The 115,343-nt window shown below is 33.6% G+C and carries 104 protein-coding genes and 1 riboswitch (1 of these 105 running past the window's edge); of the genes, 54 read left to right on the forward strand and 50 right to left on the reverse strand.

Annotation, left to right across the window (positions count from 1 at the left end; all coding sequences use genetic code 11):
* Nucleotides 1-768: 768 nt before the first annotated feature.
* From RT250_RS06130 to rplS, 6 genes are all read right to left on the reverse strand, one after another.
* Complete coding sequence (locus RT250_RS06130) at nt 769-993, reverse strand: DUF6095 family protein (protein ID WP_313113076.1); 225 nt, start codon at nt 991-993, stop codon at nt 769-771.
* A complete protein-coding gene (gene murQ / locus RT250_RS06135; RefSeq protein ID WP_313113078.1) occupies nt 986-1,801 on the reverse strand; it encodes an N-acetylmuramic acid 6-phosphate etherase in 816 nt (271 codons plus the stop codon). The genes RT250_RS06130 and murQ overlap by 8 nt, the downstream gene beginning before the upstream one ends.
* 26 nt (nt 1,802-1,827) lie before the next feature.
* Nucleotides 1,828-2,628 (reverse strand): DUF4249 domain-containing protein, encoded by an 801-nt coding sequence (locus RT250_RS06140; protein WP_313113080.1) that lies wholly within the window; start codon nt 2,626-2,628, stop codon nt 1,828-1,830.
* Between the two features lie 4 nt (nt 2,629-2,632).
* Nucleotides 2,633-4,993: a TonB-dependent receptor gene (locus tag RT250_RS06145; protein WP_313113082.1), complete on the reverse strand. Its 2,361-nt coding sequence runs from the start codon at nt 4,991-4,993 to the stop codon at nt 2,633-2,635.
* 65 nt (nt 4,994-5,058) lie between these two features.
* The gene (locus tag RT250_RS06150; protein ID WP_313113083.1) at nt 5,059-7,287 is read right to left on the reverse strand and encodes an NADP-dependent isocitrate dehydrogenase; all 2,229 of its coding nucleotides are present in this window, start codon (nt 7,285-7,287) and stop codon (nt 5,059-5,061) included.
* A gap of 705 nt (nt 7,288-7,992) precedes the next feature.
* The gene (rplS, locus tag RT250_RS06155; protein ID WP_313113084.1) at nt 7,993-8,343 is read right to left on the reverse strand and encodes a 50S ribosomal protein L19; all 351 of its coding nucleotides are present in this window, start codon (nt 8,341-8,343) and stop codon (nt 7,993-7,995) included.
* 373 nt (nt 8,344-8,716) lie between these two features.
* Here rplS and RT250_RS06160 point away from each other — a divergent pair, with 373 nt between their 5' ends.
* The gene (locus tag RT250_RS06160) at nt 8,717-11,206 is read left to right on the forward strand and encodes a GEVED domain-containing protein (protein WP_313113086.1); all 2,490 of its coding nucleotides are present in this window, start codon (nt 8,717-8,719) and stop codon (nt 11,204-11,206) included.
* An 83-nt stretch (nt 11,207-11,289) separates the two neighbouring features.
* Here the strand turns inward: RT250_RS06160 and RT250_RS06165 are convergent, their stop codons facing one another.
* From RT250_RS06165 to RT250_RS06175, 3 genes are all read right to left on the reverse strand, one after another.
* Nucleotides 11,290-11,460: a hypothetical protein gene (locus RT250_RS06165; protein ID WP_313113088.1), complete on the reverse strand. Its 171-nt coding sequence runs from the start codon at nt 11,458-11,460 to the stop codon at nt 11,290-11,292.
* Nucleotides 11,461-11,479: 19 nt separating this feature from the next.
* A complete protein-coding gene (locus tag RT250_RS06170) occupies nt 11,480-12,184 on the reverse strand; it encodes an ABC transporter ATP-binding protein (protein WP_237606869.1) in 705 nt (234 codons plus the stop codon).
* Between the two features lie 117 nt (nt 12,185-12,301).
* A complete protein-coding gene (locus tag RT250_RS06175; protein WP_313113090.1) occupies nt 12,302-13,132 on the reverse strand; it encodes an O-methyltransferase in 831 nt (276 codons plus the stop codon).
* A gap of 175 nt (nt 13,133-13,307) precedes the next feature.
* On the opposite strand from RT250_RS06175, the gene RT250_RS06180 reads away from it, so the two are divergent.
* Entirely contained in the window at nt 13,308-15,743 is a 2,436-nt protein-coding gene (locus RT250_RS06180) for a YfhO family protein (RefSeq protein WP_313113091.1), read from the forward strand.
* The gene (locus RT250_RS06185) at nt 15,744-17,033 is read left to right on the forward strand and encodes a glycosyltransferase family 4 protein (RefSeq protein WP_313113092.1); all 1,290 of its coding nucleotides are present in this window, start codon (nt 15,744-15,746) and stop codon (nt 17,031-17,033) included. It begins immediately after the preceding gene.
* A 24-nt stretch (nt 17,034-17,057) separates the two neighbouring features.
* Here the strand turns inward: RT250_RS06185 and RT250_RS06190 are convergent, their stop codons facing one another.
* Entirely contained in the window at nt 17,058-18,233 is a 1,176-nt protein-coding gene (locus RT250_RS06190; RefSeq protein ID WP_313113094.1) for a lipoprotein N-acyltransferase Lnb domain-containing protein, read from the reverse strand.
* A gap of 53 nt (nt 18,234-18,286) precedes the next feature.
* Complete coding sequence (locus tag RT250_RS06195; RefSeq protein WP_313113095.1) at nt 18,287-19,354, reverse strand: putative type IX sorting system protein PorV2; 1,068 nt, start codon at nt 19,352-19,354, stop codon at nt 18,287-18,289.
* Between the two features lie 127 nt (nt 19,355-19,481).
* Here RT250_RS06195 and RT250_RS06200 point away from each other — a divergent pair, with 127 nt between their 5' ends.
* The gene (locus RT250_RS06200; protein ID WP_313113097.1) at nt 19,482-20,219 is read left to right on the forward strand and encodes a CDP-alcohol phosphatidyltransferase family protein; all 738 of its coding nucleotides are present in this window, start codon (nt 19,482-19,484) and stop codon (nt 20,217-20,219) included.
* 111 nt (nt 20,220-20,330) lie between these two features.
* Here RT250_RS06200 and lptB read toward each other — a convergent pair whose 3' ends face one another.
* The 5 genes from lptB to RT250_RS06225 form a co-directional block, all read right to left on the reverse strand.
* A complete protein-coding gene (lptB, locus tag RT250_RS06205; RefSeq protein WP_313113099.1) occupies nt 20,331-21,071 on the reverse strand; it encodes an LPS export ABC transporter ATP-binding protein in 741 nt (246 codons plus the stop codon).
* Between the two features lie 66 nt (nt 21,072-21,137).
* Complete coding sequence (locus RT250_RS06210) at nt 21,138-22,964, reverse strand: ABC transporter ATP-binding protein (RefSeq protein WP_313113101.1); 1,827 nt, start codon at nt 22,962-22,964, stop codon at nt 21,138-21,140.
* Nucleotides 22,964-24,679: a phospho-sugar mutase gene (locus RT250_RS06215; protein ID WP_313113103.1), complete on the reverse strand. Its 1,716-nt coding sequence runs from the start codon at nt 24,677-24,679 to the stop codon at nt 22,964-22,966. The genes RT250_RS06210 and RT250_RS06215 overlap by 1 nt, the downstream gene beginning before the upstream one ends.
* Nucleotides 24,680-24,797: 118 nt before the next feature.
* Nucleotides 24,798-25,745 (reverse strand): glycosyltransferase family 2 protein, encoded by a 948-nt coding sequence (locus RT250_RS06220; protein WP_313113104.1) that lies wholly within the window; start codon nt 25,743-25,745, stop codon nt 24,798-24,800.
* An 8-nt stretch (nt 25,746-25,753) separates the two neighbouring features.
* Complete coding sequence (locus tag RT250_RS06225) at nt 25,754-26,281, reverse strand: DUF4199 domain-containing protein (protein WP_313113106.1); 528 nt, start codon at nt 26,279-26,281, stop codon at nt 25,754-25,756.
* A 215-nt stretch (nt 26,282-26,496) separates the two neighbouring features.
* Here RT250_RS06225 and RT250_RS06230 point away from each other — a divergent pair, with 215 nt between their 5' ends.
* Both RT250_RS06230 and RT250_RS06235 read left to right on the forward strand, forming a co-directional pair.
* A complete protein-coding gene (locus RT250_RS06230; RefSeq protein WP_271393226.1) occupies nt 26,497-26,778 on the forward strand; it encodes a type B 50S ribosomal protein L31 in 282 nt (93 codons plus the stop codon).
* A gap of 230 nt (nt 26,779-27,008) precedes the next feature.
* Nucleotides 27,009-28,184, forward strand: coding sequence for a GlmU family protein (locus tag RT250_RS06235; RefSeq protein ID WP_313113108.1), 1,176 nt, complete (start codon nt 27,009-27,011; stop codon nt 28,182-28,184).
* On the opposite strand, the gene RT250_RS06240 is transcribed toward RT250_RS06235, so the two are convergent.
* Entirely contained in the window at nt 28,181-28,456 is a 276-nt protein-coding gene (locus RT250_RS06240) for a hypothetical protein (RefSeq protein WP_313113110.1), read from the reverse strand. The genes RT250_RS06235 and RT250_RS06240 overlap by 4 nt on opposite strands.
* The gene (locus tag RT250_RS06245) at nt 28,457-30,076 is read right to left on the reverse strand and encodes an ABC transporter substrate-binding protein (protein ID WP_313113112.1); all 1,620 of its coding nucleotides are present in this window, start codon (nt 30,074-30,076) and stop codon (nt 28,457-28,459) included.
* Between the two features lie 247 nt (nt 30,077-30,323).
* Here RT250_RS06245 and mtaB point away from each other — a divergent pair, with 247 nt between their 5' ends.
* Nucleotides 30,324-31,691 carry a tRNA (N(6)-L-threonylcarbamoyladenosine(37)-C(2))-methylthiotransferase MtaB gene (gene mtaB / locus RT250_RS06250; RefSeq protein WP_313113899.1) on the forward strand — a complete coding sequence of 456 codons (1,368 nt, stop codon included), beginning with the start codon at nt 30,324-30,326 and terminating at the stop codon, nt 31,689-31,691.
* 75 nt (nt 31,692-31,766) lie between these two features.
* Here the strand turns inward: mtaB and RT250_RS06255 are convergent, their stop codons facing one another.
* Nucleotides 31,767-32,066 carry a GNAT family N-acetyltransferase gene (locus RT250_RS06255; RefSeq protein WP_313113114.1) on the reverse strand — a complete coding sequence of 100 codons (300 nt, stop codon included), beginning with the start codon at nt 32,064-32,066 and terminating at the stop codon, nt 31,767-31,769.
* Nucleotides 32,067-32,307: 241 nt separating this feature from the next.
* Here RT250_RS06255 and RT250_RS06260 point away from each other — a divergent pair, with 241 nt between their 5' ends.
* Both RT250_RS06260 and RT250_RS06265 read left to right on the forward strand, forming a co-directional pair.
* Nucleotides 32,308-32,967: an alpha/beta hydrolase gene (locus tag RT250_RS06260; protein ID WP_313113116.1), complete on the forward strand. Its 660-nt coding sequence runs from the start codon at nt 32,308-32,310 to the stop codon at nt 32,965-32,967.
* A gap of 60 nt (nt 32,968-33,027) precedes the next feature.
* A complete protein-coding gene (locus RT250_RS06265; protein ID WP_313113118.1) occupies nt 33,028-33,948 on the forward strand; it encodes a lytic transglycosylase domain-containing protein in 921 nt (306 codons plus the stop codon).
* Between the two features lie 42 nt (nt 33,949-33,990).
* On the opposite strand, the gene RT250_RS06270 is transcribed toward RT250_RS06265, so the two are convergent.
* From RT250_RS06270 to RT250_RS06280, 3 genes are all read right to left on the reverse strand, one after another.
* Nucleotides 33,991-34,692 (reverse strand): TlpA family protein disulfide reductase, encoded by a 702-nt coding sequence (locus RT250_RS06270; RefSeq protein WP_313113120.1) that lies wholly within the window; start codon nt 34,690-34,692, stop codon nt 33,991-33,993.
* A 112-nt stretch (nt 34,693-34,804) separates the two neighbouring features.
* Nucleotides 34,805-35,374, reverse strand: a complete 570-nt coding sequence (locus RT250_RS06275; RefSeq protein ID WP_139856451.1) for a DUF2892 domain-containing protein — start codon at nt 35,372-35,374, stop codon at nt 34,805-34,807.
* A gap of 1 nt (nt 35,375) precedes the next feature.
* The gene (locus tag RT250_RS06280) at nt 35,376-36,263 is read right to left on the reverse strand and encodes a DUF6263 family protein (protein ID WP_313113123.1); all 888 of its coding nucleotides are present in this window, start codon (nt 36,261-36,263) and stop codon (nt 35,376-35,378) included.
* Nucleotides 36,264-36,462: 199 nt separating this feature from the next.
* On the opposite strand from RT250_RS06280, the gene rpmH reads away from it, so the two are divergent.
* The 3 genes from rpmH (at nt 36,463) to RT250_RS06295 (ending at nt 40,240) form a co-directional block, all read left to right on the forward strand.
* Nucleotides 36,463-36,624, forward strand: a complete 162-nt coding sequence (gene rpmH / locus RT250_RS06285; protein ID WP_139856453.1) for a 50S ribosomal protein L34 — start codon at nt 36,463-36,465, stop codon at nt 36,622-36,624.
* A 104-nt stretch (nt 36,625-36,728) separates the two neighbouring features.
* Nucleotides 36,729-39,581, forward strand: coding sequence for a carbamoyl-phosphate synthase large subunit (gene carB / locus RT250_RS06290; RefSeq protein WP_313113125.1), 2,853 nt, complete (start codon nt 36,729-36,731; stop codon nt 39,579-39,581).
* Nucleotides 39,582-39,664: 83 nt separating this feature from the next.
* Entirely contained in the window at nt 39,665-40,240 is a 576-nt protein-coding gene (locus RT250_RS06295; protein ID WP_313113127.1) for a T9SS type A sorting domain-containing protein, read from the forward strand.
* A 36-nt stretch (nt 40,241-40,276) separates the two neighbouring features.
* Here RT250_RS06295 and RT250_RS06300 read toward each other — a convergent pair whose 3' ends face one another.
* The 5 genes from RT250_RS06300 to RT250_RS06320 all read right to left on the reverse strand — a co-directional run bounded on the left by RT250_RS06300 (nt 40,277) and on the right by RT250_RS06320 (nt 45,111).
* The gene (locus tag RT250_RS06300; protein WP_313113129.1) at nt 40,277-40,645 is read right to left on the reverse strand and encodes a DUF8785 domain-containing protein; all 369 of its coding nucleotides are present in this window, start codon (nt 40,643-40,645) and stop codon (nt 40,277-40,279) included.
* Between the two features lie 84 nt (nt 40,646-40,729).
* Nucleotides 40,730-42,040 carry a DNA recombination protein RmuC gene (locus RT250_RS06305; protein WP_313113131.1) on the reverse strand — a complete coding sequence of 437 codons (1,311 nt, stop codon included), beginning with the start codon at nt 42,038-42,040 and terminating at the stop codon, nt 40,730-40,732.
* A gap of 97 nt (nt 42,041-42,137) precedes the next feature.
* The gene (locus RT250_RS06310; RefSeq protein WP_313113133.1) at nt 42,138-42,932 is read right to left on the reverse strand and encodes an ABC transporter ATP-binding protein; all 795 of its coding nucleotides are present in this window, start codon (nt 42,930-42,932) and stop codon (nt 42,138-42,140) included.
* Entirely contained in the window at nt 42,932-43,963 is a 1,032-nt protein-coding gene (locus RT250_RS06315) for a FecCD family ABC transporter permease (RefSeq protein ID WP_313113134.1), read from the reverse strand. The genes RT250_RS06310 and RT250_RS06315 overlap by 1 nt, the downstream gene beginning before the upstream one ends.
* Nucleotides 43,963-45,111, reverse strand: coding sequence for an ABC transporter substrate-binding protein (locus RT250_RS06320; protein WP_313113136.1), 1,149 nt, complete (start codon nt 45,109-45,111; stop codon nt 43,963-43,965). The genes RT250_RS06315 and RT250_RS06320 overlap by 1 nt, the downstream gene beginning before the upstream one ends.
* 143 nt (nt 45,112-45,254) lie before the next feature.
* Nucleotides 45,255-45,516: riboswitch (cobalamin riboswitch) on the forward strand.
* Between the two features lie 30 nt (nt 45,517-45,546).
* Here RT250_RS06320 and RT250_RS06325 point away from each other — a divergent pair.
* Both RT250_RS06325 and RT250_RS06330 read left to right on the forward strand, forming a co-directional pair.
* Nucleotides 45,547-47,379, forward strand: coding sequence for a TonB-dependent receptor (locus RT250_RS06325; protein WP_313113138.1), 1,833 nt, complete (start codon nt 45,547-45,549; stop codon nt 47,377-47,379).
* A 5-nt stretch (nt 47,380-47,384) separates the two neighbouring features.
* Nucleotides 47,385-48,440, forward strand: a complete 1,056-nt coding sequence (locus RT250_RS06330) for a DUF5074 domain-containing protein (RefSeq protein ID WP_313113140.1) — start codon at nt 47,385-47,387, stop codon at nt 48,438-48,440.
* Nucleotides 48,441-48,513: 73 nt separating this feature from the next.
* Here RT250_RS06330 and RT250_RS06335 read toward each other — a convergent pair whose 3' ends face one another.
* From RT250_RS06335 to RT250_RS06365, 7 genes are all read right to left on the reverse strand, one after another.
* Nucleotides 48,514-49,452, reverse strand: coding sequence for a hydrogen peroxide-inducible genes activator (locus RT250_RS06335; protein ID WP_313113141.1), 939 nt, complete (start codon nt 49,450-49,452; stop codon nt 48,514-48,516).
* 117 nt (nt 49,453-49,569) lie between these two features.
* Nucleotides 49,570-50,904, reverse strand: a complete 1,335-nt coding sequence (locus RT250_RS06340) for a DUF58 domain-containing protein (RefSeq protein ID WP_313113143.1) — start codon at nt 50,902-50,904, stop codon at nt 49,570-49,572.
* Nucleotides 50,905-50,999: 95 nt separating this feature from the next.
* Nucleotides 51,000-51,992, reverse strand: coding sequence for an AAA family ATPase (locus tag RT250_RS06345; RefSeq protein WP_313113144.1), 993 nt, complete (start codon nt 51,990-51,992; stop codon nt 51,000-51,002).
* A gap of 4 nt (nt 51,993-51,996) precedes the next feature.
* Entirely contained in the window at nt 51,997-53,184 is a 1,188-nt protein-coding gene (locus RT250_RS06350) for a DUF4350 domain-containing protein (protein WP_313113146.1), read from the reverse strand.
* The gene (locus tag RT250_RS06355) at nt 53,174-53,899 is read right to left on the reverse strand and encodes a hypothetical protein (RefSeq protein WP_313113147.1); all 726 of its coding nucleotides are present in this window, start codon (nt 53,897-53,899) and stop codon (nt 53,174-53,176) included. The genes RT250_RS06350 and RT250_RS06355 overlap by 11 nt, the downstream gene beginning before the upstream one ends.
* A complete protein-coding gene (locus tag RT250_RS06360; RefSeq protein ID WP_313113150.1) occupies nt 53,892-54,809 on the reverse strand; it encodes a hypothetical protein in 918 nt (305 codons plus the stop codon). The genes RT250_RS06355 and RT250_RS06360 overlap by 8 nt, the downstream gene beginning before the upstream one ends.
* Nucleotides 54,784-55,758 carry a stage II sporulation protein M gene (locus RT250_RS06365; protein WP_313113152.1) on the reverse strand — a complete coding sequence of 325 codons (975 nt, stop codon included), beginning with the start codon at nt 55,756-55,758 and terminating at the stop codon, nt 54,784-54,786. Before RT250_RS06365 ends, RT250_RS06360 begins: the two co-directional genes overlap by 26 nt.
* A gap of 38 nt (nt 55,759-55,796) precedes the next feature.
* On the opposite strand from RT250_RS06365, the gene RT250_RS06370 reads away from it, so the two are divergent.
* On the forward strand, nt 55,797-56,522 hold the full coding sequence (locus RT250_RS06370; protein ID WP_313113154.1) for an RDD family protein: 726 nt from the start codon (nt 55,797-55,799) through the stop codon (nt 56,520-56,522).
* Nucleotides 56,519-57,142 carry a trimeric intracellular cation channel family protein gene (locus tag RT250_RS06375; protein ID WP_313113157.1) on the forward strand — a complete coding sequence of 208 codons (624 nt, stop codon included), beginning with the start codon at nt 56,519-56,521 and terminating at the stop codon, nt 57,140-57,142. The genes RT250_RS06370 and RT250_RS06375 overlap by 4 nt, the downstream gene beginning before the upstream one ends.
* Nucleotides 57,143-57,437: 295 nt before the next feature.
* Here the strand turns inward: RT250_RS06375 and RT250_RS06380 are convergent, their stop codons facing one another.
* Nucleotides 57,438-58,163, reverse strand: coding sequence for a peptidylprolyl isomerase (locus RT250_RS06380; RefSeq protein ID WP_313113159.1), 726 nt, complete (start codon nt 58,161-58,163; stop codon nt 57,438-57,440).
* Nucleotides 58,164-58,246: 83 nt separating this feature from the next.
* On the opposite strand from RT250_RS06380, the gene RT250_RS06385 reads away from it, so the two are divergent.
* Nucleotides 58,247-58,888: an NUDIX hydrolase gene (locus RT250_RS06385; protein WP_313113161.1), complete on the forward strand. Its 642-nt coding sequence runs from the start codon at nt 58,247-58,249 to the stop codon at nt 58,886-58,888.
* A gap of 132 nt (nt 58,889-59,020) precedes the next feature.
* Nucleotides 59,021-59,824, forward strand: a complete 804-nt coding sequence (locus tag RT250_RS06390; protein WP_313113163.1) for a lysophospholipid acyltransferase family protein — start codon at nt 59,021-59,023, stop codon at nt 59,822-59,824.
* Nucleotides 59,825-59,846: 22 nt separating this feature from the next.
* Here the strand turns inward: RT250_RS06390 and RT250_RS06395 are convergent, their stop codons facing one another.
* Both RT250_RS06395 and RT250_RS06400 read right to left on the reverse strand, forming a co-directional pair.
* Nucleotides 59,847-60,491, reverse strand: coding sequence for a DUF8845 family protein (locus RT250_RS06395; protein ID WP_313113165.1), 645 nt, complete (start codon nt 60,489-60,491; stop codon nt 59,847-59,849).
* Between the two features lie 6 nt (nt 60,492-60,497).
* Nucleotides 60,498-60,992 (reverse strand): RNA polymerase sigma factor, encoded by a 495-nt coding sequence (locus tag RT250_RS06400; RefSeq protein WP_313113166.1) that lies wholly within the window; start codon nt 60,990-60,992, stop codon nt 60,498-60,500.
* 111 nt (nt 60,993-61,103) lie between these two features.
* Between RT250_RS06400 and RT250_RS06405 the strand changes: the two genes are divergently transcribed.
* A complete protein-coding gene (locus RT250_RS06405; protein ID WP_313113167.1) occupies nt 61,104-62,381 on the forward strand; it encodes an NAD(P)/FAD-dependent oxidoreductase in 1,278 nt (425 codons plus the stop codon).
* Nucleotides 62,382-62,390: 9 nt separating this feature from the next.
* Here the strand turns inward: RT250_RS06405 and RT250_RS06410 are convergent, their stop codons facing one another.
* The gene (locus RT250_RS06410; RefSeq protein ID WP_313113169.1) at nt 62,391-62,720 is read right to left on the reverse strand and encodes a hypothetical protein; all 330 of its coding nucleotides are present in this window, start codon (nt 62,718-62,720) and stop codon (nt 62,391-62,393) included.
* 25 nt (nt 62,721-62,745) lie between these two features.
* Complete coding sequence (locus RT250_RS06415) at nt 62,746-63,342, reverse strand: YdeI/OmpD-associated family protein (RefSeq protein WP_313113171.1); 597 nt, start codon at nt 63,340-63,342, stop codon at nt 62,746-62,748.
* A 301-nt stretch (nt 63,343-63,643) separates the two neighbouring features.
* Here RT250_RS06415 and RT250_RS06420 point away from each other — a divergent pair, with 301 nt between their 5' ends.
* From RT250_RS06420 to RT250_RS06445, 6 genes are all read left to right on the forward strand, one after another.
* Nucleotides 63,644-65,797: a TonB-dependent receptor gene (locus tag RT250_RS06420; protein WP_313113173.1), complete on the forward strand. Its 2,154-nt coding sequence runs from the start codon at nt 63,644-63,646 to the stop codon at nt 65,795-65,797.
* Between the two features lie 123 nt (nt 65,798-65,920).
* On the forward strand, nt 65,921-66,580 hold the full coding sequence (locus tag RT250_RS06425) for a hypothetical protein (protein ID WP_313113175.1): 660 nt from the start codon (nt 65,921-65,923) through the stop codon (nt 66,578-66,580).
* Nucleotides 66,581-66,649: 69 nt separating this feature from the next.
* Nucleotides 66,650-67,978: a 2TM domain-containing protein gene (locus tag RT250_RS06430; RefSeq protein WP_313113177.1), complete on the forward strand. Its 1,329-nt coding sequence runs from the start codon at nt 66,650-66,652 to the stop codon at nt 67,976-67,978.
* Nucleotides 67,979-68,075: 97 nt separating this feature from the next.
* Nucleotides 68,076-68,393 carry a 2TM domain-containing protein gene (locus RT250_RS06435; RefSeq protein WP_313113179.1) on the forward strand — a complete coding sequence of 106 codons (318 nt, stop codon included), beginning with the start codon at nt 68,076-68,078 and terminating at the stop codon, nt 68,391-68,393.
* 2 nt (nt 68,394-68,395) lie between these two features.
* Nucleotides 68,396-68,698 (forward strand): 2TM domain-containing protein, encoded by a 303-nt coding sequence (locus RT250_RS06440; protein ID WP_313113181.1) that lies wholly within the window; start codon nt 68,396-68,398, stop codon nt 68,696-68,698.
* A gap of 137 nt (nt 68,699-68,835) precedes the next feature.
* Complete coding sequence (locus tag RT250_RS06445) at nt 68,836-69,591, forward strand: LytR/AlgR family response regulator transcription factor (RefSeq protein WP_313113183.1); 756 nt, start codon at nt 68,836-68,838, stop codon at nt 69,589-69,591.
* Nucleotides 69,592-69,601: 10 nt separating this feature from the next.
* Here the strand turns inward: RT250_RS06445 and RT250_RS06450 are convergent, their stop codons facing one another.
* Nucleotides 69,602-70,807, reverse strand: a complete 1,206-nt coding sequence (locus RT250_RS06450; protein WP_313113185.1) for an LETM1-related biofilm-associated protein — start codon at nt 70,805-70,807, stop codon at nt 69,602-69,604.
* A 149-nt stretch (nt 70,808-70,956) separates the two neighbouring features.
* On the opposite strand from RT250_RS06450, the gene RT250_RS06455 reads away from it, so the two are divergent.
* Together RT250_RS06455 and RT250_RS06460 are read left to right on the forward strand one after the other, a co-directional pair.
* On the forward strand, nt 70,957-71,655 hold the full coding sequence (locus RT250_RS06455; RefSeq protein WP_313113187.1) for a DUF4331 family protein: 699 nt from the start codon (nt 70,957-70,959) through the stop codon (nt 71,653-71,655).
* Nucleotides 71,656-71,682: 27 nt separating this feature from the next.
* Complete coding sequence (locus RT250_RS06460) at nt 71,683-72,312, forward strand: DUF4331 family protein (protein ID WP_313113189.1); 630 nt, start codon at nt 71,683-71,685, stop codon at nt 72,310-72,312.
* A 72-nt stretch (nt 72,313-72,384) separates the two neighbouring features.
* Here RT250_RS06460 and RT250_RS06465 read toward each other — a convergent pair whose 3' ends face one another.
* Nucleotides 72,385-72,966, reverse strand: coding sequence for an anti-sigma factor (locus RT250_RS06465; protein WP_313113191.1), 582 nt, complete (start codon nt 72,964-72,966; stop codon nt 72,385-72,387).
* A 193-nt stretch (nt 72,967-73,159) separates the two neighbouring features.
* On the opposite strand from RT250_RS06465, the gene RT250_RS06470 reads away from it, so the two are divergent.
* From RT250_RS06470 to RT250_RS06525, 12 genes are all read left to right on the forward strand, one after another.
* Nucleotides 73,160-76,612, forward strand: coding sequence for a M36 family metallopeptidase (locus RT250_RS06470; RefSeq protein WP_313113193.1), 3,453 nt, complete (start codon nt 73,160-73,162; stop codon nt 76,610-76,612).
* A 91-nt stretch (nt 76,613-76,703) separates the two neighbouring features.
* Complete coding sequence (locus tag RT250_RS06475) at nt 76,704-77,246, forward strand: NADPH-dependent FMN reductase (protein WP_313113195.1); 543 nt, start codon at nt 76,704-76,706, stop codon at nt 77,244-77,246.
* Nucleotides 77,246-78,547, forward strand: a complete 1,302-nt coding sequence (pabB, locus tag RT250_RS06480; RefSeq protein ID WP_313113196.1) for an aminodeoxychorismate synthase component I — start codon at nt 77,246-77,248, stop codon at nt 78,545-78,547. The genes RT250_RS06475 and pabB overlap by 1 nt, the downstream gene beginning before the upstream one ends.
* A gap of 116 nt (nt 78,548-78,663) precedes the next feature.
* Nucleotides 78,664-79,350, forward strand: a complete 687-nt coding sequence (locus RT250_RS06485) for a fumarate hydratase (protein ID WP_313113197.1) — start codon at nt 78,664-78,666, stop codon at nt 79,348-79,350.
* Nucleotides 79,351-79,357: 7 nt separating this feature from the next.
* Entirely contained in the window at nt 79,358-80,071 is a 714-nt protein-coding gene (locus tag RT250_RS06490) for a DUF3307 domain-containing protein (RefSeq protein ID WP_313113198.1), read from the forward strand.
* Nucleotides 80,072-81,376 (forward strand): tRNA lysidine(34) synthetase TilS, encoded by a 1,305-nt coding sequence (tilS, locus tag RT250_RS06495; protein WP_313113199.1) that lies wholly within the window; start codon nt 80,072-80,074, stop codon nt 81,374-81,376.
* A gap of 245 nt (nt 81,377-81,621) precedes the next feature.
* On the forward strand, nt 81,622-82,605 hold the full coding sequence (gene pfkA / locus RT250_RS06500) for a 6-phosphofructokinase (protein WP_313113200.1): 984 nt from the start codon (nt 81,622-81,624) through the stop codon (nt 82,603-82,605).
* Between the two features lie 74 nt (nt 82,606-82,679).
* Complete coding sequence (gap, locus tag RT250_RS06505; RefSeq protein WP_313113202.1) at nt 82,680-83,675, forward strand: type I glyceraldehyde-3-phosphate dehydrogenase; 996 nt, start codon at nt 82,680-82,682, stop codon at nt 83,673-83,675.
* Nucleotides 83,676-83,678: 3 nt separating this feature from the next.
* Nucleotides 83,679-84,572: a BadF/BadG/BcrA/BcrD ATPase family protein gene (locus RT250_RS06510; RefSeq protein WP_313113204.1), complete on the forward strand. Its 894-nt coding sequence runs from the start codon at nt 83,679-83,681 to the stop codon at nt 84,570-84,572.
* 20 nt (nt 84,573-84,592) lie between these two features.
* Nucleotides 84,593-86,161, forward strand: coding sequence for a glucose-6-phosphate isomerase (pgi, locus tag RT250_RS06515; protein ID WP_313113206.1), 1,569 nt, complete (start codon nt 84,593-84,595; stop codon nt 86,159-86,161).
* 126 nt (nt 86,162-86,287) lie between these two features.
* Complete coding sequence (locus RT250_RS06520) at nt 86,288-87,829, forward strand: YifB family Mg chelatase-like AAA ATPase (RefSeq protein WP_313113208.1); 1,542 nt, start codon at nt 86,288-86,290, stop codon at nt 87,827-87,829.
* Between the two features lie 216 nt (nt 87,830-88,045).
* Nucleotides 88,046-89,170 carry a DUF2891 domain-containing protein gene (locus tag RT250_RS06525; protein ID WP_313113210.1) on the forward strand — a complete coding sequence of 375 codons (1,125 nt, stop codon included), beginning with the start codon at nt 88,046-88,048 and terminating at the stop codon, nt 89,168-89,170.
* Nucleotides 89,171-89,188: 18 nt separating this feature from the next.
* Here RT250_RS06525 and RT250_RS06530 read toward each other — a convergent pair whose 3' ends face one another.
* A complete protein-coding gene (locus RT250_RS06530; RefSeq protein ID WP_313113901.1) occupies nt 89,189-89,908 on the reverse strand; it encodes an RluA family pseudouridine synthase in 720 nt (239 codons plus the stop codon).
* Between the two features lie 138 nt (nt 89,909-90,046).
* Between RT250_RS06530 and RT250_RS06535 the strand changes: the two genes are divergently transcribed.
* Entirely contained in the window at nt 90,047-91,393 is a 1,347-nt protein-coding gene (locus RT250_RS06535; protein WP_313113212.1) for a DEAD/DEAH box helicase, read from the forward strand.
* Nucleotides 91,394-91,545: 152 nt separating this feature from the next.
* Complete coding sequence (locus RT250_RS06540) at nt 91,546-92,451, forward strand: EamA family transporter (protein WP_313113214.1); 906 nt, start codon at nt 91,546-91,548, stop codon at nt 92,449-92,451.
* Nucleotides 92,452-92,564: 113 nt separating this feature from the next.
* Here the strand turns inward: RT250_RS06540 and RT250_RS06545 are convergent, their stop codons facing one another.
* Entirely contained in the window at nt 92,565-93,683 is a 1,119-nt protein-coding gene (locus tag RT250_RS06545; protein WP_313113216.1) for a GNAT family N-acetyltransferase, read from the reverse strand.
* Nucleotides 93,684-93,701: 18 nt separating this feature from the next.
* Nucleotides 93,702-94,694: a transporter gene (locus tag RT250_RS06550; protein WP_313113218.1), complete on the reverse strand. Its 993-nt coding sequence runs from the start codon at nt 94,692-94,694 to the stop codon at nt 93,702-93,704.
* A 108-nt stretch (nt 94,695-94,802) separates the two neighbouring features.
* Between RT250_RS06550 and RT250_RS06555 the strand changes: the two genes are divergently transcribed.
* Nucleotides 94,803-95,066, forward strand: a complete 264-nt coding sequence (locus tag RT250_RS06555; protein ID WP_313113220.1) for a DUF4834 family protein — start codon at nt 94,803-94,805, stop codon at nt 95,064-95,066.
* Nucleotides 95,067-95,109: 43 nt separating this feature from the next.
* On the opposite strand, the gene RT250_RS06560 is transcribed toward RT250_RS06555, so the two are convergent.
* Nucleotides 95,110-96,981, reverse strand: coding sequence for an ABC-F family ATP-binding cassette domain-containing protein (locus RT250_RS06560; RefSeq protein ID WP_313113223.1), 1,872 nt, complete (start codon nt 96,979-96,981; stop codon nt 95,110-95,112).
* Between the two features lie 250 nt (nt 96,982-97,231).
* Between RT250_RS06560 and RT250_RS06565 the strand changes: the two genes are divergently transcribed.
* From RT250_RS06565 to RT250_RS06580, 4 genes are all read left to right on the forward strand, one after another.
* Entirely contained in the window at nt 97,232-98,026 is a 795-nt protein-coding gene (locus RT250_RS06565) for a polysaccharide biosynthesis/export family protein (protein ID WP_313113225.1), read from the forward strand.
* 3 nt (nt 98,027-98,029) lie between these two features.
* Nucleotides 98,030-100,474, forward strand: coding sequence for a GumC family protein (locus tag RT250_RS06570; RefSeq protein WP_313113227.1), 2,445 nt, complete (start codon nt 98,030-98,032; stop codon nt 100,472-100,474).
* A 71-nt stretch (nt 100,475-100,545) separates the two neighbouring features.
* Nucleotides 100,546-101,829, forward strand: a complete 1,284-nt coding sequence (locus RT250_RS06575; protein ID WP_435373072.1) for a nucleotide sugar dehydrogenase — start codon at nt 100,546-100,548, stop codon at nt 101,827-101,829.
* Nucleotides 101,829-102,812 carry an SDR family oxidoreductase gene (locus RT250_RS06580; protein ID WP_313113232.1) on the forward strand — a complete coding sequence of 328 codons (984 nt, stop codon included), beginning with the start codon at nt 101,829-101,831 and terminating at the stop codon, nt 102,810-102,812. Before RT250_RS06575 ends, RT250_RS06580 begins: the two co-directional genes overlap by 1 nt.
* A 94-nt stretch (nt 102,813-102,906) precedes the next feature.
* Here RT250_RS06580 and msrB (RT250_RS06585) read toward each other — a convergent pair whose 3' ends face one another.
* The 3 genes from msrB (RT250_RS06585) to RT250_RS06595 are packed head-to-tail and all read right to left on the reverse strand — an operon-like array spanning nt 102,907 to nt 104,321.
* Nucleotides 102,907-103,311 (reverse strand): peptide-methionine (R)-S-oxide reductase MsrB, encoded by a 405-nt coding sequence (gene msrB, locus RT250_RS06585; protein ID WP_313113234.1) that lies wholly within the window; start codon nt 103,309-103,311, stop codon nt 102,907-102,909.
* A complete protein-coding gene (gene msrB, locus RT250_RS06590) occupies nt 103,304-103,792 on the reverse strand; it encodes a peptide-methionine (R)-S-oxide reductase MsrB (protein WP_313113238.1) in 489 nt (162 codons plus the stop codon). Before msrB (RT250_RS06590) ends, msrB (RT250_RS06585) begins: the two co-directional genes overlap by 8 nt.
* Before the next feature lies 1 nt (nt 103,793).
* Nucleotides 103,794-104,321 carry a collagen-like protein gene (locus RT250_RS06595; protein ID WP_313113240.1) on the reverse strand — a complete coding sequence of 176 codons (528 nt, stop codon included), beginning with the start codon at nt 104,319-104,321 and terminating at the stop codon, nt 103,794-103,796.
* A 211-nt stretch (nt 104,322-104,532) separates the two neighbouring features.
* On the opposite strand from RT250_RS06595, the gene RT250_RS06600 reads away from it, so the two are divergent.
* From RT250_RS06600 to mscL, 7 genes are all read left to right on the forward strand, one after another.
* A complete protein-coding gene (locus RT250_RS06600; protein ID WP_313113243.1) occupies nt 104,533-105,351 on the forward strand; it encodes a M48 family metallopeptidase in 819 nt (272 codons plus the stop codon).
* 90 nt (nt 105,352-105,441) lie between these two features.
* On the forward strand, nt 105,442-106,761 hold the full coding sequence (locus RT250_RS06605) for an MFS transporter (protein WP_313113245.1): 1,320 nt from the start codon (nt 105,442-105,444) through the stop codon (nt 106,759-106,761).
* 49 nt (nt 106,762-106,810) lie between these two features.
* Nucleotides 106,811-108,196 (forward strand): DUF6252 domain-containing protein, encoded by a 1,386-nt coding sequence (locus RT250_RS06610; protein WP_313113247.1) that lies wholly within the window; start codon nt 106,811-106,813, stop codon nt 108,194-108,196.
* A gap of 240 nt (nt 108,197-108,436) precedes the next feature.
* Complete coding sequence (gene lon / locus RT250_RS06615) at nt 108,437-110,887, forward strand: endopeptidase La (protein WP_313113249.1); 2,451 nt, start codon at nt 108,437-108,439, stop codon at nt 110,885-110,887.
* A 134-nt stretch (nt 110,888-111,021) separates the two neighbouring features.
* On the forward strand, nt 111,022-112,041 hold the full coding sequence (porQ, locus tag RT250_RS06620; RefSeq protein WP_313113252.1) for a type IX secretion system protein PorQ: 1,020 nt from the start codon (nt 111,022-111,024) through the stop codon (nt 112,039-112,041).
* Nucleotides 112,041-112,736 (forward strand): (d)CMP kinase, encoded by a 696-nt coding sequence (gene cmk / locus RT250_RS06625; RefSeq protein ID WP_313113254.1) that lies wholly within the window; start codon nt 112,041-112,043, stop codon nt 112,734-112,736. The genes porQ and cmk overlap by 1 nt, the downstream gene beginning before the upstream one ends.
* 70 nt (nt 112,737-112,806) lie before the next feature.
* Nucleotides 112,807-113,241 (forward strand): large-conductance mechanosensitive channel protein MscL, encoded by a 435-nt coding sequence (gene mscL, locus RT250_RS06630; RefSeq protein WP_313113257.1) that lies wholly within the window; start codon nt 112,807-112,809, stop codon nt 113,239-113,241.
* On the opposite strand, the gene RT250_RS06635 is transcribed toward mscL, so the two are convergent.
* Together RT250_RS06635 and RT250_RS06640 are read right to left on the reverse strand one after the other, a co-directional pair.
* A complete protein-coding gene (locus RT250_RS06635) occupies nt 113,231-113,605 on the reverse strand; it encodes a DNA topoisomerase IV (protein WP_313113259.1) in 375 nt (124 codons plus the stop codon). The two genes, mscL and RT250_RS06635, sit on opposite strands and share 11 nt — an antisense overlap.
* A gap of 43 nt (nt 113,606-113,648) precedes the next feature.
* Nucleotides 113,649-114,089, reverse strand: a complete 441-nt coding sequence (locus RT250_RS06640) for a helix-turn-helix domain-containing protein (RefSeq protein WP_313113262.1) — start codon at nt 114,087-114,089, stop codon at nt 113,649-113,651.
* A 292-nt stretch (nt 114,090-114,381) separates the two neighbouring features.
* Here RT250_RS06640 and RT250_RS06645 point away from each other — a divergent pair, with 292 nt between their 5' ends.
* A protein-coding gene (locus RT250_RS06645) for a M14 family zinc carboxypeptidase (protein WP_313113264.1) crosses the window boundary here: on the forward strand, nt 114,382-115,343 show its 5' portion. Its footprint extends 184 nt past the window's final position; 962 of the gene's 1,146 nt are visible here — the first part of the coding sequence; its start codon is at nt 114,382-114,384; its stop codon lies off the right edge, out of view.

Below are 115,343 nucleotides of genomic sequence, written 5' to 3' on the forward strand. Positions count from 1 at the left end.
AATAACAAATTACCGATTCAATCTTTTAGGAGATTGCTCTTCTTCGTTTTGTTCGAAAGTTGATTTTCTAAATTTATAATTTAAGCAACCTACACGCCCATAGCGTGGGTGGTGATTGCAGTGTTACCTAAAGTAACCCTGCAAGAACCGTTTTTACTCCTTAAGCCGCCTTTCTTTTTTGTAAGCTTTAAAGTATTGGAGGTGATTAAAACTTATTTTGTACTAAACTGAAATAACAAATTACCGATTCAATCTTTTAGGAGATTGCTCGTTTGAAAGTTGTTTTCTAAGGTTACAAATAGAACATCTAAACTTCCACAGCGTGGATGGTGATTGCAGCGTTACCCAAGTAACCCTGCAAGAACCGTTTTTAACTCCTCAAGCCGCTTTCCTTTTTTTAGGCCTTAATGTATTGGAAATGATTAAAACTATTGTTGCCCTAAACTGAGTGTAGGTGGTGATTGCAATGTTACCCAAGTAACCCTGCAAGAACGGTTTTTAATGCTCAAGCCGCTTCCTTTTTTTGGTAAGCGTAATTATTACTGGAGGTGATTAAAACTTCTTTTGCTCTAAGCTGAGTGTGGGTGGTGATTGCAGTGTTGTCAAAATAGTTTAGCCATTTTTTATAACCTTCATACCAATAGTTTAAAAATAAAGAGGCCACTATACAGATATAATGGCCTCATTTAAATATGTTATTTTTTTCTTCTTATATAAAATATGCAGTTTTAACAACTAGAATAACTACTGTCATAAATGAATACATTTTTAAAATATAGATTTCATGATAGTATTTATACCTTTAAAACATAAGAATATGGCTCCTACACAAGTAATAAGAGCGACTGGAAGAATCATATATATAATATTGGTGTCTTTATTTAAAAATGCTAAAGTGAGTAAATAAGGACCTAAAAAAAGCAATGGCAAGGCAATTGCCATATATTTTAATCCTTTTTTCAATAAACTAAAGTCAGTGTGTCCTTTACTCATTGTGATAATTATTTAAAACGTTCCTAACATTCTTATATTTCGCTAGAAGATTTTCAGCTTCTTTGGTTGAGATATTTAGTTCAGCAGTGATCATCATAATAGCTCGATCTACAAGCTTATTATTGCTCAATTGCATATCTACCATTTTATTGCCTTTAACTCTTCCTAGCTGAATCATTGTAGCAGTTGATATCATATTTAAGACAAGTTTTTGGGCTGTACCAGCCTTCATACGGGAACTTCCTGTAACAAATTCTGGACCTACAGTAACAACCACTGGAAGTTGTGCAGTTAAGGCTAAAGGACTTCCTTCATTACAAGTGATACAACCTGTTGCAATATTATTTTTATTACATTTTTCTAATGCACCAATAACATAAGGTGTTGTGCCAGAAGCGGCGATACCAATTACAATATCCTTTTTAGTAATGTTTTCTTTTTTAAGATCTTCCCATCCTTGTTTTCCAGAATCCTCAGCAAATTCAACCGCGTTACGTATGGCTGAATCCCCACCCGCGATTAATCCTATAACCAAATCGGGAGATACTCCAAAGGTAGGAGGACACTCACTAGCATCTACAACCCCTAATCTACCACTTGTTCCTGCTCCAATATAGAATAATCGACCCCCCGCAATTAATTTTTCAACTATCTTTTTGGTTAAAGCTTCTATTTCAGGTAGCGCTTTCTCAACAGAAAAAGCTACTGTTTTGTCTTCATTATTAATGTTTTGAAGCAGTTCTTGTACACTCATTTTTTCTAAATGATTGTATTTTGAATCTGACTCAGTAGTTTTTAAAAAATTCATCTATAAAGTTAAGGCTAATATTAATTTTATTGAACTATATAATTAAGTATTGATACTTCAGATATTTTAAAATATCCTAGCGGATAATTTTCAGCATTCGTATCATTAATTATATTTCCTCTTACCGTCGCTGGTTGTGTTTCAAATGGACCGCTTCCTCCACCGGTTTGTTGTAATAGAACAAACATATAATTATAAAAGTCTTCATCAACACCGTAAAGATTAAAAATAACACTATCTCCAGGAGCCAGATCTTCTACTACAAAATAACCAAAATTTAAGTTTCCGTTAGAAAACTCATCGTTATAAACGCTACGTACAGTCCCTTTTTCATTAATTCCCGTAAAATAATAAAAATTCTCTTCGTTTATAGGATCATTAAAAAAGACTTTTAATTCGATATCTTCTCCACTAAAACCTCCGTCGTCACGCTGATTAACATACTCTAAGGTAGCTGTTGTTTGAAGTTGAGTTGTAGCTGTATAAACTTCATCGTTGTAAATTATTTTAAGGGAATAGTCTACGTTTTCTTGTGGTAAAAACGTTCCCTCATAAAGTCCTTCCCCGCGGTATGCAAATGGATATTCAACGCCATTTTCATCCGTAATTAGTACAATTGCATCTTCAACTATTGGGACAACATTATCAAAAAATGGAGCTGTAGTTGTAAGTTTCACCAAACTACTTAATAAAGAGCCATCTTCTAAAATATTTATATTGGCTTCAATAACTAATCGAGGAGGAGCGTCATTAAGTTCAACTTCTATAACATCTTGACAAGAAGTAAGAATTCCGAAGAAAAAAACTAATAAATATATTTTCTTCATAGTATTAAAATTTGAAATTATAAGTAACTGACGGAATTATACCAAATATAGATAGTCTAACCGCTTCATTTTTGCCGATATCTGTATTTTCGCTAAATCTAATAGACGCTGCATTTTTACGGTTGTAAGCGTTATAGACGCTAAAGACCCATTCGCCTTTCCAGCGTTTTGTACTTTCAGGTTTTGGAGTCCAAGTGGCTGATAGATCTAATCGATGATACGAAGATAGACGGCTACTATTACGGGCTTCATAAACTGGAACAACCATTCCGTTATATTCATATTGGCCTTCTGGATAAGTGGTTGGTATTCCTGTTTGGAATATAAAATTGGCACCAAAAGACCATTTTTTTGAATGTTCATATTGTCCTGTAACTGATATGTCATGCGATTTATCCCACGGACTATTATACCATTTACCATTATTAATACCGCTTTCCAATTCCGTACGCCCAGGTGTTCTTTGCTCACTTTTAGACAATGTATAAGCTAACCAACCTTGAAGTCTACCAGTAGTTTTTTTGAATAATATCTCTAATCCATACGCTCTTGCCTCTCCGTTTAATAAAATTTGCTCAATGGCATTGTTTGCAATTAAATCGGCATCATCAATATAATCTAGTCTATTTTTAACTTCCTTATAAAATGTTTCAACTTCTAATGAATAATTTTTAAATTTTCTGAAATATCCTAAAGCCACTTGATCTGCCAATTGTGGATCTATATATTTTCCACTTGGTGCATAAATATCAAAAGGAGTAGGAGAGGTGGTGTTACTTATTAAGTGAATATATTGCGACATTCTATTGTAACTAGCCTTTAATGATGAATTTTCATTTAACAAATAGGAAATAGAAAAACGAGGTTCTAAGTTTATAAACGCTTTTATTGTTTCACTTCGGTCATAGGAAACGGTATCTATGGGGCTTGCTTTTCGGTATATCTTAAGATTAGAATCGTAATTTAAAGGATTGTTGTTTTCATAAAGAAATAATTCATCTTGTCCTAAACGTTTAAATGTAGATAGTCGAAGTCCAGCCTGTACAGAAATTTTATCGGAAAAATCTATTTTAGCATCCACGTAAGCCGCGTTCTCCCATGCGTATTTATCGGTTAGCTTAAAAGGATTAATTCCTGAATCTTCAGTGGTTGGATTTACATCTCCTGGATTAAACTTGTAGTAAATGCTATTTAATCCGTAGCGCAAATCGATGTTGTTTGATATATAATGCGTGAAATCGTATTTCAAGTTAAAATTACGAATACCACTATCAAAATCGAATTCAACAAATTTCAGTGCTAGGCCATAATAATAATCTGAGTAGATTAAAGATAAATTTGAAAACAACCTATCGGAGTAAAGGTGATTCCAACGAAGATTTAAAGTTGTGTTTCCAAAGTTATTTGTAAAGCTATCTGAAATTTCAAAAACATCTCTTCCAAAATATCCGGATAGGAAAAGCCGATTATTGTCGTTGATATTATAGCTTAGTTTTGTATTTAAATCGTAGAAGTAAGCAATGTTATCGTTATCGAATAACGGAAGAAATAAGTGTGCATAGCTGCTTCGGCCTCCAATCAAAAAGGAAGCTTTATCTTTTTTTAATGGGCCTTCTAATAATAATCTACTCGCAACTAAACCAATTCCTCCACTTGCGTGATATTCTCGTTTATTACCATCCTTTTGATAAATATCTAAAACTGAAGATGCTCTTCCTCCATAACGAGCAGGAATTCCGCCCTTATACAAGGTAAGGTCTTTAATAGCATCTGGATTGAAAACAGAAAAGAAACCAAATAAATGTGAGGAATTATATATGGTAGCTTCGTCCAATAATATTAAATTTTGATCAGATGCCCCACCTCTAACATTAAAACCGCTAGCTCCTTCACCCGCACTAGTAACTCCAGGAAGTAATGTAATGGCTTTTATAACGTCAACTTCACCCAAAACCACTGGTATTTTTTTAATTGTTCCCGATGAAAGCGTGTTTGCGCTCATTTGAGTACTGCGAACACTTAAATTTTCCGCATTTGCTTTAATAACTACTTCATCTAAGTTTTCAGTATCTGTAGTAAGCTCTAAATCTAACTTTAAGTTTTCTGAAAGAGGTACTTCTACAGTTTGGGACGCAAACCCTATATTGCTATAGGTAATATTATAATTCCCTTTAGGAAGTGTAACTGAATAAAACCCATATTGATTAGTTACCGTTCCAGTTTGTAATTCGGGAATAATAACATTTACTCCAAAAAGTGTTTCTCCAGAACTAGCTTCTGAAACAGTTCCACTGAGTGTGAATTTTTCTTGAGCGAAGATTACAACACTTGTAAAGAACAATATAAATACGAGAAATTTTTTCAATTGAAATATTATTAGGTATAAAAAAACCTCCAGCAATGCTGAAGGTTTTATAACGATTTATAATCTTAATTTATTTCTGAAAGTATATTATTAAAAGTTTTACTTGGTCGCATAGCTTCAAATACTAATTTTTCAGTTGGTTCATAATAACCACCTATATCAACTAAATGTCCTTGAACCATAGTCAATTCTTCATTGATTTTGTTCTCGTTATCGCGTAATTGTTGAGCAATAGAAGTGAAAATTTCTTTTAATTCTTGATCATTATCTTGCTTAGAAAGTGCTTCTGCCCAGTACATCGCTAAATAGAAGTGACTTCCGCGATTGTCAATTTCTTTAACTTTACGTGAAGGAGATTTACTATTGTCTAAATATTTTTCAGTTGCCACATCCAAAGCTTCAGCTAAAACTATTGCTTTTTGATTGTTATTTTTAGTTCCAAGATGTTCTAATGAAACAGCTAAAGCTAAAAATTCTCCTAGAGAATCCCAACGTAAATGGTTTTCTTCTAAAAATTGGTCAACGTGTTTAGGTGCAGAACCTCCAGCTCCAGTTTCAAATAATCCTCCTCCGTTCATTAAAGGAACGATAGAAAGCATTTTAGCACTAGTTCCTAATTCTAAAATAGGGAAAAGGTCTGTTAAATAATCACGTAATACGTTTCCAGTAACTGAAATGGTATCTTCGCCAGCTTTCACGCGCTCTAAGGTATATTCAGTTGCTTTTTCTGGAGAAAGAATTTTTATTTCTAAACCTTCTGTATTGTGATTTGGTAGGTAAGTATTTATTTTCTTAATCAATTCAGCATCGTGTGCACGATTTTCATCAAGCCAGAAAACAGCTGGACTTCCTGTTGCACTAGCACGAGAAACTGCTAATTTAATCCAATCTTGAATCGGTAAATCTTTTACTTGACACATTCTCCAAATATCACCTTCTTCAACAGTGTGTTCGATAATAACCTCACCGGAGTTATTAATAACTTGAACTTTTCCATTTGCTGGAATTTCAAAAGTTTTGTCGTGACTTCCGTACTCTTCAGCTTTTTGAGCCATTAATCCAACGTTTGGTACAGTTCCCATTGTAGTAGGATCGAAAGCACCATGTTTTTTACAGAAATCTATAGTAGCTTGATAAACATCTGCGTAACTACTATCTGGAATTACTGCTTTAGTATCGTGGCTTTTTCCATCAGGACCCCACATTTTGCCAGAGTTACGAATCATAGCTGGCATAGAGGCGTCTATAATAACGTCGCTAGGAACGTGAAGGTTTGTAATTCCCTTGTCACTGTTAACCATTGCTAAATCAGGATTCTTGTCGATTATATTTTTAATATCGTTAAGAATCTCGTTTTTCTTATCTGCAGCTAATTCTGAAAGTTTATTTTCTAGATCTCCAAGACCATTGTTTGCATCGATTCCTAATTCTTTAAAAGTTTGACCGTACTTTTCGAAAAGGTCTTTAAAGTAAACTTTTACAGCATACCCAAAAATAATAGGGTCGCTTACTTTCATCATGGTAGCTTTTAAATGCACAGAAAACAGAACATTTTTCTCTTTTGCATCTTCAACTTGAGCTTCTAAGAATGAGATTAAAGCTTTTTTACTCATCACCGTTGCATCGATGATTTCGTCCTTTAAAACTTTTAAGTTTTCTTTTAAAACAGTTTTATTACCGTCGTTTTCAACCAGTACAATGCTTAAAGTATCGTCTGAAGCTAAGGTTAGCGATTTTTCATTGTGAAAAAAGTCACCTTCTTGCATTGTTGCAACGTGACTTTTACTGTCACTGCTCCAAGTGCCCATGCTGTGCGGGTGTTTTTTAGCATAGTTTTTTACGGCTTTAGGAGCACGCCTGTCGCTATTACCCTCACGAAGAACTGGGTTTACAGCACTTCCCTTTACTTTGTCGTATTTTGCTTTTATTTCTTTTTCTTCTGAATTTTTTGGGTCTTCAGGATAATTCGGAATGTTAAATCCTTTTTTCTGTAATTCTTCAATCGCTTCTGTTAATTGTGGAATAGAAGCACTTATATTTGGAAGTTTAATAATGTTAGCCTCCGGAGATTTGGCAAGTTTTCCTAAATAAGCAAGATCATCACTTACACGTTGCTCTTCAGTTAGAGCTTCTGGAAATACAGCTAGAATTCGAGCAGCGAGTGAAATGTCGCGACTTTCTATTTCTATATTTGCTGGTGAAGTGAATGCTTCAACTATTGGTAAAAACGAATGTGTTGCCAAAGCCGGTGCCTCATCGGTCTTTGTGTATATTATTTTTGAAGAATTTGTCATTGAAATGTTTTTTATAAGAAATAAATATCTAAAATTTTCGGAATGCAAATATAGCTATTTGGCGGGGGTTTTAAAAGAGAGTATAGTAGTTTAAAAGTTAAGGAATTGAAAAGATTTTAAAATCCAACTTTAATATTGTCTACAGAAGAGGGTTTCTATAAACAAGAAAAGCCATATCAAAGTATAAATACTTATGATATGGCTCCTTGTATGTAAACTTTTACCAACCAATATACTCAATGGTATATTATAAGCAAGGTTATTATATTCTTGCAGTTGTAGTTTACTTACACGGGTTTCGTTTTGCTATTTTAATTTCCCCGAAGGTTAATTTAAATTGTAAAACTTACCCAAGACTTTTTTTAACCTAAGTATTAATAATCTAAAGATCGTGAATACGTCAAACAATTAAAAAAAGCTAATAAAGTGTTTTCAGTTACTCTTTTAAAATTTAAAAACTAACAACCATTAAGGTTGATGGTTTTGAAATAAATTAGAAAGAATAGTGTAAAAGAACGTTACTTTATATCAACTAAAAGTTATTAAACTTTATTTGATATTGCTAATATAAGACTCTTTATCGGTATTGTAATAATTTATAACTCATTAATAATCCACTGTTTACGAACAACAGTTATTAACAATTGTTCATAAAAAAAAGCCCTGTAAAAACAGGGCTTTTGAGAGTTTTCAACAAAGAATAACTTATGAACGCTTTTCTTTGATACGGGCTTTTCTTCCAGTAAGGCCTCTAAAGTAGAAAATACGAGCTCTACGCACGCTACCTCTTTTATTAACCTCGATTTTTTGAAGTGCTGGCATATTGATTGGGAAAATACGCTCTACACCAATAGTTCCACTCATTTTACGGATTGTAAAAGTTTTTGTAGTTCCAGTTCCTTTTACTTGGATTACAACACCTCTAAAAAACTGAGTTCTTGTTTTTTCACCTTCACGGATTTCGTAGTACACAGTAATTGTGTCTCCAGCTCCGAATTCAGGAAATTCGTTTTTTGTAACAAATTCGTCTTCAACAAATTTAATTAACTCTTCCATTTTGTTAAATTGATAGGGTTTAATTTAAAGCAACATTCGCGGTTTTCGCCAGAGGTTGAATTAAGTGGGTGCAAAAGTAAACAATTTATAATATGTGACAAGTTTTTTTGAGTTTAAAACAAAACATCTACATTAATTTTAAGAGAGTTATGCTGTAAAAACTCCATCAACATTATCACTTCAAATATGATATGCCTTGTATAGAGCTCAAAAATACAACTTATATTTTCACAAGTTTTATAATGGTATAATAAGACTCTTATTGTTAAAAGAAGATTAGTTGTGATAATTCTCTACCCGATTCGTTGTTTATAATTACAACGTATATCAGTTTTAACAAAAAATTTATAACAATAAATCAAACTTAAATTTTATGATTAAAAATTCCCTTCTAACTCTAGTAACTTTTCTTGCTATATTTTGGCAAGGAAGTGCTCAACAATCCCCACATAATGTTGGTACTTGGAAAGACAAAGCTCCAGCAGCAACCTTTGGAGAGCGATCAATTTTTAACAATTCTATAGCGCTGTTACCAGATTTAAATCCGGCTCCGTTTACAGCAGCTTGTAATCAAATTACTTCTGCGCCCCCAGTAATTGAAGATGGATACTCCAATTTAGGAGAAGTACAAATGGCCAACGACCTTATGGTTCCTGCCAACAAAAGCTTCTCTATGGAAAGCTTAAGCTTTAATAGTATGGTTGAACCTGGAATTCCGGTTCAATCTGTAGACGTTTATTACTATAACGATACAGGGAGTGGTCCAGGGACTCTTATTGGTTCAGAACATGGAATAACGCCTTCAAGCATTGAGAACCACGGCATTGTAAACAATCATGATCACCTTACTGTAACCGTAGATTTTGATTCTCCATTCGAATTTCAAGGAAACTCTTTCACTACTATATATTGGGTTGCAATTAAAATTTCAATAGGTAATACAAATGGGTTTATGGAAATTACAACTACCAATGCTAATACTACTTACCCAGCTTATGTTTTCAACCCTAATACTCAGACTTTTGTACCTGGCCCAGGAGAATTTGGCGATGGTGTACTTTCTATGTTTGGTAATTGTGAGGATATAGTTGCTTGTAGTGGAACACCTTCTGCAGGTACTGTTCAAGGTCCAAATGAAATCTGTTCTGACACAGAGTTTTTATTGGAAGTAACAGGAGCTACACAAGGCCAGTCAGGGTTAACTTACAAATGGCAAATTCGTGAATCTGGTGGTAGCTGGGAAGACCTAGCAGGAGCAACAAATTTCAGTTTATATCAAAGCATTTCTACAGATACCGATTATCGATTTGTAGTACAATGCGGAAGTAGTTCCCCTGTGTATTCCGACCCATTAACAATTACAGTAAAACCTGCAAACGAATGTCATTGTATTCCCGTTTTTACAAATGGTTGTAATCAATTTGGTGACTATATCAAGGATTTTATATTAGAAGGTGAAAACGGAACGATTATTAGCGACTTAGATACTACATGTCCAACAGCCTCTTATGATGACAGAACAAATCAATCGGTTGAATTGGCGACTGGTTTTGAATATGTAGCACAAATTTCTTCAGGATCTACCGATGATTTTGTAGCCGTTTGGATTGACTTTAATAATAACGGTTCTTTTGAAACCGATGAAATAGTTGGTTCTGTTGGATCAGTAAGTGGTACGCAGAAAAGTCTTACCTTAAATATTCCTGAAGATGCTCCAGAAGGACATTTCCGTATGCGTGTGTTTTTACAATACTGGCAAATGCCGGTGGATCCTTGTGTTCCAGATGCCCCTTGGGGAATGGTTCGCGATTATTCTGTAGATATTATTGGAAGCGTAGATTGTTCAGGCCAGCCTGACGCGGGTACAGCGGAAGGACCAGATTCTACATGTCCCAACTCAGAAATAGTACTTAGCGTTAGTGGAGTAACACAAGCCTCAGGAGTAGCCTTTCATTGGGAAAGCAGTCCTCAAGGACAAAATGATTGGACACCACTTCCTGATTCAAACACTTTGGTTTATATTATTTCAGAAGGAATTACTGAGGCTACAGATTTCAGATTCTATATAGAGTGCAGTTTTTCAGGTGAATCAGACACTAGCAACGTGGTAAGTATTGATATAAATGCTCCAACAGATTGCTATTGCGTGCCAGAATATGTTTTAGGTTGTGATTTTGATGGTGTTATAAATTCAGTTCGTTTTAAAAATGCAAATGGAGAGATAGTATTTGAAAATCAAACAGGTTGCTCTGTAGATGGATATGGTGATTACACAAGTGTAACTCCTGCCAATTTAGAACAAGGAAAGACCTATACTATAGAAATTCAAACTGGATCTCCAGATCCAATAAATGAAGATGTACGTGCTTGGGTAGATTTTGGACAAGACGGAGTTTTTGATAATGATGAAGAAATTGCTAATACACTAGGTAATGGCTTCCCAAGTAATGGACTAGCAAGCTACGAATTTACTGTTCCTTCAGGTCAGGATTTAGGAGATTATAGACTAAGAATTAGATTACATAGTTTTGAATCAAATTCTGAAATTGATCCTTGTGAAAAATATACTTACGGGGAAGCGGAAGACTATTTTGTTAGTGTGGTAGAACCAATGTCTGTTAGCGATTATAGCTTTAGCAACTTTAATATTTATCCGAACCCTGTTCAAAATCAATTAAACTTAAAATCTGATCAAACTATTTCTGAAGTGATTTTGTACAATTTACTTGGTCAGCAATTGATTAAAGTGAGTCCTAAATCGCAACAAGCACAAATAGATGTTAGCTCGCTTTCAGCAGGAAGCTACATTCTAAAGGCTGTGGTGAATGGCAATGAAAAGAGTTTTAAGATTGTAAAGTTTTAATTTCAGCTTAATAACTTAAAAGTAAAATCCCCTTTAAAACTCAGTTTTAAAGGGGATTTTTATATTCTTGAATTACTTATTACTTATTCCTTTTCTTTTTCTCGTTCCTTTTTGCGTTCGTAATAACTACTCCTGAAGGATTTATTTCTGCGATTACGCAGTTTGGAAGCGTTGCTTTTATTCCAAAAATACAGCAGTGCAAGTAAGAGAACACCGCCAACAATTAATACGATAGGATTTGAAAGATCAATCATATTTGTAATATTTAATAAATTATAGCTGCTCAGTTATAACTTCTTTTCTAGTGTCGCTTTCCACTTTTCCGTCACGAAGCCTAATAATTCTATGTGCATTATCGGCGATATCTTCTTCGTGTGTAACTAGAATAACAGTGTTTCCCGCTTTGTGAATTTCATTAAAAAGATTCATTATTTCGACAGATGTTTTTGAATCTAAATTTCCCGTTGGTTCATCAGCAAGAATAATAGAAGGTCTATTTACTAAGGCTCTTCCAACAGCAACTCTTTGTCGTTGTCCACCAGAAAGCTGATTAGGTTTGTGGTCCATTCTGTCTGCTAAGCCTACATTGGTGAGCACTTCTTTAGCTCTTTCGGTACGCGCTGCTTTTGATGCTCCTGCATATATCATTGGCAAGGCTACATTTTCAAGGGCGGTTGTTCTAGGTAGTAAGTTAAAAGTTTGAAATACAAAACCAATTTCCTTATTTCGAATTTCGGCAAGTTCATCATCACTCATACTGCTAACGTCTTTTCCGTTAAGTTCATAGCTTCCAGATGTAGGAGTGTCTAAACATCCAAGTAAATTCATTAACGTAGATTTTCCAGAACCAGATGGTCCCATTAAAGCTACATATTCCCCACGTTCTATGTCTAAATCTATTCCTTTTAAAACTTTTACGGTTTCTGATCCTAAAGGAAAATCTCTAGTTATATTTCGAATTTTAATTACTAAACTCATATTTTATTAGTTCTAGATTTAGGAGCTATGTTTATCCCGACTATAGGACGCAAAGTTAAGATATCTGTTACAACTTCTGTTTTTAAAATGTTTTGAGCGAGTATTAATAAGTCTAATTTACACTCTAATTATAAAATGTTGTTTAAGCTGTTCTTTTCTGAAAAAAACCAATCCCCATTGAAAGGTGTCGATACTTACGGTAACCTTTTCATTCTTTATAATTTCTTTCCAAGCTTCGGTCATCCCTTTACTCCAATAAATATCATCAAAAATAATTACAGTGTCATTATGTGTAAAGGCTAATAGCTTTTCAAAATACTTTAAAGTGCGATCTCCATTATGATCACCATCAATAAAAATTAAGTCGTATTTATCTGGAGAAGGAATTGATAAAAAATCAATAAAAGTGTTTTGCTCTAGATGAATATTATCCAGATTAAATTCTTTAAATAAATCTTGAGCTTTTTTAGCAGTGTTTGGACAACCTTCAACAGTTAAAACTTTTCCTTTTTTGGTGCCTAAAGCTAAGGCTGCTGTGCTAATTCCTAATGAGGTTCCTAGTTCTAAATTATTTTTAGTTTCTAAATATGAAGCTAGGCGAAATAAAAGCTTTTGGCGTTTTAATTTCATTCCAGCCTGCTTTGCTACTCTTGAAGTTTTCCTGCTTGTTCCTTTAAAAATTCTTGAGCCTTGCCCAAAATCTGTCATATTGATTTGAGACTTATCTTGTTTTAAAGTTTTTTTATACTGTCTTAAAACCTTGTATTCAGGATGTTTAGTTTTATCATTAAAACATTTCGTAATAAGGTTGAACACAAAGGGGGAGTGAACCCCGTGTTTGTTTTTAGAACGTCTTAAAAACTCAAGATAGCTTTTTGATTGGTGAATCATTGTAACAAAATAATCCGAATTAAGTTTCTGTTTAAGCGAATTGGTAGATTTTTTCAAATTTAATCTAGGCTACAAAGTAATTCTAACCGCAGCATTACACCAAATTTTCTTAAAGAAGATTTATTGCAAGATTAAAAAAGGCTGTTGTTTTTGCTCCATACTGTCGTTTAATGCCATAGATTAATGATATTTTTTTGCTAATTTCCCCGATTCAAATTATACATGCCTTATTATGCAGTTTAACTACAAAAAGTTACTTCCACATTTAGTTGTTTTCGTGTTATTCATAGTTGCTTCCTTGGCCTATTTTAATCCGGTTTTACAAGGTAAAAAAATATTCCAAAGTGATATTGTTCAATATACTGGGATGGCAAAACAGCAAAATGATTTTCGAAAAAATACAGGGGAAGAAACTTTTTGGACAGACGCTGCTTTTGGTGGGATGCCTACCTATCAGCTTGGTGCAAAATACCCGAATAATTACATAAAGGAGTTAGATCTGGCTATTCGGTTTTTACCGAGACCAGCAGATTATCTATTCCTGTATTTTATAGGAATGTATATTCTTTTCCTAGTGTTGAAAGTAGATTACAAACTTGCTTTCCTAGGAGCTTTAGCCTTTGGTTTTTCAACATATTTAATAATAATATTGGGGGTTGGGCATAATGCTAAAGCACATGCGATTGCTTATATGCCATTGGTGTTAAGCGGAATATTTCTCACTTTTCAAAGAAAATATCTTTGGGGGTTTTTGCTTTTAACAGTTGCCATGGGGTTAGAGTTGACTGCAAATCACTTCCAAATGACCTATTATTTAATGCTCCTAGTAGTAATTATAGGTATCGTATATTTAATTGATGCCTATAAAAAGAAAGAATTACCTCATTTTTTCAAAGCTGTTGGCTTAATGTGTATTTCGGTTATAATAGCCATTGGTTTAAATGCAACTAATATTCTAGCAACAAAAGAGTATGCCGACACTTCAACTCGTGGAAAATCGGAATTAACTATTAATGCTAACGGCACCCCAAAAGACAACAAAACTGGTTTAGATTATGACTATATAACGGAATACAGCTACGGAAAGCTTGAAAGTTTCAACTTATTCATCCCTCGCTTTATGGGAGGAAGTTCTACTGAAGATTTCCCTGAAGATTCAAAAACTGTTGAAGTCTTACTGCGCATGGGCGCTTCACCTCAAGAAGCAAATCAAGTGTTAAGTCAGATACCTATGTACTGGGGAGATCAATCGTTTGTTGGTGCACCTGCGTATATTGGTGCAATTATGATATTTCTTGCGGTATTGGCGCTGTTTTTAGTTAGAGGTAGATTAAAATGGTGGTCTGTTTCTGCTTTTATTTTAATCTTACTACTTTCATGGGGTAAGAATTTTAGTGGGCTCACCGAGTTCTTTATAGATTACGTGCCGCTTTACAATAAGTTTAGAGCCGTTTCTTCTATTCAAGTAATTCTAGAACTTATAACTCCTATTCTTGCTGTAGTTGGGCTTCACCAATTCTTCAATAATTTTGAAAGGGAGGCGGAAAAGAAAAAAGCATTGTTGTATTCTACAGGAATTGTAGGAGGCCTTACTTTGATATTTATTCTTTTTAAATCGACGCTTTTTGATTTTGCCAGCCCTTACGATAGTTATTTTAGAGAAGAAATGGGATTACCATTTTTAGAAGCCATTCGTGAAGATAGAATGTCGCTATTTACTTCAGATGCAATTCGTTCACTAATTTTTGTGATTTTAACAGCTGCAGTTCTTTGGTTTTTTATGAAAGGAACTTTGAAAAAAGGAATTGCAATTGCGGGACTTTGCGTTTTGGTGTTAGTTGATTTAGTTGGCGTTGATAGACGATATGTAAACGAAGATGATTTTGTTCAAGCTAGATTGGTTGAAGAACCATTTCAGAAAAACGGAGCCGATATTCAAATCTTAGAAGACGATGGTCATTTCAGGGTTTATGATGCTACTACAAATGCATTCAACAGTGCACGTGCAAGCTTTTATCACAATGCATTAGGAGGGTACCACGCTGCAAAGCCTGGAAGAATTCAGGATTTGTTTGAGTTTTATATCAGCCAAGGAAATATTGGAATCCTGAATATGATGAATGTTCGTTACATAATTGCACAGAATAAAAATGGAGGACCAGTTGCACAACGAAATCCTTATGCAAATGGAAATGCCTGGTTTGTAGATAATGTACAACCCGCAGAAGATGCAGATCAGGAAATTCGACTTTTAGATAGTTTAGACACTAAAAAGACTGCTGTGGTTAACAAGGAATTCCTTTCCAAAATACCTGCTGAAAATGTAGCTAGAGATAGTACAGCTTCTATTGAACTTGTAAGCTATAAACCAAATCATCTAGTGTATGAAGCTTCCACCAAAACGGACCAACTAGGGATATTTTCTGAAGTTTATTACCCTAAAGGGTGGAATGTTTATATAAACGGGAAACCTGCAGAATATTTTAGAGCAAATTATGTATTAAGAGCAATGATTGTACCTGAAGGTAATAATAAGATTGAATTCAAATTTGAGCCTAAGGTAATTCAGACAGGTAGTACTATATCCACGATAAGTAGTATCATTCTTCTGTTAATTTTGTTAAGCGGGTTGTATTTTACATTTCGGAAAAAGGAAATTAAGGGGTAAATGAAACGTGCTCTTATAGTCACATATTATTGGCCTCCAGCAGGCGGTCCAGGTGTTCAACGTTGGTTAAAATTCGTTAAGTACTTCAAAGAATTTGGCGTATCGCCAATTGTTTATATTCCAGAAAATCCGAATTATCCATTAGTCGATGAAAATTTCTCTGCTGAGATACCTTCAGGCGTAGAGATTATAAAGCATCCTATTAAGGAACCATATCGATTTGCTAAATTTTTTTCAAAAAGGAAAACCAAGCAAATGAGCAGTGGAATTATTTCTAAAAAGAATTCTTCTGCAATTGAAAAGTTAATGCTATATGTGCGCGGTAATTTTTTTATTCCCGATGCTAGAGTAGGATGGGTAAAGCCTTCTGTAAAATATTTATCAGAATACATCGAGAACAATACTATAGATGTTGTTATTACCACAGGGCCACCACATAGTCTGCACTTAATTGGGATGCAGCTTAAGAATGAACTAAATGTAAAATGGATTGCAGATTTTCGTGATCCTTGGACAACGATACATTATCACAAATCACTTCGTTTAAATAAAACTTCAGAAGAAAAGCACAAAGCATTAGAAGCTGCTGTGCTAAATACTGCAGATGTTGTAACCGTAACAAGCCCCACCACCAAAAAAGAATTTGAGGAAATTACAAACAAACCAATTAAAGTAATTACAAATGGTTACGACAATATAACGAAAGAGGTGAACTACAACCGAGATTTAAAGTTTTCTATTTCTCATATTGGTTCTTTATTGAGTGAGCGAAATCCAAAAAATCTATGGTATATACTTGCTGAAATATGTAAGAAAAACATTTCGTTTAAAAAAGATTTAGAACTGAAATTTGCTGGTGCAGTTAGTGACGAGGTAAAAGAAAGTTTGTCTGAGTTTAATCTAGATGAAAATAGTAACTTTTTAGGGTATGTATCACATTCTGAAGCTTTAAAACTGCAAAATGAAAGTCAAGTGCTATTATTAGTTGAAATTAATAGCGCTGAAACTCGAGCTATAATTCCTGGAAAACTTTTCGAATACTTAGCTGCAAAGCGTCCAATTATTGCTTTAGGGCCAAATAAAAGTGATATAGAAGCGATTGTTGATGAAACAAAATCTGGAAGATTCTTTGATTACTCTGAAGACGAGGAATTAAAAAATGAAATCCTCCGACTTTATGACCAATATAAGGCTGGTAATTTAAAAGTTGCTTCCGAGGGAGTTGATAAGTTTAGTCGCAAGCAACTTACAAAAAAGATGTCGGCTTTGATAAAAGATGTTAGCTTATAATTTATTTCTTATTAGTTCAACTTTCTATTTCTTTCCTACGTAGTACACTAAAAATATATAGCGAATTGCCAAAGCAATCAACAATGGCAAAAGGCCAATTGCAAAAACTTGTACACCTGTAATCCAATGAAGGGTTAGTAGGCTTAAAAGCACTAATAAAAGTATGAAATAACGCTTCATGTTGGATGAAATATCCTTTTTTACCACTGCTATAATTACAAAAATTGAAATAGGAAAAGCCCACAACAAATTGTAGTTGTTGGCAGTTGCACTATGATCGGTAGCGAACCAAAGGAGAGAAAGAAAAATACCTATAACACCTGTAGATAGAAAAATAAATAAATCTAAGAAGCGGCTTCTTTTATTATTTTTAAAGTCTCTGTAAGTTATAAATACGATTAGCGCCCCAATAAGCCCGAAAATAAATAGTGGACTTAAAAAGAAATTAGTCTGTGATGGAGTAGGAGTGTTTTGGTATAAAGTGTTGGTTTCCTTAACCAATGAAACTTTTTCTCCATTTCTATTTATAAATGCATTAGCAGCTCCTTGAAATACATATTCTGGTAGGAACTGATATTCAATCGGCTTTGCTTTTGTGTCTATTATAGCCCCAAGAGCTGTGTCTATTCCTAAACTTCCCCAAGAATTTGCTTCAAGGTTTAGCTGAATGAGTTGTCTAAAAGTTAGTTTTTCGGTGATGTGATCGTCATTAAACTCTAATTGTTTTCCGAGTACGGTCCAAACAACATCGCGCATTTTAGTGGCGCAGTTGTCATAAAAGAAGTCGTATTTGTATTTTTTATTTTCAGGACGCGCATTATTCCATAGAAAGTCTGAGAGTTCTTGTTTTTCAGAATGCGTAAGGTTTAGAACTTGCTCTTTCATCCAGCGATTCTGCGCTACATAACGAGGATAAAAGTTTTTGTAATAATCTACTCCAAGTTGATAAAGTAATTTACCTTGAGCGAACTTGAGGTAGAAATTCGGCGTATTAAAATCGTATTCGCCGTAGTTAAAAACTACATCCATTCCGTTAATACTATCTTGAATCCTAAAAGCGCTATGTCCGAACTTGTCGTAAAGTTCAGCTCCGGGACCAATTGTGATAATACTTATTTCCGAAGCTTCAGATAATTGCGCAAACTGTGCATTTGCTGAAACAGAAAAAAATAAAAGAAGTAATACTATGTAATTTTTCACCACCTATTAACGATTATTAGTTTTTTAAATATCTTATTAGAAGCTCATTTTTATTATCTAAAAATTTCCCAATCTAATTTCAGCGAGAACACATTTGAATACAGTGCTGCACTTTGGTCACCAATATCAGTTAATGCGTAATCTACTTGTATACCTTTATATCTAAAGCCGACGCCAATATTAGGTTGAAATCCTACAGCGTCAGAATTATCAAGTTGTTTTATATTTTGAAAATTACCAACTCCACCTCGAACATAAACTATGTCAATATACGCGAATTCAAGTCCTAAAGAGGGGGTAATGCTTGCAAATGAAGTAGAGATAATATCGTTTGTTTCAGCAAATCTGAAATTTAAATCAACTTCAGCTAAAAGAGAAAAGTCGTGGCGATAAACAAATTTTCGAGCTATCCCTAATTGAAGTTTTGGAATAGTAATTTCAGTGGTTTCTGGTAATTCTTGATTTTGACCTTCTACGGCTCCTTGTATTTCAGCAAACTTTTCTTCGTCTATACTCCAAGCGTTAAACGTTGTAGTAATATCTCGAGCCATTATTCCAAACATCCAATTTTCGGTTCTAAACTGCACAGCTGCATCCAATCCAAACCCCCATGATGATGCGAAATCACCAATAACTCGTCTAATTACTTTTGCGTTTACACCATAGTTAAGACCGTCTAAAGGGAGTCTTCGAGCGTATGAAAACGTAAACCCATAATCTGCAGTAGAGAATTTACTAATTCGATCATATCTTATATTACCTTCATCGTCTATAAGCTGAGTGGTGTTTAAGATGTCGTCAACTCCAAAACGAATAGCAGAAAGTGCTACAGCGCTTCTGTCGTCTAATGGCATTGCAAAGGCTGCATAATCGTAGTTAGCGATGTTTGCAAAGTACGATGCGTGCATCAATGATAGTTGTTTGTCTTCGAGGTTTACTAATCCAGCGGGGTTCCAATATCCAGAATTCACGTCGCTAGATGAAGCTACCACAGCGTTGGCCATACCAAATGCAGCAGCATCTACACCAATGTTCATAAATTCGTTGGAATATTTACGTGCGGTTTGTGCTTGGGCAAAAACCGAAATAAGTACGATAAGTAGGAATAATCTATCTTTCAAGCCTGGAAATTTGGGCAAATATGACACTATTTTATAAAATATTAAACTTAAAATTTATAGACATATTGCCTTAAATTAGCATAGGACGAAAATACTTTGTTATTTTTACACTTCCTACCAATAAATTATGATAAAACAAATACCAAATATCATCACATCATTAAACATTATGTGTGGATGTGTAGCAGTGCTTTTCGCTGTTTCAGGCGATTTAATAATAGCTTCAGTTTTTGCATTCTTAGGAATATTTTTTGATTTTTTTGACGGACTTGCAGCGCGTTTGCTAAAGGCACAAAGTGAAATTGGACTTCAATTAGATTCTCTGGCCGATGTTATTACAAGTGGAGTAGTTCCAGGTGTAGTTATGTTTCAGTTGTTGAATCTTTCTATTTTTGGACACATGCAAACGCTAACAGAGATTTTTTCATTAAATGGATGGAACGTTAGTTTCAATAATTACTTACCTCTTTTAGGATTAATGATTGTAATTGCTTCTGCTTACCGCTTGGCTAAATTTAATGTTGATACCCGACAAACCTCTGGATTTATTGGATTGCCAACGCCAGCTAATACATTATTGATTTTAAGCCTTCCACTAATTTTACAATTTCAATTTTCAGATTTAGCTGAAACGATAATTCTTAATAAATGGTTCTTAATTGGAATGACATTATTAAGTTGTATACTGCTAAATGCCGAAATACCACTTTTCGCTTTAAAGTTTAAAACTTGGGACTTTAAAAGCAATGCAGTTCGTTATGTGTTTTTACTATTGTGTGTTGTGCTTTTAGTTTTTCTGAAGTTTTTAGCAATACCTTTTATAATCTTGATTTACATAGTACTTTCAATGTTATGGAAAAGCTAAGTTTCTAGGGTGAAAAGATTTATAATTCTCTAAGGAAGTTTACTGTGTTTTACTTACCGCTTCTTTTACGAGCCACTGTTAGCAAAACATAAAATATACTAAATTGAAAAATTAGAATTCCAACTTCTTCTTTCTAAGCTCAAAGTTTTGACCTAGATATACTTTGCGTACCATTTCATCAGCAGCTAATTCTTCTGGAACTCCATGTTTTAAAATACTTCCTTCAAACATAAGGTAAGTTCTGTCTGTAATCGCGAGCGTCTCTTGAACGTTGTGGTCGGTAATAAGGATTCCAATGTTTTTGTTTTTAAGCTTAGCTACGATACGCTGTATGTCTTCTACAGCTACAGGGTCAACTCCTGCAAAAGGTTCGTCGAGAAGAATAAAGTGAGGGTCCGTTGCTAATGCTCTTGCAATCTCAGTTCTACGTCTTTCTCCACCACTTAAAAGATCACCACGGTTTTTACGTATATGTCCCAAACCGAATTCCTCGATCAAGGATTCCATTTTAGCACGTTGTTCTTTTTTGGAAAGTTTAGTGAGTTGTAAAACGCTTAAAATATTGTCTTCAACGCTTAGCTTTCTAAAAACTGAAGCCTCCTGCGCTAAGTAACCAATACCATTTTGAGCACGTTTGTACATTGGATATTTGGTGATTTCTGTTCCTTCTAAAAAAATTTTTCCGCCATTGGGTTTAATTAACCCTACAATCATATAAAACGACGTGGTTTTACCAGCACCATTCGGCCCCAGCAAACCAACAATTTCTCCTTGGTTTACTTCAACTGTGATGCCTTTAACAACCTTTCGGCCTTTATAAGATTTTACTAAATTTTCGGCTTTTAGTTTCATTTATTCTATTTCTGAAGGTTCGACCACTCCCGAAGTTTTGAGTTACGAAGATATTAATTATTTAAATTACGCTAGCGATTGCATCTCAACTAAATTGTAATAAACTCCTTTTTTCTCTAAAAGTTCTTGGTGTTTACCTTGTTCTACAATCTCACCTTTTGAAAGTACTACTATATTATCTGCATTTTGAATGGTAGAAAGTCTATGCGCAATAACAATGGAGGTTCTGTTTTGCATCATTTTCTCTAATGCATCTTGAACCAAACGCTCACTTTCTGTGTCTAGGGCAGAAGTAGCTTCATCCAAAATCATAATTGGCGGATTTTTAAGTACAGCTCTAGCAATACTTAATCGTTGCTTTTGGCCTCCACTTAACTTGTTCCCACTATCACCAATATTTGTATTAAAACCTTCGGGTAGATTTTTAATGAATTCATACGAATTACTAATTTCAGCAGCTTCCATTAATTCTGCATCGGTAGCTAAAGGTTTCCCAAGCTTTAAGTTGTTGGCAACAGAATCGTTAAAGAGAATAGAGTCTTGTGATACAATTCCCATCAAACCGCGTAGAGATTTTTTCGAAATATTTTTAATATCAACACCATCAATCTCAATACTCCCTTTGTTTACATCGTAAAAACGTGTTAACAAATTGGCAATTGTACTTTTTCCGCTACCAGATTGCCCAACAAGTGCAACAGTTTTTCCTTTAGGAATTTCTAACGAAAAGTTTTTAAGCACGTATTGATCTTCATATTTAAACGAAATATTCTTAATAGAAATTGTACTGTTAAAATCTTCTTTCTGAACAGGGTTTTCAATATCGGTAATTGTATTCTCGGCTTCTAACAATTCTAATATACGTTCCGCAGAACCATTGGCACGTTTTAAAGAGTAACTAGCTTTAGCGATTGCCTTTGCCGGAGTAAGAATATTATAAGCAAGCATAATATACCCAATAAAGAAACTAGCTTCTAATGTTTCATCGATAAACACTAAATACCCTCCGTAAACTAACAAGATTCCGATTGTTATAATCCCTAGAAGTTCACTTAAAGGTGAAGCCAGGTTTTGCCTGTTCATTACTTGATTAGAATGTTTGTAGAACCTTTCGTTGCTATCTTCAAATTTCTTTTGAAAAAGTTCTTCGGCATGAAAAGCCTTTATAATGCGAAGTCCTCCCATAGTTTCCTCCAAAATAGAAAGGAAAACACCTTGTTCTTGTTGAACTTTTAAAGATTTTTTCTTTAAAGTTTTTCCAACTTTTGAAATGAAAAATCCTGAAATAGGTAAAAACAAGAAAACGAAAAGGGTAAGTTTGGCGCTAATAAATAGCATAAATAACAGCGATGCAATAATGGTTAGTGGTTCTCTCACGATCATTTCTAATACTGAAAGAACAGAGTTTTTAACTTCATCTACATCCCCACTTAATCTAGAAATCGTATCACCCTTTCTCTTTTCAGAATAAAACGCTAAAGGAAAGCTTACAACTTTACTGTATAGCGCATTTCTTAGATCTTTTAAGACTCCATTCCTAAGAAATGTAGCGTAAAACAACGCTAAGTAGTTACTTAAGTTCTTCAATAGGAATAGGGAAATAATAATTCCTACCATATACATTAGCACCTTAAATTCTCCTAGATTGTTTATACTTTCTATAATAAAGTAATTAAGATATTCTTGCGAATAATCTTTTACATCGGTAATGCCCTCGTAAACTGGCTTTGGGCCAAGTGTACGTTGATTGCTAAAAATGATTTCTAAAACTGGGATTAATGCTACAAAAGAAAGTGTGCTAAACAACGCGTATAATATGTTGAAAAATATGTTGAGAAATGCATATTTCTTGTACGGATAGGCGTAACGCAGTATTTTTTTGAAATAATTCATTAACTAATGTTTAGTTGTGCTGCAATAGCCTCTATTTTCTTTTGAAGAATACTTTCAAAATTAGCTTTCTCTGCAGTGTTTACGCTAATGTAAAACTTTATTTTTGGCTCCGTACCACTTGGTCTTGCTGCAATTTTACTTCCGTCTTCAGTATAGAAAATTAATACATTAGACTTTGGAAGATTTAATGTTGAAGTTTCATTTTTAACGAAGTCTGTAGTTTCATTTTTAGAAACATCATCCATTCTCACAACCTTACTTCCAGCAATTTCCTTAAACGGGTTAGCACGAAGTTCTTTCATCATATTCGAAATGTCTTCAGCACCTTGTTTTCCTTTTTTAGTAAGGGAAATTAAGTGTTCGCGGTAATTTCCAAATCGGTTGTAAACGTCATTAAGGTATTGAAACATACTGTTGCCAACGTGTTTTTTCTGAGCGGCAATTTCACAAGCCAGTAGGGTGGCGGTAACTGCATCTTTATCGCGAACAAAATCGCCAACTAAATACCCGAAACTTTCTTCGCCACCGCCAATAAATTCTAACTCAGGATTGTCTTTAATCATTTTTGCTATCCATTTAAAGCCTGTTAGACCTTCAAGGTATTTCACGTTGTAGTGATTAGCAATTTTTTCAACCATTGGAGTGGAAACTATCGTAGATGCTACAAACTGATTTCCATTGAGCTTTCCTGCATGTTGCCACTGTTCAATAAGGAAATGCGTCATTAAAACCATTGTTTGGTTTCCATTTAATAGAACCATTTCGTTGTTGTTATTTCTAACTGCAATTCCCAATCGATCACAGTCTGGGTCTGTGCCGATAACAATATCTGCATTTTCTTTTTCAGCGAGCTCTAATGCCATTTTTAAAGCTGCAGGTTCTTCTGGGTTTGGAGACTTTACTGTAGGGAAATCTCCATTTGGCTCTGCTTGTTCTTCAACGATTAAAACATTGCTATAGCCAGCTTGTTTCAAAACTTTTGGAATCATAGTGATTGAAGTCCCGTGAAGCGAAGTGAAAACGATTTTTAGGTTTTTACGAGCTTCATCTGAAGTATTGAAAGTTCCGTTTTCAACAGATGCCTTGGCGAAAGCTTCATCAACTTCTGAATCTATATTCTGAATTAAACGTTCACTTGCTTCAAATTTTATGTCTTCGTATTTAAGAGAATTAATTTCAGCAATAATTTCTCCGTCTTGTGGTGGCACTAATTGACCGCCATCTTCCCAATATACTTTATATCCGTTGTATTCTGGTGGGTTGTGTGAAGCTGTAAGTACAATTCCAGCTTGACACCCTAGATGTTTTACTGCGAATGAAAGCTCTGGAGTAGGGCGTAAGTCTGAAAAAAGGAAAACTTTTATTCCATTTGCAGAAAAAACATCAGCAACAACTTTTGCAAATGTTTTACTATTGTGCCTGCAATCGTATGCAATCGCTACTTTTATATCTTGGTTTGGGAATTTTTCTTTCAGGTAATTAGAAAGACCTTGAGTGTTTTTCCCTAAGGTATACTTATTAATTCTATTGTCGCCAAGCCCCATAATGCCTCGCATTCCACCAGTTCCGAACTCAAGGTTCTTGTAGAAACTGTCTTCCAATCCCTCAGGATCGTTTGCGATCATTTCTTTAATTTCGTGTTGAGTTTTCTCATCGAAAAAAGGGGTGAGCCACTGGTTAACGCGGTCTAAAATTTTCGGATCTACGTAAATCATTTTCTTAAATTAAAAGTGCAAAAATAGGCATAAATATAGTGCCTAAAGTCTGCTAAAGTTAAAAAGTACTTAAAGTTGGTTGTCCCCAAGCGTTAAGTACTTTCTTCTTTAACAAATCTTAAGCGTTTATTACTTCTTTAACTATATAGTTTTTTGATTCTTTTTTGCTTCTAAGAATCAATTCTCCTAAAAATCCTGCTAGGAAAAGTTGTGAGCCTAAAACCATCGCGGTTAAGGCTATAAAAAACTCTGGACGTTCAGCTATTAATCTACCAGTAGGGTTTAAGAACAGCTTGTCTATACCTAAGTATAATGCAAAACAAAACCCGATAAATAACATTAAAGCTCCCCAAGCTCCAAATAAGTGCATTGGGCGCTTGCCAAAACGAGATAAAAACCAAATAGTTATTAAGTCTAAAAATCCACGAATAAAACGCTCAGCGCCAAATTTTGTAGTTCCGTATTTACGGGCTTGGTGTATAACTGGTTTCTCTGAAATTTTTGTAAAACCAGCGTTTTTAGCCAAAACTGGAATATAACGATGCATTTCTCCAGTTACTTCAATGCTCTTTACAACATCTTTTTTGTACGCTTTTAGTCCGCAGTTAAAATCGTGTAACTTTACGCCTGAAGTTTTGCGAGCAGCATAATTAAATAGCTTTGAAGGTAAATTCTTACTAATTACAGAATCGTATCGTTTCTTTTTCCATCCTGAAACCAAATCGAAACCTTCTTCGGTAACCATTTTGTATAATTCAGGAATTTCTTCAGGACTATCTTGTAAATCGGCATCCATAGTGATAATTACATCGCCTTTTGCCATTGCAAAGCCAGCGTGGAGTGCTTGAGATTTTCCGTAATTTTTTTGAAACCGAATACCTTTTACGTCCGAATTTTCAGATGAAATTTTCTCGATTATATCCCAAGAACCATCAGTACTTCCGTCGTCGATAAAAATTAGCTCGTATGCGAAACCATTTGCTTGCATTACAGTTGTAATCCAGCGATAAAGTTCATTAAGAGACTCTTCTTCGTTAAGAAGTGGGATGACTATGGAAATGTTCATTCAGTAAATTAAAGTTGTGGTGGGTTTTTCTTTAAAATCATCCCTGCAACAAGCGATATTATAAAACCGAAAAATAGTGTTGCTAAAATTCCCATTGCCGACATTATAGTAGGAGTCATAAATTTAGCTGAAATTTCAAGGCTATTTTCAATCTGCTCTGGAGTCATATTTGGGAAATCTGTAATCATTTGCTCTCTAGAAAAATCTAATGTTTTCTGTATGAAGTCAGGGTCTATATAATAGATAAAAATAAAATTGAATATAACTGATATAACTCCTGCAATTAGGCTAATTGCTAACCCTGTTTTTAAAGCTTGAGGAATAGTAAGAAACCCAGCATTGTCATTTTTAAACGCTTTAATTCCATAAACTAGTACGCCTATAGATATTACTAATTGTAGCACGGTAAGCCACCAAGGTCTATCTATATGTGCGTCAAGGACAAATGAAATAACTTGTAACACAATTGAAAGTAAAGCTAAAAGCACCCCGAAATTAAGGGCGATTTTTTTTATTGATGCGGTTTGATTTTCCATAATTATAAATTGGTTTAATAATCTACCAAAATTGGTGGTAGAAGAGGTTCGGTTTGTTAGTAAACAAAGATAGTAAAACGTTACATTTGCAACTGAATTTAGTGTCAATTAAAAAAGTGCAATATTTTGTTGCTATTTTCTAATTATTGATTAAATTTGCAAACTCAATTCCGAAAGGTCGGAAGAGTCCATTTATAAAAAATAATATTACAGAGATGAAAAAAGGTATCCACCCAGATAATTATAGAGTAGTTGCTTTTAAGGATATGAGTAACGAAGAAATTTTCCTTACTAAGTCAACAGCTGATACTAAAGAAACTATTGAAGTTGATGGTGTTGAATATCCTTTAGTAAAAATGGAGATTTCACGTACATCACACCCTTTCTACACAGGAAAAGCGAAACTTATTGATACTGCTGGACGTATTGATAAATTCAAAAACAAATACAACAAGTTCAAAAAACCTGCAAAAGCAGCAGAAAAAACTGAAGAGTAGATTTCGATTCAATTTTAATACTGATGCTGATACCTTTCAGAATCATTTATTAAAATTTTTAAATCCATTCTAAATAGATAATTTACAAGAGCCTTCGAGAAATCGAAGGCTTTTTTGTTTTGTTATATTTAATTGACGCTTGTAGATTTTTAAGTAAAATTGGTTTTGTATTTTTACTGCCACGATTTTTTAAAGTATAGCAGACCTAATATCGAAAATCTAAAATTAAAATGAACTATATTCTTTTTGACGGAAACGTCCGCAATCAACTTTTACCATTTACTTTTACCCGGCCAGTAGCCGATATCCGAGTTGGAATTTTAACCATTCGTGAAAAATGGGAGCATTATTTAGGCTTTACCACGACAACAGTAACTGAAGATTATCTTTCAGATAAATATCCGTTTCTAGAATTAGATAAAAACATTTTTATAAACGCTTCTTTTCTGCCTTCACAAAATTTAGTGAATATTATTAAAAATTTAGAGGAGAATCAAGCGGTATTTTTTGATGATGAACCGCTTGCTTTTTTCACATCGGATGGTCAGGAAGTAGATTTTGATGCTTATGACGTTATCCAATACGAGCACAAAGATGTGTTGCGAATTGAAAACACTTGGGATATCTTTTCTAAAAATGGCGAAGCGATAGAACGCGATTTTAAAATGCTAACGGAGGGAAGACAATCACAACCAATACCGGATGGCGTTTGGGCAAAAAATCCAGAGAACATTTTTATTGAAGAAGGTTCAAAAGTTGAGTTTTGTACACTAAATGCCACCGATGGTCCTATATATATAGGTAAGGATGCGGAAATTATGGAGGGATCGTTAGTGCGTGGGCCGTTTGCACTTTGCGAACATGCAACCTTAAAAATGGGTGCTAAAATATATTCAGGTACAACTATAGGGCCACATAGCAAGGTAGGAGGTGAAGTGAATAATTCAGTAATTTTCGGCTTTTCAAATAAAGGTCACGACGGGTTTTTAGGAAATGCTGTATTAGGAGAGTGGTGTAATTTAGGTGCCGATACAAATAATTCAAATTTAAAGAATAATTACGCTGAAGTTCGTCTATGGAATTACGAAACTGAAGGGTTTACAAAAACAGGATTGCAATTTTGTGGTTTAATGATGGGTGATCACAGTAAATGTGGTATCAATACAATGTTTAATACGGGGACTGTTGTAGGTGTAAGTACGAATATTTTTGGTAGTGGATTTCCACGAAATTTTGTGCCAAGTTTTAGTTGGGGTGGAAGCAGTGGTTTTACAACTTATAAAACAAGTAAAGCTTTTGAAGTAGCTAAAGTAGTAATGAGTCGTAGAAATATTGAGTTTACCGACACAGATAAGAAAATATTAGAACACGTATTTGAAGAAACGGCAAAGTGGAGGAAGGATTAATGATAAAATAAGAAGTAAATAATCACACTTAATATTATAGTCATTACGCCGCCAAAGATCACAATTAATCGTTTTTGGCGGCGTAATTCGTTTTCTTTTAATTGCTGTTTAAAAGCCATAAACTGAGCAGGAGACATTTTTTTATGATCTACAATTTTCTTTGAGTTTACACTTTTAGAATCAACATCTTTTTCAAAGTAACTTTTTCGTTTGACGAGCTGCTTCGCATTATTGCGAATAGATTGAATCATCCCTGAACTTCCAAATCCCATTTACTTTTCTTTTTTGACCTTTTTTAAAATTAGAAAGTTCTGAGGATTAATGCCTAAACCAGAAACTTTATTATTTACAAAACGCACTGCCATATCATAAAACAAAGGCACTACAGGTGCTTCCTCAACTATAATGGAGTCCATTTTTGTGTAAAGTAGTTTACGCTCGTCAATATTTGTAACGGAAAGTGAATTTACATAAAGACTATCGTACACTTCATTTTTGAAGTGCATATAATTTGGCCCATTAGGTGTGAAATTTTGGCTGTAAAAAAGCGATAAATAGTTTTCAGCATCAGGATAATCTGCAATCCAACTACCTCGAAAAATATCAAGTTCTCCACTGCTTCTCATTTGCCTAAGTGTAGAAGGAGGCATCACATCTATTGTTACGCTTATCCCAATTTTTTCTAATTCTCGTTGAACATACTCACATATATCTAGATATTGACTGTTTGTGCCAATAGTTATTTCAGGTTTTGAATCGCCAGTTTCCATTTTGTATTGTTCTATTAATTGCTTTGCTTTTTCTGGTTGGTAAGTGTATCCATTTATTTCTTCATAACCTGGTAACCCTTTTGGGATAAAGCCGTGAATGGCAGGTATACCCATTCCGTTTCGTAAATAAGTCACCATTTTTTTACGGTCGAAACCGTAATTTATGGCTTGGCGTAAGGCCTTGTTTTGTATTTCGGTTGTTTTGCTTCCTAGAAAAATACCTAAGTATTCTGTATTTAAATATGGCCCCGTAATCATATAGGCCATATTGTTATATTTTGACTGAAGTTTTCCTTCGGTAGTTAATAACTCATCTTTATAACTCCCATCTAAACCGGAGATAAAATCTAATTTACCTTGAGCAAATTGCAAGAATTCACTTTGTTTATCGGGAAGAAATGTAATTGCAACAGCTTTTAGATAAGGGAGTCTTTCTCCATTTTCATCACGCTCAAAATAAAGCGGATTTTTGGTAAAAACTAATTTCACATTTTCTTCCCACATCTTAAATTGAAAAGGACCGGTGCCTACAGGATTTCTTCTAAATTCATTTCCGTAATACTCTACAGCTTCTTTAGGAACTACAGAACAATATCGCATTGAAAGCAATCCAAGAAATGCAGGGAACGGTTTTTTTAAACTTATTATTAGGGTTGAATCGTTTTCGGCTTTATAACTTTTTACGTTATTCATAACCCAACTTCCAGAAGAAGCCACACTTTCATCTAAGAGTCTATCAAAGCTATAAACAAAATCCTCAGCTACTACTTTTCTTGTATATCGCTTTGAATTTTCTGTACCTTCTTGTGCAAAAGCTCTATTCTGATGAAAATAAACATCTGTACGAAGGTGGAAGGTATAGGTGTTTGTTGAATCGTCAATAGTCCAACGTTTTGCAATGTCGGGTTTAATATTTAACGAATCATCTAGTTGTACCAGGCCATTGTAAAGTTGATTATCTGGCCAAATTGCCTGCGGATTACGAGCAAAAGCAGGGTCTAATGTGGGAATGTTTCCGTGTTCATTATAACGAAACACCAGATGATCACGTTCAGTTTCTGCTTTCTTTTGGCAAGAAAGTATTGAAAATATTATTGTAATAAATAAGAGAATTCTAATCATAACTAAATGTCACCACGAATGCACGAATATAGATGTTTATTGCCTTTTTTGGAGGATATAATAGCGGAAAATAAAAATGATATCTAAAAAAGTTAGGTGTTGGCCAAAAGTTGCCGAGTGCATTTTAAATTATGTTTTTAATGTCGATTGATGTTTAATTTAGACTTAAAAACATCATTTAACGGCATGCATTCAACATCTACTAATTAAAAGAGAATACCGTATATTTGCCGTAATAATTTTCATGATGGAGAGAAATAAGAAAGTTGCTTTTTACACCCTAGGTTGCAAATTAAATTTCAGCGAAACTTCTACTATTGCGAGAGGTTTTGAAGGAGAAGGATTTAAACGTGTAGACTTTTCAGAAAATGCTGATATCTATGTGATTAACACCTGTAGTGTAACTGAAAATGCAGATAAGCGTTTTAAAACTATTGTAAAACAAGCGCAGAAAGTTAATCCCGATGCCTTTGTTGCCGCAATTGGATGTTACGCACAACTTAAGCCACACGAATTGGCAGATGTTGATGGTGTAGATTTGGTTTTAGGAGCTACTGAAAAATTTAAATTAACATCATACTTAAATGACCTTTTATCACGTCCAGAGCGCAGTAGAGGTACAGGTGAAGTGCATTCTTGTGAAATTGAAGAAGCAGATTTTTATGTGGGTTCTTATTCTATTGGAGATAGAACTCGTGCTTTTTTGAAAGTTCAAGATGGGTGTGATTATAAATGCACGTATTGTACAATTCCTTTAGCTAGGGGAATTTCAAGAAGTGATACTTTAGAAAATGTTTTAAAGAATGCTTTTGAAATTTCGCAACAAGGAATTAAAGAAATAGTTTTAACAGGAGTAAATATTGGAGATTATGGAAAAGGTGAGTTTGGAAATAAAAAACACGAACACACATTTTTAGATCTCGTAAAAGCATTAGATGAGGTAGAAGGGATTGAAAGACTTCGTATTTCTTCTATAGAGCCGAATTTACTTAAAAATGAAACTATTGAGTTTGTTTCAAAATCGAGAACTTTTGTACCTCATTTTCATATACCGCTTCAAAGTGGAAGTAATGATATTTTAAAGCTTATGCGTCGTAGGTATATGCGTGAGTTGTATACTGAAAGAGTGGCAAAGATTCGCGAGGTTATGCCAGATGCTTGTATTGGTGTTGATGTTATTGTTGGTTTCCCAGGAGAAACTGATGAGCGATTTTTAGAAACATACCACTTCTTAAACGAATTAGATATCTCGTATTTACACGTTTTTACTTATTCTGAAAGAGATAATACTCCTGCTGCCGAAATGGAAGATGTTGTACCTAAAAAAGTGAGAAATAAGCGCAGTAAGATGTTGCGAGGACTTTCAGCCAAAAAGAGAAGAGCGTTTTATGAAAGTCAGCTTGGGACTACTCACACCGTACTTTTTGAAGGCGAAAATAAAGAAGGCTATATTCACGGGTTTACTGAAAATTACGTTAAAGTAAAAGCACCATGGAATCCTGAATTGGTAAATACATTACAAGAAATAACGCTAACTAAAATTGATGAAGATGGGTTAGTTAGGTTTGAAAATGTTGAATCTGAAGTAGCTTATACGACACTTCAAGACACTTAGATTATTAAATTGGAATATAATAATAAATAGTTGCGCTAGCATTTAAAACGCTAGCGCAATTGTTTTTTATTAAGATTAAATGTTAATTCCAACAGGAAGTAATGATTTGTATTTCCTACGATTTTTGCGCATAAATCCAACTATTTCAGGGCTCGTAGGCACTAGGCTTATTTCCCTATCTTTTACTTCTTTAAAAACAGCTTCAATAAAAACTTCACGATACCCTTGTTCTTCTAACTCTTGAGGCATTTCGTATTTTGTTAGGAATATTTTTCGGTCTTGAAGTGCGTATTCAATACGCGCCATTTTGCCGTCAATTTCAAGTTCAAATTGTCTTAAAAATTCGTTATCGGTAATTGCTACATCTTCAGTCATACAGAGTTATTTAAGTATTATATCAAGAATTATTATGTTTGTCAAATATCTTTGCCAGCTCAAATCACAGAATAGAATGAGGGTTTAATAGAATCTTATTTAATTTGGTTAGAGTTGTTTTCAAAGTAACCTATTGTAAGAAATATAATTAGTTTAACAGATCCTTCGCAAGAATGATAAATTGGTATGTGTAAATTTACGAAATATCTTTGGGCTTTACCATTTTCTTCTTAAAAGACTTATGAGTTATCAAAAAAATCACATTTATTTTGTTCCAGGAATGGCCGCTGGAGCCGAAATATTTAAAAATCTTACCTTTCCAGATAATTATGAAACACATGTATTGGAGTGGTTAATTCCTGAAAAAGAGGAGTCGTTAGCTAATTATGCTAAAAGAATGGCTAGCCGAATTAAGGAGCCAGATGCGATTCTAATAGGTGTTTCTTTTGGGGGAGTAGTAGTGCAAGAAATGTGCAACTTCTACAATCCTAAAAAGATAGTGATAATTTCAAGTGTGAAAACTAGCAAAGAACTTCCGCGTAGAATGAAATTAGCTAGTCTAACAAAAGCTTATAAATTAATCCCTACAAGTTTAGTGTTAAGTGTAGATGATCTAACAAAACTCTCTGTAGGTCCAAAATCTAAAAAACGATTAACGCTTTACCAAGAATATCTTCACGTTCGAGACAAGCGATATTTAGACTGGGCATTAGAAAAAATGATTACGTGGAATAATACAGAAGCAAGAGAAGGAATTATTCATATTCACGGTGAAAAAGACCATGTATTTCCTATTAAATATATCAATGGCTCAATTATAATTAAGGGAGGAACTCACATAATGATATTAAATAAAGCAAGAAAAATATCAAAAATACTCTTCGATCTTATTGAAGAATAATCTATTCATTATTTTCTGAAGGTTTCTTATTTCAGTATCTTTAACCAAAATTATAACATTATGAAATTGATTAGTAAAATTGGTGTAGGAGTTGTGATTTTAGCAGTAAGTGCTATTAGTATCAATGCTGTTCAAGACACTCAAACAGATGAATTTTTAGAAAAAAAGATAATAAACGATTACAATGTTTACGCCTTGCCAATTCCAGATAAATTGGATTTTGCAGGAGAAGAAGTTCCATTACACAATCCTGATATTCGAGAAAGAATAGATAGAGAGTTGCTGGTAAATGCATATTGGCAATCTAATGGTTTGTTGTTGTTCAAAAGAGCAAACAAATATTTCCCTTTACTAGAACCATTATTGGAAAAGTATGGATTACCTGATGATTTTAAATATTTGGCAGTAGCAGAAAGTGCTTTAGAGTATAAGAGTTCTCCTGCTGGAGCAAGTGGGATTTGGCATTTTATGAAAGGTACAGGTTTGGAATATGGCCTCGAAATTAACGATTACGTGGATGAGCGTTACAATTTAGAAAAAGCAACTATGGTTGCAGCAGAATACCTTAAAAAGTCTAAAGAGCGCTTTGGGAGTTGGACTATGGCAGCTGCATCTTATAACGCAGGTGTTGGAGGAATGAATAAGCAAATTAACAGACAGAAAGAAACTGGTTACTACGACTTACTACTAAACGATGAAACGAGTAGGTATGTTTTTAGGATAATTGCTATTAAAGAAATAATGAGTAACCCTAAGAAGTATGGATTCAATTTCAGAGAAAAGGATTTATACCAAACAATCCCTACTTACAAAGTAATGGTAGATACTGCAGTTAAAGATTGGGCAGAATGGGTTAAGCCTTATGGTATCAATTATAAAATTTTGAAAATTCACAATCCTTGGCTTAGAGATACTTATTTAAAAAATGCCTCAGGAAAAGAATATTTTGTTGAAATTCCCGAAAATGGCTATTATCAATAACATCTGGAGGTAGTTAAAAAACAGTTAACCCGTAAAATAATTTTACGGGTTTTCTTTTACCACTAATTGTTGATTGTTTTGAATATTAAAATTTTTAAGTAAGGTTATTCCGTTTAAGAATGAGTTAAAATTTAGTTGATATGAAATCTCGTACTTTTCATTGTAAGGGTGGAGTGTGCCTCTACGAACATCGACTATGCGTTTATCCTTGTCCATAAAAAATGAAGTCGGGAAACCTAAGCTATGCTTCATTACTTCAATAATATGATTGTTGGTGTTTTCTTTCTCGTCTATATATATGATGTTAATATTTTTTGAATAGGCTTTTGCAACCTTGCGTACATTTTCTTTTGAATCCCAAAACAGAATAACAAAATCAATAGTGTTTTTGTTTTCTTCAGCAATTTCATTCAGCGCAGGAATTTCGCCTGAACCAGGTGTGCACCAAGATGCATAGGTCATTAAAAACATTGGTTTTTCAAACTTATGAAGTTGAATTTTCCGTCCCGATAATTTTCTGACCTTAAAATTGTCTAAATAGCTACCGGTAACTACATGCTTTATGAGGGAGTCAAATAAGAAATCCGCACGTTTAAAATCCTGATTGTAATATGCTTTCTCAGAATTTTTAGTGTATTTTTTTATATTCTTTCCAATGGCTTCAGATAAATAAGTGTGTTGCTCAACCTGTGATTGCGCTAAAAAAGAAAATAGAAAGAGGACGTATAGTAGTTTTCTACCCATAAGCATTTGCTTTGCTTAAAGGTAATAAAAAAATAAAGTTTTAACAATATAAATGAGTTAAGTTCATTTATATTGTTAAAACTTAAAAATAGGTTTGGTTTTATGTGTGGGATTAGAAGCGTCTTCCACCTCTTCCGCGACCGCCGCCGAATTGTTGTCTTGGCTGCCCCATTTTTTTCATTTGCTGCTTCATCATCTTAATCTGATCGTCTAGCATATTGTGCTTGTCAAGTCTTTTTGCTTCTTCCATGAGCTTTTCAGCATCTCTCTTACGGTTTTTTGTCATCGCTATTCCAGCAAGATTCAACTTTGTCATTGCCATGTCTGCGTCCATATTTAGACCTAAAGTTTCAGCTCTTTTAAAGTATTTTTCAGCCTCAACCATATTGGTTTGGGAAACCATCAACCCGTTTAAGTAGTTGTAGTAGCCTTCTTGTTTAGGAACTAATGCGCTTGAAGGGTTTTTAATTTTATCTAGCCAACTTTTGGCACCCGCAAAATCTTGTTTACGCAGTCTAAGAAATGCAAGTAGGATAATTTCATTTTTAAAATATAGAAAAACGAATATTAAAGAGAGGAGAATAAGCATAATTCCATTCCCAATATTTGTTTCTGTAAATTGCCATACTGCTGCTCCTATAATTAATGCAGCTAAAACTAGTTTTATGTTTTTGTTGAACATTTTATAATGATTTGTAAGTTATTGTAGATGTTAGCGTTGTAGGTATTTCTATATTGTTCATGTCCAGAGCAATAGATACTCCTTCTAATTGCTGAGTAACGGTCATCGTTTCAATGAATCCAGTAGCTGAGTTTGTAACAGCTTTTGTTTTTTGATTACCAGATAATTCCATAATTACAGAATCTTCAGTGGTATTTAGCTTAGTTATCGCATCAGATTCAAGGTTGATTTTTGTTGTTGAGTAATTCTTCAACATCCAAGTGTTATTCGCTGTAAAATCACCAGTGTAAGTATTTTCCCAAGTTTCATTAATTTTCACTAATTTTTCAGGATAAATAAATGTAAACTGTTGCATGCTTTCAACCATATCATGGTTGTTAAACTCCTTTTCAACACTTTTTCTCATCATTGCTTTGGTGAAATCATCGATATCTTCAGTATTATTTATCATACCTTCAACAAGATTTTCAGTTCCAGTAATAGATTCTATTTCACCGGTTGGCAATAAAATCATTTGAAACTTTGGTCCCACTAAGCCCTCAAAAATTTTTGCCTCTATATTGTCGTCATTTGCAGGAATACTAGTGTCAATATCCGTTAACACACCGTAAATATTGGAGTCTATTTTTAATTTGAAAGTTTCAAAGTTAACATCTAATACAAACTTACTGTCTAAAACATTTACAACCTCCATCTTAAAAATCCCGTATAAGGTATTGGTCATAAGGTGTTGGTTGTCGTCAATATTTTGAGTTATATTTTGAATAGCGTTTTGTTCAATCATAAATACATCTCCCTTTTTAAAATTGTACTGAAGTTTTTCTTGTGCAGTTACATTGTGTAAGCTTCCTAAAATTAAAAAAAAGACTATGTAGTAGATTGATTTCATTGGTTGAAACTATGAGAGTTTATAAAGGCCGACAAAGGTATGAAAAACAAATAAAAATAAATTGATATTTAGATTTGGGAAAATAAAAATTGATTGTATATTTGCACCCGCCTAAGCAGATAAAAAGCTACGGTAAACACGCCCACTTTAAGTAAAGTGGTATTTAAAAAAAATATTACAGAAGTTAAAGCATATTAAAATGAGCAAAAGAACATTTCAGCCATCAAAGAGAAAAAGAAAAAACAAACACGGTTTTAGAGAGCGTATGGCTTCTGTAAACGGAAGAAAAGTATTAGCTGCCCGCAGAGCGAAAGGCAGAAAGAAACTTTCTGTTTCATCAGAAGGCCGTCACAAAAAATAATGTTTATAAGTTATAAATAAAAAGGTGTTGTTTATCTAAGCAACACCTTTTTTTATACCCAAGAGCGTCGTAATTTTGCGACACTAAAAAAAACCTTTTAAAAAATGCCTAAAAATCCCTCCATTAAATCCGTTTTAATTATTGGTTCTGGGCCTATCGTAATTGGACAAGCTTGTGAGTTCGATTACTCTGGTTCGCAAGCCTTACGTTCATTGCGTGAAGATGGTATCGAAACTATTTTAATTAATAGTAATCCAGCTACAATTATGACCGACCCTTCAATGGCCGATCATATTTATTTACTACCGCTTACAACAAAATCACTTGTCAAAATTCTAAAGGAGCACCCTCAAATTGATGCAGTATTGCCAACTATGGGTGGGCAAACAGCATTAAATTTATGTATTGAAGCCGATGAAAAAGGAATTTGGAAGGATTTTAATGTAAAACTTATTGGTGTAGATATAGACGCAATAAATATTACTGAAGATAGAGAGCAGTTTAGAGAATTGATGGAGAAGATTGGAGTAGGTATGGCACCACAGGCTACTGCAACTTCTTATTTAGAAGGTAAGGAGATAGCTCAGGAATTTGGTTTTCCTTTAGTTATTAGAGCGTCATACACCCTTGGTGGGGCTGGAGCCTCTATTGTTCATAGAGAAGAAGATTTTGACGAACTTTTATCGCAAGGTCTAGAAATATCTCCAATACACGAGGTTATGATAGACAAAGCTTTAATAGGCTGGAAAGAATACGAATTAGAATTGTTACGTGATAACAACGACAACGTTGTAATTATTTGTACAATTGAAAATATGGATCCGATGGGAATTCATACGGGTGACTCTATAACAGTTGCACCTGCAATGACGCTAAACGATCGCACTTTCCAAAAAATGCGCGATATGGCAATTCATATGATGCGTAGTATTGGTGATTTTGCCGGCGGTTGTAATGTGCAGTTTGCAGTTAGCCCAGATAACGATGAAGAAATTATTGCAATTGAAATCAACCCTCGTGTTTCACGCTCATCTGCCTTAGCTTCTAAAGCAACAGGATATCCTATTGCTAAAATAGCTACAAAACTTGCGATTGGTTATCACCTTGACGAATTAAACAATCAGATTACTAAATCTACTTCGGCTTTATTTGAGCCTACTTTAGATTATGTAATTGTAAAAATTCCACGTTGGAATTTCGATAAGTTTGAAGGATCAGACCGCACTTTAGGGCTTCAAATGAAGTCAGTTGGAGAGGTTATGGGTATTGGCCGATCTTTCCAAGAAGCACTTCATAAAGCTACGCAATCGCTTGAGATTAAACGAAACGGAATTGGAGCTGACGGAAAAGGATATACCAATTACGAGCAGATTCTAGATAAGTTGAAAAATGCGAGCTGGGATCGTGTTTTTGTGATTTACGACGCTATTCAAATTGGAATTCCATTAAGTAGAATTCACGAGATCACTAAAATTGATATGTGGTTCCTTCGTCAATATGAAGAACTTTTCCTTCTTGAAAAAGAAATTTCTAGCTACACTTTAGATACACTTCCAAGAGAATTGTTATTGGAAGCCAAGCAAAAAGGTTATGGGGATCGTCAGATTGCTCATATGTTGAAATGCTTAGAAAGCCAAATCTATACAAAGCGTGAGGAGATGAATATTCAACGCGTTTATAAATTAGTAGATACTTGTGCGGCAGAATTTAAAGCTGAAACTCCTTACTATTACTCAACTTTTGAGAATGATATGCAGCGTGAGGGCGAGAAGCCATATGCTGAAAATGACAGTATAGTAACCGATAAGAAGAAAATTATTGTTCTTGGTTCAGGTCCAAATAGAATAGGGCAGGGTATTGAATTTGATTACTGCTGTGTGCACGGTGTTTTAGCTGCTGCAGAATGTGGATATGAAACAATAATGATTAACTGTAACCCAGAAACTGTCTCTACAGATTTCGACGTTGCTGATAAACTGTATTTCGAACCAGTTTTCTGGGAACATATTTACGATATTATTCGTCACGAAAAACCAGAAGGGGTAATTGTTCAGTTAGGTGGTCAAACAGCACTGAAACTTGCTGAAAAGCTGGACAGATATGGAATTAATATAATTGGAACAACATATCAATCACTTGATTTGGCTGAAGATCGTGGAAGTTTCTCAAAACTTTTACAAGAAAATGATATTCCTTACCCAAGATTCGGAGTAGCTGAAACTACAGATCAAGCGCTAAAACTAGCTGATGAACTTGACTTCCCATTATTAATTCGTCCTTCTTACGTATTAGGAGGTCAAGGAATGAAAATTGTAATCAACAAACAAGAATTAGAGGAGCACGTTGTAGATTTACTTCGTACTATTCCAAATAATAAATTACTTCTAGATCATTATTTAGACGGTGCAATTGAAGCAGAAGCAGATGCAATTTGTGATGGTGAAAATGTATATATAATTGGAATAATGGAGCATATAGAACCTTGTGGAGTTCACTCTGGAGATTCTAACGCCACATTGCCTCCATTTAATATTGGAGAATTTGTGTTGCAGCAAATAAAAGATCACACCATAAAAATTGCGAAATCTTTAAAAACTGTAGGGCTTATAAATGTACAGTTTGCAATAAAAGATGATATAGTTTATATTATTGAAGCAAACCCACGTGCATCTAGAACGGTTCCATTTATTGCTAAAGCCTATGGCGAACCTTATGTAAACTATGCAACCAAGGTAATGCTAGGTCATAATAAAGTAACTGATTTTGACTTTAATCCAAAACTTGAAGGATTTGCTATTAAGCAACCTGTGTTTAGTTTCAATAAGTTCCCTAATGTAAATAAGCAACTAGGGCCTGAAATGAAAAGTACAGGAGAGAGTATCTTATTTATTGATAGCTTAAAGGACGATGCTTTTTACGATTTATACGCAAGGAGAAAAATGTATTTAAGTAAATAGACCCCGTATTCTTCTTGAATATCTATTTTTTATGTTAATTTTTTTGATTAAATTAGATTGTTAACTCGTCAAGTCAAACTTTTATGAATAAAATTACTTTGTTCTTATTTTTTTTAACCGTAAACATTCTCACTGCGCAGAATGTTGTGGAAATTCCATGGGGACAAGGAATTAATGAATCTGTGGCAAGTCCTACTATAGAAGTTGGTGATACAGTTTTGTGGACTTGGAAAGATAATTCTCAAAAAAGTGTTAGCAGTATTTACGGAGGAAGTGAAGAATTTGATAGTGGATTGTTAACCGATTCAAAAAGCCGATTTTCATATACCTTCAATAAAACGGGTGTAACCGAATATCAAAGTCACGGTAATTCGACATTACGGGGCAAAGTAACGGTAGTAAATAAACTTTCAACTGAAGATAAGTTTATTAAAAATCTAAACTTTTATCCAAATCCAGTAAAAACAGATTTGACTATTGCTTCAATTTTTAAAGTAGATAGTTATCAAATTTACAATGTTTTAGGATCCTTAATTTCTGAAGGAAAAGGAGGAAGTAATTACGTTCAAGTGGATATGAGTAGACTTAACAGTGGGTTTTATTTTCTGAAAGTAATTTCAGGAAGTATGCAAACAACTTTGAAGATTGCTAAAAAATAGTCAACTAAGGATTCAATAAATAAAATTCGCCTCAGGTTAATTTCGGTTAAAATGGGGCGAATTTTCTTTTTCTACTTTCGTAATGAAATATTTTGTGTCTCCCCAAATTGCAAAAGAAGCATAGCGTTCAATATAGGTTACCTTAACATAGCTGCCTTGATATTCTTTTAGCTTTTCGATAACCTCTTTGTTTTTGTCTAAAACAGAAAAAGAAAATATTTGAGCACCGCTAATACCTTGACTAATCTCACCTTCCCAGGTTTTTATCGCCACTCCACGATTACTAAATTTTATTAATTCTCCAGCACGAGTTCCTTCACTATAGGGTACATAATATAAAAATGCAAAGTAAAGAATAAACAATGCTGTTAAACTTCCTAGAATTATGAATAGAATTTTTTTCATTCAATAAATGTACATAAATTTTGTGTGGACTAAAAGAGGATATTTGTCAAAAAAATATAGTGTTATTTCACATTTCTGCCTTATTTATTCCTCAGAGTTTTTCAATAATTGTTGATCAATATTTTTACTTGTAATCGCGCCAAGCTTTTTTAGTTTTTCTACTCTTCTCACTAAATTTCCTTTTCCTTCAAGTTTTACCAAAGCATTGTCAAAAGAGCCTTGAACAGTGCCTAATTGCCTTTTTATCTTGTTTAGCTCATCTAGCAGACTAACAAACGAATCATAAAGTCTACCGGCTTCTGTTGCTATCTCAAGAGTGTTTTTCTTTTGGTTGTCGTTCTCCCACAAGTTTTCTACCAATCGCAAAGCGGCTAAAAGCGTAGAAGGTGTAACAATCATAACTTTTCGTTTAAAAGCTTCTTGGTATAAGTTTTTTTGATTGGCAACTGCAATTGCAAATGCTGGTTCGATGGGAACAAACATAAAAATGGTGTCTGGACTGTCATTAATAGCGTGATAATATTTTTTTTCGCTTAAGGTAAGGATGTGTTTTTTAATGGAATCAATATGTTTTTTAAGATAAACAGGCTTCATTTTTTCATCTTCTTCCGAAACGTATCTTTCAAAATCGGTAAGTGAAACTTTACTGTCGATTATCATTTTTTTACCATCGGGAAGATGAATGATAACATCGGTTTGCAATCTCCCACCTTCAGGATTATCATGGCTGTCTTGAATTGTGTATTCACGACCTTTCTCTAAACCAGACTCTTCTAAAACCCTAGATAATATCATTTCACCCCAATTCCCCTGAATCTTCGAATCGCCTTTTAATGCTTTTGTAAGATTATCGGCTTCTTGACTAATTTTTATATTTTGCTCATTAAGTAATTGAAGTTGTTTCCCTAATTCTGCATGTGTTTTTACAAAATCAATATTGTTTTTCCCAACTTTCTCTTCAAATTCTTTAATTTTTTGATTCAATGGTTTTAGTATTCCCTCAATATTTTCTTTGTTGGTTTCAGTGAATTTTTCAGTTTTATCAATCAAAATTTTATCAGCTAATACTGAAAATTTAGTTTCAAAGTCTTTCTCGAAGTTGTTAAAACGTTCCTTTTCCTTATTCAACTCAGCATAAAGTGCATCGTACTCTGCACTTTGACGAGATAACTGAATGTTTAGCAGTTCCTTTTCTTTTTGTAGAAGTTCTTTTTCAGAAGTAAGGGTATTTAATCTTTCATTTAATTGGTCTTCTAACTTCTTAGCATTTTGAAGTCTTTCTTCAATTTTACTAGTTTCAACTTTGCTTTTTAAACGAGCAAAATAGCCGCCAATTAATGCTCCAATAAAAAGGCAGGCTACTGCAATTAGTAAGAATACAAGGGTTTCGTTCAATTTTGTAGAATTAAGTTATTATGGTAAGGATGTTTCAGCTTTTTTCGATTTTGAATAAAGATAAGAAGTTAAAAGTAATCGGAATTTTTAAAACCCATTAACTTTTAATAATAAAACGTCCAGTTTTTCTATCAAAATCTATGGTTTCTTTTGGAAATAAAGCATCGAATTTTCCCGATTCAATTAGTTTACACGGACTTTCAAAATAATTTTCACCTTTTGACATTAATAACATTTTATCTGTAAGTTGAATTGCCAAATCTATTTCGTGGGTAGAAAAGAATATCGTTTTTTGGGTTTCTGAAGCTAGCTTCTTTAATAACTTTAGAACATAAGCGCGATGATAAATATCGAGATGTGTTGTTGGTTCGTCTAGAATAATTATGGGAGTATCCTGCGCTATTGCTCTTGCTATAGCTACTCGTTGCATCTGTCCATCACTTAGTTCAAAACATTTTCGATGGGCTAGAGTAGTAGTTTCAGTTGCTTCTAAAGCAAAATTTATGGCAATTTTATCTTCTTCTGTTAGCATGCCAATCCAATTGGTATACGGTTGCCTACCCAAAGAAATCATTTCTAAAACGGATAAGTTTTTAGAAGCTGGAGCTTCAGTTAACACAACGCTTAATTCAGTTGCAAGCTCAAAAGAAGTATAGTTGTTTATGTGTTTTTCATTCAGAAACACATCGCCTTTTAATGGGGGTTGCATACCAGTTAATGTTCGCAAGAGGGTAGATTTCCCAATTCCATTTGCGCCTACAAGTCCAACTAATTCACCTTTGTTAATTGAAAAGTTAATCTCTTTAGCAATAACAGAATCCCTCTTTTTATTGGAGTAGCCAACAGCAAGATTTTTAGCTTCTAAAATGATATTTTTTTCTTCTGAAGCCATTAAAAAAATAATTTACGTTTACGAACTAAAAGCCAAATTACTACCGGGGCACCTATTAATGAGGTTATTGCATTAATTGGTAAGGTGAACTCGCTAAAGGGTAATTGAGCAATAGTGTCGCAGATTAACATTAATAAACTCCCACAAAGCAGAACAGCTGGAAGTAGAATTAGGTGATTTGAAGTTTTGTAAAACTGTCGTACCAAATGCGGTACTGCTAAACCTACAAAGGCAATCGGGCCTACAAAAGCCGTAATTCCTCCTGCCAAAACACTTGTTGCTAATATTATTATAAAGGTTGTTTTTTTAATGTGAATTCCCATACTTTTCGCATAGTTTTCTCCTAGTAGTAGAGTGTTTAAAGACTTACTACTTATGATGCTCAAGATTAGCCCGGCTAAAAAACATATGCTTAATATAGTAACACCTTGCCAAGACTGATTTCCTAAGCTGCCAAATGACCAAAAAATATACTGCTGTAACTGCTCTGCATTACTAAAATATGAGAGTACCGAAACTACCGCTGTAGTAACACTCCCAAACATAAGTCCGATAATTAAAATAGCCATAGTATCCTTTATTTTGAATGTTACAGCTAACACTGCCAACAACACTAAAAAGCTACCTAAAGCAGAAGCGATAACTAAGCTCCATTGGCTTAGTAACATTGTTCCAAAAAAGCCTCCAAATGCACTTGCGCCTAAAATTAAAATAGCAACTCCTAAGCTTGCTCCACTGCTTAAACCTAAAACAAATGGACCTGCTAGAGGATTTCTAAATAAGGTTTGCATCAACAATCCCGAAATTGCTAATCCGCCTCCTGCTAGCATTGCTGTAATTGCTTTTGGGAGCCGATAATCAATTAGTATATATTCCCAAGTAGCCTTTGTTGAGCCTTTTCCAATAAATACCGAAATAATCTCTTTAAGTGGAATTGAAACAGAACCCATACTCAAATTAACCAAAAATGCAGCGAGCAGCGCTAGTAGAAGTACCAAAAAATGAATTCGATATGATGGCGAAGTCTGCATTAATTTAGTTTATCGAAAAAATGAAATTTATGATTTGGCAACATTTCAGGATGTAGAATTTTAATTAAATCTTTTAGCACTAAATCTGGTCTATTTGGAGCTAATTCGTAATAAATTACACCTCCCTTTTCACCTTTTTTCATACTATAAGAATATACTTTCCCAGTTTTATATGCTTTGAATTGGGTATAAGCTTTACTGCTTTCATTTAATTCTTCTAGAGAATTAAATTGCGCTGGGCCAATCCAAAAATCTGCTTCAATACCTTTGTCCAATACCGATTCTAGACTTAAAGAAAGGCTTCCGGTTCCTTCAGAATCTACCCAAAGGTAATCTCCGCCCGCATCTTGTATAAACTGTGCGCCCCAACTATTTCCCTGTGGCATATACCAAACATCTTTGTACATAGCACCACTAATTACGGTCGGCTTATTTTTAGCTTTAGAAGCCAAATTTTTAGCAGAATTATATTCCGATTCAATTTTACTGAAAATACTGTCGGCTTCTTTTTCTTTGTTGTAAAGTACACCAAAAAACTTTATCCATTCAGCTTTTCCTAAAGGGGAAACCTCTGTCCAATCTGAATTGTAAAGAACAGGAATTCTTGCATTTTCTACTGTTGAAAACGCAGAGTTGTTACCATCAACAGCAAAACCAATAACAGCATCGGGAGAAAGATTGATAAGAATTTCAGTGTTTATATCTTCATTTTTACCCAACTCTTTAATTTCATTGTTTGAAATTCGATCTCTAGTCTTTTCCGAAGAGATATAGTTTAAATTAGGAAAACCAATCAAAGCATTTATTTCACCTAACATTTCTAATGAAGGAATGTGAGTAGTAGAAGTTACAACTATTTGCTCAATGGGAATTTCAACCACTGCATCATAGCTTTTTGGATTTGGTAGGGAGGCATTTTTCTCAACAAGAGCATAGGTAAAAATTTTATCGGTCCCTGGCCAAGGATTTTTTAAAGTAATAGTTTTATAACCTTCGAATGCTTCAATTTCAAAGCCCTTAGCATATTTTACTTCCAGTTTTTCACCTTTAACTGAAACACTTTTAATAGATTCTTTAGTTTCATTTTTACAAGAGACAAATACTAAAGTGAAAAAGAATAAAACAACAAGATTTTTAAAATTTGGCATTATTGGCTATTTAATGTTTTCGATATGCGCAAAGGTATCACAAAGTTGTAGAAAGATTCAATAGCTTATTTTTTAAATATTATTCAGAGACTTCAATAACTAATCTTTACTATAATTTCTTTTCAACGCTGAAATTAACGACTATATTTGCATCGAATTTTGGTGAGCATATTTAAAAATGCTCTTAAAAGGGAAATAGGTAAACGATTTTAATGCTTTTTACTCGAATGTTTAATTCGGCATTATAAAATAAAATCAATAATCCTATGCTGTTCCCGCAACTGTGAGTCTGCCTCGATGTAATTTGAGGCGTGCATACTTCAAAACCACTGTCTTCATAATCGTAGAGATGGGAAGGTAGCACAAAAGACAAGCCAGGAGACCTGCCAGATACATAACATAAAAATATCAAACTTTCGGGATAAAGGTTGAATTATGAAAAATCTACAATACCATATTATTTTGGCTATTTTCTTGTGTTCAACTTCAGTTGTGGCACAATTGGATACTATTCAGCAGTTACCTGAAGTATTGCTTACCGACTCAAAACTTGTACACTTTTCTAAAGGATTTAAGGTTGAAAAAGTAAATGATTCGATTGTTGAACGAAACGCTACATCATTAACTGAAACACTTACATATAACTCTTCAATCTATTTTAAAGAGAATGGATTTGGGATGGTTTCATCTCCATCATTTAGAGGAACAAATGCTTCGCAAACTGCAGTTATTTGGAATGGAATTAGTATAAATTCAATTTTTACAGGTCAAACTGATTTTAACGTGATTTCTCCTTTAAACTACGATGAAATATCAATTCGAAGTGGTGGTGGAGGAGTTCAATATGGAAGTGGAGCCGTAGGTGGTAGTATTCATCTAAACAATACGTATACTTTTAAAAAAATAAATAAAACCAATGTAGGATTGCGCTACGGAAGCTTTTCTACTATAGCTGCAAATGCAAATACTACTCAAACTTGGGATAATCATTATCTAAATGTAGGTGTAGACTTTTTACGTTCAGAAAATGATTATGACTATGTAGGAAAGGATAAAATAAATAAACACGGGCAGTTTTTACGTTTTTCAGCCAAAGTAAATGAAGCTCGACGTATAAGAAATGGTGTTGTTACTTGGAATTCGGAGTATGTGTACAACGATAGAAATTTTTCTGGTAGCTTGAGTACTATAGGAAAAGATGCATACAAAGATATTGCAACCAGAAATTTATGGCAGTTACAAAAACATATAGGAATATTTAATACAAAAGCTAGTTTTGCACACCTGTACGAACAGTTTAGGTATATTCCAGATAGTCAAAAATCAAAATACGATAAAGGTCAAGCAAATACTTTTATTGGTGGATTGCAAACAGAGGTGTTATTTAAAAATAAAATTAGATTAAACGGAAAAGCTGAATACACTTTATTAAATGGAAACGGTGATAATGTTGGCGATAATTCCCGTAGAACCTTGGCTGCAGTTTTATTGTTAAATCATAAAGTTTCAGATGATTTTAACTATGGATTAAACATTAGAAAAGAGTTTCTAAATGATTATAACAACCCGATTCTGTATTCAGCAGATGCAAAATATAAGGTTTCCAACGTTTATTCACTTCGAATAAATGGTTCTAAAAACTACAGAATCCCAACATTTAACGACCTTTATTGGTATGCCGGTGGAAATGTTGACTTAAAGCCAGAAACTTCATACCAAGTAGAATTAGGGCAAGAAATTTCTTTTGGCAAACTTAATGTTGATGTTGTTGCTTATTTCATTGAATCTGAGGATTTAATTAAATGGACCCCAAGAAGTGGTGGTATTTGGGAACCTGAAAATATAAGTGAAACTAGAAACTTTGGAGCTGAAGTTACTTTTGACTATACTGTGGAAGTAGGGAAATCACAGTATTTAAATTTAAATACCAACTATTCCTATACTAAGGCTAAGGATTTGAAAAAAGAGAAACAATTAATCTACGTACCTTATCACAAAGCAGCTGGTTCGGTAACATATAGCTATAAAAAGCTTTCAATTTATTTACAAGGATTGTTTAATGGAGAAGCTTTTACAACTACCGATAACAGTGATGTGGTGGATGCTTATAGTTTGTTTAATCTTGGTGCAGATTACACATTTCCTCTTAATCCAAATATAAAATTAGGCGGTCGGGTGAAAAATGTTTTTAATACCTATTATGAAAATGTAGCCTACAGACCCATGCCATCAAGAAACATAGAAATATTTTTAAATTTTAATATATAACCAAAATGAAAACAATAAAAAAATCAATCTTTTTCGCGCTAACCACATTATTCTTTGTCGCTTGTAGTAGTGACGACGACATTCAGCCAGATTATGAACCTGCTGAATATGAGAATGGTGTTCTTGTAACAAACGAAGGGCCATTTATGAATGGAAGTGGTTCTATAACTTATATATCTAACGATTATGCAACTGTTTCACAGAATATTTATAGAACTGTGAATGGTAATGAACTTGGGAATATTGTACAATCAATGGGTTTTAATAACGAAAACGCTTACATAGTTGTAAATAACTCGAATAAAATAATGGTAGCTAACCGTTATAGTTTTGAAGCTATAGACTCTATTACAACCGGACTTGTTAATCCACGATTTTTTGAAAGTATTGACGGGAATAAGGGATATGTTACAAATTGGGGAGATCCGAACGACAACTCTGATGATTATGTAGCTGTTGTTGATTTGAGAACAAATGAAATTTCTGCGAATATTTCAGTAGGGTTTGGACCAGAAAAAATGATTTCTCACAACAATAAAGTATATGTAGCTCACCAAGGTGGTTATGGACAAAATAATTTAATTTCTGTAATTTCTGGAACTACTGTAGAGAGTACTATTACTGTAGGTGATGTTCCAAATTCGATGGTAGTTAAAGACAATAATCTTTATGTACTTTGCGGAGGAATGCCTAGCTATGCAGGAACTGAAACTGCAGGTTCGTTGGTGAAAATTGATCTATCATCTGGGCAAGTTTCAGAAACTTTTGCTTTTGAAACAACACAACACCCAAGTAATTTAACAATCGACGGCGATAACTTGTTTTACAGCTTAGATGGCAAAGTTTACAAGGTAAATGCTTCATCAGTAACATTACCAGGAATAGACATTATTGAAGGATACTTTTATGCACTACAAGCTAATGATGGTAAGCTTTACGCTACCGACGCGGGTGATTTTGCTAGTAAAGGTTCGCTATATATTTATGACCTTTCTACAAATCAACAAATACAGGATTTTCAAACAGGAATAGTTCCTGGTGGAATTTATTTCAACAATTAATTGTTTTTATATAGCCAAAAAGGTCCATTTGATTAGTTTCAAATGGACTTTTTAGTTTAGAAGTGTTTGCTTATTATTTCTTTAAAGGACTAATTATTTTAACATCTTGAAAAGCTATCGCACCGCGAATTATACCTGATATAACGTCGTATAGCACATTAGTGATTTGCATTTTAAGTTCACTTTTACTGTAAATTAAACTTACCTCACGAGCAGGAGACGGTTCTTTAAAGTATTTTAAGTTTATGGTTTGATTAGGGGAAACATCTAATGTGTGAAGGTAGGGTAGAAGTGTCATCCCTAAACCTTCGTCAGCCAGCTTTACAAGTGTTTCAAAACTACCGCTTTCAAGTTGGAACTTTTCGAAGCTACCATTTTTCGAAGCTTTACACAGGTTAATTATTCCATCTCTAAAACAATGCCCATCTTCTAGTAATAATACATCTTCAATGTCTAAATCTTTTGCTTCTATAGTATCTTTAGATGCTAATCGGTGATTTTCTGGGATGTAGGCTACGAACGGCTCGTAATATATAGGGCGTTCTTTAATTCTTTCCTGTTTTAAAGGAGTTGCAGCAATGGCCGCATCTAAATATCCATCATTAATCTTAGTGATTATTTCATCTGTATTCAACTCCTCAATTTTTAATTGAACCTTTGGATAACGACTTGAGAAAATTTTTAAAAACATAGGAAGTAATGTTGGCATTACTGTGGGAATAATACCCAGTTTATAAGTACCACCAATAAAGCCCTTTTCCTGATCTACAACATCCTGCATTCGTTCAGATTCGTTAACGATATTACGGGCTTGTTCAACTATTTTTTGACCAACAGCGGTAAGTTCAATCGGCTTTTTTGTACGATCAAAAATTTGAATTTCAAGTTCTTCCTCCAATTTTTGAATCTGCATACTAAGCGTAGGCTGAGTAACAAAAGTTTTCTCAGCGGCCTTTGTAAAGTTTTGGCTCTCTGCTACAGCCAATACATATTTTAATTGAGTAATTGTCATTGTAAACTTTATTTATACAAATATAACTCTATTATCAAATAATTCTATTTCTGCCTTAAGATAAAAGCAGGCTTGGTTGTGATGAAATGAATAAATATTTGAAATTGAAATTATTAATCAAATCATCCCTCTGGCTTTAATCTCTAAATATTTGTTGATAGTATTTACCGTAAGGTTTTCCGGTGAAGTTAAAATCGATTGAATTCCGTATTTGTGAAGCTCATTTACGATAAGTTTCTTTTCATAAATGAATTTTTCGGCAATTGTCTTTTCAAAAATTTGATGCGTGGTTTTCGCTTCCTTATTTAAAAATGATTTTAATTCAGTGTTTTCAAAGAAAATAACAACCAACAGATGTGTTTTGTTTATTGCTTGTAGATACGGCAATTGGCGATGAAGCGCATCCATGGTTTCAAAATTTGTATAAAGTAATAAAAGGCTTCGTTGCTTAATATGTTGCTTTACATCTACATATAAACGAGAAAAATCGCTTTCTGAAAAATCTGTTTCAATATTGTAAAGTGTTTCCAAAATTAAATGCATTTGCGCATTTCTACGTTGGGCTATAACTCTATCGCTTACTTTTCTTGAAAAAGTGAACATTCCAGCTTTATCGTGCTTCTTTAATACAATGTTAGAAATTACAAGAGTCGAATTTATAGCGTAATCTAATAAGCTTAAATTATTAAATGGCATTTTCATTACCCTTCCTTTATCAATTACAGAATAAACTGGCTGCGATTTTTCATCCTGAAATTGATTAACCATTAGATTATTGCGCTTGGCAGTAGCCTTCCAATTAATGTTTCTTATGTCGTCTCCAATATTATAGTCTTTAATCTGTTCAAATTCCATAGTGTGGCCAATTCTCCTTATTTTTTTAAGGCCAAATAATTTTAGTTTATTGGAAAAAGCTATAAAATCATATTTTTTAAGCTGAAGAAATGATGGATAATTAGGAACCATACCTTCTGCCGCAAACAGCTGCTTTCGTGCAACTAGTCCTAATACCGAAGAAGTAAATACATTCAAGTTTCCGAAGTGATACTCGCCACGCACTGTGGGTCTAACTTGATAGGTGAAAGTTTTCTCTTCTGAAGGATTTAATATCGCTTCAATTTTAAAGTTACGAATCTGCCATTGTACGGGTAATTCGTCAATAATTTTTAGTGAAACTTTAAATTGATATCGATTAATAACTTTTATTTCAATCGGATTTTCGTCGCCATTGGAAAGTTTTTCAGGTAAAATTCGGTAAGCCTGTATTCCAATTTTATTTCGATAGAGTACGAAAATGTCAAAAACTACTGCTAGTATAAACAAATAGAAAAATAGCCTAATTACGCTAAAGAATTCCGGAAAGAAATACGCCCCCACAAATAAAACTACAAGTGAGAACAGCACGATAAAAAATCGCTGTTTTAAGTATAAGCTTTTAAGGAATTTTTTCAATTTATAATTTTAATCAGGATTTCTATTTTATTATTTTCATTTTACTAACAATAAGTATTCTGGGTTGGAAAGACTGAGCAAAATAGATTTTAAGATTATCTAGGGATTTCAATAGTTTCTATTATTTGTTGCAATACTTTGTCTGCTGTAATTCCTTCCATTTCACGTTCTGGGGTAAGCATAATTCTATGTCGAAGTACCGATGGAGCGATTTTCTTAATATCGTCTGGAGTAACAAAATCACGGCCGTTAATAGCTGCAAGTGCCTTGGAAGCATTCATTATTGCTAGAGAAGCTCTTGGCGAGGCACCTAAGTATAAGTTTGAGTTAGAACGCGTATTATCAACAATAGCGGCAATATACTTCAGTAAATTACTCTCGATAATTATTTGCTTAATTGTGTCTTGATACTCGGCGATTTCTTGTGCGTTAAGTATGGGTGAAATAGTGTCTAAAACCAACTTATCCTTACGACTGTGTTGATTCTCTAAAATTTGAACTTCTTCTTCTAGACTAGGGTAGGGCACATTAATTTTAAATAGAAAACGGTCTAATTGCGCTTCAGGTAGTGCGTATGTTCCTTCTTGCTCTACCGGGTTTTGGGTGGCGAAAACCAAAAAGGGAGGTTTCATTTCATACTTTTTACCGTCCATAGTAACTTGACGTTCTTCCATTACTTCAAAAAGAGCAGCTTGAGTTTTTGCAGGTGCACGGTTAATTTCATCAATTAAAATAATATTTGAAAAAACTGGACCTTTTTTAAATTCAAATTCGTTGGTTTTTACATTGAATATTGAAGTACCTAATATATCACTCGGCATTAAATCTGGGGTAAACTGAATTCTACTGAAGTCCACCGACATGGTTTTGGCTAAGAGTTTGGCAGTTAAAGTTTTTGCAACTCCTGGCACACCTTCAATTAAGGAATGACCATTGCTAAGTATCGAAATAATTAGCATTTCCAACATATCATGTTGTCCGACGATTACTTTTCCCAGTTCGGTTTTTATTCTTTCGGTGGCTTCCTGTAAATTTTTTAAATCAATTCGCGAGTTAAACTCTAACGGATTTTCCTGTGTATTTTCCATAATTTTACAATCTAAATTCTTCTATTTGTTTGTTTAGTGCAAGCAAGTCGGCTTCGCTATGAACAGATCTTTCTTTTAAATTTTTAATAAGATGCATCAATTTTTGAGTGTTTTCTAGAGTGTTTCCACTCTTTAAAGCTAATTTCTTGATAACATCTTCAGTAATAGCATTCGTATTCAAAAAGTATTTTGCTCGAATTGTTTCTGAAAAGTACTTTATTTTTTTTGCAATAATATCGCTGTAATCTCTATGCTGAAAATATAAATCGGCAATAGTTTTGGTGAATTCTACCGAAGTGTTTTCTAGTGGTTCAATCACTTCTACAATTCGCTGTTCACGTTTTCCTTTAAAAAAAACGAAAATTATTAATCCGCAAATTAAAACGTAGTAGGCCCAAGTAAGGGGCTCTTGATTCAATACAAAACGCATAGGCGAAATAACTACTTTTCGACCGGACTTTAAATATTCATCTAAATATATGTGGTCTGCTTCAATATACGATAGCAAATTTGCAGCGTATTGCTCGTTGTTATTAAGAAGGTAATAGTTTGTAAAAGCTTCGGGCAAAGTATGAAGTAAAAACGCACCGTTCCCATATTTTACTTTAATAAAGTTTAAGTTGTCTAATTTATTTTTATTTGAATCATAGTAACCTAAAGCTTTAGTTTTTAAGGTGTCTATTGCTGTAAATGAAGTTTTAAATATTCCCTTTTTAAATTGTGGTAATTGCCTTTCTTTTAATGAAGGTGAAAAGAATGTTGGAGTAACCTCTTCTTCTAAAACGCTGTAGCTTGTATGCAAATTAATTTTTAAAGTATCCTGTAAAATACTCCCATAGCTACGTGCAGATATAAAAACTGTATTTCCATTTTCAACGTATTTTAATAATTTTTGAGCTTGTCTTTTATCAAAGTTCAACTCGTCGTTTAAAAATATATATGCTGAATTTTGGGTGTAGGAGCTATCGACTAAAAACAAGTAAGGATCTTTGTCAATATTTTCTATTTCTGAATCTTTAAATAGCGAAGTAGCTTCTTCATAAAACACAAAACTGCCAAAAGGAATTTTATCTACTGATGTATAACTAGGCCTCCAATCGATGGGTTTGGGTCTTACAATCTCTGTAATTAGGATTAACAATAATGTTAGCCCAAATATCCATAGTACTCTTTTTGAACGTTTATCTAGCATTACTTAAGTTTTGATTTAAACGTTCAAAATCTCTTTGGGCACTTGAAAATCCTGTTTTATTGAGTGCAAACTCTCCATACCAAATGTTGTCGTACAGGTAAGATGCTTTTTTAAAATCTTCTTTCAGTTTTTGATTTTCAATCTCTCGATAATAGTCGCTATTAGTTTTTTCATAGTGCCAATCGATAATATTATTTTGTGAAAGCAGTTTTAAAGATTTTAAGTACATATATCGGATTGCCAATCGGTAATTTTCTTCTTGGAGAGCATTTTTAATATAGCTATCAAGATCGACGTTCTCAATATGCTGCTCTTTTATATTTAATGGGGCTATTACTTGCTTTTTTCTACTGAATAATGAAGAAGCGTTATTACCAACTAGTAATTTAACAACAATATAAATAGCAAAAAATATTAGTAATCCATAGATAAAATTCTTTATAAGCTCGAACATCTGAGGTGAAAGTTCAAATCCAAAAATTTCTCCTAGCGTTTTAAAAAACCAATTAATTGCACGACCTAAATAATTCTCGGCTTCTCCTTCGATTTTATCATAATCAAAATCTCTGCCTGAATATTTATCAGATAAGCTTTCAGAAAATTGTTTTTGGATGACATTTTCATTTTCGACAATTACGGATAGAGAATCTTTTACAAATGCAGTTGCGGCAAATGAATTCAGTAAAAAAAATAATATGAAAATGGATCTATTCACTTGCTCCAATTTGATCTATACGTTCGCGAGTTGCTTCGTTGTAGGTTTCTTCGTGTAGTGAATAGTATAAAATACCATTAATAAATTGAAGCATAGATTGATTAAGGGTATATAATATAAGTACAATAGACAAGGCGATTGTCCAAACAATATTAGCTACAACCGAATTGGCTAAATCTACACCTGAATCTAAGGAATGAAATGCGTAAAGACTAATTAAAACACCTGGAATAATAAGTACAACCATCATTAATATGCTAAGCAGAATACTAATTATTAAGTTTGATAAAACACATTTCCAGAAATACAGTTTTAATAATCTCCAACCCTCACCAAAGGCATCAGTGACCTCTCGATTGTCGTTAATTAACGCCATAAATGAAAGTCCACTCCAACTTGTAAATCCTAAAATCATAAGATAATAAGCGAGTGTACCCAATAAAGGGATAAAAGAAATAATTATACCTACCATTACTAGAACTAGATACATCAACATCATTAGTACAATAAAAAGTACAATTTTCCCTAGGTTTTCTTTTACTACCTCCCAAACTCTTCTTTTTACAACTTCTTTTCCTTTATTCTCTTCATATTGAATTACATAAACTGCGGCTAAACTGTAGTTTAAAGTTGCAGTAATTAGAAATAGAAAAATAAAACCAAGAGCTCCTAATCCTATATAAATGTTATAAATTGAAGAGTCAGTCCCAATAGTATTTGCGGAAAGACTTCCTACAAAGCCTGTAACCATCAAGTAACTCACGCCTAAAAAGCCAAGAATAAATATTCCATTATAACTAATGAATATATTTAAAAAGGGTTTAAAATTCTGTTTAAAAAAATCGAAATATGTAGTTATAATTTCACCTACATCTCGTTGTTGTTTAAGTGGTATATAATTTTTTAGCATTTGTTTTATGTAGGATAATTGGATATATAATGTAATAGTAAATAATTAGAATTAAAGACAAGAATATAATAGTCAAAGCCAACCATACAGGCATGTTGCTATAACGTGTAATAAAACCTTCAATAAACCCAGCTATAATAAAAAAGGGTATGGTGCTAACCACGATTTTAAGTCCGTCTTTTGCACCTTTTAAAAATGAAACTTTTCTCGAATACGTTTTTGGGAAAAGTATACTATTTCCCATAACCATTCCTGCGCATCCAGCAATTACGATTACTGAAATTTCAATAGTTCCGTGAAGCCATATGTTTTTTGAAGCTTCAAAGAGTAAATCTCGGTTATAGAAAAAAGTAAAAAAAGCTCCTAACATTACTCCATTACTAAACAACACATACGCAGTTCCCACCGAGGTGATAACTCCGAAAGCATAAGCCAAAAACGCGACCCGAATATTATTGATGGTTATTCCTAAAAACGTGCCTATTTCGCTTCCACTTTTATAAATAGCGGTAGGGTCGCCTTTTTCAATATTATTTATTGTTTCGTTTACATAGGAATCCCCGAGGATTAGTCGAACAAAGGAATCGTCGTTTACTGCTGAAATCACTCCAATAGCCGTTGCTACTGCAAAAAGTAAAAACGAATAAAACAGCATTCGGTGGTGCTGGTAAAAAAATAAAGGAAACTCATCCTTCCAAAAACTTACAAGCCGATTTTTGGATTCTTTTTTATTTTTATAAATCTTTTGATGCGCCTGTGATGCTAATGAATTTAAGTACTGAAGTGTTTTACTTTCAGGGTAATATGTCTGCGCATAAGCAAGGTCATTAGTAAGCTGAATGTAGTCGTCGGCAAGCTGGTCTGGATTTATTTTTGAATTAAGTGTGATTGCTTTTTCAAATGCAATCCATTTTGCCTTATTTTGCTTGACGAATGCTGCCTCGCGCATCTTTTAATTTTTTGATAAATATAACCACTTGCTTTTAAATGGCAAACCTAGAAATAAATACTTCTCAAAACGTAAATCTAGACTACAAGATTGTAAGTGTAGGTGAGAGGATTCTAGCTTTCTTGATAGATATCTTTCTGTTTTTTGTGTATTTCTATATTGTAGAGTTAATTACAGATGCAATGCATATGGCATTTAGTGATCAATGGACTGTATTTGGTTTACAACAACTTTTGTTTTTACCAGTAATGTTTTATTCTTTGTACATGCATATTCTTTTTAATGGAAGAACAGTAGGTAAGATGGCAATGAAAACTAAGGTTGTAAAAGTTAATGGTAGTCCAGCTCATTGGAGTGATCACCTTATTTTATGGATGCTCCGATTGGTAGATATATGGATATTTTTAGGTTCAATTGGTTTGTTATCTATCATTTTTTCAGACAAGCGTCAACGAGTTGGAGATCATGCTGCCGGAACTGTAGTGATAAGCACAAAGAATAGAGTAACTATAAGTCATACAATTTTAGAGGAAATTGAAGACAACTATCAGCCAATGTTCTTGAATGTTACTGATCTTACAGATAAGGACGTGAGACTAATAAAAGAAACCTATATTATTGCATTAAAATCTAATGATTTCAGTACCTTGAAATTACTTCGAAATAAGGTTGAAGAGGTTTTAGCAACATCATCAGATTTATACGATAAACAGTATATTGATAGAATACTAAAAGATTATAACCACTTTACACAAAATATGTGAGTTTAATATTAATTTTAGATATAATAGGAACGTTGGCGTTTGCAATTTCAGGAGTGCTTACAGCACTTCATAAAAGGCTTGATCCATTTGGAATTTTAATAATTGCTTTCGTTGCAGCCGTGGGTGGGGGAACGTTACGCGACGTATTAATTGGTGCTCCAATTGCTTGGATGGTAGATTTAACCTATGTGTATGTAATTTTTGGAGCTACAGTTTTTGCGGTAATTTTCAGAAAAAGACTAGGTTATATTCGAAGATCTTTGTTTTTATTTGATACGATTGGGATAGCGCTTTATACAATTGTAGGTGTAGAAAAAGGTATTGCGGCAGGTTTTTCACCAATTATTTGTATTTCCTTAGGAACAATGACAGCCTGTTTTGGTGGGGTATTGCGAGATATTCTATGTAATGAAATCCCAATTATTTTTAGAAAAGAAATTTACGCAACTGCCTGTATTATAGGTGGGGCTGTTTATTTTATATTGTTGAAAACTGTAATTCCATTAGATTTTATTGTAATTATATCAGGTTCGATTGTTTTTATAGTTCGTTTATTGGCAGTGTACTTCAAACTTTCATTACCCAGCATCTATACAAAGGAAGAGTTGGAGCAGCAATAAAGTTAGGTTAAATTAACTTGGTAGTATTCGACTCCGTTAGGAAGTATTTCTGGGGTTTTTTGCAATTGTATATTTTATTCGGGATATAAATAAACTGCAGTTTTTTTGATTAAATATATGCAATGCTTTATGTTGCTTTGCTTCAAAACCTCGATTTAGTGCCAATTAAATTTTCCTATAAAGAACTCTTGGGTTCATATGTTTATATAAAATATATGTTGTTTAGCTTTTTACCCTATTGTAGTTTTAAATCCGCGGTTGAGCTATTTGTTATAGTTATATAGACCGTTAAAGATTATTCAATAACCTTCGCAGAAATATAAATGTTTTCTAATGGCCAATCGCCATCGTCTGCTTTTACATTTGAAATTTCCTCCACTACTTCCATCCCTTTAATAACGTTTCCAAAAATGGTGTATTTTCCATTTAAATGTGTGGTTGAAGACTTAGGACCGTGGAATATAAAAAACTCATAAGGAGCTGTTCTGTGGTCTGGATTTTCACGGTATTCTTTAGCCCCAGAAACAGTTCCGTATTTGTGAATTCTACCTGGAATAATTTCTGCAGGTAGTAAATACTCGTTGCCTAGTGCAGCACGTTTACGGGGTGTAGAAACTAAATCACTATTTCCACCCTGTATTATGAAATTAGGAACAACGCGATGAAAAAAGGTTTCATCAAAATATTTTTGTTTTACTAGATATATGAAGTTTGCTCGATGTAAGGGGGTGTCTTTATACAACTCAATTACAATATCACCGTATCTACTTGTGATTAAAACCTTTGTTTCAGGATTGTCTTGCCCGTATTCGGTTAAAAACTCAACCATATTTTCATTTGTTATTTTTGGATAATCGGCCTTTTCGTCTTTCTCAATTTTAACGTTATCTTCAACTTCAACCTCTTTTTTGATTTTAGTTTCAATTACAGTTTCAGTTGCCTTTTTCTTATCTTCACAACTTGCAAATATTATACAGCCAATAGCTAGATAGGCAAAGTAGACAATAAATTTCTTTTTCATTAAATTAAATATTTGATAAAATTGAAGATGTAATATTCAAGTTTTTCATCTTCGTAGTTTAATAATTAATAGGCTTTTTATAAATGAATTTCCGTGAATTTGAAAAACGAATTGTAAAAGTAAGAAAAATGGAACTTCCAGGTGAAGCGGTGCAGTTTAAAATGGCGCCCGAAGTGCGGTTGAAGGAGTTAAAAGAAATCGCTAGACTTAAAGATACTGCAAAGAAAGCCGGAGTAATGTCGTTGTTTTATCCCACAGAAACGCTAGATACACGTTTAATATTAATACTTCGGAAGACTTATAAAGGGGTGCATTCCGCACAAGTAGGTTTTCCTGGTGGTAAACTTGAAGCCATAGACAATTCGTTGCAAGATGCTGCCCTTCGCGAAACAGAAGAGGAGGTTGGAGTTTCTAGAAATACTATTTCGGTATTAAAAGAACTTACAGAAATTTATATACCTCCTAGTAATTATTTTGTGCAACCATTCTTAGGAATAACAGCTGAGCCTCCAAAATTTGTAGCTGAAGAAAAAGAGGTTGAAGCTTTAATTGAAGTAGCTTTATACGATTTTATGAATGATAATAATATAATTACTCAAACTCTATCTACTTCTTACGCTACAAGCATAAATGTGCCAGCTTTTAATTTAAATGGTTATATAGTATGGGGTGCTACAGCTATGATGCTCAATGAGGTGCGAGAAATGCTTAAAAAAGTTCTATAAAAGCATATTTTAGTATATTTGCGTTTAATCAACTTGATTGTTAATAAGGGTATTGCAATATAAAAGTAAACGGCCTATCAACTGTTTTCTGCAATAATTCATTGTTTGCATTTAACGAAACTGAAATGATAAATGAGTCTTTTTAAAAAGAACCCATTCGGACATATAATTTTTTTTAAACTCTGGCTTATACGCATAGCTGGGCTTTTAACTCATAGACGTTTTAAAGGGTTTAATGAGCTAAAAATTCATGGAAGTGAGATTATAAAAGATCTACCAGATTCCAATGTTCTCTTTGTAAGTAATCACCAAACTTATTTTGCCGATGTGGCAGCGATGCTGCACGTCTTTAATGCTAGTTTAAGCGGAAGAGAGGACAGTATTAAAAATGTTGGATACTTATGGCGTCCTAAACTCAATATTTATTTTGTTGCAGCAAAAGAAACGATGAAGGCTGGATTACTACCTAAGATTCTTGCTTATGCTGGATCGATTAGTATTGAAAGAACTTGGCGTGAAAAGGGAAAGGAAGTAAATAAGCAAGTAAAAATGAGTGATGTTAGCAACATCACAAAAGCGCTAAATGACGGTTGGGTTATTACTTTCCCACAGGGAACAACAAAGCCATGGAAACCAATTCGTCGCGGTACAGCACACATTATAAAAAAGAATAAACCAATTGTAGTTCCTATTGTAATCGATGGTTTTAGAAGGTCTTTTGATAAAAAAGGACTTCGAATTAAAAAGCGTGGTATCCTTCAAAGTATGGATATTAAAAAACCTTTAGAGTTCGATTATGAAAACGATACCATTCAAGAAATAGTGGAGAAACTAGAGTATGCTATCGAGCAACATCCTTCATTTCTTAAAGTGATTCCTTCTGAAGAAATTCAGAGTGAGGAAGAACTTAACAAGGAAAGACAGTGGCGCTATTAAGAGAAGTTTTAAGTAGATATTTTTATAATTCTATTTTTTCTAACTCTTTATAATTCTTGTACAATCTTTTCATTAAAATACCATAAATAATTCTGTAGAATAATAGTATTAGTACTATTAGTACTGTTCCAATTAATATTTGACTTAAAAAAAACATACTCATAAATCTTTCCTGAGTAACATTATTTAAACCAAAATCTTCAACCATATATTTGAAAACTATATCTTGGTTTAGGTAGTAATAAATGTTAATACAGAGAAGTAAAACTGCTGTAGCAGTTACATTGTAAATTACAAAATACTTCACAGTTTTACGTGCGCGTAAAATATTCTGCATCAGCTCCTTAACAGAGTCGGTTATTGATATTTTTCGATAATTTTTGTAAAACAAATAAATAAAAACTCCAAATACTGAATAATTGAAAACGTTTACAACAATAAGGGCATTGTTTATCCCAATATCATTATTAAACTTAGTGTTCGATTCTGGAACTAAGAAAGATAAAATTGTCCAAAAAATAATCTCAGCGATACTGATAAAGAAAATCCACTTCACTATGGAAGAAGACCTTTTCAACAGCATTTTATAAATGTCGTTAAAACTTAAATGTGGCAATTCTTGCTCGCGGCTTTGCCATTGTTTTTTTAAAAGTTCTAATTCATCCATTATAATCTACGGATTTAAAATGTTTTTTAATTTTCCTTTTATTCTGTTCATCTTCACCCTTGCATTTACCTCACTAATACCTAGTGTTTCGGAAATTTCTTTGTAATTCTTGTCTTCTAAGTAAAGAAAGACGAGTGCTTTGTCTATATCGTTTAAATCTTTAACAGCACGATACATTAATTTTAGTTGTTGTTCGGTAGTATCGTCATAAGGTTCGGAAGAAATTTTAAAACTAACTCCTTCAAAATCTTGTGTTTTTATGGTTCTTTTCGATTTTCTATAAAGTGTAATTGCTGTATTAAGAGCAACTCTGTACATCCAAGTGCTAAACTTACTATCTCCTCTAAACTTTGGATATGCACGCCATAATTGTATGGTTATTTCCTGAAACAGATCGTTGTGTGATTCACTGTCGTTGGTGTATAACCTGCAAATTTTATGTACAATGTTTTGATTTTCCTCAATCTGAGTGACAAAACTATGTTCCAGCTCTTTGTTCAAAGTTATTTTGTTGGTAATAGGTTAGTATATGCTAGTTTAGCTTTGTTACAAAAGTCATAAAAATTATATGAAGCATCTTAACAATTTGTAACTTTAATAAAAATTAAAACTATGAATATTCCTAAAACCAAAGAGCAACGTATAATTGTGATAGGAGGCGGATTTGCTGGGGTTTCCTTTATAAAAAAGCTTAGGAATGAAGAACTACAAATTGTACTTTTTGACAGACATAATTACCACACTTTTCAGCCATTGCTTTATCAGGTATCTACAGCTGGTCTTGAACCCGACTCTATAGCTTATCCGCTTCGGAAAATTTTTAGAAAAAACCTTGATTTTCACTTTAGATTGGCTGAGGTCCAACATATTAATACTGAAGAAAATACTATTTATACCTCTATAGGTAGTCTAACTTATGATTATTTAATAATTGCGACTGGTACGCGCACAAATTATTTTGGAAATGATAGTATAGCTAAAAACAGTATGCCGATGAAGACAGTTCCTCAAGCTTTAAACATCCGAAGTTTAATGCTGCAAAATATTGAAAAAGCCGATATTACTTCAGATGACAAGGAAAGAAAACGGCTACTGAATTTTGTGATTGCTGGTGCTGGTCCTACTGGTGTTGAATTAGCAGGAGCTCTAGCCGAATTTAGGAAAGGAATTTTGGAGTTCGACTATCCCGATATAGACGAACAAGAAATGAATGTTCACCTTATTGAAGGGCAGGATAGGGTATTGCCACCAATGAGTAAACAGGTTTCAAAAAAAGCACAAAAGTTCTTAGAAAAACTTGGTGTTGAACTTCACTTGAAAACTTTTATTAGTAGTTATGATGGGAAAACTGTGACTACAGAAGATGGTAAAACTTTTGACACTGCAACATTTATATGGGCTGCAGGGGTAACTGGAGCTTTAATTAAAGGTATCGATGGAAAAGCTTTAGTTGAAAAAGCAAATAGGTATAAAGTTGACCAATTTAATAAGGTTGAAAATTTTGAAAACATTTACGCCTTAGGAGATATAGCATTAATGGAGACCAAAGACTTTCCTAAAGGGCATCCCCAAGTAGCGCAACCTGCAATTCAACAAGGAAAAAATTTAGGAGATAATTTTAAAAGAATGCTTAATGGTCAAAAAATGAAACCTTTTAAATATAACGATAAGGGAACTATGGCAACCGTTGGTAGAAACAAAGCAGTTGTAGATATAGGAAAATTACACTTTGGTGGTGCAATAGCCTGGTTTTTATGGATGTTTGTTCACTTGTGGTTTTTAGTTGGCTTTAGAAATAGAGTGGTAACTTTTTTTAATTGGACCTATAGTTATATCAATTACGATAAAGCTGCTAGATTAATAATTAGACCTTTTAAAAAATCAAAATAGCTTTAAAAATCACTTAATTTTTACAGGAATCGGGTTTCCACTTGTTATCCAACTTCCTCCAACTTCTTTTATATTTACATCTAATGCATTTGAGGATTCCACCTTTTTAATATTTACTTTCATTTCATCATAAGTGTCAATGCTCTTTAGATTGACATTTAGTTTGTCGTAAGTATTAATGTCAACTAAACGTACATCCATTATACTGTTTGTAAGTTCAATTTCCTTGCTACTATTAGCATAAGCAGAAGGAATTAGATTCAAATCTTTTACTACATTAAAAGTTAAACAAAGTGCGATGATTGTTAAAATAGTCTTGGTGTAAGTATCTGTTTTCATATTTAATTAGATTAGGAATTATTTTTTAGCAATTCTTATATTTATCGTGTAATCCAACGCCTTTTTTAATTAATTCATTACACTTATCCAGGCGTTTTTGTTGGGTTGCTTCTCGTTTAGCTTCACCGATATATTCAGCATATTCTCTTTGCCTACCAGGGGTTAGTTTGTTAAAGTTTTCTTTTAAAACTTTGTCAGTTGCCAATGCGCTTTTAAGTAAAAGAGGTATTGAAACATTTTTTTTCTTAACAGGCTTTATTTCTTTACCCGCCTTAGCGTTTTCAATTGCTTCTTCTACATATTGTAAAATAAGCTTAGAATCAATTTTATCATCTTCTTTAAAGCGCCATTGCCTTAGGGCTTTAGTTATTCCTTCTTGGGCGTTAATAAGGTTTTTAGCATCATCCTTTAAAAACACACCTTGATGAAACCAAAGTGCTAAATGATTTTTGAAATCAGCCATAGCAACTACTAATTTTCCATTAAAGGTGTAAGTTGGTTTGCCCCATTTCACTTCTTCCTTCAGTTCAGTTTGTTGAATAACACTGCGTAGAAGTTGAAGCTTATCTTTCCACTTTGTCTGTTTATGGATGAAAATATCAACTTTTTCTGAATCCGTCATTTTAAGATTGATTTAGACCGAAGATACAATAATTCTTTTTTTGTTCGTACTAAGGAAGACAGCAGCAAAACAACTTTATCGGCAATTTCAAATTAATAAAATAGAATAAGGTATAAGTTATTAATGTTTAAAGGGAAATTCGTAGCTTGTGTGTTGATTATCAATTTAATATGAGTTTTTAAATTTTAAAAAGAAATTTGAACTACAATTGAGCTATGTTATTTTACAGTTCGGATTGTTTAATTCAGAAAGGGCGTGTAGAAAATTCATCTTTGAACTGTAAATTAAAATTAACCATTTGATGAAAGTTTCTGTAGTTTTTTTTCTAATAATTCTCTTTCCATGTTCCCTTTTTGCACAGAGCAAAATTTCGGGAATAGTAACCGATAAGAAAGGTGTTCCAATATTTGGAGCAAATGTATATTTAACCGGAACTTATGATGGAACTACATCAGATCAAAACGGAAATTTTACCTTTGAAACTGCTGAAACTGGAGTTCAAACCTTAACTGTATCCTATGTTTCGTTTGAAACATTTACAGTGATAGATGATGTTTCGAAATTGAAAAATCTTAAAGTTGTTCTGCGTGACGATGTAAATTCTTTAGAAACAGTAACAATTTCTGCAGGTTCCTTTTCAGCGGGCGATAATAGTAAAATTTCTGTTTTAAAGCCTATGGATATAGTAACAACAGCAAGTGCAGTTGGTGATTTTGTAGGAGCGTTACAAACGCTTCCAGGAACCACAACCGTTGCTGAGGATGGACGTCTTTTTGTCCGTGGTGGGGATGCAGGTGAAACGCAAATCTTTATAGATGGTATTCGAGTTTTTACACCCTATAGCCCTACAACCAATAACATTCCAACTCGCGGAAGATACAGCCCCTTTTTGTTTGATGGTATAACATTTTCTACTGGAGGTTATTCTGCAGAATACGGACAAGCTTTATCCTCAGTCTTACTATTGAATACCATAGACGAACCTGTACAGGAAAAGACAAATATTGCAATTATGAGCGTTGGTGGAGGGATAGGACACACCGAAAAATGGAATAATTCATCTTTGAGTCTGAATACATCTTATATAAATCTTGCTCCTTACATTGCCGTGCTTCCTGATAGAAATACTTGGGAAAAACCCTTTGAAACAGCTTCTGGAGAGGCCGTTTTTAGACAAGAAATTGGAGACGGATTACTAAAGGTTTATGGCGCATTCGACTCTTCAAATTTTGAGCTAACACAAGAAGATATTAATCATGCAGAAGGTCTGTATTTTAAGTTGATTAATAAGAATTTCTATACTAATGCTAGTTACTCTAAAAAACTTAATAAAGGATGGTCAATTTTTGGGGGTGGGAGTTATACATACGCAAATACAAAAGTAAACATAGACAAAGCAGATATAAAGGATGTTGAAAATTCGGCACATTTGAAATTAAAGCTCAACAAACGTTTTAGTAATTATTTTAAATTGAATTTTGGTGTGGAGCAGTTTCTTACCGATTTTGATGAAAAATATAATGCGTCTGATTTTTCAGCAAATATTGGGTTTAAAAATAATATGTCTGCCTTTTTTACCGAAGCAGATATCATCTTCTCTCGAAAACTTGCATTAAAATTAGGAGTTCGTGGGGAATATAGTGAATTGTTTCAGGACTTTACAATTTCACCTAGAGCATCCTTTGCTTTTAAAACAGGTAAGAATAGTCAGCTTTCTTTAGCTTATGGAGACTTCTTTCAACAACCAGATAATGAAATTTTAAAGTTTACTACAAACGTAGAAGCCCAACACACCCAACACTACATATTAAACTATCAATATGCTGCAAACAATAGAATATTTCGTGCTGAGGTTTATAGAAAGCAATATAACAAGCTAGTAACATACAACGAATCCATCCCCGATGTAAATAGTTTGTTTGATAATACAGGAAATGGCTATGCCCAAGGATTGGATGTTTTCTGGCGCGATAACGAAAGTATAAAGAATGTAGATTATTGGTTAAGCTATTCATATTTGGATACCGAAAGAAAATATAAAGATTACCCTATTAAGGCGACACCAAACTTTGCGAACAAACATAATCTTTCGGTTGTTGCTAAATATTGGATTGAAGACTGGAAAAGTCAGATAGGTTTTAGCTATCAATATGGCAGTGGTAGAACTTACACCGATTTAAATTCGCCTGGATTTCTTCAGAAAAAAGCTAGAGATTATAATAGCGTAAGTTTAAACTGGGCGTACTTATTATCGCAACAAAAGATACTTTATTTCTCCATAAATAATGCTTTCGCTTTTAAAAATGTGAATGGATATCAGTACTCACATACTCCTGACGCCAATGGGAATTTTGCAAGAAGAAAATTACTTCCAGCAGCAGATCAATTCTTTTTTGTTGGTTTCTTTTGGACTATTAGTGAAGACGGGAAAAATAATCAATTAGATAATCTATAGTAGTTAAATATACAATTCAGTCAATGTTATTAACATTTCGGTTGTTTCATTTTTAATTAATAGAAGTATTAAAGGAAATTTGAATAATAATAAAACTTTTAAACCAAAACTAAAATATCAATTATGCAAAACGTACTCACTTACTTAAGTATAGTCTTAACTGCTTTTATTATGCAGGTAGAGGCTCAAACAACTTCAGCAGAAGTTTCGGAACCAACCAAATACCAACAAGGAATGCAAAACGCATTCAAGCTTTGGCAGGAAGATAAGTCTTGGGAAGCAGCTAATGTTTTTGAAAGAATTGCGACAGTAGAGGTAGACAATTGGTTGCCTTCTTATTATGTAGCTCAAATAAATATTATAAATAGTTTTACAGAAAAAGACCCAGCGAAGTTGAAAGCACAACTAGATAAAGCACAGAATTTTATAAATGATGCTACAGCTATATCTAAAGGTAATCCTGAATTATTAGTGCTGCAAGCACAGTTGTATACCGCTTGGATAGTATTTGATGGTCAGCAATACGGAATGACTTATTCTCCAAAAGCTACAGCGCTTTACAACCAGGCTTTAGCTATGGCTCCAGAAAATCCAAGAATAATCTTGGCTAAAGCTGAGTGGGATATAGGAAGTGCAAAATATTTTAATCAAACAATAGATACTTACTGCAAAGACCTTCAGCGTGCGATAGATCTTTTTGCTACTTTTAAACCCGAAGGAGAGTTTTACCCATCCTATGGTGAAGAAAGAGCAAAGCAAATTGTTGCAGAAAGTTGTAAGTAAATATTATCATAATCCCAAGATTATTAATCAATTGATATTCTTGTGTGTAAATTTTAAATTAATCATTTAGTGCGTATTTTTAAAGACATAGGGAAAGCATTTTTTGTAGGGACGATTGTATTTATCATTCTTGTGATAATTCAACATATAAATGGACATTTTTTTAAGAATGGTCGTCAGCTGCTGATTGCTTTTTCGTACAACCAATTATATTCTGTAATTCTATATTTGGCTAATGCCTACTACTTTGGATTTTTACTCAAGACATTTCCCAATCAAGTCTTTAAAACTAAAAATCTTTTAAAAGGGCTTTTAGGAGGTGTTTTGGTTACATTAATAGCGCTTTTTGCTATTCGTATAATTACACAAGTAGTAATAGGAGGAAAAGATTTTTCATTATTTATATCTTCTGAAAAAATAAATTATTATTACCTCTCATTCATTATTTCTATAGTAATTACTGCAATATTTTATTCTTTTTATTACTATCGAAATAAACAGCAAACCATTGTAACCGAACAAAAACTAATTGCTGGAACAGCTTCAGCAAAGTTTGATGCCCTAAAAAATCAGTTAGATCCTCATTTTCTTTTTAATAGCCTAAATGTACTTACTAGTTTAATTGAAGAAAACCCTGAAGCAGCTACACGATTTACAACATCGCTATCAAAAGTATATCGCTATGTTTTAGAACAAAAGAATAAAGAGCTAGTTACCTTAGAAGAAGAATTAAAGTTTGCTGAACTCTACATGTCTCTATTAGCAGTAAGATTTGAGGATAGCCTCATTTTTAGTACACCACAACATTTAAAAAACTCGCAAGCGAAGGTAGTGCCATTATCGCTGCAATTACTTTTGGAGAATGCTGTAAAACACAATCAAGTTATGCCATCGAAAAAACTTCATATTACTATAACAGAAAGAGATGGGGTTTTAATAATAACCAATAACATTCAGCCTAAACAAGTTTTAAAACAAAGCACAGGTTTAGGGCTGCGAAACATTCGAGAAAGGTATGCGCTGCTTACTAAGCAACCCGTTACTATTAGTAAAAACCAAGAGGAGTTTAGTGTTGCAATACCAATATTAGCAGAAAACTTTGAAGTTATGAATTCATCAAAAGTATTTATTTCAGAAAAGAAATTTAAGCAAGCTAGAAAACGAGTGGAAAAGCTAAAGTGGTTTTATGTGCATTTGGCTATTTTTGTGTTTTTTATTCCAGTACTTATTTACTTAAATATAATTTCACACGCAGGATTTCCTTGGGCGTTATTTCCAATTTTTGGATGGGGATTTGGAGTAATAGGTCACGCATCAGAAACATTTAATTACAATCCATTTTTTAGCAAGTCCTGGGAAGAAAGAAAAATTCGTGAACTAATGAGTAAAGATGAATAAATTACAGTTTGTCGCTTAATAATGACACTTCGGTGTCTTTCTCTTTACAGCGAGGACTTTATTCGATACTTTTAAGAGAAGGTTTAAAATTACAGTTATGGAAATTGATAAAAAAGATTATAAATATATAAAGGCAAAACGACGTGTAGAAGAAATCAAAAAGTTTTACACTAATGTTGCGATGTACGTCATTTTTATTTGTGCTTTAGCGGGATTAAATTACTATGTAAACGAATTTAAAAATCCTTGGTTTTTATGGGCTGCTTTTGGATGGGGAATCGGAATTTTTTTCCAAGCTATTAAAGTATTTAAATGGGCACCATTTATGGGTAAAGATTGGGAGAACCGTAAGATTAAGCAGTATATGGAAGAAGAGAAAAGTCGAGAAAATAAAAGTGAATTTGAATCATATTAAAAATGGAGGTCAAGAAAAGTTTATCCTATTTACGGGCTAAGAAAAAAGTTGAAATTTTAAAAGGATTCTATAGCCACCTTTTAGTTTTTGTAATAGTTAATATTATAATTCTTCTCTTTTCTGCTAATGTATTTAACAGTAAACCCTTAGACCTTAAACACTGGAGTAATTACACAGTTGCTTTTTTCTGGGGTATAGGATTAGTGTCACATGCTATTTATGTTTTCTTTGAATTTAAATTTAATAATGTTTATTTAAAGCAATGGGAAGAAAAGAAAATTAAACAGTTTTTAGAAGAGGAATAGCAAGTTGGTTTGCAATAAGCATCAATGAAAATTTAAATAATAGATAAAACTAATTTTTAAAGTTGGCTAAGTACTTTTAGTTTGAAAATACGTAAATGAAAACGCTAGAATAACTCACACAATTTTTACTAAACAATATGAATGTAATAATTATAGAAGATGAAAAACCGTCAGCACGTTATCTTCAACGTATGTTAGCGAAACACGATGTTAATATAAGTCAAATGTTGCACAGTGTTGAAGAGGCAGTAGAGTGGTTTAAAATAAACGAGCATCCCGATTTAATATTTTTAGACATTCAATTAAGTGATGGACTTTCTTTTGAAATATTTGATGTTGTTGAGGTTAACAGTGCGATAATTTTTACCACAGCTTTTGATGAGTATGCTTTACAGGCTTTTAAGCTTAATAGTATAGATTATTTATTAAAACCTATAGATGAAGAAGAGTTACAAGCTGCCGTTAAAAAATACATGTTTTTAAAACCTTCAAACAAAAGTCTACAAATCAATTTTGAGGATATTAAAAAGCTTCTTGTAAATCCAGTTGAACGCGAGTATAAAAAACGATTTACAACAAAAATAGGGCAGCATATCAAAATGATTGGGGTAGATGAGATAGAGTGTTTTTATTCTGAAAACAAAGGCACTTATGCACACACGGTAGATGCGCGAGATTATCTTTTAGAAACAACTTTAGAACAGCTTGAGCAAGAACTTTCACCAGAATTATTTTTTAGGATTAGTCGGAAATATATCATCAATATTAACGCAATCAAGGATATAATATCTTATACAAACTCTAGACTTCAATTAAAATTAAATAATTATAAAGAACAGGAAGTTGTTGTGGCCCGTGAGCGGGTGAAAGACTTTAAACTTTGGTTGGAGTAAATATAAAAAGTTATTTGATTCTATTTTCCTGAAAAGAAGACGGCAATAGCTTCGGAATAAACTTAACTAATAACGGTAGTAGCAAGCTTCCTCCCGGTAATAGAAAAATAGTGAGTGAAGGTATAGACTTACAAATGTCTAACAACTGCTCTTTCACTTTATACTTTTCTTCTGCCGTTAGATCACGAATTGTAGAGTTTCCAAGTAAAACAACCAATTCACCGCTTTCTTCAAGTTCTCGAGCAAGTCTATCTTTATTTCTAAGAATTAATAATTTAACGGTTGCAGAGGATTGCTTATAGAATTGCTTTACAGGGTGTGAGTATTCGAAAAGTAGAATTTTTTCCGTGTATTTTTCAGCAAAATTTTTAAGAGCTAAAAGACTTACTTCTAAATCCTTTTCAGAGAAGTTCAAGGTGACTAATAATTGTTGTAAAAACTGATGTTCAGAAATGTCCATAGTAAGATCTTCCCAAACAGTAAGGCTACACAAGTCTAATACAAACTGTTTTTCTAAGGAGTTTTTATCGCTGTTGAGGTAGTTTAAACTCTCTAGAAAAGTAGCCGCGCCACCTTCACTATAATCTATTATATAATCTGATGATGATTCAAAAAACTCTACTAATAACTTATCGTATTTTGTTTTTTCTTTTTTAGAAACTAAGGTGTAAAAACAAGCAGTTAAGGTAGTTGATTCTAATTCACGGTAATAAGATTTCACTGAACTAGGATCTTTTTGCCATTGTTTAAATGCAAGAACATCAAGGTAGAGTAGGGCGTGGGTGAGTAAAGAAATTGTATTCTTCTTTAAAATAGTGTTAACCGACTGTAATCGCGCTGTTAGTATATGTTCTAAAGTATTTGACGGACTTTGTGCCATAGAAAACATTTGAAAAAATCCTGTTTTCCCTTTTTCTAAGTGTTTATAAAACGTTAGAATACTTTTTATGGCATCGTCGTAATTGCCGTTTTCATTGTTTTGAAAATATTGAAAAAGTAAAGTATGAAAGAGATTAATTTTAGTAAGCTCTTCTTTAGTGTATTTTAAATGTCCAAGAGATTTTTTCGGAATAACAGAAACAGTAACACCATAAATAAATCCTGTTTGCCTTAAAGCTTCATAGAATTGATGGTTGTTCTTAAAAGCATCAACAAGCTCCTCCTTTTCAAATAAATTTAAGAATTTTAGTATCCAATCGGGTGCTGAGGGGTTCATCGAGTTAATTATAGATATTTTTGACTTTTCAAGCCTTGATTTTTTCTTGTTTCCCAAAAAAATATCGCATTTTTGAAAATCAAGATTGTACATTTAGACCTAAGTTAAAATGAACAAGTAAAATTAATTAATAAAAACTTACTAAAAAGATGAAAAAATCAAAACTTTTTGCGGTAATAGGTGGCCTTGGAATGGTTGCATTATCTGCATTTTTGATGTCGGCAGATCATATGGATGCTCCATCGGTTAAAGGATCCTCTGCAGATATAGCAGATTTTTACGCCTTTCAAGGTGAAAACAATAATAACTTTGTTTTTGTTGCTAATATCCAAGGGTTATTGCCAGCAGGACAGGCTACCGAGCAAGCTGTTTTTGACGAATCAGTGTTAATAGAATTTAATATAGACAAAGACAACGACCTTAAAGAAGATCTAGTTATCCAAGCTATCAAACGTGGAGATTCTATGCATTTCTTTGGTCCAGCAGTTCCCGAGTATACAGGGGATGAAGGATTAAGAAGTACCATTTTAACCTCAAGCCCAAGAAGAAGTGTGAAAATTTCTACTGTGGATGATATTCAAGTTGCTGAAATAGATGGCATAAAACTATTTGCTGGACCACGTGAAGATCCTTTCTTTTTTGATTTAAACAAGTACAACAGTATACTAGCTGGTGATGCAACAGAATTCAGTTCTCAAGGGACAGATTATTACGCAGGAAAAAATGTTTTAAGTGTAGTCATTGAGCTTCCAAAATCAATGCTTCCAGGTGGTACAGTAGGAGTAAATCAATTTTCACCTGATACTCCAATTTATAATGTTTGGGTAGAGTCTAAAAGAAAGATTTAAAACGTGTTAATCAAAAAAACAATAAGCATGAAAACTTTAAAATACATAACGTTCTTTGCTGCATTAGGTTCCTTATTATTATTCACCCAGTGTAAAGACGACGACGATAATATCATTATTAATGCTACATGTTCAGATGGTATTCTGAATGGGGATGAAACCGGAATAGACTGCGGGGGAAGCAATTGTGAACCCTGTGATGAGAGTGGTTTAGACTTTAGTGGTATTTACATTCAAGAAGACCAAATGGGAAGACCGTCTATAAATACAATGTTTGGAGCATTAGGCTATAGAGATACTTACAATGTAACAGTGCCTTCAAAAATGCAAGTAGAATTTCAAAGTATGATTGAAAGTAAATTGTTGTTACTAAACCCAAATTATACAACAAACGTATGGGGATTAGATGCGGCTGCATTTTCTACTTTGTTGTCAAACGATGTGTTATGGTTAGCTGAAACAGGAGAAACAACTTATTCAAACGGAGTTGATTTATTAACAGGAAGAGCCTTAGGTGAAGATGTGATGGACACAACACTTCAATTAATTTATGGAGGTGCCGATGGCACTGAGAACCCTGGATTAACTGATGATGGTGTTCCCTCCAATGATGCTGAATTCTCTAACAGTTTTCCATATTTGGCTTCACCATTTTAATTGAGCAATTTTATAACGAAAAAAAGAGAACTACTTGAGTTCTCTTTTTTTTGTTATAGAATAGAAACATTATTACCTAGCTATTGTTCCTAATGTGTACAATTGCGAAAGATTAGGAGTTTCACTACCGCCTTCTTCTTCTAAAGTTATACCAATAGCTTCAGATAAAGAAAAATCTGAAAATTTATATATTTCATCAGCAACGCTGTTTTGAAGGTTGATTAAACCAATGCTTGTTGCGGAAAAGGGATCCATTTTGAGTGTCCAAACTTGATAAGCCTTCCCATTAGGAGGTGTAGGTAGGTTTTTAATATCTACATAAGCATTTCCTTCTCTTTGGTTTAAATATACCTTAGCAAAAGCGGTAGGCGCTACAGCTTGATTCCCTGCTAATGTATAAACTTGAATTTCTTTAGCTCTCAAAATTTCAAGAACCTTATTACTTTTTTTTAATTTTATTTCTGTTTCAGAATTTTTGGTATTTAAAACTGTATTCTGAACAGTAGCAGTTTGTAAAGCTTTATTTAAATCGTTATTTTGTTTAAGCATCCACAAAATTCCTCCCATAAAAAATATAGCAGCAGCCCATCCTAAAATAGCCGGTAGATTGCGTGATTTTGATTTTTTGACATCAGAAGCTGTATTCTCTTTCATTTAGATGATAAATTAATTTCTGTAAAAGTACTCATATTGTCGAAACATAATTAAGTATAAAAACTCTAGTTTAAAAATGTTAAATAAATAGGGATACTAATGTAAAGGTTGTGATAGAACTATTTTTTAATAGCTTTACAAGCACAAATAGTACAATTTATACATATTAATTAAAATCAACCCCCAAAAAAACATGAAAAAAGTTACAAGAAATTTATTTCTGGCAGCCATCTGTTTGTTTTCAGGCAGTATGATTGCTCAGGATTTTTCAAAGACTATTTCCGACCAACTGAATCAATTTGTAGAGGAAGGAGAATTACTACCTGAAGATCTTCAATGGCAAGTTACAGACGAATCTAAAAGTCGTACAAGTGGAATTCAGCACGTTTATTTCAGACAGTTATTAAACGATATCGAGATTTATGGTACCGATTCTGGAATTCATACATTACCAAATGGTACTGTTGTTTCACAAGACAGTAAGTTTATTAAAAGTACTTCCGAAAAATTATTTGGAAATACACAACCAGGACTAACAGCTTCACAAGCTGTACAAGCTGCAGCAATGCAATTAGGTTTAACGCTTAATGAGTCGTTAACCGTACTAGATAAAGCTAAAGGTGCTTCTAAAGAAACCCTATTAAGTGATGGAGGTATCTCTTTAAGTCCTATCCCTGCAAAACTTGTGTATGCTATTACCGACGACAATCAATTGATATTATCTTGGGATATTTCAATTCAAGAGAAAAGCCAACAAAACTGGTGGAGTTTAAGAGTCGATGCTACAACTGGTAAAGTTTTAGATAAGGCAGATTGGATGGTTAGTTGTAATTTTGATCACGATCATAGTAATGACGTGAAAGAAGTAAACTTTAACACCAATTTATTTGACGTGCCTAACTATGCAGAATTAGTAGCGAAAAATACTAATACTAACTGTACAGAATGTTATGAGGCATTCGCATTACCTATTGAGAGCCCATATTTTGGAAATAGAACGATAGAGGTTCAACCGGCACATCCTGATGCTTCTCCTTTCGGATGGCACGATACTGATGGTGTTCCTGGAGCAGAATACACTGTTACCCGTGGTAACAATGCAAATGCTTACGAAGATGGTAATAATCCAGGATATCAACCAAACGGTGGACCAGATTTAGATTTTACAGGTTATCCGTTTAGTCAAACATATTCAAGTGCTAATCAATATGAAGATGCAGCAATTACTAACTTGTTTTATTTAAACAACATCATTCACGACGTAATGTATATGTACGGTTTTGATGAAGAAAGTGGAAATTTCCAAGAAAATAACTATGGTAATGGTGGTATTGGTGGCGACTCAGTAAATGCTGAAGCACAAGACGGTTCAGGTACTTGTAATGCAAACTTCGGAACTCCACCAGACGGAGGTAACCCAACAATGCAAATGTACATTTGTGGTGATAAAGATGGCGATTACGATTCCTTAGTCGTAATACACGAATACGGACACGGTATTTCTAATAGATTAACTGGTGGTCCATCTGCTGCAGGATGTTTGCAGAATTCAGAACAAATGGGAGAAGGTTGGAGTGACTTTTTTGGAGCTTTACTAACAATTTCTCCAGGTGATGTAAGTACAGACCCTAGAGCTGTAGGAACATACTTATTTGGTCAAGGACCAAACGGTGGAGGTATTAGAGATTATCCATATAGTACCGATATGAGTGTGAATCCTCAAACTTATGATTTTATTAAAACAGCTGCTGTACCACACGGAGTAGGTTCGGTATGGGCACAAATGCTATGGGAAGTTACTTGGGCATTAATCGATGAACATGGTTACGATCCGAATCCATACAATTTTACTGGCGATGTAAATCAAGATGCAGGAAATATTATGGCAATGGCTATTGTAACAGAAGGATTAAAGTTACAACCTTGTAGTCCAGGATTTGTTGACGGTCGTGACGCTATTATTGCAGCGGATCAAGCTATTTATGGCGGTGCAAATGAATGCTTGTTATGGGAAGCTTTCGCAAAAAGAGGTTTAGGTTATAGTGCAGACCAAGGATCTTCAGGAAGTAGAAGTGATGGAACTCAAGCTTTTGATACACCTCCTTCAAGTGCTTCATTAAGTGTTTTAGAAGAAGTATGTGTTTCCTCAAGTGTGATGACTGATTTAACTGGTGGCGCTCCAAGAGGTGGAGTTTATAGCGGACCAGGTGTAACAGATAACGGCGATGGTTCAACATTTAGCTTCGATCCTATTGCTGCTGGAGTTGGAGTTCATACAGTTACTTATACTGTTCAAGCTGGTAATTGTACAGTTGCATCTTCTGATACTGATACTATTGAAGTTCTTTCAGTTCCTGATGGACCAACTACTGTTGGAGCAACCGACGTTTGTATAGGTGAAGAGATTACTGTAACTGCAACTCCTAACGATTCATCAAACATCATTAGATGGTTTGACGCTCCAATTGGAGGAAACTTTTTACACGAAGGAACAACTTATACATTCACACCAACAGACGATAGTAATGTTTATGCACAAGAAAGTGAACCAGGATTTTTATCTAAATTGGTCATTTCTGAAATAAGCGTTGAGACTCCAGATAGATTTGAAATTCAAAACATAGGAGTGGCTACAGATTATGTAGGATACAAAGTTGCAATTAGTGATCAGCCATACACCAATATTAACTCAGTTAATTCAATTGTAAGGCCATTATTTCACATGGAAGAAAATTCTGTTAGACTTTTTAGCGATGAAAGTGGACCTAATTATTGGGGAAATAATATTTGGTGGGGTAATTCTGGCACTGGGTGGATTATAATTATTGATCCCGACGGAAATGTTGTTGACTCCGTTTTTTGGGGCTTTAGTGCCTCTCAAATTTCAAATCTTAATTTAACAATTGCTGGTTTTAACATTACTGCTTCCGATTTAGATTGGAATGGCGCTGGTGCTGGCTTTATTAATGATTGTGGTTCTGATTCGTTTAGAAGACATGGAGACACAGATTCAGCTGCTGATTGGTCTGGAATATGCGAGCCTTCCGATTTTGGAGTTCCTAACTCTGATATTAATATTGGCCCAACAGGATGCCCAGCATTAAGAACCTTAACTGAGATTACTGCAGAAACTGTAGCTCCAGTAATTACTTGCCCTGACGATGTGGTAGTAGAGGTACACCCAGGTACTCAGTTTACATTACCTGATTATACAGCCGACGCAGTGGTAACAGATAACTGTACTCTAACTCCTACAATAACACAAAATCCTGCTGTAGGAACAATGGTAGATGCAGGGATTACAATTATTACATTAACGTCTATAGATGCTTCTGGAAATGAAAGCACTTGTACTTTTACTGTTACAGTAGAAGATACTTTAGGGGTAGATGATAATGAGTTTTTTAATAATATAGCGCTTTATCCAAACCCTACCTCTGGTTCTATTACTTTGACCAATAAAACATCTGAGCAACTTGTTAATGCTGTGATAACTGATGTTAAAGGAAGTGTGGTTAAAAACATTGATTTAAGTAAATCTGGGGTAGAAACTTCTATTTCAATGGAGAATCTAGCTGCAGGAATGTACTTTATGAAAATTAACACCCAAAGCACAAGTATTGTTAAACGAATAGTGAAGCAATAAAAATTTGTAAATTCAATAATTAAGAACCCGCGTCAAACTTGTTTGGCGCGGGTTTTTTTCAATAACTTTGTCGCCCAAATAAACTTATAGAATGAGTAAAATTCTTTTCCTAGCTGGTAGTAATAGCAGTACATCTATAAACCATAAACTTGTAAGCTTTGCTGCAACTCACATCCCAAATCACAGTACTGAAATTATTAAACTAACAGATTATGATCTGCCAATGTTTGACGTAGACCTTGAACGTGAAAAAGGATATTCTGTTAATTTAAAAATGCTCAACAACAAAATACAGGAGTCTGACGCCCTTGTAATATCAGTAAATGAACATAACGGAAATATTTCGGCTTATTTTAAAAATACGTTAGATTGGTTATCCCGTTTAGATAGAAAGTTTCTAGAAGGAAAAAAAGTGTTGTTAATGAGTACCTCTAATGGCAAACGCGGAGCAGCTTCAGCTTTGGAGTACACAAAAAATATACTTCCTCGCTTTGGTGCAAATGTGGTTGAGAGCTTTAGTTTTCCATCATATTCCGAAAATTTTTCAGAACAAGAAAATACCATTACCAATGAAATTTTACTGTTGGGTTTTATAGACGTTATTCAAAACTTTGTACATCAAATTGAAATTTAATGCGGACTGTTAAGAAATTTTCTTTTTCTTTAACCGATGCATCTAAACAACGCTTCCTTCAATGGGCGCAGCAATATGATGAGGTTGTATGGTTAGACTCAAACAGCTATAAACAAGCTCATGAAAGCTATCAAGCTATACTTGCAGTTGACGCGTTTACGGCGATAAAAACCGATGCTTATAATGCATTTGATAAATTAAAAGAGTATCAAACCACAACTCTCGATTGGATTTTTGGTTATCTTTCTTACGACCTTAAAAATGATGTAGAACCGCTTCAATCCAATAACTTTGACGGTTTACATTTTCCTGACATATATTTTTTTCAACCTAAAAAGCTTTTTCTTTTTACTGAAGAGAATGTTGAGGTTCATTATTTAAATATGGTCGATGATGAATTAGAATCTGATTGGAAGGAAATTTCAGAACTTCTACCCTCATCCAATTACACTAACCCTCATAAGACTTTGGATATAAAAGCTCGTACAGCTAAAACCAGTTATATCGAAAAGGTAGGTAAGTTTTTAGAGCATATAAAAAGAGGAGATATTTATGAGGCAAACCTATGTCAAGAGTTTTATTCTGAAAATACAGAAATAGACCCCTTAAATACTTTTATTGAACTCAATAAAATTTCAAAACCACCATTTTCCGTTTTTTTGAAACTGAATGAAGTATATGCACTTTCAGCTTCTCCAGAAAGATATATTAAAAGAAATGGAAATACTATTGTCTCACAACCTATTAAAGGAACTGCCAAGCGTCTAGAAAATGAAGTTGATGATCTGAATATGAAAAAACAACTTCAAAATGATCCTAAAGAACGCAGTGAAAATATTATGATTACAGACCTTGTGCGTAATGATTTATCACGAATAGCCCAGAAGGGCAGTGTGAAGGTTGAAGAGTTATGCGCTATTTATACATTTGAACAAGTGCATCAAATGATTTCTACAATTTCCTGTCAAGTGAGTTCGGAAACTGCCAGTGTAGATATTTTAAAAAATACATTCCCAATGGGGAGTATGACAGGCGCTCCAAAAATTTCTGCAATGCAAATTATTGAAAGTACAGAAGATGCTAAACGAGGTTTATATAGTGGCGCTATAGGCTATTTTACACCATCTGGCGATTTCGATTTTAACGTAGTTATTAGAAGTATTTTGTATAATTCTATTAAAAAGTATGTTAGCTTTTCTGTAGGAAGTGCGATTACAATAAATTCTATCCCAGATAGTGAATATGAAGAGTGTCTGCTTAAAGCAAAAGCAATGCGCTTAGTTCTTAACCCTCGCTTATAATTTTAGCTTATTAGTTTTTTAACTGATAAATCTTATTTATTAGCTTTTTAGCTTATAAAATATGTTTATTAGTATTTTAGCTAATAAAATTATATATTTGAATAAATTTATAATGAATGAAGTATTCGGTTATATCTGGCGACATCATATCTTCTACTAGTTTAACAGGGGAAGACCGTAAACTTGTAGCGGAAAAATTAGAGAATCTTCTAAAAGATTTAAAGAAAGAATTTAATGTATATGGTCGAATTATTAAAGGCGACTATATAGAATGTGTAGTACCAAATGCATCGGAAGGATTACGAGTAGCTTTAGCAATAAAGAGTTTTGTAAAAGCAATTCCAATTGAAGTTAAAACCTATAAAACATCCGACAGTAGAGTAAAACAATTTAAGATACACGGAATTCGTCTTGCTATAGGTTATGGTGAATTGAGTAGATATAGTCCCAAAGATGGAATTATAGATGGTGATGCTATTTACTTATCAGGACGCGAAATAAGTGGAGAAACTACTTATAATAAAGAGCGAATCGTTATAAAAAACACCTTGTTTTTTGCTTCTAAAGACGAGTCTTTAAATAAAAATTTCCAACCTTTACTAGCACTTTTAGATGTATTAATAGGTAAAGCCACATCTAGACAATGTGAAGTTTTATATTTAAAGCTGATGAATAATCAGGAAGATGAAATTGCAAAACGTTTAGGTATTGGCCAATCTGCAGTAAATCAACACTCCACCAGTGTAGGTTGGAATGCAATTGAAGAAGCTGTAAATTACTATAAAATGATAGTTACAAACTAAAAAAATTATGGGAATAAAGGAATTATTACTCCTCCAATTTATAGCGCATTTGTGTTTGGATTACTTTTTTCAGACTAATAAATTAGCTAAACAAAAAAATACAATAGGGTTTAAAAGTCCGTTTTTGTATTGGCATGCTTTAGTGTGCTTTGTATTATCATGGTTATTTTCATTGCAAGTTGAGTTTGTTTGGGCTGCAGCAATAATTACTGTTACTCATTTTTTAATCGATGGTTTTAAACGTTATCTTAATAATAGTAAATACTTAGGTAGGTACGCTTTTTTCGTAGACCAGGCTTTGCACTTAATAATCTTAACTGTAGTAGTTCTTTTGTTTGATAAATGGCATGGGATAGATCCCTTTGTAATTAACTTTATAGATTCTAAATATCTCTTAATAATAGCAGGATACTTGGTGTGTTTAAAACCTGCGAATATTTTTATTAGAGAAGTGTTTAGAGCAACAGACATACAGGTCTCCAGCGACAATGAAATGCCTAATGCTGGAAAAGTAATTGGGGTTTTAGAAAGAATTCTAACGCTTACACTTATCATCGTTTCACAATATTCGGCAGTAGGTTTTTTGATTGCTGCAAAATCAATTCTACGTTATAGAAATGATGAAACGCTTAAGACAGAATACGTCCTTATAGGTACTATGTTAAGCTTTGGAATAGCAGTAATAGCAGGTATAATTATTAATTTATTTTTATTTATTTAAGTGCTAACTAACTTCAAAAAACATATAGAGGAAAACTTTTCATTCTTAAAAGGGAAAAAAAATCTTATTGCTTGTAGTGGGGGTGTAGATAGTGTGGTTCTAACGCACCTGATTAAAAACATGAATCTCGAAATCGCTCTTGCGCACTGTAATTTTTCTCTCAGAGAAGAAGAAAGTGATGGCGATGAGCAATTTGTAGTAGCATTGGCTGAAAAATTTGATATACCAATTTTTACTGAAACATTTGACACCCATAAGTATGCGGATGAACAAAAGGTTTCAACGCAAATGGCAGCCAGAACATTGCGATATAATTGGTTTGAAGAGATTTTATCCAATTTTAATTATGATTATTTACTAACAGCTCACCATTTAGATGACGATTTAGAAACTTTTTTTATAAACCTTTCTAGAGGTACAGGTCTAAACGGACTAACTGGAATTCCAAGAAAGAATCAGAAAGTAGTAAGGCCATTATTGAATTTTTCGAGAGAAGAAATAGTTAATTATGCTCAAGTAAACAAGCTAAAATGGCGAGAAGATAGTACCAATCAAAAAACTGATTATCTTAGAAATAAATTGAGGCTCGAAGTTATTCCTCGATTTAAAGAAAGTAATGAAAACCTCCTTAAAAACTTTAAAAAAACGCAAAACAACCTAATCGCATCTCAAAACTTGATAGACGATTATATGTCATTGGTGTACAAACTTGTTATTTCCGAAAGATCTGATTCATACCATTTAAATATCCAAAAACTACAAGAGTTGCCTCATACTGAAGATATATTATATGAACTGCTGAAGGGTTTTGGTTTTACCGAATGGAACGATGTTTCCAACTTGTTAGATGCTCAAACAGGGAAACAAGTTTTATCTAAAACTCATAGACTTTTAAAAAATCGCGATGAATTGATTCTTACTGAAGTTGTTATCAATCCCTTAGATGAGGAATACTTAGTTGCTAAGAAGGGAATAAGCACACCAATTAAATTAGAAATTGAGGAGTCTATAGCTATTGGTGAAACAGAAAAGAATACTATTTATTTGGATGCCGAAAAATTGAACTTTCCATTAAAATTAAGAAAATGGAGGAAAGGAGATAGTTTCAAGCCTTTTGGAATGAGTGGCTCTAAGAAATTGAGTAAATTTTTTAAAGATGAAAAGCTTTCGGTAACCGAAAAGGAGAAAATTTGGGTTCTTGTAGATAATAATAAAGTTGTTTGGGTTGTAGGAAATAGAATGGATGACACCTATAAAGTAACTGAAAAAACAGAGAAAATTATCAAGATAAACTACGTTAGCTAAGTGCCTAAAAAGCGAAAATCTCGACTTGTGGTCGAGATTTTCTAACAAACCTAACTTTAGTAAACTTTATTTGCACTTTGAATATTTTCTATCCCCACAAAAAATATAAACAATGTGCATTATCCACTAATTCTATGATTCAAATATACAGCACGTTATTGTAATTTTATATACGTACTAACACGTATTTTTGTTTCTGACTCTAATCATTACATATTGTAAACATAAATTGTAACTTTCCAATTATGAAAAATTCGATGAAAATAGGGGTGTTAACAAGTGGTGGAGATTCTCCAGGGATGAATGCTGCAATTAGAGCAGTTGTCCGTGCTTGCGAATATCAAGGTATTAAATGTGTAGGTATTTACCGTGGATTTCAAGGGTTGATAGAAGCAGATTTTAAGGAGCTAAATGCAAGATCGGTTAAAAATATTATTAATCGTGGTGGAACTTTTTTAAAATCTGCGCGATGTGATGAGTTTAAAAATTCTGAAGGAAGAAAGAAAGCCTATGATAATCTTATAACTGAAAATATTAATGCGCTAGTAGTAATTGGAGGTGATGGAACATTTAAAGGTGCTACAGCATTTCAAAAAGAATTTAACTTTCCAATTGTCGGTATTCCTGGAACTATAGATAACGATATTAACGGAACAGATTATACAATTGGTTACGATACAGCTCTAAATACAGTTGTAGAGGCAATTGATAAAATTCGAGATACTGCTAATTCTCATAATCGACTATTTTTAGTGGAAGTTATGGGGCGTGATGCAGGAGATATAGCTCTTAATGCTGGAATTGGGGCTGGTGCTGAAGAAATATTGATTCCTGAACAAGATATGGGATTAGAACGTTTATTAGAATCGTTAGATAGAAGTAAAAAATCTGGTAAAACATCTAGTATTGTTGTAGTTTCTGAAGGGGATCAAATAGGAAAGAATATTTTCGAATTAGCAGAAAATATCGAGAAAAACTTGAAGGATTACGAAGTAAGAGTTTCTGTCTTAGGACACATTCAACGTGGTGGAGCGCCAAGTTGTTACGATCGTGTTTTGGCAAGTAGATTAGGAGTGGGAGCTGTAGATGCACTTTTGAAAGGTGAATCTAATGTAATGGTAGGGATTGTTCATAATGAAGTAAAATTAATTCCTTTTGCTGATGCAATTACATCTAGTAATCAATTTGACGTAAGTCTTGTACGTGTAGCAGATATTATCTCTATATAAGTGTTACTTTCTTATATTCTATTTTTTAAAACTAATCAAAATCGCTAAATTAATCTTATATTAAATAAAAAACTATGATAAAAACAGGAATAAATGGATTAGGCCGTATAGGTCGTTTGGTTTTAAGAGCAGCATCAAAAAGAAATGATATTGAGGTAGTTGCTGTTAACGATTTATTAGATATAGAGCATTTGGCTTATTTATTAAAATACGATTCAGTACATGGTAAATTTCCGGGAACTATAACTGTAGATAACAATAACCTAGTTATAGATGGAAAAAAGATTAGAGTTACTGCTGAAAAGAATCCTGAAAACTTAAAATGGAATGAAGTAGGAGCCGAAATTATTATGGATTGTACTGGGATTTTTAAAGAAGTAGATTCTGCCTCTGCTCATATTAAAGCTGGAGCTAAAAAAGTGGTTATTTCTGCACCTTCCAAAACCGCACCTATGTTTGTGATGGGCGTGAACCACAAAAGTGTAAAGGCTACAGATACAATTATTTCAAATGCGTCTTGTACAACAAATTGCTTGGCACCATTAGCCAAAATCATCAATGACGAATACGGGATTGAAGAAGCTCTAATGACTACGGTACACGCAGTGACTACCTCACAATCAACGGTAGATAGTGCTTCAAAGAAAAACTATCGTATTGGAAGAAATGCATTAAACAATATTATACCAACAACAACGGGTGCTGCAATTGCTGTTACTAAAGTAATTCCAGAACTTGAAGGGAAATTAACAGGGATGGCTTTTCGTGTTCCAACTACCGATGTTTCCGTGGTAGATTTAACTCTTCGCACCAAAAAATCTACAAACTACGAAGCCATAAAACAACTTTTCAAAAACGCTTCAGAGAATGAATACAAAGGACTTGTAAATTACACCGAAGACGAAGTGGTATCTCAGGATTTTGTTTCAGACTCATATATTTGCACTTTTGATGCGAACGCTGGGATTGCCCTAAACGACAATTTTTTCAAATTAGTTGCTTGGTACGATAATGAATACGGTTATTCGTCAAAATTAGTAGATTTGACAGTTCATATTGCAACGTTATAAACTATGACCCTCATAACTGACGGTGGCTCGACAAAATGCGATTGGGTTCTGCTAGATAATTCAGGAAATGTACTTTTTAAAACTACAACCTTAGGTTTAAATCCAACGGTTGTGCATAAAGAAGAACTTCTGTACCGAATTTCCTCTAACGAAAATTTGAAAAATGAGTTTTCACAAGTGGAAAAACTTGATTTTTATGGGGCAGGTTGTGGTACAATGACTCCTAGAAACATTTTAAAGGATGTTTTAGAAGAACTTTTTGTTAATGCCACTGTAAGTGTTTCAGAAGATTTAACTGCTGCGGTTTATTCTGCTACTTCTGAACCTGGAATTGTATGTATTCTAGGTACTGGCAGTAATAGCTGTTACTTCGATGGAAAAACAATCCACTCAAATATTCCTGCTTTAGGCTTTATTTTAATGGATGAAGCTAGTGGTAATTATTTTGGAAAAAGACTGGTTAGAGACTACTATTACAATAGAATGCCTGTCGAAATTGCATCAGAATTTGAAAATAATTTCAATTTGAATGCGGACGACATCAAGATGAATTTATATAAAAAAGCAAATCCGAACTCATATTTGGCTTCATTTGCTCAATTTATATTTAATTCTTCTTCTCAAAACAATAATATAGAGGAAAATGATTTGGGTAAGGACAAAAAAAACTCATATTTTTACGCACTTATAAAAGAAGGAATTTCAAATTTTATAGAATGTCGTATTCTAAGTTTTGAAAATGCAAGAGAAGTGCCAATACATTTTGTTGGTTCAATTGCACATTTTTCAAAAGCTATAATTAAAGAATGTTTTGACGAATACAATCTTGAATTGGGAAATATCGTACAACGACCAATTGATGGATTAGTAGTGTATTATAAAAATAAAATTAAGTAGAAACACCAATCACCTATAAAATGCCCTTACCTGCAATAAATCCTACAAAAACAAAGGCTTGGAAAGCCCTTGAAACTCATTTTCAAGAAATAAAAGATAAGCAAATGCAGGATGTTTTTTGTAAAGAAACAGCTCGTGCAGAACGTTTTAAAATAGAATGGGAGGACTTTTACGTAGACTACTCTAAAAATAGGGTTACAGACAAAACAATTTCACTCTTACTTAACCTAGCAGCAGAGGTAGATTTAAAAAAAACTATAATCCAACAATTTTCCGGTGAACCTATAAACCAAACAGAAGATAGAGCGGTTCTCCACACAGCTCTTAGAGATTTAAATAATCTAAAACCTGAAGTGGCTAGTACACTTCAAAAAATGAAAGAATTTTCGGAAGAGATAATAAGTGGAAACCATAAAGGATTTTCAGGAAAACCGATTACAGATGTTGTAAATATTGGAATTGGTGGCAGTCATTTGGGTCCGGAAATGGTCACTGATGCACTTAAACAATATAGAAATCACTTAAATATTCACTTTATTGCGAATATTGATGGGGATGATGTAGAGGAAACATTAAAAAAAATAAATCCTGAAACTACGTTATTTATAGTTGTTTCTAAAAGTTTTACAACTCAAGAAACTATTGTAAACGCTACAGTTGTACGAGATTGGTTTTTAAAAAGTGCAGTTGAAGAAAATATTCAAAGTCACTTTGTTGCGGTTTCTGCTAATATAAAGGAAGCACTAGATTTCGGAATTTCAGAAGCAAATATTTTTCCATTGTGGGATTGGGTAGGAGGTCGTTTTTCCTTATGGAGTTCTGTAGGACTATCTATTTGTTGCGCTGTAGGTTTTCATAATTTCGAAGCTATATTAAAGGGGGCTTCAGAAATGGATGACCATTTTAAAAATGAAGAATTCGACAAAAATATTCCTGTAGTACTTGCCTTATTGTCAATATGGTACAATAATTTTTTTAAAGTAGAAAGTGAGGCAGTGGTAGCGTACTCTCAATACTTAAACAAACTTGTTCCTTACCTTCAACAGGCTATAATGGAAAGCAATGGGAAGAATATTGATAGAAATGGGCGCAAGATTAATTACCAAACTGGAACGATAGTTTGGGGGAATGTAGGTAGTAATTCGCAACACGCATACTTCCAACTTTTACACCAAGGTACAAAACTCATTCCAACCGATTTTATTGGATTTTCAAAGCCTTTACTTGGTAATATTAAAAATCACAATATTTTAATGGCGAATTACCTTGCTCAAACTGAAGCATTGTGGGAGGGTACATATAATAAGGAGGTTGAAAACTCTTTTAAATCATTCGAGGGAAATAAACCTACAAATTCAATTTTAATCAAAAAGCTTACTCCAAACAGTCTAGGAAAACTTATTGCGATGTATGAGCACAAGCTTTTTGTTCAGGGGATTATTTGGAATATCTTCAGTTACGATCAGTGGGGCGTTGAATTAGGCAAAACTGTTGCCAAGGGAACTCTAAGTTATATCGAGAATAAAAATGTTTCTAAAGTTAAAAATCCATCCACTCAAAATTTGATTAAAAAATTATTAGACTCTTAATTTAAAATAATCCAAGAGATTCTATTTTCAAAATTACGTACTTTTTATGGTTGTAAGTTTTTAATTGTGAGGGTTTTAAAGATTTTTATTATCTTACTTAAAAATCTATTCTAAAACCTTAAGCATATGCTCACAAAAGTTTATGGAAGTGCCGTTTTTGGTGTAGAAGCTACTACAATAACTGTTGAAGTTAATGTAGATAAAGGTGTTGGTTACCATTTAGTTGGACTACCAGACAACGCTATTCGCGAAAGTAATTATAGAATTGCAGCAGCGCTTCAAAATAATGGATATAAAATTCCTGGAAAGAAGTTAATTCTCAATATGTCGCCAGCAGATTTAAGAAAAGAAGGTTCGGCTTACGACCTAACTTTGGCCATGGGAATACTTATTGCTACAGAACAGATACAAGAGAGAAACCCACTTTCAGATTTTATAATTATGGGGGAGTTGTCCTTGGATGGCAATTTACAACCAATTCGAGGAGCACTACCTATAGCTATTAAAGCAAAAGAAGAAGGTTTCAAAGGGATTATTTTACCAAATCAAAACGCCAAAGAAGCAGCAATTGTTGAAGGGTTAAATGTATATGGAATTGATAATATTAAAGAGGTAATTGATTATTTCAATGAAGATATCCCATTAGAAAAAACTATAGTTGATATGGAAGCTGAATTCTATAATCATCTTGAACACCCAGAATACGACTTTGCCGATGTCAAGGGTCAAGAATCTATTAAAAGATGTATGGAAATTGCTGCTGCTGGAGGGCACAACATAATACTAATAGGCCCACCAGGTTCTGGAAAAACTATGTTAGCCAAACGGTTGCCAAGTGTATTACCTCCTATGACCCTTCAAGAAAGTCTCGAAACCACTAAAATACACAGTGTAGCTGGGCGAACTATGGAAAAAGGCGGGATTATGACTTCTAGACCTTTTCGCAGTCCTCATCATACTATTTCAGATGTAGCCCTTGTAGGAGGTGGGCAATATCCACAGCCTGGAGAAATAAGTCTTGCACATAACGGTGTTCTGTTTTTAGATGAACTTCCTGAGTTTAAACGTGGGGTTCTCGAAGTAATGCGGCAACCTTTAGAAGATCGTGAAGTAACCATTTCACGTGCAAAATTTACAGTTACCTATCCTTCAAGCTTTATGTTAGTAGCAAGTATGAATCCGAGTCCAGGCGGATATTTTAATGATCCTGATGCCCCTGTGATGTCTTCGCCAGCCGAAATGCAGCGTTACTTGAGTAAAATTTCAGGTCCGTTATTAGATAGAATCGATATTCATATTGAGGTTACTCCAGTTCCATTTGAAAAACTTAGCGAAGAACGCCGTGGGGAAGCAAGTGTGGTAATTCGAGATAGAGTTGCTAATGCTAGAAAAATTCAGTCTCAACGTTTTTCTGATTTCGATAATATCCACTACAATGCGCAAATGGGAGTAAAGCAAATTCGTCAGTTTTGTAAACTAGATGAAGATTCTTTAGGGCTGTTAAAAACAGCAATGGAAAAATTAAATCTATCCGCTCGAGCTTACGATCGAATTTTAAAGGTAGCAAGAACCATTGCTGATTTGGAAGCTTCTAGTAGAATAAACGGCAATCATATTTCTGAGGCAATTCAGTATAGAAGTTTGGATAGAGAGGGTTGGTTTGGGTAAAGCATAACTGAGTGATCATTTTTTTTCAGAATTAAACTGTATTAAAGTCTAGATATTAATTGTTGGTTTCTTGAATATAAGGTTTGAATGGCACGTTTTAATAGTCATTAAATCAATTGATGAAGCAATCTTATTTTATAACAATTCTTAGGTAAATGATAGAAACTTTTATATCCTAGATATAATCTATTTATCTTGCGCTAAACTTTCTTATTTATGAAAAATCATTTGCTATACATTCTTTCAGCTTTATTTGTAATTAGTTGTAATGATCCCTCAAATAAAAAATCTGAAATTCCTAAAACAGAAGTTATTTCAATTGATAAATTTGAAGATCCATCATTTACACTAGCTGAAGCAAACAAATTAATTGAACTTCCTTTACATTGTGTTGGTACAGAATATCCTTATAAGCCTGGTGAAGTTTTAGAAAGTGAAGCAGATTTAGTAGCACCTATTAAAGTTCATCCAATTTTTTATGGCTGCTTTGATTGGCATAGTGCCGTGCACGGCTATTGGTCGATGGTTACACTTTTAAAGCAATTTCCAGATATGGACAAAGCGGAAGAAGTAAAGAATATTCTACAAGAGAAGATTACTGCAGAAAATGTAGCTACAGAAGTTGAGTATTTTAAAAAGCCTATCAACAGTTCCTTCGAAAGAACATATGGTTGGGCTTGGCTATTAAAACTTACGGAAGAATTACATAACTGGGATGACCCTATGGCACAACAATTAGAAGAAAACTTAAAACCACTAGCAGATATTATTGTTATTAGGTATAAAGAGTTTTTACCAAAATTAAATTACCCAATTAGAGTTGGAGAACACTCGAATACCGCTTTTGGGTTAACCTTTGCTTACGATTATGCTAAATCAATAGGGGATGATGCGTTGAAACAACTTATAGAAAAACGAGCTAAAGAATTTTATTTAAACGATAAAGATTGTCCAATTACTTGGGAACCTAGCGGCTTTGATTTTTTGTCTCCTTGCTTAGAAGAGATAGACATTATGCAACGCGTACTTTCTAAAGATGAGTTTTTGAATTGGATAGACACATTTTTGCCTGAATTGGCTAATAAAAACTATCAATTAAAAGTAGGAGAAGTAAGTGATAGAACTGATGGGAAATTAGTTCATTTGGACGGCCTGAACTTCAGTAGAGCATGGGTTTTCTATGCCTTAGCTCGTGATTATCCAAAGTATAAACACCTTAAAAATGTAGCCAATGAGCACTTGGCATATTCATATCCTAATTTGGTGGGAGATAGTTACGAAGGGGGGCATTGGTTAGGAAGTTTTGCTATTCTTGCATTAAATACACTTCATAATAAGTAAGAATAATTCCGAGTTCTATTATTTTGTAACTCTAAACTTTTTACAAACATCCCAAAGCACATTAGTAGGAGTAGGGGCATCAAATGTAAATTCTTCTTTTTGTACGGGATGAACTAAAGTCAGTTTTCTTGCGTGTAGATGAATGCTTCCATCGGGATTACTCCTGTCGAAACCGTACTTTAAATCCCCTTTTATCGGGCAACCAATAGCAGAAAGTTGTGAACGAATTTGATGGTGTCTACCAGTTTCTAACTCAATTTCTAATAAGTAATAATTGTCTAGTTTTTGAATTAACTTATAATGAAGAATAGCCTTTTTACTTTCTGGAACTTCTTTTATGTGAGCATTAGACTTGTTCTGTTTAGGGTTTCGTTTCAAAAAATGGATCAGAGTATCTTCCGCCTTTGGTGGAGCGTTTTTCACGAGTGCCCAGTATATTTTTTGGGTTTCTCTTTTGGCAAACAGTTTATTTAAGCGGGTTAGTGCTTTTGAAGTTTTAGCAAATAAAACAATTCCGCTTGTAGGTCTGTCTAATCGATGAACAACACCCAAATATACCGCTCCAGGTTTATTATACTTTTCTGCGATGTATTCTTTAACCACTTCGGAAAGAGGCATATCTCCGGTTTTATCTCCTTGAACGATATCGCCAGGACGTTTGTTTATAACTATTAGGTGATTGTCTTCATATACAACTTGAAGATTCTCTTTAGTGCTGTGATTTTTTGAAGTTCCGATTATTAAGTAATTTTAGAATTCAACTCTTCAAAAATAAGGAAAAGAAAAGTTACTTAGTTTGTAAAAAAATGAATAATAATTAAAATAACTGTGGCTATAGGACGCTCTTAAGCACTACCTTTGTGCCAAACTATTAAGATGGAATCTTTTAACGACTTTAACCTAAATAAACAACTACAATTCGCAATAGACGATTTAGGCTTTGAAAAACCTACACCTATTCAGGCACAATCGTATTCGGTTATTTTGTCTGGTACAGACATGGTTGGTATTGCTCAAACAGGTACGGGAAAAACTTTTGCGTACATGCTGCCTATTCTTCAAGATTTGAAATTTTCGAAGGATATACATCCACGTGTTTTAGTAATGGTTCCTACGCGTGAACTAGTAATACAGGTTGTTGAAGAAATTGAAAAGTTTGGAAAATACTCTTCTGTACGTGTGACTGGAGTTTATGGCGGTACAAACATAAATAGACAAAAAGAAGCTGTTGCCGAAGGTGCAGATATAATAGTTGCTACTCCAGGACGATTATACGATTTAGTGATTAGCCGAGCATTACAGCTTAAATCGGTTAAAAAAATGGTGATAGATGAAGTAGATGTTATGCTTGATTTAGGTTTCCGTTTTCAGCTCACCAATATTTTGGAACTGCTACCAAACAAGCGTCAAAATATTATGTTTTCTGCAACAATGACAGATGATGTGAATGTTTTTATTCACGATTTCTTTATTGCGCCTACGACTGTTTCGGTTTCGGTAAGTGGAACTCCGTTAGATAATATTTCACAATACGCATACAAGGTTAAGAATTTTTACACCAAAGCGAATTTACTAAAGCGCATTCTTCAGGATGAAAAAGATTTTAAAAAAGTACTTGTTTTTGTTCCTAATAAAAAGAGTGCCGATTTACTTTTCGATATTTTAGATGAATTTTTTGGAAGCGAAGTAGCCGTAATACATTCAAATAAAACACAGAACTACAGGCTGCGTTCTACAGAAAACTTTAATGATGAAAAGACGCGTATTCTTGTTACTACAGATGTTATGGCACGTGGGCTTGATTTGGATAAGGTTTCACACGTTGTAAATTTCGACACACCATTGTATCCAGAAAACTATATGCACCGTATAGGAAGAACTGGTCGAGCGGAGCAGGAGGGAACATCAATATTACTTTATACTGAAGATGAAATTGAAGCAAAACAAGCTATCGAGGATTTGATGGATTTGAAGATTACTGAATTAGATTTTCCTGAAGAAGTTGAAATCTCAAAGCAGTTAACCTACGAGGAGCAACCTAAGGTTTTAGAAATAAACAACCCAAATAATATTGAAGAGGTTGGTCCTGCATTTCACGAAAAAAAAGAGAAAAACAGGAAAGAAAACTTAGGAGGTTCGTACAAACGAATAATTAAGCAGAAATATAAAAAACCTAAAACAAGAGGTGATAAAAATTATAATAAGAGAAATAAACGTAAGTAAGCTGTAATTATTAATGCGGAGTAGGAAGTTTTGAATACATTCGATAGGCAAATCTCAATTCACCCAAAATCAAATTTAATTGCTAACAGAGTACTAATTAAGAATCCTCGATTAACTTGAACTCAGAATCCCGTAATCCGATATTAATTATTTTGGCATTTTTCTCCATATATGTTATTTGGGGTTCTACGTATATGCTTAATAAAGTAGCTGTCACTGAGCTATCTCCGTTTTTTTTAGCCTCCATTCGCTTTACTACTGCAGGTGTACTTATCTTCGTTATTGCTAAGGCAATGGGGAAAAGTCTTGCTATAACGCGTAAACAACTTTTAAATACCATTATCGTTGGCTTTCTTTTTCTTTCTTTTGGAAATGGAGTAATTGTTTGGGCATTAAAATACGTAGATAGTGGTTTTGCTGCATTAGAAATTTCTGCTCAGCCTTTAGTTGTCCTTTTTTTAATGAGGATTTTACAAGGGAAAAAGATTAAACTAATGTCTCTTATTGGGGTGGGCCTTGGTATACTAGGGATTACACTATTGGTTACTCAACAACAGATAGTAACTAAAGAAGGTTCAATAGTTGGAATGATAATGATTTTTGCCTGTATGCTTAGTTGGGCATTTGGAAGCTTATTTGTGGGAAAAGCAGAGTTTCCTAAAAACTTCTTTGTAAATACTGGTTATCAAATGTTTACGGGTGGAATTACACTTGCAATAGCCAGTTTGGCTTTTGGAGAAGCTTGGCTCGCACCAAACGAATGGAGCTTGCAAGTACAATGGAGTATGGTATTATTAATACTTTTTGGAAGTATTGTAGCTTTTACATCTTTCAATTATTTATTAAAATCTGTTTCTCCAGATAAAGTTGCTACATCTACCTATGTGAATCCTCTTATAGCTTTATTTTTAGGATGGTATTTTTTAGATGAAGAAATAACCTCGCAGTCTTTAGTCGCTGCTGCAGTGCTATTAACAGGAGTGTACTTTATTAATACTGCGAAGACTACAGTTACATTACCCCGATTTACGAGTAAAATTTTTAATAAGAATAAATAAAAAGAATTTTAGTAGCGTCATTCACTAGGTTTAAAATTACCTTTGTATAAATTAAAAAGTCAGAAAATAAAAGAATCATCGATTATTTCCTGACTTAATTTTTTAAAAGAAGGTTATAGATTTTTCTTAAAAGTACTTCTTTCTTTATGTTGCTCAGGTGAATAATCTTTCCAAAGTAATTGTACAGCAGTATTTTCTTTTAATTCAGGGTTTGTTTCAACGGTTTGAATCCCTTTTGAATTAAATAAGTTTTGCATTTCTTCAAAAATAATAGCTGTAACTCCTTTACCTTGGTATTCAGGATCAATTCCAATTAGGTAAAAAGCAGCAGTATCATTCTTTTTTTGCGCTTTCAATATATGTGTCCATCCAAACGGAAAAAGCTTACCATTCGCTTTTTTCAAAGCTTTAGAGAATGATGGCATGACTATTGAAAAGGCAATTAGCTTTCCACTTTCATCTTTAATACAACAAATGTAATCTGGATGAATAAAGTTGAAATACTTTTTCTTGTAATAATCTATTTGATATTGTTGAATAGGTACAAAAGTTTGAAGTGAGTTATAGGTTTTATTCAACAATCCAAACATTTCATCTACATAAGGTAAAATTTCTTTTTTATCCTTAAAACGAATTATTGAAAGCTTATATCGATCACGAACAATTTTTGAAAACTTAGCAACTTTTTCAAATATTGCTTCAGGAATTCTTAATCTATATTCTACCCAAGTCGCTTGTTTTTCAAAGCCAAGCTTTTCAAAATGTTCGGCATAATAGGGATAGTGATACCAAGTAATCATGGTGTTCATTTCATTAAACCCCATTGTTAATATTCCAGCTTTTTCCATATTGCTGAAGCCAACTGGCCCCTCGGTATACTCTAAACTATGCTCTCTGCCTTTTTCATAAACTCTTTCCAAAAGCGCTTTGGTAACTTCAATATCGTCTACCATATCAAGCCAACCAAACCGGATTTTCTTTTTTCCTTGTTCGTTAACTTCAAGATGGTTTAAAATTACGGCTATACGTCCAACAACTTCGTTGTTTTTATAAGCAAGATAATACCAAGCATCTGCATTTTTAAAAACAGGATTTTTAGCTTTATCTAGAGTTTCCATTTCATCTTTAATAAGAGGTGGAACCCAATACCTACAATCATTATAAAGTTTAAATGGAAAAGTGACAAATTTTTTAAGATCACTTTTTGAGGAAATTAATTGTGTAGTAATCATATTGATTAATGCTATTTTTTAGCCGTTATTATCAGGAGTGAAGTCGTCTAAACGCTTTTCTTTTTTATCTTTCTTTTTATCCTTTTTAGGTTTCAGCTTTTCTTTAGCCTCATCTTCCAAATATTCGTCTTGTTTATGCATATCAAATCTATATGCCGCACCAATTCGACCATAAAACATAGAAGGCGTGTCTTTTAAGCTATAAGTAAGCGAAAGGTCTACGTGAAAATCTTTATTCACTAAAACTGCTGCTCCGCCACGTATTAGTTGATCTGAGTAGAAATCACTTTTAAATCCTTGATTTTCTAGAAAAATAGAGAAATATCGGTTGGTAGCGTGTGTAAGTGTAACGATATAACCGTAGGTGGGATAATCTGTCGTAACACGATCTACAATTAAATTTGTCACAAATACCCAACCTCCAATCCAGTTGTTTTGAGTTGATAGAACAAACTTAGGGCTTATAGAATTATCGCGTGGGGGTACAAAAGGGTTAACAACATCTTCATCTATATAATCAAAGTTTGCACCTACATATAGTGCAACGGCAGGAATTAAATCTTCTAGTTGAAATCTGTTATTCTTTTTCCAGCTATAAAGATTTGGTCCTTCAAGTACTTTTTTACGATACGGGTCGTAGATAAGGTATTTTAAGCCTAACGTATTACTCTTAAAATTTGCGACACTTCTTTTTTCTTCGGGTGTAAAATTGGTATAGGTGATATTATTTGATTGAAAATCCCCTATAAAACTCACTTCTAATCGTTCTTTCCAAAAGCCATATCGGATAGAATAATCAATGTTTAATCCATTGGTTTCAGTATTTAAAAGAGAGTGTTTTTCTTTTCCAAGGCTCATACCTGCTTCAAGCTGAAGTACATTATTACCCACAGCAAAAGCACCTTGTGATACACCTGGACGATTTGTATTTATCATTTCAGTGTACTGGCCAAATGAAAATTGACTAATAATTGTTGTGAAAAATAATGTAAACAAAAGCTTTATTTGCATAGTGAGTCAGGTTTAAATTCAAAGATAGAAGATTTTACCATTTATTTAATAATCTATATTCGTCTTTTTGCACCCCAATCCTTATTTTTGGAGACAATTTAGATAATTATGATTTCATTTCTTAAAACGATTTTAATCGTTCTATTGATATATTTCGGACTTAAATTCTTATTTAGGCTCGCTACACCATATTTAATGCGTTATATTTCTAAAAAAGCTAATCAAAAGTTCGAAGACTTTTTTAATACTAATTCAACTGCAGCTACCCATCAACAACGTGAAGGAGATATAAGTATTGATAAGATGCCCTCAAAAAACTCTCGAACAACAAATAAAGTAGGGGAGTACGTTGACTATGAAGAAGTAGAGTAAATTTAGTTGCCTATTTCTGTATGGTAATCCCTAATTATTTATTTTAACTTTCAAGTTTAGCGGAAAGCTCGAACCAACGTTCAGTTTTTTTATCTATTTCATCTATAATTTCTTGAAGTTTAATAGACTGCTTATCTATTTCTTCACCATCCCAATTTTCAGTGGCAAATTTATTTTGAAGTGTTTCCCGTCTGTTTTCTAAATTTGCAATTTCCTTTTCAAGTTTATTATATTCTTTTTGCTCATTATACGTTAGTTTAGCAGGACTTGAAGATTGTTTCCAATCATTTTTAATTTTTGTAGCTGCTTCACTAGCCTCACGCTTCTCTTGAATATTGCTGTCTTCGTAAGTTCTAAAATCGGAATAATTTCCAGGAAAATCTTCAACTTCTGCGTTTCCACGAAAAACAAAAAGGTGATCTACAATTTTATCCATAAAGTATCTATCGTGGGAAACCACTAATAAACATCCGGGGAAATCTAACAGAAAACTTTCTAAGACATTTAAAGTAACTATGTCTAAGTCGTTTGTGGGCTCATCTAGAATTAAAAAATTAGGGTTTTTGATTAGTACAGTACATAAATACAGACGCTTTCTTTCACCACCACTAAGCTTTTCTACATAATCATATTGTTTCTTAGGATCGAAAAGAAAACGTTCTAATAACTGCGAAGCTGAAATCTGTCTTCCTTTTTTAAGTGGAATATACTCCCCAAATTCGCGAATAACATCTATAACCTTCTGACCCTCTTTTATATTGATACCTGCTTGAGTATAATATCCAAATTTAACGGTTTCTCCAATTACAACTTTTCCTGAATCGGGTTTTAAGGCACCTGTAAGGATATTTAAGAACGAAGATTTTCCAGTTCCATTTTTCCCAATAATACCTACACGTTCACCACGGTTAAAATTATATTCAAACTTGTCTAAAATTTTCTTTTCACCAAAAGATTTTGAAACATTGTGGAACTCAACAACTTTAGTTCCCATTCGTTCCATGTTTAATTCGAGTTGAACTTGGTGATCGTTTCTGCGCTTGCTTGCACGTTCTTTAATATCGTGAAAGTCTTCAATTCGACTTTTGCTCTTAGTTGTTCGCGCCTTAGGTTGACGACGCATCCAATCTAATTCTTTTTTGAATAGTTGTTTTGCTTTTCCAGTTTCGGTGGCCTCATTTTCTATTCGAGCATCACGCTTTTCAAGGTAGTAGCTGTAATTTCCTTTATAGCTATACAGAACACCTTCGTCAAGTTCTACAATTTCATTACATACGCGCTCCAAGAAATATCTATCGTGCGTTACCATAAATAGGGTAAAATTTTCCTTTGCAAATAGATTCTCTAACCATTCAATCATTTCGAGATCTAAATGGTTTGTAGGTTCATCCATTATTAACAAATCCGGCGTGGTAAGCAGAGCATTTGCCAATGCTAATCGCTTTTTCTGTCCGCCACTAAGCTTGCCAACTTTAGCGTGTAGATCTTCTAGCTTTAATTTAAAGAGGATTTGTTTGTAACGAGTTTCAAAATCCCATGCTTGGTGTGCTTCCATATCGTCAAAAGCTTTTTGATAGGCTTCTGAATCGTTTGGGTTTTCTATTGCGTGTTCGTATCGCTCTATTATTTTTAAAATAGGGTTATCTGAAGAAAAAATAGTTTGCTCTATTGTAAACTCAGGATTTAAATCCGGTTCTTGAGGGAGGTAAGAAATTTTTAGTCCTTTTCTAAAAACAACATTTCCAGTATCGGCTTTGTCGTTTCCAGCAATAATATTTAAAAGGGAAGTTTTTCCTGTACCATTTTTGGCAACGAAGCCTATTTTTTGCCCCTCGTTAATTCCGAAGGAAATATTCTCAAATAAAACCCGCATCCCAAAGGATTTAGATATATTTTCTACTGAAAGATAATTCACAATTTTAATTTTTCACAAATGTAATGAAATAGCAGATAGGGTTTCAATATTTGCAAGTGTATAACACGCCAAATAGCGATAATAGAGGAATATTAAATATTCTTTTATAATATTAAGGTAGTTTTGATGAGATACTGCGGTAATTAACTTTTCAGTTTCCCTACTAACACCTATTTTAGTTATAAATGTAATAATGTTTTATTATTTAATGTGTTAGTTTATATTTGTTCATCAACACTCTAAACTCTTTATGAAGTTTCCCTATTTATTATTTATTTTACTTTTGGTTATCTGTACTAGTTCATGTATTTCAACAAAACAACTTACCTATTTGCAGGAAGATCAAACTAAAACAGACACCCTATCATTTTTACGTAAAAGACCAGAGCCTTATAGGCTTCAAATTAATGATTTATTAAGTATTCGCGTAAAAGCTTTAGATCAAGAAACAGTGGGTATATTCAACCCTATAAGTGATGCGAACCCCAATGCAACTGGTGAGGAAAAATTGTATTATGATGGTTTTGTAGTAAACGACCATGGTAACATTCGCATTCCAAGTCTTGGAGAAATAAATGTGTTAGGATATACAGTCGAAGAAGTGCGTGAAAAACTTGAAGATAGATTGCTAAAGGATTACTTTAAAGCAGAAGCCAATGTTTTTGTAACTGTAAAATTAGCAGGTATTCGTTATACCATTAATGGAGAAATAGGAAGACCTGGTTCTAATATCATCTATCGCGACCAAGTAAGTATTATGGAAGCAATCGCAAATAGTGGTGATATTTTAATGACTGGCGATAAAAGTGATGTTGTAATAATTAGGCAGTATCCCGCAGGGCAAAAAGTTCATCATATCGATCTAACTTCTATTGATGCAATGAGCTCGGATTATTATTTTATTAAACCCAACGATTTAATTTTGGTTAATCCACTGCCACAAAAGTCTATTGGTACAGGTACAACGGGGTTACAGTCAATTACAACAATTGTATCCATTACTTCGGCGTTGATAACTACTATTTTACTTTTTACCAGATTATAAGTTATGAACGACGAATTTGAAATAAACGAATCTCACACTACTTTTGATTTTAAAGGATTTTTAATACGACTATTGCGTCATTGGCCTTTGTTTTTAATATCGTTAGCGATTGGATTCACAATAGCCTATTTTGTAAATATTAGAAAACAACCTATTTATTTAATAGATAATGTAATTTCTATAAAAGACGATCAGAATCCATTTTTTACATCTAATACAAGCCTTACTTTTAATTGGGGTGGTACTACAGATAAGGTAAATACGGCTATAATTACTTTAAAATCAAGATCTCATAATGAAAAAGTAGTTGAGCGATTACAATATTACACTAGTTATCTTAAAGACGGAAAATACGAGCAGATAGATGCCTATAGACAAACACCATTTTACGTAAATGTAGATACGGTAGGTCCGCAAATGTTGGGTCAGCAAATTCAAATTATTTTTAGAGACTCCGTAAATTTTGAATTTAACACAACTTTTCCTGAAAGCGGTAGTGTTACAGTACAAGATTATACTACAAAGGAAAAACAAAGAATAGCGGTAACGCCAGGCATTTTTTCTAAAAACTTTAAAATCGGTTCTCATATTAAGCTTCCTTTTTTTAATGGAACATTTATGCCAAATCCTGAAGTAGGAGTAAAACCTGGTACTAAATACTACATTTCATTTGGTGATTTTGATGCTGTAGTTAGAAGATATCTCGGCATTCGTGTAGAACCAGAAAGCAAAGGTTCTTCGGTGCTGAAAATGAGGTTAACGGGCCACAACAAAATGCGTTTAGTGGATTATTTAAATACATCTGTGAGCGTGTTAAGTGAAAACATGTTAGATCGAAAAAATCTTTTTGCAACCAAAACCATAAAGTTTATTGACAGTAGTTTAGCTCAAAAATCGGAAGAACTATCTAATGTTGAAGATGAGTTGAATAGGTTTAAAAATAAAAATGCCATTTTTAATCTTGAAGCTGAAGGATCTGATATTACTGCTAAATTGAGTGAATTAGATTTGCGTAAAGAATCAGTTAATCGAGAGCTGAATTATTACGAAACTTTGGAAAGTTACCTTGTTAGTCGTTCAGACTATAGAAACGTGCCAGCACCTTCAGTTGCAGGAATTTCTGAAGCGAGTATTGTAAGTGGTGTAAGCAGAATTGTAAATTTAGCCGAAGAACGGAATAAACTTCAATATTCATTTAAAGAAGGAGCACCTATATTCAGTGATATAGATCGAAAAATTGATGCAGTAAAATCGGTTTTACTTGAAAATATTCGTTCATCAAAAAGTTTGAAAAAGGAGGAGTTAAGATATATTAATGGTGAAATAGGCCGCAATGAAGGTAAAATCAGGAAGTTGCCAAAAGAACAACAAGATTTACTCAAAATTGAAAGACGCTATAATTTAAGTCAAGGCACTTACAATCTCTTTCTAGCAAAAAGAAGTGAAGCAGGACTTGTAAAAGCGGCAAACGTTAGTGATGTTATGGTAATCGATTCTGCCAAGGATACAGGCGGTGGAAAAATTGGTCCAAACACACAACTTAATTATATGATGGCAGCATTATTAGGCTTGTTATTTCCATTTTTAATAGTATTTGTACGTTTTTTCCTAGATACGAAGGTAAATGGTATTGCTGAATTAAAACGATTAACTCCAATTCCTGTATTAGGCGTTATTGGATACAATCCAATAAAATCAAATTTAGCAGTAATTTCAAAACCAAAATCCTCAATTGCTGAAGCCTTTAGAGCTTTGCGATCGAGTTTGCAATTTATTTATAGAAAACAAGGAATTAAAGGGTCAAAAACAGTATTAATAACAAGTTCTATTAGTGGTGAAGGAAAAACGTTTTGCTCTATAAACATGGCTACCGTTTTTGCGCTAAGCGGCAAAAAAACTGTTTTACTAGGGCTAGACCTTAGAAAACCTAAAATATATGGGGATTTTAATTTGCATAATGAAAAAGGAGCAGTTAACTATCTTATAGGCGAGTCTGAAATTGATGAAATAATTCAAAATACAGACTCAGAAAACCTAGATATTATAACCTCAGGACCAATTCCTCCAAACCCCTCGGAGCTGTTAATTGATTCGCCTTTAGAGAGTCTCATGGAAACTTTAAAAGAAAGGTACGACTACATTATTATTGACTCACCACCTTTAGGATTAGTGTCTGATTCACTAGAGCTCATAAGATATGCTGATGCTACTTTGTATGTTGTAAGATTTAATTACACGCATAAAAACATGCTCACGTTTGTAAATGAAAAATATAAGTCTGGTGAAATTAAACATATAAGTATTGTACTTAACGACTATGTTGAGAAAGCAGGAAAAGGATATGGGTATGGTTACGGATATACATATGGTTATGGTGTAGATGGATATCATGAAAACGACAACAAGCCTTCATTTTCTGAAAGAATTAAGAAGACTTTAAAGAGGTAGTAACTCTTAATCTAAATTTTTCCATTAATTTTGCAGTCTTAAAAATTTATCTTAAAAAAACATTGTAAATGATTCAAAATCCCACAATTGCTGTTATTGGCCTTGGTTATGTAGGTTTACCACTTGCTGCTGCCTTTGCTGAAAAATATAAAGTAATAGGTTTCGATATTAATGCAGAACGCATTTCGCAATTACAAAATGGAGAAGACCTTACATTAGAGCTTTCTTCGGAAGCATTAAAAAACGTGTTATCCACAAATGACGGCATTGGGTTAACAGTTACAGATAATCCAGCTGATATGGCAAGCGCAACTGTTTATATTGTAACCGTTCCAACACCAACAAATAAATACAATCAACCTGTTTTGATTCCTCTAGAACGCGCAAGTGAAACGGTAGGGAAACTATTGAAAAAAGATGATGTGGTTATATACGAATCTACTGTATATCCAGGTGTTACAGAAGATATTTGTGTTCCTATTTTGGAAGAATATTCAGGATTGAGGTTCAATACGGACTTCTATGCGGGTTATTCTCCAGAGCGTATTAACCCAGGAGATAAAGAACACACTGTAACTAAAATCATGAAAGTTACCTCAGGTTCTACTCCAGAATCTGCAAAATACATCGATGATTTATATGCATCTGTAATCACAGCTGGAACACATCTAGCATCTTCTATTAAAGTAGCTGAAGCTGCAAAAGTTATTGAAAACTCTCAACGTGACATCAATATAGCATTCGTAAATGAGTTGTCTAAAATATTCCGACTATTAGATATTAATACAAATGATGTATTGGAAGCTGCAGGAACAAAATGGAATTTCTTAAAATATAGTCCAGGTTTAGTTGGTGGGCATTGTATTGGTGTTGACCCATATTATCTAGCGCAAAAGGCTCAAGAAGAAGGGTATAATCCTGAAATTATTTTGGCTGGACGTCGTATGAATGACGGGATGGGACAGTATGTTGCACAAGAAGTTGTAAAGCTTATGATTCGTAAAGAATGTAAAGTTAAAAACGGAAATATCTTAGTTATGGGTATAACATTTAAAGAAAACTGTCCCGATATAAGAAATACGAAAGTTATAGACGTAATTACTGAATTAGAAAAATATAATCTAAATATTGATGTTTACGATCCTTGGGCTAATCCAAGTGAAGTTCAAAAAGAATTTGGAATTTCAATGATAACTGATGCTTCTAAATTGCAAAAAGATTATAACGCAGTTGTGGTAGCTGTTCCACATAATGAGTTCAAAAATTTTGATATTAAAAAATACATAGCTGAGCCTTGTGTAGTTTTTGATGTGAAGTCTTTATATCCTAAAAACACCGTTGACGGCACTTTATAATGAAAGAAAACATATATCATAATATCGACTTATCTTCTTTTTCCTTTTTAGTTACCGGTGGTGCAGGATTCATAGGTTCAAACCTCGTAGCTTATTTATTGGGAAATAATGCAAAAAAAGTGCGTGTATTAGACAACCTCTCAACAGGTTCTTTGGATAATCTTGCAGAGTTTAATGATGATTCTCGTTTCGAATTTTTTGAAGGAGATATTCGTGATTTACAAACCTGTAAAAATGCTATGGATGGGATAGATTACGTTTCTCATCAAGCTGCTCTTGGGTCGGTGCCCCGTTCTATCAATGACCCTATTACATCCAATGAAGTAAATGTTTCAGGATTTCTTAATATATTGGTAGCTCAAAATGAAAGCAAGACAGTAAAGAGATTAGTTTACGCAGCTTCTAGTTCAACTTATGGTGATAGTAAATCATTACCTAAAATTGAAGATAACATTGGCAAACCACTCTCTCCATATGCCGTTACCAAACTGGTAAACGAATTGTATGCAGATGTTTTTTATAAAACCTATGGCACTCCTACAATCGGATTACGATATTTTAATGTTTTTGGACCAAAACAAAGTCCTACAGGTGCATATGCAGCGGTAATTCCATTGTTTATGCAGGCGTTAAAAGATGGGAAGTCTCCAACTATGCATGGTGATGGTGAGCAGACTCGTGACTTTACATTTGTTCAAAATGCGGTTCAGGCTAATGTTAGGGCATTTTTCGCCGGGGATAAAGCTGTAAACGAGGTTTTTAATATTGCATTTGGTGAAAGAACAAGCTTAAACCAATTATGGGATAAGCTGAAGGGTATTTCCGAAAAGGAAATTGAAGCAACTTATGGACCACCGAGAAAAGGTGACGTAAGAGATTCTCTTGCTAATATTGAAAAAGCAAATAACCTAATGAATTACAGGCCTTTATATTCAGTTTCTGAAGGTCTTAAAATTACGTGGGAAGCATTTATAAAGCAGTAAGTTTCTCACTCATTAAATTACAAAATAGTAAAGCTCCAAATTTCAAAATTTATTGTTTTGAAACTTGGAGCTTTTCCTTTTCAGCTATACGTATTTATTTCTTTTTAAAATCTAATGAAAGCGAATTAACACAATATCGTTGGCCTGTTTCAGTAGGGCCATCATTAAAAATATGTCCTAAATGGCTGCCGCAACTAGCGCAGAGAATTTCGGTGCGAATCATTCCGTGAGTAGTATCTTTTACGTATTCTATTGATCCTTCGATTGAATCGTCGAAAGAAGGCCAACCACAATTACTTTCAAACTTATTATTGCTCTCAAAAAGCGGGGTGTTACAAGCTCCACACACATAGGTTCCGTCTTCAAATGTTAGATTGTATTCCCCAGTTCGAGGAAATTCGGTCCCTTTTTCGCGTAGAATGTGATAGCGTTTTTCACCTAATTCTTTTCGCCACTCGGCTTCAGATTTACTAATTGGATATTTTTTTGAATCACTCATCTCTTGGAATAAATTTTAATGCAACGCCGTTAATACAATGTCTTTTACCAGTGGTTTTTTTTGGACCATCATTAAATACATGACCTAAATGACCACCGCAGGTAGCACAATGTTCTTCAACCCGTGAATAGCCTAATTTTTTATCGGTAGAAAAGGCGACATTGCCTTTTATCTCTCTATCAAAACTCGGCCAACCTGTACCACTATCAAATTTATGTTCGCTTTTAAAAAGTGCTGTTCCGCAACCTGCACACACATAAACTCCTTCTTCATTATTGTTGTTTAAATCACTAGAAAATGCACGTTCAGTAGCTTCATGTCGTAAAACACTATAGGCTAGGGGTGAAAGTTGAGCTTTCCATTCGGCATCGGTTTTAGTTACCTCAAACGGAATTTGTTGTTCTCCTTCACTTTTTTGAGCCGGAGAATTACAACTAATAAGTAATGAAGCTAATATTATTATAAAACTTAATAGCTTCATCTTAAAATTCGATTTTTTCCACTTCAGAATCATCTATTTGCATAAGCTCTAATAAATCCTCCATCGACGGATTGGTTTTTGCAAATTCTGCAGGTACAACAGCAATTCGAAATGTTTGATTATCTAATACCGACCCATCGTTTAATGTAGAAAGGTCAAAATTACCTTCAATAATCATTTGAACATCTACAAATGTATTGGTGAAAATATACTGAATGATATCACCATTGTTATAAAATATGTTTTGTGGTAAAGGGCTCCATACATCTGCCATAGTACCACCACCAATTCCAGCTTGACCTTCATATCTATAAACTAGAACTACGTCACTTTCATAAACTGTAAAAGGAAAACCTATATATGGTGAACTAAATATATTGTTTCCATTTTCATATTGGAAATCAACAGTTGTTTCAAAAACTTGAGCTAAAAAGTCTTGTCCATCTTGTCCTGGAGGTCCTGGATCTCCCTCACAGGAAGTAAATAAAATGATAGAAGACAAGGCTAAAAAGAGAAGTAAATTTTTCATAATGCTATATTTTAAAGATTCGTTATCAAAGTTTACAAAAGTCGTTCCAACTTTATAAAGTCTATAAATATAAGGGCTTAAAACATCTTCGTATATTAAAGAAACAATAAAATTTTCATTTGTGGAACAATATTTGAATTTTAGAATTTTTTTATAATATTAATCAATTTTATATATCTAAATTTAACTCTTTAACATAACACTTATATTTATGATACTTAGAAAATCACTTATAACCCTCTTATTAGGAGTAGTGGTTGTTGCTTGTAGCACCAATCCATTTACAGGAAAGCAAACATTGGCTTTGGTCCCAAATTCGCAAATTTTACCAATGGCTTTTCAGCAATACGATCAGTTTTTATCTGAAAATAAAGTTGTCAAGGGTACGACAGATGCTAACATGGTTAAAAGTGTAGGGCAAAAAATGGCTGCTGCGGCTGAACGTTATCTAAATGCTAATGGTTATGCAGGTTACCTAACAGATTATCGTTGGGAATACAACCTTATTGAAAGTAAAGACGTAAATGCTTGGTGTATGCCTGGTGGTAAAATTGTAGTTTACACAGGTATTCTTCCTGTAACTAAAACTGAAGCTGGACTTGCTGCAGTAATGGGGCATGAGGTCGCTCATGCCTTGGCAAACCACGGACAACAGCGTATGAGTGCTGCACAATTGCAACAATTAGGAGCAGTAGCAGGAAATGTTGCCTTGGCTAACAACCCTGAAAATCAACAAATTTTTAATACCGCCTATGGTCTTGGAAGTAATTTGGGTGTAATGCTTCCTTTTAGTAGAAGTCACGAAACAGAAGCAGATCATATTGGGCTGATATTAATGGCAATTGCTGGATACGAGCCTATGGCAGCTGCACAACTTTGGGAGCGTATGCAAGCTCAATCACAAGGAGCACCACCAGAATTTTTAAGCACTCACCCTGCTAGTACCACAAGAATTCAAAATATTAAGGGTTGGGCTGCAAGTGCAAAAGCAGAAGCTAGAAAATTTGGAGTTACAACTTTTAAAAATTAATATTTAAAATATTTCAACTTAATTAAAATCCCGTTTGTAGCGGGATTTTTTTATTAGTTTAGCGACTTATAAAATTAACCGAATATTTTTATGCCATATTTACCTAAAGGAAGTAAAAAACTTTTAAATGCTTGGGCATTTTATGATTGGGCTAATTCGGTTTATAGTTTAGTAATCGCTTCTGCAATTTTTCCTATATACTACCAAGCGTTGTTTAAATCTGCTAATGTAGAGACTGTAAACGTTTTAGGCGGTTCTATTAGAAGCACCCCTTTAATTAGTTACACCACTGCAGCAGCATTTTTAGTTGTCGCTTTAATTTCACCTATACTTTCAGGAATAGCAGACTATGTAGGTAATAAGAAGAGTTTTATGAAATTCTTTTGTTACCTCGGTTCTATTTCCTGCATGGGGTTGTACTTCTTTAGTATAGAAAGTATCCATATCAGCCTTCTTTTATATTTCTTCGGACTAATTGGCTTTTGGGGAAGTTTAGTTTTCTACAATTCGTATCTACCAGATGTTGCATTTCCTGAACAACAGGACAGAATTAGTGCTAGAGGATATTCAATGGGTTATGTGGGAAGTGTTATTTTATTGCTTTTTAATCTGGCAATGGTTATGAAACCTGAACTTTTCGGTTTTGGAAAAGGAGGTGAGGCAAGTATGAAAGCTATGAAATGGTCTTTTGTATCTGTGGGGGTTTGGTGGATTGTTTTTAGTCAGTATTCCTTTTATTTCCTTCCTAAAGGAAACAAAAGTGGAAAAAAGGTTAGTGCCCAAATAGTGTTAAATGGATTTAAAGAATTAAAGGGTGTTTACAATTCTTTATCAGAAAATATTCAACTTAAGAGATATTTAGCCGCCTTCTTTGTTTATAGTATGGCGGTGCAAACAGTAATGTTGGTTGCCACATATTTTGGAGAACAGGAAATAGCTTGGGGTGGCGATGATAGTAAAACAGTGGGGTTGATTGTAAGTATTCTTATAATTCAATTGGTTGCAGTAGGTGGAGCTACCTTAACCTCACGTGCTTCTGAAAGATATGGAAACATCTTTGTACTAATTTCGATTAATATAATCTGGGTTTTTATTTGTGTTGTAGCCTTTTTTATAGAATCTCCAACACAATTTTATGTTACGGCCGGAGTTGTAGGTTTGGTAATGGGAGGAATTCAGTCATTATCTCGCTCTACATATTCAAAGTTTTTACCTGAAACAAAGGATACAACTTCATACTTTAGTTTTTATGATGTCGCTGAAAAGGTGGGTATCGTTATAGGTATGATGATTTATGGTTTTATAGACCAAATAACAGGTAGTATGCGTAACTCAATTTTATTTTTAGTTTTATTTTTTATTACAGGGGTGATTTTACTCTTAAGAGTTCCAAGAAATAAAAACTTTTAAACATTTTTTGTTTAAGTTTGTCTCTATTATATTCCAAACAACCTACCGGATGAAGAAAATTAATTTTTTAAAAGTTGTGCTTTTAGCTTTACTTACTTTTCAATTTATTGCTTGTGAAGACGAACCTCTAACTGGGGATTTTCCACAAGATGATGGTGCAAATGCTGAAATAGGCCAATTTAAAGCTTTAGTAGATGGCAACCAATTTATAGCAGCTAATACAGTTGCATCAATATCATCAGAAAATGAATTTACGATCACTGGAACAAAAGTTACTGGCGAAAAAATTAAACTTACTGTATTTAATGCTGCTGTAGGGGTTTTCGATTTAAGTGCAAATCAAAACTTAGGGTCTTATTATGATACTTCTATAAATGAAAGACCATTTAATTCATCATTAGCGAATGGAGGAACTGGCGAAATTGATATTTCTGAAATAAATACTGAAGAGTTAACTATATCGGGAACTTTTAAATTTGTTGGGTATAGAGTGCAAGTGGATAGTAATGGCGAAACAGTTTTAGATGGTAATGGGGATCCTGTTCTTGAAAGTATAGATATTACGCAAGGATCTTTTAACGCTATTCCGTATGTTGGTGGCGGAAGTGGAAATGGTGGAAACGGCGGAAATCCATTAGATGAATTTTTCGCAAAAGTTGATGAAGTTGGTTTCTTAGCAGATAGTATTTCTGTAACAGAACCAATTGTTGCAAATACTAGAATGCTTAAGGTTGAAGCGTTTAACGATGAAGGAGCTTCGATACGAATTGACATACCAAAATCGTTAGGGATAGGAACACACAATATGGTGAATATCTCAAACGGAACAGACTTGATTGGGCTTTATAATGCTGGTGGGGGTTCAGAATTTTTAACTTCAAACCCAGGAACACTAACCATCACTGAGTTCGATTTAGAGCTCGGTATTTTAAAAGCTAAGTTCTCCTTTAGAGCAAATGATCCATTAGGACAAGTAGGGGATGAAGCATTAGTTACTGAAGGTAGATTAACTGCTCACTTTGAGGGAGTATCTGGTGGGAACAATTTATTTAAGGCAAAAGTTGGAGATACATCGTATAATCCTTTAGATATTGTAGTAACTACCGATGTTGTAAATCAATACCCTACAGTAACCATTACTACAAATATAGATAGCCAACGCATGGTTTTAACCTTCCCTGAAACTATTTCAGAAGGTACCTATGCAATGGGTACAGAAGTAATTGAAGGTAACGAAATTGTGGGGATTTATACTCCTGAGGTAGGCTCATCAATAGATTTTATATCAAATCCAGGTTCGCTTACAATTACTAATTATAACTATCAAGAAAATACAATCCAGGGAACTTTTACTTTTAAAGCCAAAGACTTAAATGAAGTAGATCCTACCATCTACAATATTACAGAAGGTTCTTTCTATCTCGAACTCGAGTAATTCCATTAGAATATTTCTTAAAAGTCGTTTTTAAAATGTTTAAAAACGACTTTTTTTATTGGTAATTTTTGAGTTCAAACTTCTACGCTTATATAATAGACTGGCACAACTCTTGAATTACTATAAGATGCAGCCTTGAAATTGTTTGATTTTCAGGGTTCTTACATGAAAAAGTTAAAAAAAATTAATAATAAGAATTGTGTTTACTTTTAAAAGTGACACAATGTCCTAATACAATATATGGCTAAATCAAAACTTACATCAATAGACAAGTTGTCATTTCAAGATTTACATGAAGATTCTGAGTTTATTCCGTTAATGTCTGCTGAAGACGAAGACGCAATGCACAAGGAGGAGCTTCCTGAAATACTTCCTATTTTACCTTTAAGAAACACAGTGTTGTTTCCAGGAGTTGTAATTCCAATTACAGCTGGTAGAGATAAATCTATCAAGTTAATTAATGAAACAAATAAAGGAAATAAGGTAATAGGTGTAGTTTCTCAAAAAGATGAAAACGAGGAGGAACCAGGTGTGGCTGATATTAATACTGTTGGAACAGTTGCTCAAATACTTCGTGTTCTTAAAATGCCTGATGGAAATACTACAGTGATAATTCAAGGTAAAAAACGCTTTGAAGTTGCTGAAGTTATAACTACAGAACCTTATATGACTGCTACAATTAGAGAAGTAGCAGAAGCAAGACCAGAAAAGGACAGCGATGAGTTTAATGCTATTATCGACAGTATTAAAGAAATGGCTTTGCAAATCATTAAGCAAAGTCCTAACATTCCAACTGAAGCTTCTTTTGCAATTAAAAACATAGAAAGTCCAAGCTTTCTTATAAACTTTGTTTCCTCAAATTTAAATATTGAAGTAGAACAAAAACAAGCGCTTTTAGAAATTAACAATCTAAAGGAACGCGCTTTGGAAACGCTTCGATATATGAATACAGAAATTCAAAAGTTGTCGTTGCGAAATGATATTCAGAGCAAGGTTCAGAGTGACATTAATCAGCAACAACGCGAGTATTTTCTTCAGCAACAAATGAAAACTATCCAAGAGGAATTGGGTGGTTCTTCTATGGAACAAGAAATCGAAGAAATTCGCAAACGTTCTAAAGACAAGAAATGGAGTAAAGAAGTGAACAAGCACTTCCAAAAAGAACTTTCTAAGTTACAGCGAATGAATCCGCAGGTTGCAGAATTTAGTATTCAGCGTAATTACTTAGACTTATTGCTTGAACTTCCTTGGAATATATACAGTAAAGACAAATTCGATTTAAAAAGAGCTAGAAAAATTCTCGATCGCGATCACTATGGTCTGGACGACGTTAAAAAACGTATTATTGAATACCTCGCTGTTTTGAAACTTCGAAACGATATGAAGTCGCCAATTCTTTGCCTTTACGGACCTCCAGGTGTTGGTAAAACATCTTTAGGAAAATCTGTAGCAGAGGCTTTAGGTAGAAAATATGTGCGGATGAGTTTGGGAGGACTACGTGATGAGGCAGAAATTCGAGGTCATAGAAAAACATACATTGGCGCCATGCCTGGAAGAATTATTCAAAGTATAAAAAAGGCAGAAACAAGCAACCCAGTTTTTGTTTTGGACGAAATAGATAAGATTTCTGCAAGTAATCAAGGAGATCCTTCATCGGCTATGCTTGAAGTACTTGATCCCGAGCAAAACAATGCGTTTTACGATAACTTCTTAGAGTTAGGCTACGATCTTTCAAAAGTTATGTTTATTGCTACGTCTAACAGTTTAAGCACCATTCAGCCAGCTTTATTGGATAGAATGGAAATTATAAACGTAACTGGTTATACTATTGAAGAAAAAGTTGAAATTGCAAAAAGACATTTACTGCCAAAGCAGCTAAAAGAGCATGGATTAACTAGTGATTCTTTAAAAATTGCAAAACCGCAACTTGAAAAAATTGTGGAAGGCTATACTCGTGAAAGTGGGGTTCGTGGTCTTGAAAAACAAATTGCTAAAATGGTGCGTTATGCAGCTATGAAAATAGCAATGGAAGAAGAATACGATGTAAAAGTTAGCAATGAAATAATCGTTGAAGTATTAGGTGCTCCAAAAATGGAACGTAACAAGTACGAAAACAACGAAGTGGCAGGAGTAGTAACTGGATTGGCTTGGACCCGTGTTGGTGGGGATATATTATTTATAGAATCGGCACTTTCAAAAGGTAAAGGAGCATTGAATATGACTGGTAACCTCGGGAAAGTAATGAAGGAGTCTGCTACAATTGCACTAGAATACATTAAGTCTAATGCAGAAAAATTAGGAATAGATCCAGAGATTTTTGATAAATATAATGTTCACATTCACGTGCCAGAAGGAGCAACTCCTAAAGATGGTCCAAGTGCGGGAATTACAATGCTTACCTCTTTAGTGTCCTTATTTACACAAAGAAAAGTTAAGAAATCTATTGCAATGACAGGAGAAATTACGCTTCGAGGTAAAGTTTTACCTGTAGGAGGTATTAAAGAAAAAATTCTTGCTGCAAAACGCGCTAGAATTAAAGAAATTCTTCTTTGTGAAGACAATAGACGTGATATTGAAGAAATTAAAGATGAATATTTAAAAGGCTTAACTTTTCACTATGTGAAAGATATGAGCGATGTATTAGAGTTGGCTCTTACAGATGAAAAAGTAAAGAATGCTAAATCGCTTTAAGGAAAACTGATAAAAGATGATTAATGTACTTTTGTATCGATGCAAATGTGCATTATTCATCTTTGTTTTCTTTTATTTGCAAAAATAAATTACACTTGCATTCGTTTAGACTTTAGTTACGGTAACTCACACTTATGACCCAAAAGGTTTTCTTGGTAATTTTTCTATTAATTTCTCAGCTATTAGAAGCTCAGGTGGGAGGTAAGGCGACTTATCAATTTCTCAATTTGGTTAATAGTCCAAGAATGGCTGCTCTAGGCGGTAAAGTTGTTACAAATTACGATTATGACCCTTCTCAAGCCCTGTTTAACCCTGCAACTATTAATGCAGAGATGGATAATCAATTATCGCTAAACTATACAAATTATATTGGTGATGTAAATTACGGAACAGCTAGCTACGCTTATCTTTGGGATAGACGAACGCAAGTATTACACGCAGGAGTAAGCTATGTGAATTACGGAAAATTTGATGGATATGACGAAGCAGGAACTCCAACAAATAGTTTTAGTGGCGGGGAAGTAGCTCTATCATTAGGTCACGCAAGAAATATTCCTTTTACCGACTTTCACGTAGGGTTAAATGTTAAACTCATATCTTCAAAACTAGAACAATACTCATCATTTGGGGCTGCTGTAGATATTGGACTTATGTACGTTTATGAAGATTGGGACCTTCAAATTACTGGGGTTGCAAGAAACTTAGGTACACAAATCACCCCTTATCACGAAGAATACGAACCGTTACCATTCGAACTTATTTTCGGAATATCTCAAACTTTAGAGCATATTCCCATTCGATGGCATCTTACTTTAGAAAATATGCAACAATGGAATGTTGCTTTTTCTAACCCCGCAAGAGAACAAACCGACCTTGAAGGTAATGTTCAGGAAGAAAATATAAACTTCCTTGACAATGCATTTAGGCATACTATTGTTGGAATTGAGCTATTTCCAGAAAGTGGATTTAATATTAGGTTAGGATACAATTTCAGAAGAGGCGAAGAGCTTCGTATAGTAGATAAACGTGCATTTGCAGGAGTAAGTGCAGGGTTTGGTATTAAGCTTAATAAATTTCGCCTAAGCTATTCCTATTCCAAATACAGCGCTGCAGCTACTTCCAGTTTCTTTGGATTAAATTTAGATCTTCAATAATGAAAAAAATTACTATTGCTATCGATGGCTATTCCTCTACTGGTAAAAGTACAGTTGCGAAACAACTTGCAGATTATTTAGGCTATATTTATGTTGATAGCGGTGCAATGTATAGAGCAGTTACATTATTTGCAATGCAAAATGGAATAATATCAAAAGAAAATTTTGATATAGAAAAACTTAAGAATTCACTGTCATCAATTCACTTAGAGTTTAAAAAACAATCAGATTGGAACAAAGCACATATTTTTTTAAATGGGAAAGATGTGGAAAATGATATTCGAAATTTAGAAGTTTCAGAATTCGTAAGTCCAATTGCGACAATTCCTGAAGTACGCACTAAATTAGTGGCACAACAACAGGAAATGGGTTTGTTGAAAGGAGTAGTAATGGACGGTAGAGATATTGGTACCGTAGTTTTCCCAAATGCTGAACTAAAGATATTCATGAACGCTTCAGCTAAAAAAAGAGCTGAGAGAAGATATAAGGAACTTACAGACCGTGGCGACTTCGTTGAATTTAAGGATGTTTTAAAGAATATTGAAGACAGAGACAATATTGATACTACACGTAAGGATTCCCCACTTAAAAAAGCACCTGATGCAGTTGTAATTGATAACTCTGATATTAATATAGAAGATCAATTTCATACAGTACTCCAATTAGCTAAGGATAGGATAGCAGGACGAATTTAAATTACAACACCATATGTTTTCTGCTGTTTAAAAAGTTATTTATTATTACACTTTCCAAAAACAAAATAAAATGAGTTTTTTAAAAGAATTTAAAAACTTCGCCATTAAGGGTAATATGATTGATATGGCGGTTGGTATCGTTATAGGAACTGCTTTTAACAACGTGGTTAGCACTATAGTTAAAAAGGTTGTAATGCCTCCGTTATCCTTACTTACGGAAGGAGTAAAGCTCTCAGATAAGGAATACGTATTGCGTGAAGCTTCTGAAGCTTCTGATGAAGTAGCAATAGGTTATGGAGAATTAATGGAGGTTTTAATAGATTTTCTAATAATCTCTTTTACCATTTTTGTGATAATTAAGTTTATTAACCGTTTTAAAACAAAATCTGAAAACCCTAAGGATAAAACCGTAGAAACTCCTAAAAATATACAACTGCTTTCCAATATTGAAAAATTACTAGAAGAGCAAAATAGCTACATTAAAAATAAGGGAGCTAGGGACTAACTTTTCGCGCTGTAGCTTTACTGGAACTCGTTTTACCTACTTCTCTAAACTCAAAAGTGTAGGTGTCTTTATCTGTGGTTAAAATCTTAATTTGAATCGCTTTCTTTTCGGCTTGATTCTTAGGATTTATTTTTTGTAGTACGTATTCACAATCGTTTATCCAGCGTATAGAGGAAGTATCAGCTTTCCCTTCGTAATAATCTATTTCTATAGAATCGTTACGTGTGATGGTAGTTTTAAAGACCTCAGTTCCTGAAAGTGCTTCGAATTCAAAGGTTCCTGTTTTAAAATCTGAGCAGTTACGCTCTTTTTCATAACAACTACTGAGTAAAAACAGCGGTAATAAAAGTAGATAAAAACGCATTTTTAATTTTTTATGCGAATTTCCGAAAAATTACTGAGAAGAATTAGTTTTGGTAGGCTTTAAAAGTACCATCGCTATAAAATATCACAATTTTATCAATCTCTTTTCCCGAGTCAAGATTTTGCTCAACTCTTTTTAATGATGAAACACCCTTCTTTTCATCATTCGAAGTGGTTGTTGAAAATAGGTCTAAATTTTTTTCACTCGACTTTGAAGGTTTTGATTTCTCTACTTCTATATCTTTAAAATTTTCTAAAGTAGAAGGGAAGCTTCCTTTCCCATAGAGCAACCAATTCATTTCAACTTCTGGAAATTCTTTCAATAATTTCATGACAAAATCTAAACTAGGCTTATTCCTACCCGACAATAAATGGGAAATGGTAGAGCGATTAAAATCCATTTTTTCAGCAAAAGCCGTTGCTGAAATACCGTAATATTCCAGAATTTTTTCAAGTCGTTTTACAAAATCCTTGCTGTTTACCATTGTAACAAATATTGTATCAAAATAATTTTTACAAATGTAAACTATTAATTTAAAATTTACTAATATGCGTAAACAAACCTTGTTTTTACTTAAATAAAAAGTTTAATTAAAAGCTTATAATTATTTGATTACAAATGGTTTAATATAAATATACAAAAAATTGACCTTTAGTATATTGTATTTGAGGTCAGAAGACTAAAAATTGTTTACCGATGTAATGGATTTTGCTTACACATCTTGTTTACTTTTGTAAACAATGCAATGTTTAACTTTGTAAACTTCAAAAATTACTATGGAAGTAAAAGAATGGTATACCCGCAATTTTGAAAGTGCTTTAAGTGGTAGATATATTACATTAAATCATATTTATCCGCTATTGGAATTTTATAAAAATGATTACGATATTTCAGTTGTTGGTCAGTCAGAAAATGGTCGAGATATTTCCCTTGTAAAAATTGGAACTGGAAAAAAAGTTGTTTTGGCTTGGTCGCAAATGCACGGAAATGAATCTACAACAACCAAGGCTTTATTTGATTTTTTAAAATTCATAAATCAAAAACATTTTTTTCAAACTGAAATTGAAACTTTTTTAAAAAGTTACACCTTATATATCATCCCAATATTAAATCCAGATGGTGCGCAATCTTATACAAGAGTTAATGCCAACAACGTTGATTTGAATCGAGATGCTCAAAATTTATCACAAAAGGAAAGTAAGTGCCTTAACAGGTTATTTAATGAGCTTAAGCCTGATTTATGCCTTAATATGCACGATCAACGTTCTATTTTTGGCTTAAAAACAGGAAAACCAGCTACTGTATCCTTCTTATCACCTGCTGCAGACGAAAGTAGATCTCTTACAAGGGCAAGAAAATTAGCTATGGAGAAGATTGTAAAAATGAATAATCACCTTCAAAATATAATTCCTGGTCAGGTGGGGAGGTATGATGATAGCTTTAATACAGCATGTGTAGGTGACACTTTTCAAAAAGCTGGTGTTGCTACTATACTTTTTGAAGCAGGGCATTACAGGTTAGATTATAATAGAGAAACAACTCGTGAGTTTATATTTTATGCGCTTTTATCATTATTCGATATTATTGATAATGTAACTGAGCCATTAAGCTCTGAGGATTATTTTAAAATCGGTGAAAATCAAAAAAATTATAATGACATTATTTTAAGGAATGTAAAAATCGAAACCGAAGAGAAGTCTATTGATATCGCAATTCAGTATAAAGAAGTTTTTAAAGG

Source organism: Aequorivita sediminis, from assembly GCF_032080575.2.
GTDB classification, from domain to species: domain Bacteria; phylum Bacteroidota; class Bacteroidia; order Flavobacteriales; family Flavobacteriaceae; genus Aequorivita; species Aequorivita sediminis.

What these genes read in the sequence shown, in the direction of transcription:
- RT250_RS06605 (WP_313113245.1), top strand. Translation starts at nt 105,442, where the DNA reads ATGCCATATTTACCTAAAGGAAGTAAAAAACTTTTAAATGCTTGGGCA.
- RT250_RS06200 (WP_313113097.1), top strand. Translation starts at nt 19,482, where the DNA reads ATGATAAAACAAATACCAAATATCATCACATCATTAAACATTATGTGT.
- RT250_RS06520 (WP_313113208.1), top strand. Translation starts at nt 86,288, where the DNA reads ATGCTCACAAAAGTTTATGGAAGTGCCGTTTTTGGTGTAGAAGCTACT.
- RT250_RS06610 (WP_313113247.1), top strand. Translation starts at nt 106,811, where the DNA reads ATGAAGAAAATTAATTTTTTAAAAGTTGTGCTTTTAGCTTTACTTACT.
- RT250_RS06555 (WP_313113220.1), top strand. Translation starts at nt 94,803, where the DNA reads ATGATTTCATTTCTTAAAACGATTTTAATCGTTCTATTGATATATTTC.
- RT250_RS06550 (WP_313113218.1), bottom strand. Translation starts at nt 94,694, where the DNA reads ATGCAAATAAAGCTTTTGTTTACATTATTTTTCACAACAATTATTAGT.
- mtaB (WP_313113899.1), top strand. Translation starts at nt 30,324, where the DNA reads ATGGAGAGAAATAAGAAAGTTGCTTTTTACACCCTAGGTTGCAAATTA.
- rplS (WP_313113084.1), bottom strand. Translation starts at nt 8,343, where the DNA reads ATGGAAGAGTTAATTAAATTTGTTGAAGACGAATTTGTTACAAAAAAC.
- RT250_RS06365 (WP_313113152.1), bottom strand. Translation starts at nt 55,758, where the DNA reads ATGCGCGAGGCAGCATTCGTCAAGCAAAATAAGGCAAAATGGATTGCA.
- RT250_RS06335 (WP_313113141.1), bottom strand. Translation starts at nt 49,452, where the DNA reads ATGACAATTACTCAATTAAAATATGTATTGGCTGTAGCAGAGAGCCAA.
- RT250_RS06510 (WP_313113204.1), top strand. Translation starts at nt 83,679, where the DNA reads ATGACCCTCATAACTGACGGTGGCTCGACAAAATGCGATTGGGTTCTG.
- pabB (WP_313113196.1), top strand. Translation starts at nt 77,246, where the DNA reads ATGCGGACTGTTAAGAAATTTTCTTTTTCTTTAACCGATGCATCTAAA.
- msrB (WP_313113234.1), bottom strand. Translation starts at nt 103,311, where the DNA reads ATGAGTGATTCAAAAAAATATCCAATTAGTAAATCTGAAGCCGAGTGG.
- cmk (WP_313113254.1), top strand. Translation starts at nt 112,041, where the DNA reads ATGAAAAAAATTACTATTGCTATCGATGGCTATTCCTCTACTGGTAAA.
- RT250_RS06395 (WP_313113165.1), bottom strand. Translation starts at nt 60,491, where the DNA reads ATGGATGAATTAGAACTTTTAAAAAAACAATGGCAAAGCCGCGAGCAA.
- RT250_RS06600 (WP_313113243.1), top strand. Translation starts at nt 104,533, where the DNA reads ATGATACTTAGAAAATCACTTATAACCCTCTTATTAGGAGTAGTGGTT.
- RT250_RS06270 (WP_313113120.1), bottom strand. Translation starts at nt 34,692, where the DNA reads ATGGGTAGAAAACTACTATACGTCCTCTTTCTATTTTCTTTTTTAGCG.
- RT250_RS06170 (WP_237606869.1), bottom strand. Translation starts at nt 12,184, where the DNA reads ATGAGTTTAGTAATTAAAATTCGAAATATAACTAGAGATTTTCCTTTA.
- RT250_RS06565 (WP_313113225.1), top strand. Translation starts at nt 97,232, where the DNA reads ATGAAGTTTCCCTATTTATTATTTATTTTACTTTTGGTTATCTGTACT.
- RT250_RS06360 (WP_313113150.1), bottom strand. Translation starts at nt 54,809, where the DNA reads ATGCTAAAAAATTATATACCACTTAAACAACAACGAGATGTAGGTGAA.
- RT250_RS06595 (WP_313113240.1), bottom strand. Translation starts at nt 104,321, where the DNA reads ATGAAAAATTTACTTCTCTTTTTAGCCTTGTCTTCTATCATTTTATTT.
- RT250_RS06640 (WP_313113262.1), bottom strand. Translation starts at nt 114,089, where the DNA reads ATGGTAAACAGCAAGGATTTTGTAAAACGACTTGAAAAAATTCTGGAA.
- RT250_RS06405 (WP_313113167.1), top strand. Translation starts at nt 61,104, where the DNA reads ATGAATATTCCTAAAACCAAAGAGCAACGTATAATTGTGATAGGAGGC.
- RT250_RS06330 (WP_313113140.1), top strand. Translation starts at nt 47,385, where the DNA reads ATGAAAACAATAAAAAAATCAATCTTTTTCGCGCTAACCACATTATTC.
- porQ (WP_313113252.1), top strand. Translation starts at nt 111,022, where the DNA reads ATGACCCAAAAGGTTTTCTTGGTAATTTTTCTATTAATTTCTCAGCTA.
- RT250_RS06455 (WP_313113187.1), top strand. Translation starts at nt 70,957, where the DNA reads ATGAAAAAATCAAAACTTTTTGCGGTAATAGGTGGCCTTGGAATGGTT.
- mscL (WP_313113257.1), top strand. Translation starts at nt 112,807, where the DNA reads ATGAGTTTTTTAAAAGAATTTAAAAACTTCGCCATTAAGGGTAATATG.
- RT250_RS06265 (WP_313113118.1), top strand. Translation starts at nt 33,028, where the DNA reads ATGAAATTGATTAGTAAAATTGGTGTAGGAGTTGTGATTTTAGCAGTA.
- RT250_RS06370 (WP_313113154.1), top strand. Translation starts at nt 55,797, where the DNA reads ATGGCAAACCTAGAAATAAATACTTCTCAAAACGTAAATCTAGACTAC.
- RT250_RS06475 (WP_313113195.1), top strand. Translation starts at nt 76,704, where the DNA reads ATGAGTAAAATTCTTTTCCTAGCTGGTAGTAATAGCAGTACATCTATA.
- RT250_RS06545 (WP_313113216.1), bottom strand. Translation starts at nt 93,683, where the DNA reads ATGATTACTACACAATTAATTTCCTCAAAAAGTGATCTTAAAAAATTT.
- RT250_RS06235 (WP_313113108.1), top strand. Translation starts at nt 27,009, where the DNA reads ATGAACTATATTCTTTTTGACGGAAACGTCCGCAATCAACTTTTACCA.
- lon (WP_313113249.1), top strand. Translation starts at nt 108,437, where the DNA reads ATGGCTAAATCAAAACTTACATCAATAGACAAGTTGTCATTTCAAGAT.
- RT250_RS06320 (WP_313113136.1), bottom strand. Translation starts at nt 45,111, where the DNA reads ATGCCAAATTTTAAAAATCTTGTTGTTTTATTCTTTTTCACTTTAGTA.
- RT250_RS06275 (WP_139856451.1), bottom strand. Translation starts at nt 35,374, where the DNA reads ATGTTCAACAAAAACATAAAACTAGTTTTAGCTGCATTAATTATAGGA.
- RT250_RS06445 (WP_313113183.1), top strand. Translation starts at nt 68,836, where the DNA reads ATGAATGTAATAATTATAGAAGATGAAAAACCGTCAGCACGTTATCTT.
- RT250_RS06220 (WP_313113104.1), bottom strand. Translation starts at nt 25,745, where the DNA reads ATGAACATTTCCATAGTCATCCCACTTCTTAACGAAGAAGAGTCTCTT.
- RT250_RS06180 (WP_313113091.1), top strand. Translation starts at nt 13,308, where the DNA reads ATGCAGTTTAACTACAAAAAGTTACTTCCACATTTAGTTGTTTTCGTG.
- lptB (WP_313113099.1), bottom strand. Translation starts at nt 21,071, where the DNA reads ATGAAACTAAAAGCCGAAAATTTAGTAAAATCTTATAAAGGCCGAAAG.
- RT250_RS06570 (WP_313113227.1), top strand. Translation starts at nt 98,030, where the DNA reads ATGAACGACGAATTTGAAATAAACGAATCTCACACTACTTTTGATTTT.
- msrB (WP_313113238.1), bottom strand. Translation starts at nt 103,792, where the DNA reads ATGAAGCTATTAAGTTTTATAATAATATTAGCTTCATTACTTATTAGT.
- rpmH (WP_139856453.1), top strand. Translation starts at nt 36,463, where the DNA reads ATGAGCAAAAGAACATTTCAGCCATCAAAGAGAAAAAGAAAAAACAAA.
- RT250_RS06255 (WP_313113114.1), bottom strand. Translation starts at nt 32,066, where the DNA reads ATGACTGAAGATGTAGCAATTACCGATAACGAATTTTTAAGACAATTT.
- RT250_RS06420 (WP_313113173.1), top strand. Translation starts at nt 63,644, where the DNA reads ATGAAAGTTTCTGTAGTTTTTTTTCTAATAATTCTCTTTCCATGTTCC.
- RT250_RS06245 (WP_313113112.1), bottom strand. Translation starts at nt 30,076, where the DNA reads ATGATTAGAATTCTCTTATTTATTACAATAATATTTTCAATACTTTCT.
- RT250_RS06485 (WP_313113197.1), top strand. Translation starts at nt 78,664, where the DNA reads ATGAAGTATTCGGTTATATCTGGCGACATCATATCTTCTACTAGTTTA.
- RT250_RS06350 (WP_313113146.1), bottom strand. Translation starts at nt 53,184, where the DNA reads ATGCTAGATAAACGTTCAAAAAGAGTACTATGGATATTTGGGCTAACA.
- RT250_RS06440 (WP_313113181.1), top strand. Translation starts at nt 68,396, where the DNA reads ATGGAGGTCAAGAAAAGTTTATCCTATTTACGGGCTAAGAAAAAAGTT.
- RT250_RS06185 (WP_313113092.1), top strand. Translation starts at nt 15,744, where the DNA reads ATGAAACGTGCTCTTATAGTCACATATTATTGGCCTCCAGCAGGCGGT.
- RT250_RS06385 (WP_313113161.1), top strand. Translation starts at nt 58,247, where the DNA reads ATGAATTTCCGTGAATTTGAAAAACGAATTGTAAAAGTAAGAAAAATG.
- RT250_RS06130 (WP_313113076.1), bottom strand. Translation starts at nt 993, where the DNA reads ATGAGTAAAGGACACACTGACTTTAGTTTATTGAAAAAAGGATTAAAA.
- carB (WP_313113125.1), top strand. Translation starts at nt 36,729, where the DNA reads ATGCCTAAAAATCCCTCCATTAAATCCGTTTTAATTATTGGTTCTGGG.
- pfkA (WP_313113200.1), top strand. Translation starts at nt 81,622, where the DNA reads ATGAAAAATTCGATGAAAATAGGGGTGTTAACAAGTGGTGGAGATTCT.
- RT250_RS06295 (WP_313113127.1), top strand. Translation starts at nt 39,665, where the DNA reads ATGAATAAAATTACTTTGTTCTTATTTTTTTTAACCGTAAACATTCTC.
- gap (WP_313113202.1), top strand. Translation starts at nt 82,680, where the DNA reads ATGATAAAAACAGGAATAAATGGATTAGGCCGTATAGGTCGTTTGGTT.
- RT250_RS06315 (WP_313113134.1), bottom strand. Translation starts at nt 43,963, where the DNA reads ATGCAGACTTCGCCATCATATCGAATTCATTTTTTGGTACTTCTACTA.
- RT250_RS06240 (WP_313113110.1), bottom strand. Translation starts at nt 28,456, where the DNA reads ATGGGATTTGGAAGTTCAGGGATGATTCAATCTATTCGCAATAATGCG.
- RT250_RS06380 (WP_313113159.1), bottom strand. Translation starts at nt 58,163, where the DNA reads ATGAAAAAGAAATTTATTGTCTACTTTGCCTATCTAGCTATTGGCTGT.
- RT250_RS06535 (WP_313113212.1), top strand. Translation starts at nt 90,047, where the DNA reads ATGGAATCTTTTAACGACTTTAACCTAAATAAACAACTACAATTCGCA.
- RT250_RS06425 (WP_313113175.1), top strand. Translation starts at nt 65,921, where the DNA reads ATGCAAAACGTACTCACTTACTTAAGTATAGTCTTAACTGCTTTTATT.
- RT250_RS06390 (WP_313113163.1), top strand. Translation starts at nt 59,021, where the DNA reads ATGAGTCTTTTTAAAAAGAACCCATTCGGACATATAATTTTTTTTAAA.
- RT250_RS06140 (WP_313113080.1), bottom strand. Translation starts at nt 2,628, where the DNA reads ATGAAGAAAATATATTTATTAGTTTTTTTCTTCGGAATTCTTACTTCT.
- RT250_RS06415 (WP_313113171.1), bottom strand. Translation starts at nt 63,342, where the DNA reads ATGACGGATTCAGAAAAAGTTGATATTTTCATCCATAAACAGACAAAG.
- RT250_RS06310 (WP_313113133.1), bottom strand. Translation starts at nt 42,932, where the DNA reads ATGGCTTCAGAAGAAAAAAATATCATTTTAGAAGCTAAAAATCTTGCT.
- murQ (WP_313113078.1), bottom strand. Translation starts at nt 1,801, where the DNA reads ATGAATTTTTTAAAAACTACTGAGTCAGATTCAAAATACAATCATTTA.
- RT250_RS06410 (WP_313113169.1), bottom strand. Translation starts at nt 62,720, where the DNA reads ATGAAAACAGATACTTACACCAAGACTATTTTAACAATCATCGCACTT.
- RT250_RS06215 (WP_313113103.1), bottom strand. Translation starts at nt 24,679, where the DNA reads ATGATTTACGTAGATCCGAAAATTTTAGACCGCGTTAACCAGTGGCTC.
- RT250_RS06230 (WP_271393226.1), top strand. Translation starts at nt 26,497, where the DNA reads ATGAAAAAAGGTATCCACCCAGATAATTATAGAGTAGTTGCTTTTAAG.
- RT250_RS06470 (WP_313113193.1), top strand. Translation starts at nt 73,160, where the DNA reads ATGAAAAAAGTTACAAGAAATTTATTTCTGGCAGCCATCTGTTTGTTT.
- RT250_RS06465 (WP_313113191.1), bottom strand. Translation starts at nt 72,966, where the DNA reads ATGAAAGAGAATACAGCTTCTGATGTCAAAAAATCAAAATCACGCAAT.
- RT250_RS06225 (WP_313113106.1), bottom strand. Translation starts at nt 26,281, where the DNA reads ATGGAAAATCAAACCGCATCAATAAAAAAAATCGCCCTTAATTTCGGG.
- RT250_RS06345 (WP_313113144.1), bottom strand. Translation starts at nt 51,992, where the DNA reads ATGGAAAATACACAGGAAAATCCGTTAGAGTTTAACTCGCGAATTGAT.
- RT250_RS06210 (WP_313113101.1), bottom strand. Translation starts at nt 22,964, where the DNA reads ATGAATTATTTCAAAAAAATACTGCGTTACGCCTATCCGTACAAGAAA.
- RT250_RS06635 (WP_313113259.1), bottom strand. Translation starts at nt 113,605, where the DNA reads ATGCGTTTTTATCTACTTTTATTACCGCTGTTTTTACTCAGTAGTTGT.
- pgi (WP_313113206.1), top strand. Translation starts at nt 84,593, where the DNA reads ATGCCCTTACCTGCAATAAATCCTACAAAAACAAAGGCTTGGAAAGCC.
- RT250_RS06260 (WP_313113116.1), top strand. Translation starts at nt 32,308, where the DNA reads ATGAGTTATCAAAAAAATCACATTTATTTTGTTCCAGGAATGGCCGCT.
- RT250_RS06580 (WP_313113232.1), top strand. Translation starts at nt 101,829, where the DNA reads ATGAAAGAAAACATATATCATAATATCGACTTATCTTCTTTTTCCTTT.
- RT250_RS06325 (WP_313113138.1), top strand. Translation starts at nt 45,547, where the DNA reads ATGAAAAATCTACAATACCATATTATTTTGGCTATTTTCTTGTGTTCA.
- RT250_RS06450 (WP_313113185.1), bottom strand. Translation starts at nt 70,807, where the DNA reads ATGAACCCCTCAGCACCCGATTGGATACTAAAATTCTTAAATTTATTT.
- RT250_RS06300 (WP_313113129.1), bottom strand. Translation starts at nt 40,645, where the DNA reads ATGAAAAAAATTCTATTCATAATTCTAGGAAGTTTAACAGCATTGTTT.
- RT250_RS06280 (WP_313113123.1), bottom strand. Translation starts at nt 36,263, where the DNA reads ATGAAATCAATCTACTACATAGTCTTTTTTTTAATTTTAGGAAGCTTA.
- RT250_RS06435 (WP_313113179.1), top strand. Translation starts at nt 68,076, where the DNA reads ATGGAAATTGATAAAAAAGATTATAAATATATAAAGGCAAAACGACGT.
- RT250_RS06150 (WP_313113083.1), bottom strand. Translation starts at nt 7,287, where the DNA reads ATGACAAATTCTTCAAAAATAATATACACAAAGACCGATGAGGCACCG.
- RT250_RS06490 (WP_313113198.1), top strand. Translation starts at nt 79,358, where the DNA reads ATGGGAATAAAGGAATTATTACTCCTCCAATTTATAGCGCATTTGTGT.
- RT250_RS06165 (WP_313113088.1), bottom strand. Translation starts at nt 11,460, where the DNA reads ATGATTGATCTTTCAAATCCTATCGTATTAATTGTTGGCGGTGTTCTC.
- RT250_RS06525 (WP_313113210.1), top strand. Translation starts at nt 88,046, where the DNA reads ATGAAAAATCATTTGCTATACATTCTTTCAGCTTTATTTGTAATTAGT.
- RT250_RS06160 (WP_313113086.1), top strand. Translation starts at nt 8,717, where the DNA reads ATGATTAAAAATTCCCTTCTAACTCTAGTAACTTTTCTTGCTATATTT.
- RT250_RS06460 (WP_313113189.1), top strand. Translation starts at nt 71,683, where the DNA reads ATGAAAACTTTAAAATACATAACGTTCTTTGCTGCATTAGGTTCCTTA.